Here is a 112,964-nt window from a genome sequence, read left to right on the forward strand (position 1 = left end):
CCAGGAGCAACTGGGCCGCGGCGCGGGACGCGCCTTCTACGAGCGCGGCCTGGAGCAGCACGACGACCCGGTCTTCTCGCACCTGCACCGCTGGAGCGCGGCGTTCCGCATCACGCAGTACCTCGCCGAGCCGCTGCGCGAGCAGGTCTCGCTGGAGGGCACGCTCGAGGGCGTCCGCGAGCGCCTGCCCGAGTCGTTCCACGGCTGGTCCACGGTGGAGCGGGCCCAGTACCTCGAGGCCACCTACTTCCTGGGCACCTCGCTGCTGGCCACGCAGTGCGACCGCCCGTTCATGGCGCAGAGCGTGGAGTGCCGCTACCCGTTCCTCGACGAGGACGTCATCGACTTCGCGCTGACGCTGCCCGAGTCGTCGAAGCTGCACGAGCTCAACGAGAAGCTCGTGCTGAAGGAGGCCGTCCGCGACCAGCTGCCGCCGGCCGTCACCGAGCGGGTCAAGCAGCCGTACACCGCGCCCGAGGGCGGCGTCTTCCGCTCCCCCACCGGACGCGCCCTGCTGGAGCGGTACCTGTCCCCCGACGCGGTGGCCGACACCGGGGTGTTCGACCCGCGCCGTGTCGCCTGGCTCATCGACAAGACGCAGCGCAGCCGCACGAGCTTCCACGACGACCTCGCGCTCGTGTGGATCCTCAGCACCCAGATGCTCGTCCAGACCTACGGGTTCGCGGACGCAAACGCCGACCTTCGAAGGGGAACCGCATGACCGACATCCAGGAACTGAGCCGCCGGATCGATCTCGAGGACGTGGCCGCCACCACCGACCTGCTGGTCTCGTCGATCCGCGACACGGCCCGGCACTTCCGCCGCACCGGCGCGATCGTCGCGCTCAGCGGCGGCATCGACTCCTCGGCCTGCCTCGGTCTCGCGGTCCGCGCGCTCGGCCCGAAGCGCGTCGTGGCGCTGACGCTGCCCGACAAGGAGAGCTCGGGCGAGACCGTCGGCTACGCGCAGGAGGTCGCCGACGCCTTCGGCGTGGAGCTGCTGCACCGCGACATCACCGCGCCGCTTGACGCGCTCGGCTGCTACGCCGACCGTCTCGCCGTGGTGCGCCGGATCGTGCCGGAGTTCGACGCCGACGCGGGCGACCGCTACTCGGTCGAGTTCGACCCGGCCCTCGGCAACGACGAGCAGCTCCAGTCGTTCCGCCTCAACGTGATCCGCGGCGGCGAGCAGACGATGCACCGCCTCGGCGGTCGCGACTTCCTGACGATCATGGCCGCGACGAACCAGAAGCAGCGCATCCGGATGCTCTCGACCTACCGGATCGCCGACGAGCGCAACCAGATCGTCGTGGGCACCTCCAACCGGCTCGAGCTCGACCAGGGCTTCTACGTCAAGCACGGCGACGGCTGCGGCGAGGTCTTCCCGCTGCGCCACCTGCTGAAGTCGCACGTGTACGAGGTCGCCGCGCACATCGGCGTGCCCGAGTCCGTCCAGAAGCGCCCGCCCACGACCGACACGTTCAGCGCGCCGCAGAGCCAGGAGGAGTACTTCTACGGCACGTCGGTGCGCACGAACGACGAGCTGTGGCTGGCGTGGGACCAGAAGGAGGACGCCGGCGCCACGGCCGAGCGGCTGGGGCTGTCGACCTCCGACGTCGAGAAGTTCTTCGAGCTCTACACGCGCCGCTCGCTGTACGCGGAGTACCTGCTGACGTCGCTCTGAGTCAGGCCTCGGGCGCCGGCTCCGGCCGGCGGCGCACGAGCTTGCCCGTGCGGGTGGTCTCGAGTCGCTCCACCACGGTCACCTCGCGCACCAGCCCGCGCGGCTCGACGGCCGCCAGGATCCGGCGGGTGAGGCCGTCGCGCTCGACTCCCGGCGCGAGCTCGACGAACAGGGAGCACTGGGCGTCCTCCACCGTGTCGTCGGCCAGCAGGAGGGCTCCGGCCACCCCGTCGACCCGGGCGACGTCGGCCTCGACCGCCACCGCCGAGACCCGGTTGCCGCGGAAGTTGATCATCTCGGCGAGCCGACCGGTCACCGTGAGGTGGCCACGCTCGTCCAGGCGTCCGAGGTCGGTCGTGACCAACGGCGTGCCCGGCTCGCGCACGGGATCGCCGAGGTAGCCCAGGAACACCGACGGGCCCGTGACGCGGATGCGGCCCTCGCGCCCGGTGACCACGCGGCCGTCCTCGTCGACGACGTCGACCGTGGTGCCCGGCAGCGGCAGCCCCACCGAGTCGGCCGGCGCGGCGCTCGAGGGCGGGCGCACCGCGACCCGCGCGGTGGCCTCGGTCAGCCCGTACATGAGGTGCGTCCCGCCGGCGAAGCCCGAGGTCAGCTCGGCGAGCGCGGCGTCGGAGACCCCTCCCCCGGCCAGCAGCAGCGTGCGCAGGTGCGGCGCGAAGTCCTGCCCGAGCGTGAACCGCCGCGCGACGAGGCGCAAGTAGTAGGGGACGCACGGCAGCACGGTCACGCGGTGCCGGTCGAGCAGCTCGGCCAGCGGCCGCGACGGCAGGGTGCCCGAGGTCATCAGCAGCGGCACTGAGCGCATCAGCGCCAGCAACACCATCGAGAAGCCGTAGGAGTGGGTGGGGTCGAGGATGAAGCCCAGCACGTCGGAGTCCGGGTCCCACGGCTCGACGACCTGGTCGACCGCGGTGACGTTGCAGGCCACGTTGCGCGCGGACAGCCGCACACCCTTCGGCTCGCTGGTGGTGCCCGACGTGAAGAGCAGCAGCGCCTCGGGAGAGCCGATGTCGGCGATGCCGTCGCCGGGACGGTGGCGCGGGTCGGTGGACGGCTCGACGTCGAACGGCTCCAGCACACCGGCGGCGAGGTCGACGCGGCAGCGGGAGCGGGCGGCGAGCTCGCGCGTGCGCTCGGGCGTGGGACGCGGGAGCATCACGAGCGAGCGGCCCGCCAGCAGCGCGGCGACGAGGTCGACCACGGCCTCGTGGCCCGTGCCGGACAGCGCCACGCGCTCGTCCTCCGGAACCGTGCGCTCGATCTGCGCGGCCCGCGCGCGGGCGCGGTCGTGGAGCTCGCCGCGGGTCAGCGTGACGTCACCGTCGATCACCGCGACGCGCTGCGGGTCGTCGGCCAGCCGCAGGAGGTCGGCGAACGCCGCTGCGGTCATCGCAGCCTCAGCGACCGCGCGGGGGGCGAGACGACGCTGCCACCCTCGGGGACGTCGGTGACGACGACGGCGTTGGGCCCGACCTTCGCCCCGTCGCCCACGCTGACGGCGCCGATGACCACGCAGCCGACGCCCAGGTGGACGCCGCGGCCGATGCGCGGGGGCTGGTAGTAGGCCTCGGCGTGATCGGGCTCCCACCGCCGCCCGAGGGTGACGCCGTGGTAGATCATGCAGTCGTCGCCGATGACGGCGCCGGGCTGCAGCACGACGCCGTTCTGGTGGACGAAGACGACGTGGCGCCCGATCGCGGTGTCGTGACTGACCTCGAACCCGAGGACGTTCCGGACGTAGGCCGCGTTGACGAGCTTGTAGGCGATGCGGCCGAGCCGGCCCCCGAGCAGCCCGCGCTGCGGGGCGTGGACCCACTCGCCGAAGCGGTGCACCGCGAGCATGTGCTTGGCGGGGACGAGCCAGCCGCGGGCGTGCGACGCCATGTCCTCGCGGACGATGTCGACCAGGCCCTGCCACGTGGACAGGTCCCATCCGGTGGGCGGCGTGACGACGACGGGTGGGGTCCGCCGGGGCGCCTGCTCTGTCGTCATGGCAGGAGTATGGCACCGGCGCGGGGCCGCCGGTACCGCCTCGAACCGCGGCCGGACGAGCGCCGCGGTTTCACCACGACGAGGTCCCGGACTCCCTAGGCTGGTGCCCATGTCGCACGCGTCCGGGCCTCGGCCTCACGTCCTCGTGATCGTCCAGAACCTGCCCGTCCCGCTGGACCGCCGGGTGTGGCTGGAGTGCCGAGCGCTGATCGCCGCCGGCTTCGACGTCAGCGTGATCTGCCCGAAGGGACCGGGCGACCCGTCCTCGGAGACCCTCGACGGCGTCCGCATCCACAAGTACCGGCCGGCGCCGCAGGCCTCGGGCGCGCTGGGCTACCTCGTGGAGTTCGTCTACTCCTGGCTCCGCACGGCTCGGCTCTCGCTGAAGGTGTGGCGCGAGCGCCCCTTCCAGGCGATCCAGGCCTGCAACCCGCCGGACACCTACTGGGCGCTGGCCCGGCTGTGGCGTCGCCGCGGCGTGACCTTCGTCTTCGACCAGCACGACCTCAACCCCGAGCTGTTCCTCTCGCGCTTCGGCGAGCCGACCTCGCTCATGGGCCGGCTGCAGCTGGGGTTCCTGCGCTGGCTCGAGCGGCGCACGTATGCCACGGCCACCCACGTCATCTCGACGAACGAGTCGTACCAGCGGATCGCGATCGAGCGCGGCGGGTTCGATCCCGCCGACGTCACCGTCGTGCGCAGTGGCCCCGACACCTCCACGATGCGCCCGATCCACCTGCCCGAGGACGCCGACCGCACGCGCCACACGCTGGCGTACCTGGGGATCATGGGCCCGCAGGACGGGGTCGAGACGGTCCTCGACGTCATGGACGAGCTCGTGCACCGCCGCGGCCGCACCGACGTCGACGCCGTCCTCATGGGCTTCGGCGACTGCTACGAGGACCTGCGCCGCCGCAGCACCGAGCTGGGGCTCGACGACGTCGTCACGTTCACCGGCCGGGTCGGCCCTCCCGAGATCGCGCGCCACCTCAGCGCCGCCAGCGTGGGCCTGTGCCCCGACCTCAAGACGCCCCTCAACGACGTCTCCACGATGAACAAGACGATGGAGTACATGGCGTACGCGCTGCCCACCGTCTCGTTCGACCTCGTGGAGACGCGCGTCTCGGCAGGTGAGACCTGTCTGTTCGTGGAATCGGGTGACGTGGGGGCCTTCGCCGATGCCGTCGAACGGCTGCTCGACGACCCGGAACTGCGCGTCAGGCTGGCCCGAGAGGCCCGCGATCGGGTCTCGACCCACTTGGACTGGAAACCGCAGTCGGAGGCTTACGTCGGCGTCTGGGAGTCCCTGCTGGGTAGCACGGATCATGGCGGACCAGTCAGAACGAACTATGTGGACTTGGTCACACGGGAGGAGTTCGAGCGCTTCGTGCTCTCGCGCGGGCCGATCCCTCCCGCATCCTGAAGCACACCCGTCACACGGAACGGCCCGTTCTCCCTGTCATTCCGCTTGCATCGCCGTGTCGCGCCATGCAAGGGTTGGCGCGACCAAGCCCCTATTCACAAGGCTTAACTTCATGCCGTTGACCCACCGTTCCCCCAGAAAGCACCGCAGGATCTCGGCCAAGCGGAAACTCAACTTCTCGCGACGCAGCCTCGTCATGGCACTGCTCGCGGTCTCCCTCACCACCCCAGCCCTCTTCGCAGCGACGGAGCGCGCGCCCGCCGCGCAGCAGACCCAGAGCCTGCTGCCCGACGACCTGCGTCCTCGCGCCCTGGGCGACTCCCGACCGTGGGAGGTCGGACTCAAGTTCCAGGTCACCAGCCCGGCGTACGCCGAGGCGATCCAGGTGTACCGCAACCACACGCTCAGCGCGGGGACGATCGCGACGCTGTGGTCGTCCACCGGCCGCGCCCTTTCGACCGTGACCTTCGAGCCCTCCGGCCAGACCGGCCTCGGCACCGTCCAGCTGGACTCGCCCGTGCAGCTCGAGCCGGGCGACGACTACATCGTGTCCTACTCGGCGCCCCAGGGCCGCCAGCCGCAGGATCAGCGCCAGTTCACGCGCTCGATCAGCAACGGCGTCCTGAAGGCCGAGCCCAACGCCGGCGTCTACAGCGGCCGCCTCGGCAACTTCCCGACCCGCACCTACCGGGCCTCGAACTACCACGTCGACGTGGTGGTCTCGACCGGTGGCGACGGGCCGACCACGCCCCCGCCGACCACGAGCCCCACCACCGGCCCGACCACGGCACCCACGAGCGAGCCGACGACGGCGCCGACCACCGAGCCCACGGGCGGCCCCACCACGGAGCCGACCAGCCAGCCGACGACGACGTCGCCCACGACGAGCCCCACCACCGCTCCGACGACGGCGCCCACCACGGCACCCGGTGGCACCAACTTCCCGACCCGCGCCTCCACCGGCACGCCGTCGGGCTGGTCGCCGCGGACCACCGTGAACGGTGACTACAACGTCACCACCGCGGGCGCCGTGGTGCAGGACCTGCGCATCGTGAACGGCAGCCTGAACATCCGGGCCAACAACGTCACGGTCCGTCGCGTCGAGATCAGCAGCGGCCAGATCAACAACGTCTTCAGCCGCCAGTGCTCCAACGGCCTGGTGATCGAGGACACGACGATCCTGCGGGGCAGCACCGACATCGGCCAGCCCGCGATCCAGTTCGGCGGCTACACCGCGCGGCGGGTGAAGATCGACGGCCCGTCCGAGGGCCTGCGCGTCGGCGGCAAGGACTACGGCTGCGGCGAGGTCCGCGTCGAGGACACGTTCGTCAACGTCAACGCCTACGCGGGCTGCGAGCGCGCCGGGAGCGGCATCGACTGGCACGGCGACGCGCTGCAGGGCTACAACGGCCCGAAGGTCACCGTGCGCAACTCGGTGCTCAAGCTGAACCCGACGCCGTACTGCATCGGCAACTCGGCGTTCTTCTACCCCACCCAGGGCAACACCAGCGCCGACATCGACAAGGTGCTGGTGTCCGGAGGCGGCTTCGTCTTCCGGCTCGACACCCCGGGCACCGTCCGGAACCTCAAGGTCGTCGACGACTCCTGGTACTACGGGCCCAGCCACAACCAGTCCTGCACCGGCGGGATCACGTGGGGCGCGGGCAACGAGTACGTGAGCTACAACGAGGGCACGGGCGCCTGGTCGTCCAAGCGTCCGCTCTCGTGCCTGGGCTTCCGGGGCTGACCCGGAGTCCGACCGACCGCGCCCGCCGCGCCGAGCCTCAGCTGCTGCTGACGAGCTCGCGCTCGGCGGGCGCGGTCGTCTGCGGGCTCCGCCGGCGCTGGGCGCGGCGCTCGATGGCGGCGACGATCGTCAGCGTGATGCCGCCGCCGATCACGAGCGTCATGATCTTGGCGAACATCGGCTGCCCACCGAGGCGGTAGACGGCCGGGGACTCCGGCGACGGGGCGATCGTCACGCGCTCGTCGGCGGCGACGTCCTGCTCGTCCTGCAGCGCCTCGAGCTCCGCGCCGATCTCGGCCAGGGCCGCGCGGTGGCGCTCGCGCGCGGTGTCGGGATCGGGCGCCGCGACCTCGATGTAGAGAGCGCGCGTGTCGTAGTACGGCGCCCACTGGACCCCGTTGTCCGGCAGCGTGATGAGCACGCCGTCGCGGACGCCGCGGCCCACCATAGTGGCCGCCGACGACGCCGTCTTCGGCAGCGCCTCCATCCCGTTGATCCGCTTGCCCACGATGCCGGCGACCGTGATGAGGTCGGCGGCGTTGACGCGCAGCTTGTTCGGGTAGACCTGGCTGGCCGGCGCGACGAACACGGCCTGGCCGCGCAGGTAGTAGACGTCCTGGCGGGCCTCGACGGCGGCGATCGCGACGTAGGTGACCATCAGCCCGAGGAACACGACGTACCAGCGGCGAGCCGCCGCCACCAGCACGTCCCAGAAGACCACGTCACTCCTCGTCCGCGGCCCGACCGTCCGCGTGTCCGCCTAGTCTGACACGGGCCACGCCGCGAACCGCCCGGAACGACGGGCTTGGTCCCACCAGCCACGGCCCCGATCGAGAAAGCGCCCCACGTGACGCATGCCTCGTTACGATGGGGGCACGATGGCCGGCACGGGGTCTTCGTGCGGCAGTCGGGGAACGAGACCGTTGGGGAATCCATGCTGGTAGAAGTCGTCAGGACGGTGCTGAGGCGCTGGTACGTCGTCGTGGCGGGCCTGCTCCTCACCGGAGTGCTGGGCTACGTCGCGTACACCTCCACGCCGCCCGTCTACGAGGCCAGCGGCACGGTGCTGCTGCTCCCGCCCGAGGACCAGGTCAGCGGCGAGGGCATCCAGAACCCGTTCCTGCAGCTGAACAACCTCGACGTCCCGACGTCCCTCGTGGTCGCGCGCCTCAACGGCGACGAGGTCCGCGAGCAGATCGTCGCCGAGCAGCCCAACGCGCTCTACCAGGTCTCCACCGACCCGACGATGCGCGGACCGGTCGTGCTGGTGCAGGTCTCGGCGCAGACCGCCGCGGCCACGATCGACACCCTCGAGCTGGTCCTGGCCGCGGCGCCGCAGGCGCTGGCCGACCTCCAGCGCCAGCAGGACGTGCCGAAGGGCGACTCCATCACCTCGATGCAGCTGGCCGCCGACCTCGACGCCACCCCCGTCACCCGGGCCACCACGCGTGCCCTCGTCGCGGCCGTCGCCGTGGGCCTGGCGATCACGGCCGGCGCCACCGCCGGCATCGACGCGCTGGCCCGTCGCCTCGGAGCGGCCCGGCGCCGCCGCGAGGCCGAGGCGGAGGCCGAGGAGCAGGGCGCGGAGCCCACCGCGTCCGACGACGCGGACGAGTCCTCGAAGGAGTGGGAGCCCGCCGACGGCGAGCGCCACGCCGAGACCTCGCGGAGCCTCACCCCGCCATGAGCTCGACCGTCCGGACCCCCGCGCGGATGGACTCGGTCACGTGGCTGCTGCTCTACCTGACCGTCCTCTACGCGATCCCGTCCCGGCTGGTCGTCCCCGCGCTCGGCAGCGCCGGCTCGCCCTCGATGCTCGTCGGCCTGGTGAGCCTGGGCGGCTGGGCGCTCTACCAGGTGGGCCGCACCACCAGCCAGAGCCACCCGCGTGAGGTGCTGCCCGTCCGCCGGGCGCTGTTCGGCTTCGTCACGTGCGTCGCGATCACGTACGTCGTCGCGATGTCCCGGCCGATCGACTTCGACGAGATCAGCCCGGTCAACGTCGCGATGGCCGTGACGCTGTCGTGGACGGGCACCCTGCTGGTGGCCCACGACGGCATCTCGACGATGGAGCGGGCCCGGACGCTGGCCACGGCGCTGGCCTGGGCCGGCGGACTGATGGCGTTCCTCGGACTCATGCAGGTGGTCACGAGCGACCCGATCATCAACCGCATCTCGATCCCGGGCCTGTCGGCCGCCGAGTTCCAGATCTTCACCCGCGGCGAGACGATCCGTCCCTCCGGCACCGCCACGCACCCGATCGAGTACGGCGTGATCATGGCGATGCTGCTGCCGTTCACGCTGCACGCGGCGTTCCACACCACCCACGACCGCCGGCTGCTGCAGTGGATCCCCACGCTCATGGTGGGCGTGACGATCGCGCTGACGTTCTCGCGGTCGGCGTACGTGAGCGCCGCGGTGGCCGCCGCCGTGCTGGTGGTCGGCTGGCCGCGCCAGCGCCGGCGGCTGTTCCTGGCCGGCGCGCTCGCGATGGCCGTGGTGCTGTTCGCGGCCGTGCCGCGGTTGTTCGGCACGATCCAGTCGCTGTTCCGCAACGTCGGCACCGATCCGAGCATCACCTCGCGCACCGACAGCTACGAGATCGCGTGGGCGTTCATCACGCAGTCGCCGGCGTTCGGGCGCGGTCTCGGCTCGTTCCTGCCCAAGTACCGCATCTTCGACAACCAGTACCTGCTGCTCATGGTGAGCATCGGCCTCGTGGGCACCGCGGCGTTCCTGCTGCTCGCGCTCGCGGGGCTGTGGGTGTCCCTGCGCGTGCGCCTGCTCGCCCGGGACGAGGACACCCGCGACCTCGGCCTGTCGCTGCTCGCCGCGATCGCCGCCGGTGCCACGGGCATGGCGCTGTTCGACTCGTTCGCGTTCCCGATGACGATGGGCACGTACTTCCTGCTGCTGGGCATGGCCGGGGCGGTCCATCGCATCGTCGTGCTCGAGCCACGGCGTCCCGACCCGTCGCTGGTGCCCACCGGGTCCACCGTCACCCACCCGCTCCGCGTCCTGCGGCGTGCCGTCGCGCGCCGCCTGCGTCGGCGATGGGCACGTCAGGTCAGAGCATCGCGTCCAGGACCGCCACCGGGTCCGTGAACACGAGGTCCGCGGCGCGCTCGACCTGCGCGGGGTCGAAGGCGTCGCCGCGGTACGAGACCGAGATCCGGAAGCGCCCGGCGTCGGTCGAGCTGATCCAGCCGATCGTGTTCGGGGCGATGCCCTCGGTGCCGTGCACGGCACGTCGCTCGGCACCCGGCACGGTCCACGGCATCGACTCGTAGATCTTCAGCACGCCGGGGTTGCTGACCGAGACGCGCGCCCGCACGGGACGCGGCACGGTGTCGGCAGCCGTGGGCGGCACGGGCGGGCGGCGCTTCGCGCGCAGCAGCCGCGCGGCGACGGCGGCCAGGGGCCGCCCCGAGCTCAGCATCGCGTCGAGTCGCTCGCCCAGCATCTCCGGCTCGAAGCCCTCGGACCACACCGGGACGGACACGCCGGTGATGAAGTTGCCCCCGGTCGTGACGCCGTTCGGCAGGTAGCGGCGCAGGTCGACCACGAGGTCGCCCTGGGGCTCGATCGGGAGACCGGCCTGCTCGGTGGCGGCCGCGGCCAGCAGCAGCATCGTGGGGCTGATCCCCAGTCCGTGCTTCGCGCCCCACGCGCGCACCCCGGCCATCTCGGCGACGTCGCAGTCGCGGTGCAGGCGGCGGGTCAGGCCACCCGGGTCGATCAGCGGCAGCCGGTCGTCCTCGCGTGGGGCCTCGCCCGCCGGCGGCGGACCGGGGACCCCGCCGCGGTCGCGCACGAGGGCGATGGCGTTCCGGGGGTGGCGCCCGAAGGTGTTCCAGAGTGCCTTCGAGAGGGGCCGGTCGGTGACGCCGTCGAACATCGCCGGCACGGGCGCGCCCGCGGCCATCATCAGCACGATCGCGGGCAGGCTCGAGGCCAGCGGCGCGTCGAGCAGCACGTGGTCCATGGCGGTGGCGAGCTCGTCGTCCTTCAGCGCGAACTGCACCGGCAGGTCCGGGACGAGGTGGGCGACGAGCCAGTCCTGTGCGGACTCGGTGACGTCGTCGGGCACGACGCGGACGACCTCGTCGGCGCGGTCGGCGATCGCGGCGCCGCGGTAGCGCCAGTGGTCGGCGTCCGCGCGCTCGAAGCCGACGCGGGTCTGCGGGCCGTGGGCGGCCAGGCGCACGAACGCCTCGCGCAGCACCTCGGGCGGCGGCAGGTCGAGGGGGCTGAAGGACTGGCGGATGATCGACCCGCCCAGGAGCCGGTCGATCCCGGCGATCGGCACGAGCCGCGAACCGTCTGCCATGTCACGAGCGTAGTGCCGGAATCGCCCGCCCGAGGGCGTCTCGCGGATACGATGTGGCGACCGTCCCCGAGGCCGAGGTGAGCGCTGCGATGACCGACCGCCCCGTTCCCGTCGCGCCTGTCCCCGAGCCGCGCCGGCTGCGCCTCCTGCTGGTCGTCTCGACGGCGCACCCCGAGTCCGTCGGCGAGGCCTGGATCGCGTACCAGTGGATCCACCGGCTCGCGGAGCGTCACGACGTCACCGTTCTGTGCTACCGCCAGCGCGCCGGGCTGCCGTTGACCGGAACCGTCCCGAACGCTCGCGTGGTCGAGTGGACCGAGCCCCCGCTGATCGGCCGGCACGAGCGCTTCAAGGCCATGCTGAACCCGGGCTACTACCCGTTCGCGTGGCAGGCACGCCGCTGGATCCGGCGGGCCCTGGCGCACGGCGAGCGGTTCGACCTGGCGCACCAGCTGACCCCGGTCTCGCTCCGGTTCGCCTCCCCCCTGGCCCGCTCGGGCATCCCGTACGTGATCGGCCCCGTCGGCGGCAGCCTCGACTCGCCGCCGGCCTTCGCCGACGAGGAGGACGGTGCGCCGTGGTTCACGGGCCTGCGCCGGCTCGACGCGTTCCGGCTCCGCCACAGCCGCGGCCTGCGCGCCACGTTCGCGAACGCCGCGCTCGTCGTCGGCATCGCCGACTACGTCCGCGAGCAGCTCGGCGACATCCGCCTGCGTGCGTTCACCACGATGAGCGACACCGGCATCGAGTCGCTGCCCGCACCGGCGCCGGGCAGCGACCGCACCCGGGGTGTGCGCCTGCTGTTCGTCGGACGGGTCATCCGCACCAAGGGCGTGCGCGACGCGGTGCGGGCCCTGGCGCTGCTGCCGCGCGGCACGGCGACGTTCGACGTCGTGGGCGACGGCTACGACCGCGCGGCCTGCGAGGCGCTCGCCGCCGAGCTGGGGGTGGCCGACCTCGTGCGGTTCCACGGCCGGGTCCCGCACGAGCAGGTGGACTCCTTCTACGAGCAGGCCGACGTGTTCGTGTTCCCCAGCTACCGCGAGGCGGGCGGCATCGTCGTCATCGAGGCGCTCTCGCACGGCCTGCCGGTGGTCGCGTGCGACCGCGGCGGACCGTCGAGCACGGTCACCGACGCGTGCGGGATCCGCGTGCCCGTGACCGATCCCGAGCAGCTGGCCCGGGACCTCGCCGACGCCCTCGCCCGACTGTGCGCCGACCCCGTGCTGCGCGCCCGGCTCGCCGAGGGAGCCCGGCGGCAGAGCGCGGAGGTCTCGCTGTGGGACCGCCGCGTCGAGCACGTGGAGGAGCTCTACGCGCGGGTCCTCGAGGCCTGACTCACGCGCCGCGGACCCGGCGGCCGAGCACGGCGCGGGCGGGCCCCGCGATCCGGCCGGGAAGGACCGAGAGCACGGTGGCGGTGGTCTTCGGGCGCAGCACCGCGAGGGCCAGCAGGTACGTGATGCCCACGGCGGCCCCGCCCAAGAAGATCTCGAGGACGAGCGGCAGCGGGTCGGCGAGGTGCAGCACGCCCCAGCCGACGGCGCCCGCGACGATCGCGGTGGGCACGACCCCGAGGAACGGCAGGATGACCTGCCAGCGGGTCGCCCCGATGACGGGCGCGACCGGGATCGAGCGCAGCAGCGCCTCGACCGTGGCGATCGTGGCCCAGCCGACGACGACCGCCATCAGCCCGAACTGGACGAGGTACAGGGACACCAGCAGCGCCAGGCTGTAGATCGTCGCGATGAAGGCGAACCAGCGACCGGGATGTCCGGTGCCGACCAGGAGCGCCTGGTCGACGGCCCAGCCGACGCCCGCGATCGCCATCACGGCCAGGGCGGGGACGACGTGGGCGCTCTCGGCCTTGTCCGCGCCGAACAGCAGCTGGACCACCTCGGGCGCCGCGACCGCGAGGAACACCATGAGCGGCGTGATGACCGCGTAGGCCACGGACGAGGCCCGCAGGTACGCGCCGCGCAGCCGGTCGACCGAGTCGCGGATCTTCGCGAACGCGGCCATCGAGACCGGCAGCAGCGCCGAGATCGACAGGTCCTGCGCCGTCTGGACCAGCCGCTGCGCGATCGAGAGGTAGCCCATCTCGCGCACGCCCAGCCCGGCCACGACGATCGCGGTCTCGGCCCAGACGCGCAGCGCGTAGACCAGGCCGCTGCCCACGACGTGCAGGCCGAAGTCGACCATGACCTTGAAGCGCGCGAAGGAGAAGCCGGGGTGCGGCCGCCAGCGCGCGACGATCCACACCGAGACGAGCACGATCAGCTGGCCGCACAGGACCTGCAGGACGAGCGCCCAGGCGCCGCCGCCGGTGAGCGCGACCGCGATCGCGACGACCTGGGCGATGATGGCGGCGTTGGCCTCGAGGAGCGCGAGCTTGCGGAACTCCATCGCCCGGCGCAGCAGGGCCACCGGGACCGAGCCGAGGGCGACGGCCAGCACGGACAGGCCCATGACCTGCAGCAGCGGCGCGGCCTCGGGCACGCCGAGGGCCGAGCCGATGAACGGGGCCGCCACGGCGATCGCACCGGCCAGCAGCAGGCCCGAGCCGAGCGAGAACCAGAACGCCGTGGCGAGGGTGCGCTCGTCGACGTCGTCGGCCTGGACCAGGTACGCCGAGAAGCCCGCGTCGGCGAGCACGTAGATCAGCGGCAGCAGCGTGGTGGCCGTGGCCGCGACGCCGAAGTCCTCCGGGGACAGGATCCGCGTCAGGATGATGATCGTCAGGAAGCCGCCGAGGCGCGTCACCCAGCGCTGAGCGGTCATCCACAGCACGCTGATCGAGGTGTGGCGTGCGAGGCCCGTGTCGTCGCTCATGCTCACCCCATCACCCTCGTGGGTCGCACGCCGGGGAGGCCGCAGCACGAGTCCCGGGCGTCTGCCGCAAACCGCCGAAAGGCACCGGCCGACCGCTTTACACTGTACTGCGCAGCACTGCTCCCAGTGGGCGAATCCGCCAGACCGGCCACCGTGCGTGGACGACGTCGAGAGGACCGATTCATGAGCGACGGTCGACAGGCTTCGAGCGCGGCCCGCCGCGTCCTGCGGCCCCGCACGTGGCGACGCTGGGCGCGCCTGGCGAACTTCGCCGGCTACGACGGCGCCGAGCTGGACGACGCCACGATCGGCGCGGGCGTGCGCCTCTCCCCCACGGTCTCGGTGCGCAATGGCAGCCGGGTCACGATCGGCGCCGGCTCCCACATCGGCCAGGGCAGCTGCCTGTGGGCGGGCGACGCGAGCGGCAGCATCACGCTCGGCGACCACGCGCTGCTCGGGCCCGACGTGTTCATCACCGCCTCGAACTACGACTTCGACGCCGGCGCCGGTCCCGTGATGGACCTGCCCAAGCGCGAGGCCGACGTCGTGATCGGCGCGAACACCTGGCTGGGCACCCGCGTCGTGGTGCTGCCCGGCGTCACGATCGGCGACGGCACGATCGTCGCCGCCGGTGCCGTCGTCACCCGCGATCTCCCGCCCGACTCGGTGGCCGCCGGCGTCCCCGCCACCGTCGTCCGGCGCCGCGGTGCGTCCTCATGACCGACGTCACGATCGTCATCGTCACGTACAACAGCGCCGACTGGGTGGGTCGCTGCCTCGACTCGCTGCCCGCCGCGCTCGGCGACCTCGAGGCCGAGCTCGTCGTGGTCGACAACGCCTCGGCCGACGACAGCGCGGAGGTCGTGGCGCGCCACGCGCCCCACGCGCGGCTGCTGCACAACGACGTCAACGCGGGCTTCGCCCGCGCGGTCAACCAAGGTGCCGCGGCCGGCTCCGCGCCGTGGGTGCTGCTGCTCAACCCGGACATGGAGGCGCGGCCCGGCTCGCTCGCCGAGCTGGTCGGGTTCGCGCACCGCCACCCCGGTCACGGCATGTACGGCGGCCGCACCCTGACCACCGAGGGCGAGCTCGAGCCTTCCTCGTGCTGGGGCCTGCCGAGCCTGTGGAGCACGTTCTGCTTCGCCTCGGGCCTGTCCACCGTCTTCCGTCACTCACGCGTGTTCGACCCCGAGGCCATCGGCGGCTGGCAGCGCGACTCGGTACGCGAGGTCGGCATGATCACCGGCTGCCTGCTGCTGGTGGAGCGCCGGCTGTGGAACCGGCTCGGCGGCTTCGACGAGCGCTACTTCGTCTACGGTGAGGACGCCGACCTCAGCGCCCGGGCGCGAGCCCTCGGCGCGCGTCCCGTCATCGACCCCGCGGTCGAGGTCGTCCACGCGATCGGCACGTCCTCCCCCGGCACTGCCGGCAGCAAGCCGCTGCTGCTGGCCGGCAAGATCACCTACGCCCGTACGCATCACGGGCGCCTGGGGCCGCTGGGTGTCTGGCTGCTGCGCGCCGGCGTCGGCCTGCGCGCACTCGGCGCCCGCCTCACCGGCAGGGGCGCGAAGTGGCTGGCCACGTGGCAGCGCCGCGCCGAGTGGTGGGACGGCTTCCCCGAGGGCAGCGGACGATGAGCGGCGCGGCCCGGGCCAGCATCGTCATCCCCGCCCACGACGAGGAGCGCGTCATCGGGCGCACGCTGACCGCCGCGCTCGCCGGCACCGCGCCGCACGAGTACGAGACCGTCGTGGTCTGCAACGGCACCACCGACGCCACGCCCCGGATCGCCGCGGCGTTCGACGGCGTCCGCGTGGTCGAGATCGCCACGCCCTCCAAGACCGCCGCGCTCAACGCCGGCGACGCCGCCGTGTCGGCGTTCCCGCGCGTCTACCTCGACGCCGACGTCGTCCTCGGCCCCGGCGCGCTGGAGGCCGTGGTCACGGCGCTCGAGGCGGGTCACCCGGCGGCGGCCCCGCGCCCCGTCTTCGACACCACGGGCCTGTCGCTGCCGTGCCGCGCGTACTACGCGATCCGCTCGCGGCTCGGCTACGTCAGGCACCACGTCATCGGCGCCGGCGTCTACGCGGTGTCGGCCGAGGGGCGTGCGCGGTTCGGCGCCTTCCCCGACGTCATCGCCGACGACGGCTGGGTCTACGCCCACTTCGACCACGCCGAGCGCGTCAACCCGCCCGGCGCCACGTTCACCGTGCACCCGCCGCGCACGCTGCGGTCGCTCTACCGGCGCCAGGTCCGGATCGTCGCGGGCAACCAGCAGCTGGCCGCCCTCGGCCACCGGGTCGAGGCGCCGCGCCCCACGTGGCGCGACGTCGTGCGGTCCGAGCCGCGGCTGATGCCCGCCGCCGTGGTCTACGTGGCCGTCACCGTGGCGGCCCGCGCCCACGCCCGCCTGCGGGCGCGACGCGGCGACCACGGCTGGAACCGCGACGAGACCTCGCGCGGCGTCGTCGGCACCGAGGCGGGACGCTGATGCGCCGCCTCGTCCTCATCGGCCTGGCGCTCGGCGTCGGCCTCGTCGCGCTCGCCGCCGCCGCGTTCTTCGTGCTCGACCCGTTCGACGACGGAGCGCCCTCGGGCGACGTCGTGTCGCTGTGGCCCGAGGTCCCACCGGCGCACGTCGACGTGGTGAGCGACGCGGACCCGGTCGAGCTCGGCACCGCCTTCACGAGCAAGGTCGAGGGCGATGTCGCCGGCGTGCGGTTCTGGTGGACGCCGCGCAACGAGGGCCCGCACACTGCCAGCCTCTGGTCGCCCGACGGCGAGCGGCTCGCCACCGTCGACTTCGAGCAGGCCGGCGGCCAGGAGGGCTGGCGCACCGCGTGGTTCGACCAGCCCGTCGAGATCTCCGAGGGCGAGCGGTACGTCGTGTCGTACCACGCGCCGCGCGGCCACTTCGCCCAGACGGTGGGCTTCTCGGGACAGTCGTACACCGGCGCGCTCGCGGTGGAGCCCGGCGAGAGCGGCGTCTATGCCGACGGCGAGAGCGCGTTCCCGACGAAGTCGTGGGAGTCCAGCCAGTACTGGGTCGACCCGCTGTTCGTGCCGCGGGAAGAGGTGCCGGAGGCGGACGCCCCCGCCCTGCCGAAGATCGTCGACACCGACGACTTCCGCGCCGAGGGCTTCCCGACCTCGACGAACACGGGTGTGCCGAAGGACTGGGAGCCGCAGCAGACCTTCACCGGCGACGTCGACATCGACGAGCCCGGCGCGGTGCTGGAGGACGTGCGCATCGTGAACGGGGTGCTGCACGTGCGCGCACCCGACGTGACGATCCGGCGGGTCGAGTTCGTGGGCTCGCGCATCGACAACCTGCAGGCGAGCTCCTGCAACAACGACCTCGTGATCGAGGACTCCAGCTTCGTCCGTGGCGACACCGAGCTGTTCCAGCCCGCCGTCCAGTTCGGCGGCTACCGCGCCACGCGCGTCAAGGTCATCGGACTGTCCGAGGGTCTGCGTGCCGGCGGTCGCCCGAACGGCTGCGGCCCGGTCGTGATCGAGGACTCCTACGTCAGCATCGCGCCGGCGGACGGGTGCCCCGACGTCGACTGGCACGGCGACGGGTTCCAGGCCTACGACGCCGCGGCGGTGACGATCCGCGACACGACGATCCTGCTCAACCACGACGAGGGGTGCCTGGGCAACGGCGCGATCTTCCACCCGAACGACGCGGGCAACGAGCGCCTCACCGTGGAGAACGTGCTGGTCGCCGGCGGCGGGTTCCCGTTCCGGCTCGGCACCCCGGGCGAGGTCTCGGGCCTCAAGGTCGTCGCCGACTCGTGGGAGTACGGACCCACCACGATCACCTCGTGCGGGGCCACGCGCTGGGGCTCCGGGAACGAGGCCGTCACGGTGTCGAAGGACGGCACGGTCGCCAGCGTCGGCGCGCTCAGCTGTCGGTGAGGGAGGAGTACGCGGCGCGCTCGGCGTCGGCGACCCTGCCGTAGAGCTCGGGCAGATCGGCGGGATCGGCCGCCAACACCTCGTCGAGCCGCGCGTGCGCCGCCTTCGCCCCGGCGTACACCTGGCGGCCGTACTCGTCGCGGCGCTTGAGCGCGTAGAGGAAGAGCTTGTAGCGCAGGTACCGGCGAAGCCTGCGTCGCGCGAGTGAGCGGTCGGGCATCACCTTGGCGCAGATGTACACGTAGTTGAGGACGTGGAAGAAGCCGTAGTCGAAGCCGGCGGCCCGCGCTCCCGGCGCCACGCAGTGGAACACGAGCGAGCGCGGCGCCGCGGCGACGAGCGACCCGGCCGCCAGCACGCGCAGGCCGATGTCGATGTCCTCGTGCGTGGCGTAGCCGACCCGCGAGCCGAGCGTGGCGTCGAACCGCACCGCCCGGAGCACGTCGGTGCGGAACGTCATCCGGTAGCCGCCGATCGTGGGCACGAGCGGGTGGTCGAGCCCGTCGGCGACCGCCCCGGAGCGCAGCGCGCGCGTGCGCTCGGCGCCGTAGAGGACGAAGGGGGCGGGCACCAGCAGCCGCTCCACACGGTTGCGGACGGCCATCACGGCGGGCACGTTGGTCAGTCGCCGGGTGGGCGCGACGGGCACGTCGACACCGGGGGGCGCGGAGGCCACAGGGGTCGCGGAGACGGCGCCGTAGCGCGCGTTGCGGTCCTGCTCGTAGACGCCCATGAGGTGCTCGGCCGTGTCGGGGAACCACAGCGAGTCGTCGTCGGGGTACATCGTGACCGGCTCCTCGACGAGGTCGAGGCCCTGGTTGCGCTGCGCCGGCAGGTTGGCGTGGTCGCCGTAGCGGACGACCACCGGGACGTCGGTGTCGCGGGCGACCGCCTCGCAGTACGCGCGCACGGCCTCGTGGTCGTCGCTGCGGTCGACCACGACGATCCGGGCGGCGGGCCGGGTCTGCGCCACGAAGAGCGGCAGCGAGATGCGCAGCATGTCGAGGCGGTTCCGCGTGGCCACCACGATGGCGTAGTCGAGCATCGCGCCGAGCCTATCCGCGCCCCGCGGTGGCGCGGGCGCAAACGGTGGGACCGGGCTCGCCCGCCAGGCGGGCGTCGGTCCAGGCGAACAGGTCGGGGTACAGCGGCGAGTCCTCCAGCACGAGTCCCAGGTGGTCACGCCCCTCGACGGTCAGGTAGTCCAGGACCTGGTCGCGCGCGCACGCCCGGGTGGCGAACTCGGCCTGTCGCTCGGCCGGGACCACGGTGTCGGCCGAGCCCTGCGCCAGGAGCAGGGGCGCCGGGACCGGGAGCTCGGGCTCGTTCTCCCCCAGTCTCCTGCCCATCGCGCCGTCGGCGAAGTACTGGTCGAAGATCGCACCGTCCTGGAACGACATCACCTCCTCAGCGAGCTCGGAGTAGGCCTGCGGGTCGGGCAGGCACTCCGCGGCCAGCTTCCGTCCGAACGACTCGGCCTCGTCGCTCGCGTAGTCGCCCCAGCTGACGTCGTCGTACGCCGCGTCGTAGGACGCCATCGTGTACGCGGCGAAGATGCGGTCCTGCGCCGGCAGCCGGTCGAATGTCTCGCGCAGGAAGGTGGCCGGCGCGAGGGCGGCGACGCCGTCCAGCTCGAGCTCGGGCGCGTAGGTCGGCTGGAGCCCTCCGGCCCAGAGGGCGGCGTGCCCACCCTGGGAGAAGCCCCAGACGGCGGTCCGCGGCGACGTGCTCAGCCCGTCGACCTCGCGCGCGGCCCGGGCGGCGTCGAGCATCGTCCGGCCGGCACCCTCGCCGATCAGGTAGGGCTGCTCGCCGTCGGCGCCCACGCCGGGGAAGTCGGGCGCGACGAGGACCCAGCCGCGCCGCAGCACCTCGTCGCCGACGTACATCGACCCCGCGGCCATCGGGTCCTGCTGCAGGCTCGGCGAGCAGTCGCGGGCGAAGCCCGACGTCCCGTGGCCCCACACCAGGACGGGGAGGTCGGTCAGCGTGGAGTCCTCCGGGGCGTAGACGGCCGCACTCGCCTCGACGGGCTCACCGTCGCGGTCGGTCGTCGTGTAGAGGATGCGCCAGGCCCGGCTGCCCGCGAGCGGCGACTCCGCGACCGGCTCGACCTCGAGCACCGTCCCCGGCTCCTGCGGCAGGGGGCCGTCGGTGCGCCGGGCGTCAGACGGCTCGTCCCGCAGCGCCCACAGGAGCACGACCGCCACGACCGCCAGCGCGAGCAGGGCGGCCAGCACGACGAGCACCGTGCTGCGGGACGGGGTGGGGTTCACGGCGTCTCGCCTACCCGAAGTAGCGGTAGCGGTGCCAGCGCGGCCACCGCGATCGGACGGCCGCGGTGCGCACGGCCGCGCGGGCGTGGGCGGACAGGCCGTCGGGCGAGTGACCCTCGCGCAGCGCCTGGAGGTCGGCCCACTGGGCCCGCTCGACGACGTGGCGATCGATCCGGCGCGCGGTGTCGAAGGCCTCGTCGTACGCCTCGTCGGACAGCGGCGACTCCTGCGCGAGCAGCAGCGCGGTCAGCAGCACCTCGTCGGCCAGCCGGCGCCGCACGTGCGGGTGGAGCCGCTCGGCCGCGTCGCGGTCGCCCCACGACGACAGGAAGCGGTCGTAGGCACGCCAGCGCTCCCACGCGTCGCGGGCGAGGCCGACCTGCATCGACATGCTGCTCGGGTGACGGCGGTAGTAGGCCTGGTCGACGCCGTTCACGTGCCCGACGTCGGCGACGGCGGCGATCTTGAGCCACATGAGCGCGTCGTGGGTGAACGGCAGGTCCTCGTCGTAGGGCCCCACCTCGTGCTGCACCGAGGTGCGCACGACCGCCTCGGGCGAGGCGATGTTGCTCCACGACCGGCGCAGCTGCATCCGGATCCAGTCGTCGCCGTCCCACGTGGTCCACGTGACGGCCGGCCGGGTGGGCCGGCGCACCGGGTCGGTGAGGAACTTCTGCGTCTTGCCGTAGACCAGGCCGATGCTCGGATGGGCCTCCATGAGCGCCGTGGCCCGCCCGAGCGCGCCGGGCGCCAGCTGGTCGTCGGACGAGATCAGGACGACGTAGTCCGAGTCGGCCTGCGAGACGCCCTTGTTGAACGTGGGGACGGCGCCGAGGTTGACCTCGTTGCGGATCAGCCGGACGTTGTCGTGCTCGGCCGCGAGCCGCTCGGCCACCTCGGCGGAGTCGTCGGTGGACTTGTCGTCGAGGATCGTGACCTGGGTGGTGACGTGCGGCTGGCGCACGATCGCCTCGACCGCGGCCGGCAGGTAGTGGCCGTAGTTGTAGCAGGGCACGACGACCTCGACGTGGGGCAGCCGCCCGGTGGTGGGACGGGTGGGCCAGCGCAGCTTCACGAAGCGTCCTCCTGCACGACCTTCGCGAGGGTCGTGACGACCTCGTCCTGGTCGGAAGCGGTCAGGTGCGGGTGCATGGGCAGCGAGAGTATCCGCCGGGCGGCCTCCTCGGCGACCGGGAACGAGCCGGGTCCGTGCCCGAGGTGGGCGTAGGCGTCGGTGAGGTGCACGGGCGTCGGGTAGTGGATCGCGGCGCCGATGCCCTCCTCGTGCAGGCGCGCCAGCACGCGGTCGCGGTCGTCGACCTGCACGACGTAGAGGTGCCAGACGTCCTCGTTGCCCGGCCGCACCCGTGGCGTGCGGACGCCTGGCACGTCGGCCAGCAGCTCGGTGTAGCGGGCGGCTGCGGCGCGGCGGGCCTCGTTCCACCGCTCGAGCCGACGCAGCTTCGCGCTCAGCACGACCGCGTGCACGGCGTCGAGGCGCGAGTTGATGCCGACCCGGTCGTGCACGTACTTGACCGTGCTGCCGTGGTTCGCGGTGCTGCGGACGACCTCGGCGACGGCCGCGTCGTGGGTGAGCACGGCCCCCGCGTCGCCGGCGGCACCGAGGTTCTTGCCGGGGTAGAAGCTGGTGGACGAGGCGTCGCCCAGGGCCCCGGCGACGCCGGCGGACGAGCGCGCGCCCTGCGCCTGGGCGGTGTCCTCGACGATCGCGAGGCCGTGGCGCTCGGCGATCGGCCGCAGCAGCTCGACGGGCGCGGTCTGGCCGAACAGGTGCACCGGCACGAGGGCACGGGTGCGGTCGGTGATCGCGGCCTCGACGAGGTCGGGGTCGATCAGCAGGTACTCGGGGTCCGCGTCGACCAGCACCGGCACCGCGCCGATCCGCGCGACGGCACCCGCCGTGGCGACGAACGTGTTGGCCGGCAGCACCACCTCGTCGCCCGCCGTGACGCCCACGGCGCGCAGGGCGAGCTCGATCGCGTCGGTGCCGTTGGCCACGGCGACGCAGTGGTCGACGCCGACGTAGGCCGCGTACTCGCGCTCGAACGCCTCGATGTCGGGCCCGCCGATGAACTCCGACGAGGCGAACAGCTCCTGCCACCGGGGCAGGACCTCGTCGGCGATCTCGGCCTGCTGGGCGGCGAGGTCGAGGAAGGGCACTCTCATGGCTGCTCCGGCTTCTGCAGGACTCGGTTGGCGCCGACCACGACGGCGCCCGGCGCGACGTCGCGCGAGACGACGGCGCCGGAGCCGATCACGGCGTCGTCGCCGATGACCACCCCCGGGAGGATCGAGGCGTTCGAGCCGATCGCGACGCGGTCGCCGATCACCGGCGGCTCGCACGTCCACTCCGCGGCCCCGGCCTGCGGGTAGCGCGAGTTCGCGGTCATCACGCCGTGCCCGATGAACACGTCGTCGCCGACCCGCATGCCCTCGCACACCAGCGTGTGGGACTGGATGCGCACGTTCGAGCCGCAGACGACGTCGTTCTGGACCTCCACGAACGGACCGACGAAGCAGCGATCGCCGAACGTGGCCTCGTAGATGTTGACCTGCTCGGCCACGACGCAGTCGTCGCCGAACGTCGAGTCGCGGATGCCGAGGGACAGCCGCCGCGGCTCACTCACCTCATCTCTCGCAGGATCGCGTCGGAGGCCTCGAAGACGGCATCGATCTTGCCGCACAGCACGGAGAACAGACGGTCGTGCTGACGCACCTCGGTGACCCGGGAGTCGCCCATGTCGGTGGCCAGCTTCGTCTTGGCGGTGACCCACAGCTCCTTCTGGTCGTGCTCGATGTGCAGGTACTCCCCCACGTCCTGGGCGATGCGCGCGGCGACGTGCTCGCGCTCGGCGATCTCGTAGCGGTGGGGGTAGTCGGCCCGGAGCTCGTCGTGCGAGTCGTACCGGCGCATCGGGGTGTACGCGACCGAGGACAGCGTGTGGAGCCCCTCGTACGCCGGGTAGACCGACACGTAGTCGCCGTCCATGATCGTCACGGCCCTGGCGGGTGGCAGCGAGGTCTTCGCCAGCACGAGCGCCGCCAGCTCCCACTTGATGCGGAAGTGCTTGTCGGCGGGCAGGCCCATGTTGGGGTCGGTGTAGCTGGCGTTGATGACGTAGTCGAACGGCCCGAACTCGCGCGAGCCGCTGCGCAGGACTCCGGCGGCGGCGTCGACCTCGTCGATCGGCGTGTCCACGTGCAGCACGCCGTCGAACCGGTGCACCAGCCGCTCGCGCAACGCCTTCACGTCGATCGACTTCTCCAGCACCTTGACCAGCAGCCCGTAGTCGTCGGGCCGGCGCAGCAGGTCGCCGGTGATCGGCAGGACCTCGTACTTCAGGTGGAACGAGTTCATCACGGCGAGGTACTCCTCCACCGACACCAGTCCGTCGTGGTGCACCGCGTAGAGGTTCTCGTCGACGTCGCTGAGGAACTCGGAGTACTCGCCGGTGAAGCGGTCGAAGCCCATGATCGACTGGTAGATCGTGTAGCCCGAGCGCGGGTAGTGGAAGCCCATGTGCAGGCGGCACTGGTTCGTGGTGCCGGCGCCGACGAGCGGCGTGGGCTCCCTCTCGAAGATCTCGACCCGGACGTCGCCGAACCGTCGCTCGATCTGCTGCGCGATGTGGAATCCGAAGAATCCACCCCCGATGATCCCGACGCGCATCGCTCAGCCCGCCGTGGTCCGGCCGACGACGACGCGCTCGAACCGCGCCACGGGCGAGCCCGAGACGGCTCCTCCCGCGTTGAGTCCGATCCTCACGTTCGTCAGCGTACGACTGACGGTGCCCACCTCGCGCCAGTTTTGACCAGCATCCGTGGAGAAGGCACCGGTGATCACGCCGGTGGCGGCATGGCGGGTGAAGCGCAGCTGCAGCGAGGTGGCCGTGGTGGCCACGCGCTGCACGACCGGGGGGCCCGACCGCTCGTCGATCAGGGCCACCGTGTGGGCGCCCGCCGCGGAGTTGTAGGCACGGGTCAGCTCGACGTAGTTGTCGTCGTCGACGTAGAGCACGATCCCGCCGTGCTGGTAGTTCGCCGTCGGTGCGTAGCTCATCGTGGTGGTCACGCTCGTCCACGTCGCCGGCAGGTCACGGAACACGGTGTTGGTCGTGTTGTTCATCGCCTGCCACAGGTCGCCCTGGCCCGTGGCCAGGCCCAGCCCGTTCGTCGCGTAGCTCGGCGCCGCCGTGGCGCTCTCGGTGTTGCGGACCGCGCCGGCCGCCGTGCGGGCCGCGAAGTCCCAGCCCGCGGCCAGCAGGCCGGCGCGCGACGTCTGGTCGAGCACGTGCGTGTCCGTCGTCTCGGTCGGGGCCGTGGGCGTCGGCGTCGGCGTCGTGGGGGACGGCGACGGCGACGGCGTCGTCGGTGTCGGTGTCGTCGGCGTCGACGGCGTCGTCGGCGTCGGTGTCGCTGTCGGTGTCGGCGTGGTCGGCGACGGGGCCGGCTCGGTCGGTGCGACCGTGGCCGGCACCTGGATCGTGGCCTCGCGGAAGGTCGCGGTGACCTGCGCACCCGTCGCGCCGCCGGAGTTCAGCGCCAGCCGCGGAGCCGTGAAGCCGCGCGTGACGGTGCTGACCGTGCGCCACGTGGCTCCGGCGTCGCTCGAGAACGAGGACACGATCTGGTTCGTCGCCGCGTTGCGCTCGAACCGCAGCACGAGGTCCGTCGCGGTCACGCCCGAGACGGCCTGCGCCGCCGGGGTGCCCGAGGTCTCGTTGACCGCCATGACGATCTGTCCGCCGGCGGTGGAGTGGTACGACCGCGCGAGCTCGAGGTAGTTGTCGTCGTTGTCGTACAGCACGATCCCGGCGTGCTGGTAGTTCGCGGACGGCGCGTGGGTCAGCCGCACCCGGACCGAGGTCCAGTTGCTGGGCAGGTCGCGCAGGACCGTGTTGTCGGAGTTGTTCGACGTCGACCACAGGTCGCCCGACGTGGTCGGCAGGCCGAGGCCCTGCGCCGAGTACGTCGCCGTGGCGCCGCTGGTGCGCTCGGTGTCGCGCACGATCCCGGCGCCCGTGCGGGCGCGGAAGTCCCAGCCGTCCGCGATCATCGCGGCGCGGTTCGCGTAGCCGAGCGAGAACGTCCCGCCCGCGGGCGGCGTCGTGGTGGGCGGCGTCGTCGTCGGGCTGGTCGTGGGCTGGGTGGTCGGCGTCGTGGTGGGCTGCGTCGTCGGCTGGGTGGTCGGCTGCGTCGTCGGCGTCGTGGTGGGCGCGGTGGTCGGCTGGGTCGACTCGTCCGCCGCGACGACGACCTCGTCGTACAGCGCGGTGGGCTGCGAGGTGGTCTGCGCGTCGGCGCCCGTCAGCAGCGCGAGTCGCGAGAACGCCCGCGTCGAGCTCACCGAGCCGGCCGGGATCCACGAGGCCCCGCCCGTCGTGGAGTACGCCGCGGTGATCGTGTTGCCCGACCGGGTCAGCCGCAGGCGCAGGCTCGTCGCCGTGGCCGTCTGCGCCTGGACGATCTGCGCCGTGCCCCCGACCTCGTTGACCAGCGAGACCCGCTGGCCCACGTTGAAGCTGCGCGTCAGCAGCACGTAGTTGTCGTCGTCGTCGTACACGCCGATGCCCGCGGACTGGTAGTTCCGGGTGGGCGCGAACGACGGGACCGACAGCTCGACACGGCTCCACCCGGAGGGCAGGTCGCGCAGCAGCGAGTTCCGCGAGTTGTTCATCGACGACCAGATGTCGCCGGTGTCGACCGGCACTCGCAGGCCGGAGGCCGAGTACGAGACCACGGCGCCGGACGTGCGCTCGGTGTCGCGCACCGCGCCGGCCGCCGTCCTCGCCTTGAAGTCCCAGCCGTCGGCCAGCAGCGCCGCGCGGTCGGGGTAGTTCAGGAGGTAGCTCTTCTCGCCCTTGGGCGTGATGGTGAGCGACACCGGGACGATGACCGGGCTGCCCGCCGCGCCGGACGCGTGCAGCTTGACCGAGCCGGAGTACGTGCCCGCCGCCAGGGAGCCCGGGTTCGCGCGCACCGTGACGCTGCCGTCGCCGGTGCCCGACTCGGGCGTGACCGAGAGCCACGAGGCGCCCGAGACGACCTCGGCACCCCAGGTCAGCGTGCCCGCGCCGGAGTTCGTGACGGCGAGCGTCTTCTCCTTCACCGCCCCGTCCTGGGCCGACGTGAAGGACAGCGGGGTGTCGTCGACCTCGAGGATCGGCGGCACCGTCTCGGACTTGAGGATCTTGACGGCCTGCTTCGACGTGGTGACCGCCGAGGAGAAGTAGAGGGTGGAGGTGTCGCCCTCGGTGCGGATGCGGAACGGCACCGTCGCGCCGGCCACCCGGACGCCCGAGACGTGCGGCACGCCCGTGACGTCGACGGTGAACGTGAGGGCGTCGCGCGACTTCACGAACGCCTCGGCATCACGCTGCGGGACGGCAGGCAGGGGCAGCCGGCGGATCGTGAAGTCGAGGGCGTCCTGGCCGTCGACGACGTCGTCGATCACCGTGCGGTTGCGCTGGTGGATGTACTTCACGACCGTGCCGATGGGCGCCGACCAGACGTCCTTCGTGGCGGCGTAGGCGATCGCGCCGTCGTCGTTGGTCATGTCGTGCAGGACGAGGTTGGCCCACTTGCCCTGGCTCTGGGCGTCGTCGACGATCGTCTTCAGGTCGGCCGGGGGCACGGGCGTGTGCTCGTGGGAGTTGAAGCTCTTGAGGTCCATGAAGTCGACGGGCGTCGTGTCCTCGAGCGCGTTCCAGTTGTAGCCGCGCGCGGACAGGAAGTAGTCGGCGGCGGTGACCCCGTACTCGATGTTGCGGAAGCCACACGGCCACACGAGGCTCTGGACCTCGTCGGCCGAGCCCGTGGCCTGCGCGACGGCCGAGATGCTGCCGGTCATGTGCGAGATCAGGCTCGTGCGGCTCACCAGCGTGCACAGGTGGTAGAGCAGGTGCGAGCCCAGCTCCATGCCGTCGGCGTACATCTGCGGGTAGCTCGCGGGAGGCGTGCTGCCGTTCATGACGAAGGTGCCCTTGGTCCCGGCGGCCTTCAGCTCGGCGTAGCCCGAGTCGTACGAGTCGTCGGTGGAGGAGCTGAACGCACCGCGGTGACCGTCCTTCCAGGTGGAGATGCCCACCGGGCCGGACGGGTTCACCACGACGCGCACGTCGACGGTCTGGCTCTGGTCGACGCCGGGCGCGTCGTCGCGGACGGTGACCTGGGCGGAGTGGACGCCTGCGGACAGCTCGTCGCAGTCGGCCGTGACGGTCAGCTGCGCGGGGCTCGGGCCCGACGTGGCGGACAGCGAGATCCATGACGCGTCGGCGGAGGCGGTCCACGGCAGGTCGTCACCGTTCCAGGTGACGACCGAGACGGCCTGTCCCCCGGTGCACGGGCGGCCGGCGCGGGTGCCGAAGGCGATCTGCGAGGGCGAGGTGTCCAGCACCGAGCGGCTGTAGTCGGGCTGCGTGGCGGCCTGGACGGTGGGGGCGCTCGTGGTGGGCGCGGTGGTCGGGGCGCTCGTGGGAGCGGAGGTGGGCGCGCTGGTCGCGGCGCTCGTGGGAGCCGGGGACGGCTCGCTCGTCGGCGCGGGCTCGGAGGCGCTCGGCGTCGGCGTGGGGTCGGTGGTCTCGGCGGACGCCGGAGCGCCCAGGGCCGAGGCCAGCACGGCCAGCGTCGCGAGGATCGTCGCGGTCCGCCGGCCCGGGGGGTTGAGATGAAGCATCACGCCGTCCTTCACAGATGGCCTCTGCACTCCCGCCTGTTGCGACGCATGAGACCCGAATCTCCACACTGATGTCGCGGTGCGTTCGTGAACCTTCGAGACCGCGAGCACCCCCCGTGTCTCGGAGCCTAACGACCGGAACGCCGGGGTTTTGTCGGCTTTCCCAATGTTGTGACCAGTGCGACTGATGTGGTGTGTGACGTCATCGTCATCACCCGCGGAGAGGCACCATCGGGCCTCCTTGATACGTCCAGCGAGTCCCTGCCGTATCACGAGTGCCCACCCATATCTGGCATATCAGTGGTCACGCGAGTCACACGTGCCCCATACTTCGAGGGTGAACACGAAGACGCTGGGCCTCGGCTCGCTGGTGGCGCTCGTGGCGACGGCCGTCGTCACGGCCGGTGCGATCACGTCCGCTCGCGCCAGCGCGCCCGCTCCCCGCGCGGCCACGGCCGCCACCACCGCCAAGGTGAAGATCGTCAACCCGACCCAGCGCGTGGTGGGGTGGGCCGGCTCGGTCCGCGTCGTCCCGCAGGTCAAGCGCGCCCGGGGCGTCAAGGTGCTCTCGAAGCGCATCACCGTGTCCCGCAGCGGCAAGCGCCTCCACACGAACCGCAGCGCCGTGCGCCTGCGCCCCGGCACGTACCGTGCCGTCATCACCGTGAAGTCCCGCTCGAAGGGGCGCACCGCCACGACGCGCCGCGCGATGCGCCTCGTCGTGCGCCAGAACGCCTGCGCGACCGCCCCCGACATTCGCGCCCTGAGGATCGACGCGGCGTTCTCGCCCTCGGTCCGCGGCACGTCGCTCGCGCAGACCCAGCGACTGATGCGCTCCCCCGGGACGCTCGAGCGCGTCAACGTCTCGCAGGTGCTGCAGCACTCCGCGCGGCTGTCGCGCCTCTACTCCGACCCGAACGTCATGGCCCAGGCGAACGCCGAGCTCGGCCCGCTGCGGCGGCTGGCGGCGAAGGGCGTGACCTCGGTGCAGGAGCGCGAGTTCGCGGCCTGCGGCATCGCGACCCGCTTCGTCGGCGTCTTCGCCGACGGCGAGCTGGTCCAGCTCAAGACCATCTGACGCGGCGGCGTCAGGAGTTGAAGGCGCTCTGCGTCTTCTCCAGGCCGACGGCGATCAGGCTCTCGACCGCGTCGGCGGCCTCCTGCGTGACGATGTCGGCCTCGGTGCGCTCGACCTTCGCGAACGGCTTGAGCACGAAGTCGTGCACGGGCTGCTGGCCGGGCGGGCGCCCGATGCCGAACCGCACGCGCAGGAAGTCGCCCGTGCCGATCGACTGACGGATCGACTTCAGCCCGTTGTGCCCGTTGTCGCCGCCGCCGGACTTGCAGCGCAGCGAGCCCAGCGGCAGGTCGAGCTCGTCGTGGATGACGATCAGCCGGTCGGGCGTGACGTCGTAGTACTTCATCAGCGCGGAGACCGCCCCGCCGCTCTCGTTCATGTAGGTGCGAGAGCGGCCCAGGACCGTGCGCTCGCTCGCGAGCAGGCCCGAGACGATGTCGGCGCGCGCCGTCTTCAGAGACGAGAACCGGCCGCCCATGCGGGCGGCCAGCTCATCGGTCACGTGGTACCCGACGTTGTGCCGGGTGGCGGCATAGGTCGGGCCGGGGTTCCCCAGCCCGACGACCAGCCAGGTCATCAGCTCTCGGTGGACTCCGGCTCGGCGGCCTGCTCCTCGGCGGGCGCCTCGGGCTGGTCGTGCTCGATGCCGGCCTCGGCCTCGGCGTCCTCGAGCTCGGCCTCGACCTCGGCCGCGGTGGGCGCGTGGGTCAGGTTGAGGATGAGCAGGTCCTCCTCGACCGCCAGGGCCGCACCCCGGGGCAGGTCGAGGTCGGAGGCGAGCACCTGCGCGCCGACCTGCAGGCCCTCGACCGAGACCTCGATCTCGGACGGGATGTGCGTGGCCTCGACCTCGAGGGCGACCGTGGCGTTCTCGGTGACCAGCAGGACGCCGGCCTCGGGCTCGCCCACGACGGTGATCGCGACGTCGACGGTGACCTTCTCGCCACGCTTGACGATGAGCAGGTCGACGTGCTCGATGAAGCCCTTGAGCGGGTCGCGCTGGACCTGCTTCGGGATGGCGAGGTGGTTGTCCGAGCCCAGGTCGATCGCGAGCAGCGCGTTCGGGGTCTTGAGCGCGAGCATCGTGTCGTGGCCGGGCAGGGTCACGTGGATCGGGTCGGTGCCGTGTCCGTAGAGGACGGCGGGGATCTTGTCGTCACGTCGGATGCGGCGCGCGGCACCCTTGCCGAACTCGGTGCGCTGCTCGGCGGAAAGCTTGATCTCGGCCACGGGGATTCTCTCCTTGGAGGGTTCAGTCTGAAGTCTGGGCTCGGCGCTCGACACAGCACTCCTGTGGAGCGCCCTGTCGATCACGGTCCGGTGGACCCTCGCCGAGGCAACCCCACGAGTCTAACCCACCCGTGCGGGCGAGCCGAAATCGGCCGCGAGGAGCGACTCAGGCCCAGCAGCGGGTCAGCACGAGGTGGGTGGCGAGAGCCATCAGCGCCGAGACGGCGACCGAGAGGATGCCCAGCGTGCTCACGGTGAGGACGCCGCTGAGCAGCACGACGCCGGAGGCGACCATGATCGCGACGACCACCGGCTCGCTCACGCGGCCCTCGAGCCAGCCGACCGCGAGCCGGGCCAGCACGACGATCACCGCGGCGGCCAGGGCGAGCGCCACGACCAGCACCGCGAGCGGCAGCAGCAGGTTCGTGGTGAGGTCGCCGGCCGAAAGAGCCAGCAGCAGCGTGCCCGCGACGCCGATCGCGGCGTACAGCAGCGCCAGCTGCGCCGCGGCGCGCACGACCGACCCGGTGGTCACGCCGTCCTCACTCCGGGACTCGCCTCACTCGGAGAAGAGGCTCGTGACCGAGCCGTCCTCGAACACCGCCGAGACGGCCTGCGCCAGCAGCGGGGCGATCGACAGGACGGTGAGCTTGTCGAACTGACGGTCCTCCGACAGCGGCAGCGTGTTGGTGACGATGACCTCGGTGGCGACCGAGTTCTTCAGCTTGTCGACGGCCTCGCCCGAGAACACGGCGTGCGTGGCGGCGATGACGACCTCGGCCGCGCCGTCGTTCATGAGGGCCTCGGCGGCCTGGCAGATCGTGCCGCCGGTGTCGATGAGGTCGTCGACCAGGATGCACGTGCGGCCGGCGACCTCGCCGACGACCCGGTTGGCCTTGGTGACGTTGGCCTGCGAGATGTCGCGGGTCTTGTGGATGAACGCCAGCGGGGCGTTGTCGAACTGGCGGGCCCACTGCTCGGCGACCTTGATCCGGCCGGCGTCGGGCGAGACCACCGCGAGCGGCTTGTTGCCGTAGCGCTTGCGCACCTGACGCGTCAGGATCGGCATGGCCAGGAGATGGTCGACGGGGCCGTCGAAGAAGCCCTGGATCTGCGCGGTGTGCAGGTCGACCGTCATGAGGCGGTCGGCGCCGGCGGCCAGGAAGAGGTCGGCCATGAGGCGGGCGCTGATGGGCTCGCGACCGAGGTGCTTCTTGTCCTGGCGGGCGTAGCCGTAGAACGGCAGGACCACGGTGATGCGCTTGGCCGAGGCGCGCTTGAGCGCGTCGATCATGATGAGCTGCTCCATGATCGCCTCGTTGATGGGCGCGGCGTGGCTCTGGATCACGAAGGCGTCGCAGCCGCGCACCGACTCCTCGAAGCGCACGTAGATCTCGCCGTTGGCGAAGTCGTACGCCGTGGTGGGCACGCAGTCCACCTCGAGCAGCTCGGCGACCTCCTGGGCGAGGATCGGGTGCGCGCGGCCCGAGAACAACATGAGGTTGCTCGTGGGCGTGCGCTTACTGAGGCTCTTGTTGGTGGCCACCGCTGGTCTCCTGCGTGGTCTGGTCCGCGGCGTGCGCGGAAGGCGTACCCGGTCGCCGGCTCGCGACCCACCCCTCGATTGTCCTCTGTCCCGACGCGGGGACGGCCAGCGCCCCCGGCGCCACGTCCTCGCGGACGACCGTTCCCGCGCCCGTGTGAGCGCCGTCACCGAGGCTCACGGGCGCGACGAACACGTTGTGGCACCCGGTCTTGACGTGCGTGCCGATCGTGGTGCGGTGCTTGGTCACCCCGTCGTAGTTGGCGGTGATCGCGCCGGCTCCCAAGTTGGTGCCCTCCCCCACCTCGGCGTCGCCGATGTAGGACAGGTGCGGCACCTTCGCGCCGGGGCCGATGTGGCTGTTCTTGACCTCGACGAACGTGCCGACCTTCGAGCCGGTGTCGAGGACCGCGCCGGGGCGCAGGTAGGCGAACGGGCCGACGGTGGCGCCCGGGCCGACCACGGCATCCGACCCGTGCGTGCGGACGACCGAGGCGTCGTCGCCGACCTCGACGTCGCGCAGCGTGGTGTCGGGCCCGATCGTGACGCCCTCGCCGATCGTGGTGGCGCCCAGCAGCTGGGTGCCCGGAAGGATCGTGGTGTCGCGGCCGATCGTGACGGCGCTGTCGATCCACGTGGTCTCGGGGTCGACGATCGTGACTCCCTCGGCGAGCCAGCGATTGACCGTGCGGCGATTGAGCTCCCGACCGAGGCGCACCAGCTGGCGGCGGTCGTTGACGCCCTCGGTCTGCCAGACGTCCTCGAGGACGTGGGCGCCGACGGGCAGTCCCTCGGTGACGGCCTGGCCGACGATGTCGGTGAGGTACAGCTCGGCCTGCGCGTTGTCGGTGCTCAGCGCCCGCACGGCGCGGTCGAGGAACGGGCCGTCGACGACGAGGATGCCGCTGTTGACCTCGCGGGTCGCGCGCTCCTCGTCCGTGCAGTCCTTGTGCTCGCGGATCGCGGTGACCGCGCCCGAGGCGTCGCGCAGGATCCGTCCGTAGCCGGTGGGGTCCTCGGGCTCCGAGGTGAGGATCGTGACGGCGTGGCCGTGCGCGCGGTGCTCGTCGACGAGGCCGCGCAGCGTCTCGGCGGACAGCAGCGGCACGTCGGCGTAGGTGACCAGGTAGGTCGCGGAGGTCGAGCCGGCGGCGTCCAGCGCGACGCGGACGGCGTCGCCGGTGCCGCGCTGCTCGGTCTGGACGGCGATCGTGGCGGAGGGGTCGAGCCGCGTGACGGCCGCCTCGACCTGCTCGCGGTCGTGGCCGACGACGGTGACCACGTGATCGATCCCGGCGGTCCGCACGGCGTCGAGCGCGTGGCCCAGCATGGGGCGCCCGGCGATCTCGTGCAGCACCTTCGCTCGGCGCGACTTCATCCGGGTCCCGGCACCAGCTGCCAGGACGATCGCGGTGACCTGCTCGCTCACATCACTCCTCGGTTCGACGACCTTCCGAGTGTAGGTGTCCCCCGGCCGGGCGTCCCAGCCGAGACCGGCGTTGCGGCGTCGAGCAGCCGAGGGTCCGGCCGTCATGGGTCGCGCAGTCGTTAGGGTGACGCCATGACCGCCGTGGGAGACCCTGGACCCTTCGCGTCGCATCTGGGCTTCCGGGTGGTACGCGCCGATGCCGAGGGCGCCGTCGTCGAGGCGACACCCGGGCCCGATCACGTGAACGGCGGCGGCATCCTGCACGGCGGGTACCTCAACGCCCTCCTCGACAGCGCCACCGGGTGGGCAGTGCACGCGACCGGGGCCGGCGTCGTCGCCCCGCACGTCCAGCTCAGCACCCAGTTCGTCCGTGCCGGCGCACCGGGCAGGCCGCTCGTCTGTGTGGCGACCTGCATCAGCGCCGGCGGGCGGATCGCGATGACGGAGGGGGAGATCACCCAGGATGGACGGGTGATCGCCCGCGCGACCGGCACGCATGCCGTCATCGCACGGGGCTGAGGGGCGCTGGCTCCCCGGGTAGGAGTCGAACCTACGTCGCTTGTCCTGATTCAAAGTCAGGCGGGCCCTGCCGGCAGACCAACCGGGGATCGGTGGCCTCAGGCTACCGGAGCCGGCTCGTGCGCCCGGCCGCTGCGGCGCACGGCAACTATCTCTACGTCAAGATTCTTGATGGACTACCGTGACGGTATGGACGAGGTCGACGAGATCGTCGCGGCGTGGCGCCGTGAGCGCCCCGACGTCGAGGTGTCCCCGCTCGAGGTCTTCAGCCGCCTGATGCGACTGGCCAAGCACCTCGAGCGGCTCCGCAAGCAGGCGTTCACCGCGCACGAGCTCGACGTGTGGGAGTGGGACGTGCTGTCCGCGCTGCGCCGCTCGGGCGAGCCCTACGAGCTCTCCCCCGGCCACCTCGTCGCCGCCACGATGGTCACGAGCGGCACGATGACCAACCGCGTCGACCGGCTCGTCCAGCGCGGGCTCGTGCAGCGCCGGCCCGCCCCGTCGGATCGACGCGGCGTGCTCGTGCGGCTCACCCCCGAGGGCCGCCAGCGCGTCGACGGCGCCCTCGACACCCTCATCGGGCTGGAGTCGGCGATCCTCGAGGATCTCCCCTCGACCGAGCGCGACCACGTCGCCCAGGCCCTGCGCACCCTCACGAGCCACTTCAACGGCTGACCCGCCCGCGCCCCTTCTCCACGTTTGGAACGGGTTGCACCGTTCCCGGGCGCGAGAGGGTTCAACGCGCTCCAGAAGCGGAGGGTGCGTCAGGACTCGAGGGCGGCGGACGCCTCGAGCCAGGCCTCCTCGGTGGCCTCGAGCTCCTCGGCCAGCGGGCGGCGCTCGGTGTCGAGCTCCATGAGGCGCGCGGGCTGCGTGGCGGCGTCGACCATCGCGCGGTCGAGGTCGGCGATCCGCTCGGTGAGCCGCTCGATCTGGCGCTCCATCCGCGCCACGTCCTTCTTCAGCTGGCGCTCGTCCTGCCCGCCACGCGAGCCCTGCGCGCGTGGCGCGGGCGCGGCGACGGCCGCCGGCTCCGCGTCCGCGGCGGCACGCAGCCGGAGGTACTCGTCGACCCCGCCCGGGAGGTGGCGCAGGTGCGAGTCGAGCACCGCGAACTGGTGGTCGGTGACGCGCTCGAGCAGGTACCGGTCGTGCGACACGACCAGCAGCGTGCCCGGCCACGTGTCGAGGAGGTCCTCGATCGCGGCCAGCATGTCGGTGTCCATGTCGTTCGTCGGCTCGTCGAGGATCAGCACGTTCGGCTCGTCGAGCAGGATCAGCATGAGCTGCAGCCGGCGCCGCTGGCCGCCCGAGAGGTCCCGGACCGGCGTGGACAGCTGGGCCGAGGTGAAGCCGAGCCGCTCGAGCAGCTGGCCGGGCGTCATCTCCTTGCCCTCGGCGACGTACGAGGTGCGCTTGCGCGCGACGACCTCGCTGACGCGGTCGTCCGCCACGGCGTCGAGGTCGGCGAGGTGCTGGGTGAGCGCCGCGATCTTCACGGTCTTGCCGCGCTTGACGCGGCCGGTGGTGGGCAGGACCTCGCCGGTCACCAGCCCGAGCAGGGTGCTCTTGCCCGCACCGTTCGGGCCGAGGATGCCCGCCCGCTCGCCCGGACCGATCCGCCACTCGACGTCGCGCAGCACGGGCTGGCCGTCGTAGGCGACCGAGACGTCGAGGATGTCGACGACGTCCTTGCCCAGGCGCGCGGTGGCCAGCTTCGCCAGCGAGACCGCGTCGCGCACGGGAGGCTCCCGCGCGATCAGCTCGTTCGCGGCGTCGATGCGGAACTTGGGCTTCGAGGTGCGCGCGGGGGCGCCGCGCCGCAGCCACGCCAGCTCCTTGCGCATGAGGTTCTGGCGCCGCTCCTCCGAGGCCGCGGCCTGCCGGTCGCGCTCGACGCGCTGCAGCACGTAGGCCGCGTAGCCGCCCTCGTAGGCGTCGACGCGCGCGTCGTGGACCTCCCACGTGAGCGTGCAGACCTCGTCGAGGAACCAGCGATCGTGGGTGACGACGAGGAGCGCCTCGGTGCGGCGCTTCACGTGCTCGGCCAGCCACGTGACGCCCTCGAGGTCGAGGTGGTTGGTGGGCTCGTCGAGCACCAGCAGGTCCCAGCGCTGCACGAGCGTGCGGGCCAGCGCGACGCGGCGCCGCTGACCGCCGCTCAGCGTGCCGACGAGCGCCCGGTGCTCGACGTCGCCCATGAGGCCGGCGAGTACGTCGCGGACGCCCGCGTCGGACGCCCACTCGTGCTCGGGGCGGTCGCCGACGACCGAGGTGATCGCGGTGAGCGACGGGTCGAGGACGTCGTCCTGCTCGACCACCCCGACGCGCAGGTCGCGCCGCCACGTGACGCGACCGGAGTCGGGCTCGAAGCGCATGGCCAGGATCCGCAGCAGCGTGGACTTGCCGTCGCCGTTGCGACCGACGACGCCGATGCGGTCGCCGTCGCCGACGCCCACGGTGACGTCGGACAGGACCGTGCCGGACGGGAACGACTGGCCGATGCGCTCGGCGACGACGAGGGGCGGCATCAGACGAGCCGCGCGCCCGACACGGGGCCGCGGGACTGCAGGACGTCGGCCGCCGCTCCCGTGCTGGCCAGCGCCATCGCGAGGTCGAGCGCGTGCTGGTCAGAGGCGGCCAGGAAGGCGGTGGTGGGGCCCGAGCCGGAGATGATCGCGCCGAGGGCGCCGGCCTCCAGGCCGACCTCGAGCGTGTCGGCGAGCTCGGGACGCAGGGACAGGGACGCGTCGGTCAGGTCGTTCGAGAGGGCCTGGCCGAGGGCGTGCGCGTCGCCGGCGCGCAGCGCGTTGAGCAGCGCGTCGGGGACCTCGGGCTCCTCCGGGGCGTCGGGGGTGATGCGGTCGAACTCGGCGTAGACGGCCGCCGTGGACAGTCCTTCGGGCGCGGTGGCGAAGACCCAGTGGTAGCTGCCGCGGGCCAGCACGGGGCTCACGGTCTCGCCGCGCCCACCGCCGATCGCGTTGCCGCCGTGGAGGAGGAACGGGACGTCGCTGCCCAGCTCGGCCGCGAGGGGCTCGAGGTCGGCGCGGCCGAGCCCGCCGCCCCACAGCTCGTTGCAGCCGACCAGCGCCGCGGCCGCGTCGGCCGAGCCGCCGGCCATGCCGCCCGCGACGGGGATGAGCTTGCGGATCGCGATGTCCGCGCCGAGGGTCTCGTCGCCGAGGCGCGTCCGCAGCAGCTTCGCCGCCCGGACCGCGATGTTGTCGTCGCCGTCGGGCACCTGCGACCCCTCGGGGAGGTCCAGCTCGGTGTGCACCGCGACCGCCAGCTCGCCGTCCTCGCGCGAGGAGATGCGCAGCTCGTCGTGCAGGTCGACGGCCTGGTAGACGGTGGCGAGCGGGTGGAACCCGTCGGCGCGCACACGGCCGACACCCAGGCACAGATTGATCTTGGCCGGCACTCGCACGGTCACCCTCGTCACCACGCCCACCAACCTAACGGGCGCCGCCGGGTGCGGCTTCCCCGGTGACGGTGGTTGGCCGTCCCGGCCACGAGATGTGTAGCGCTGACCACCCTTTTTCGGCGTCAACCCTCCGAAAACGGTGGATACCGCTACAGATCTCGCGGACCGGAGGTCCGAGGGGGCCGTCAGGCGCCCGGCCGCCTCGGCCGACGGGTGGCTTGGCGCTGTCCATGCGTCTTTCGCCTCGACCCACCGCCGACGGTGGTGGCCGCTACAGAAAGCACGGACCAGGAGCACCCGGCTTCCGCTCACCGGCAGCTGGCCGCCCGCGTCCACCAGATGCGTAGCGCTGTCCACCGCTTTTCGTCCTCAATCCTCGAAAAGCGGTGGATACCGCTACAGATCTCGCGGACCGGAGGTCCGATCAGCGGCGCCCGGCGGCTGGCCGTCCGGCCACGAGATTCGTAGCGCTGTCCACCCTTTTCAGGCCGAAACCGCCGGAAAACGGTGGATACCGCTACAGATCTCGGGCGCCGAGGGCGTCGGCGATGGCGGCGAACTGCTCGACCGTGAGCTGCTCGCCGCGGGTGCGGGGGTCGATGCCGGCGGCGACGAGGGAGCGCTCGGCGGCCTCGCCGCTGCCCGCGTAGCCCGAGAGGGCGGCGCGGAGGGTCTTGCGACGCTGGGCGAACGCGGCGTCGACGACGGCGAAGACCGTCCTGCGGTCGCCCACCGGTGGCTCGCGGCGCACCAGCGAGACCAACGCGGAGTCCACGTTGGGCGCGGGCCAGAAGACGTTGCGGCCGATGTTGCCGGCGAGCCGGACGTCGGCGTACCAGGCCGCCTTCACGCTCGGGATGCCGTAGGTGCGCGAGCCGGGACCCGCGGCCAGACGGTGCGCGACCTCGGCCTGCACCATCACCAGCACCGACCGCAGCGACGGGAACTGCTCGAGGAAGTGCAGCAGCACCGGCACCGAGACGTTGTACGGCAGGTTCGCCACGAGCGCGGTGGGCTCGGGGCCGGGGAGCTCGCGCACGTGCATCGCGTCGGCGAGCACGAGGTCGAACCGGTCGGCGGCGCCGGGCGCGAACTCGGCGATCGTGGCGGGCAGCCGGCCCGCGAGGACCTCGTCGATCTCGACCGCCGTGACGTGCCGCGACCGGTCGAGCAGGGCCAGGGTCAACGAGCCCAGGCCCGGCCCGATCTCGACCACGGCGTCGTCAGGACCGACGCCCGACACGTCGACGATGCGCCGCACCGTGTTCGCGTCGATGACGAAGTTCTGCCCCTTCTGCTTCGTGGGGCGCACGCCGGCCTCGGCGGCCAGCCGACGGATGTCGGCGGCGCCGAGGAGGCGGACGGAGCCGGAGGCCCCGGACTCGCTCAGTTGACGCCCACCTTGGCCGCGCAGGACCACTGGCCCCAGCCGGAGCGCTTCTGCAGGATCTCGGCGTACTTGATCTGCGTCGCCTTGCTGTGCTGGTGCGGGAGCCCGGGGCCACCGACGCTGCGCCAGGTGGCGGCCGAGAACTGCAGGCCGCCGTAGTAGCCGTTGCCGGTGTTGATGCTCCAGTTGCCGCCCGACTCGCACTTGGCGATGCGGTCCCAGACGCCACCGTCGATCGTGTTCGGGTCCTTCGTGCCGCGCTTCTGCACCTCGGCGATCGGCGGGCGGACCGTGCTGCGCGAGATGACGCGACGCTCACGGATCTCGCCGTCGGCCAGGATCAGCTCGACCTTGGCGCGGTCGACGCCGTCGCGGCCCTCCTTGAGGACCTCGGTGTCGCCGGTGAACAGCGACGAGTCGTCGGTGTAGGTGACCTTGTGGTCGACCTCGATCTTCTCGGTGCGGGTGACCTTCTCGATCCGCACGACGCGCAGGGCCTGCTTCGGCTTCAGGTAGGAGCCGAGACCGGGCTTGACCTCGTCGAGCTCGCCGACCTTCACGCCGCGCTGCTGCAGGAGTGCCTGCACGGTGGGGGCGGCGGTGACGAAGCGCTGCTTCTTGCCGTCGACCTTGAGCGTGACGGGCTTGGGGTTGCTCACCACGACGCTGTTGCCGTCGAGGCCGAGGCGCTCGTCGGGGGCCATCGAGAACGTGGCACCCTCCTTCGGCTTCACGCCGAGGGTGTCGAGCGCGCTGGCGACGTCGACGTCGTGCACGGTGTTCTGGGTGATCCTGCCGTCGACGACGAGCGTGACGGCCTTCTCGCGACGGACCTTGACGACGTCACCGTCGTCGATGTCGGTGCCGACGGCGGGGCTGACCTGGTCGGCGGCCCCGAGCGTGACGTTCTTCTCGGCGAGCAGGTCGCCGACGGTCTCGCTCTCGGTGCGGACCTCGGTGACGACGCCGTCGACGTCGAAGCGCACGAGGTCGTCGTAGGTCGATGCGTGGACGACGCCTCCGACGGCGACCGCCAGACCGAGGGCGACCAGGCCCATGGTGACGGTGTTCCGGGGCGTGATTTCAGGCAACAAACGGGGCACGAACTACCTCAGGGTTGGAGATACAACCTTTCCACCATGCGTGCTGGTGGCCGGGATTTCAAATCCTGTGACTCATGTGACTGTAGCGACACGCTCGGGCCAGTGTCCCCCGAACGCCCGATCGGTGTTCGCGTCGATGGCCTCGCAGAGCTCGTCCACGGGGGCCTCGAGCACCTCGGCCATGAAGCGCACGGTGTGCGGGATGAGGAACGAGGCGTTCGGCTCCCCCCGGTGCGGCATGGGGGTCAGGAACGGCGCGTCGGTCTCGACGAGGATGCGGTCGCGGGGCGCGATCCGCAGCGCCTCGCGCAGGTACTCGGCGTTCTTGAACGTCACCGTGCCGGCGAACGAGAGGTACGCGCCGCGCTCGACGCACCGCTGGGCGAAGTCGGCGTCGCCGCTGAAGCAGTGCATGACGACGCGGTCGGGGACGCCCTCGTCGTCGAGGATCGCGAGCACGTCGTCGTGGGCGTCGCGGTCGTGGATCACGAGCGTGCGGTCGTGACGCTTCGCGATGCGGATGTGCTCGCGGAAGCTGTGGTGCTGGAGGGGTCGCAGGTCGGCGCCCGTGCGGAAGTAGTCGAGCCCGGTCTCCCCCACGGCCCGCACGACGGGATCGGCGGCGAGCCGGTCGATCTCGGCGAGGTCCGCCTCGAGGGTCTGACTGCGCGCGGCGTCGTTGGGGTGCATCGCCACGGCGGCCACCACGCTGGGCTGCGCACGGGCGACCTCGACCGCCCACCGCGAGCCCTCGAGGTCGCAGCCGACCTGGACCGTGCGGGTGACGCCCACGGCCGCGGCGCGGTCGAGCGCCTCGTCGACCGGGATCAGCGCCCCGCCGCGGATGCGGGTGTCGAGGTGGCAGTGGTTGTCCACCACGGGGCGCGGCAGCGGCGCGGGCGGCTCGGGCCAGCCCTCGGTGAGCGTCACCGGCTCAGGCCTCGGCGAGGTCGATGCGCGGGAACAGCGACGGCACCTTGGTGATCGTCGCGCCCTCGGGCAGCTGGCCCCACCGGGCGACCTCGTCGATCCGCTGGTCGGCCAGCGCGCCCAGCGCGGGCTCGGCGCCGAGGGACTCCCACAGCGACGTGGTGGCCTTCGGCATGACGGGGTGCAGCGTCACCGCCAGGACGCGCAGGCCCTCGGCGGCCGTGTGGAGGATCGTGCCGAGACGCTCGCGCTGCGACTCGTCCTTCGCGACGGCCCACGGCTGGGTCTCGGTGATGTAGAGGTTCAGCGCATCGACGATGCGCCAGATCGCGGCGAGGGCGTCCTGCGGCGCGATGCGCTCCATTGCCTCGTCGGCCTCGGCGACCGCGGTGGCGACGGTGTCGACGATCCGCTGCTCGGCGTCGCCCAGCGGACCGGCCGCGGGCAGTGCACCGTCGAAGTACTTGCCGATCATGGCGGCCACGCGCGAGGCCAGGTTGCCGAAGCCGTTGGCGAGCTCGGCGTGGTAGCGCGCGCCGATGTCCTCCCACGAGATCGAGCCGTCGCTGCCGAACGTGAGCGCGCGGGTGAAGTAGTAGCGGTAGGCGTCCGAGCCGAACGTGCCGACGATCTCGGTGGGGTGGATGCCGTTGGCCTTGCTCTTGCTCATCTTCTGGCCGCCGACGAGCAGCCAGCCGTGCGCGAACACGCGGTGCGGGACGGGCAGCCCGGCGGCCATCAGCAGCGCGGGCCAGATGACGGCGTGGAAGCGGACGATGTCCTTGCCGACGAAGTGCACGTTCGCGGGCCACAGGTCCTCGAACCGCTCGTCGTCGACGCCGTAGCCGGCCGCCGTGACGTAGTTCAGCAGCGCCTCGATCCACACGTACATGACGTGCGAGTCGTCCCACGGCAGCGGGATGCCCCAGTCGAACGTGGAGCGCGAGATCGACAGGTCCTTGAGGCCGCCGCGCACGAACGCGAGCACCTCGTTGCGCGCCGACTCGGGCTGCACGAAGTCGGGGCGCTCCTCGTAGAGCGCGAGCAGCCGCTCGGCGTACTGGCTCAGCGGGAAGAAGTAGTTCTCCTCGGTGACGTGCTCGAGCCGGCTGCCGTCGAGCGTGGAGACCTTGAAGCCCTCGTCCTCGCCCTCGCCGTCGGCGACGTACTCGTCGGCGACGAACTCCTCGGAGCCGACGCTGTACCAGCCGGAGAACTCGCCCTTGTAGACCTCGCCGCGGTCGTGCAGGTCCTGCCAGAACGCCTGGGCGCCCTTCTCGTGGCGCGCCTCGGTGGTGCGGATGAAGTCGTCGTTGGCCGCGTCGATCGTGCGCAGCATCGGCAGCCACTCGTTCTCGACGAGGCGGTCGACCCACTCCTGCGGTGAGACGCCGTTGGCGTCGGCCTTGCGCAGCACCTTCTGGCCGTGCTCGTCGACGCCGGTGAGGTACTGGACGCGCTCGCCCCGCTGGCGGTGCCAGCGCGTGATGACGTCGCCGATCGTGGTCGTGTAGCCGTGCCCGATGTGGGGCGCGTCGTTGACGTAGTAGATCGGCGTCGTGGCGTAGAAGGTCGGCTCGGGCACGAGTCCGAGTCTAGTGAGCGCGCCGACACGACCCGGACCGCCCGGCCGCTGACGTGCCGGAGCGAGCCCGCACGGCCGGGTAACGGGAATCACCCGCCTCGACTCTGGGAGAACCACGCGTGACGCTGGAGACTGGAGAGTTGGGCCACCTTCACGGCCCGGGAGCGAGAAGCATGAGAATCGAAGCCATCGCCACGTCGGTCGACGGCCCGCACTCCGCGGTGCTGGAGCCGACGTCGGCCACCATCGAGACCGGCGCGGTCACCATCGTCGACGGACCACCCGGCACCGGCCACACGGCGTTCAGCCTGCTGCTGGGCGGACGCCTCGTCCCCTCGTCGGGGCGGGTCCTGATCGACGGCGAGGCCGACGGGCAGCGGCTGCGCGACGTGGTCGCGCTGGTCGACGTCCCCGACGTCTCCGAGCCCGACGACGTCGTCTCGCTGGCGACCACGATGGGCGAGGAGCTGGCGATGGCGCGACGTCCGGCGGGCCGGGGCGACGTCAAGGACTGGCTCGACGAGCGCGGGGCGGCGCAGTGGCGTCGCACCCGCGTCGAGGACGTGCCGGCCGACGTGCGACTCGCGCTCCTGGCCGACGTCGCGGCCCGACGGCCGGGCGTGGAGGCGCTGGTCCTGTGCTGCCCCGACCGCTACGGGGCCGACCCGCACGCGGCACTCGGCGTGGCCCACGAGCTGGCCGACCGCGGCCTCGCGGTCTGCCTCCAGCTGACCACGAACTCGCTGCGCAACGTCCGGGCCTCGCACACCACGCTGGGAGCCGTCCGGTGACCGCGCTCCGACTCGCGCTGAGCGAGCTCCGCCGCCTCACCGCCGGACGCATGCCGCGGCTGGCCGTGCTCGCGATCGTGCTGATCCCGACCATGTACGCCTCGCTCTACCTGTGGGCCAACCACGATCCCTACGGCAAGCTCGCGACCGTGCAGGCCGCGCTCGTCGTCGAGGACGTGCCCGCCGAGAGCGACCAGAGCGGCACGGTGCACGCCGGCCGCGACGTCGCCCACGACCTCGTCGAGGACGGCTCGTTCGACTGGCAGGAGGTCGACGCCGACGCGGCCGCCGCGGGCGTCGAGGACGGAACCTACCTGTTCGCACTCACCATCCCGCGCGGCTTCTCCACCGCGCTCGCCTCGACCGCGGACTTCGATCCCGCGCAGGGCACGCTGATCCTCACGACCAACGAGGCCAACAACTACCTCTCCTCGACGATCGCCGAGCAGGTCCTGACGAAGGTCAGCTCGTCGATCGCCGAGAACGTCAGTGAACGCGCGGCCTCGTCCTTCCTGCTCGGCTTCTCGACGCTGCACGACCAGCTGAAGAAGGCCGGTGAGGGCGCCGAGACCTTGGCCGACGGGCTCGTCAGCGCGCACGACGGAGCGCTGCGACTGACCGACGGCGCCAGCGACCTGGCCGACGGCGAGGCGCGTCTCGTCGACGGCCAGCAGCGGCTGAACAGCGGGCTCGAGGATGCGGTGACCGGCGCCGGCCGGCTCGCGGACGGCTCGGGCGATCTCGCCGACGGCGCGTCCGAGCTGGCGTCCGGGGCGCGCCGGGTGGCCGACGGCACCGAGCAGCTGGCCACCGTGGCCGACCGCGTCGCCGACGCCGCCACGCAGGCCAGCGGCGACCTCGACCGCGCCCGCGAGGACATCGCCGAGCGCCTCGCCGACTCCGGTCTCACGCCCGAGGAGCAGGCGGCGGTGCTCGCCACCCTCGACGACCTGCGCCAGCCGCTCGACGAGCTGGGCGAGCGGGTGGAGACGACCACCGGTCAGATCGACCAGCTGGCCGACGGTGCCGATCAGGTGGCCTCGGGCGCGGGCGAGCTCCGCACCGGCGCGAACCGCCTCTCCACGGGCGCCGGCACGCTCCGCGACGGCCTCCGGACCGCGCAGGGCGGCAGCGCCGAGCTGCTCTCCGGCCAGCGCGACGCCCAGGCGGGCGCCGAGCTGCTGGCCGACGGGGCCGGCACCCTCGCGTCCGGACTCGAGAGCGCCCGCGACGGCTCGCGCGAGCTGGCCGACGGACTCGCCGACGGCGTGCGGTCGATCCCGGACCTCTCCGAGGAGCGCCGCGACGAGACGGCCCGGACGATCGCCTCGCCGATCCGCACCGAGGACGTCGCCCAGGCCTCGGCCGACAGCTACGGTGCCGGCCTGGCCCCGTTCTTCCTGGCGATCGGCGCCTGGGTGGGCGGCTACGTCATGTTCCTCCTGGTGCGACCGCTGTCGAACCGCGCGATCGCGGCCCGTCAGTCCCCGTGGCGCACGGCGCTCGGCGGCTGGCTCACGCCGGCCGCGCTGGCCGCGGCCCAGGTGCTCATCATGCTCACCGTGGTGATGTCGGTCGTCGGCATCGACGTGCTCCGCTCGACCCAGGTGGCGCTGTTCCTGCTGCTCGTGGCGGCCGCCTTCGTGGCGATCGTCCACGCGCTCAACGCCTGGCTCGGGCCCGTGGGACAGCTGCTCGGACTGGTCCTGCTGGTGCTCCAGCTGGCCAGCGCGGGTGGCACGTTCCCGTGGCAGACGCTGCCGCCCACGCTGCAGTCGATTCACCACGTGCTGCCGATGACCTACGCGATCGACGGCATCCGGCACCTGATGTACGGCGCGAGCCTGGACTCGCTGCCACGCGACATCGCGGTGCTGACGGCCTACGTCGTGGGAGGCGTCGCGGTCTCCGCGGCCGCGGCCTACCGACGCCGGATCTGGCGCGTCTCGCAGATCAAGCCCGAGATCGCGCTCTGAGCCTCAGCGGTCGCGCAGGCGTGGGGCGAGGTCGCGCTCGAACAGCTCGAGGAAGCGCGTCTGGTCGTGGCCCGGCGCGTGGAAGACGAGGTGGTTGAAGCCCCAGTCCACGTACTGGCCGATCATCTCCGCGACCTCGTCCGGGTCGGAGCCGACGATCCAGCGCTTCGCGATCTGCTCGATCGGCAGCGCGTCGGCGGCGGCCTCCATCTCGACCGGGTCGGTGATGGAGTGCTTCTGCTCGGGCGTCAGCGACAGCGGCGACCAGAAGCGCGTGTTCTCCAGCGCCGTGTCGAGGTCGGTGTCGTAGGACAGCTTGATCTCGATCATGCGGTCGGCGGCCTCGGGGTCGCGACCGGCCTTCTCGGCGCCCTCACGGAACGCCGGCAGCAGCTTCTCGGTGTAGAGCTCGGGGCCCTTGCCCGACGTGCAGATCGAGCCGTCGCCCATGCGGCCGGCGTACCGCGCCACGACCGGGCCACCCGCCGCGACGTAGACCGGGATCGGCTCGTCGGGGCGGTCGTAGATCGAGGCGTCGTGCGTGGAGTAGTACTCGCCCTCGAACGAGACGCGCTCGTCCGACCAGAGCTCGCGCATGAGCCGCACCGACTCGCGCAGCCGCGCGAAGCGCTCCTTGAACTCGGGCCAGTCCTGCTCGCCGGCGCCGCGGAAGCCCGTGGCGATCTCGTTGAGCGCCTCGCCCGTGCCGACGCCCAGCACGATCCGCCCCGGGTAGAGGCAGCCCATCGTGGCGAAGGCCTGCGCGATGACGGCCGGGTTGTAGCGGAACGTCGGCGTCATCACCGAGGTGCCGATGACGACCGAGCTGGTCCGCTCCCCGACCGCGGTCATCCACGCCAGCGAGAACGGCGCGTGGCCGCCGGTGTGCCGCCACGGCTGGAAGTGGTCGCTCGTCCAGACCGACTCCATGCCGTGCGCCTCGGCAGCGACGGCGTACTCGACGAGGTCGCGCGGGCCGAACTGCTCGGCCGACGCCTTGTACCCGAGCTTCAACGGCTGACTCATGTCGACTCCTTCGTGGCGTGGGCGGCGGCATAGACCACCTTGCGGGAGATCCCCGTGCGCCGCGCGACGTCCGCGACGGCGTCCTTCGTGCTCAGGCCCTCGGCGCGGGCCTCGTCCACCAGGGCGGCGAGGTCGGTCTCGTCGAGGTCGGCGGGGGCGGGCGGCTCGCTGCCGCTGACCACGATCGTGATCTCGCCCCGGACCCGCTCACCGTCGCCGGCCCAGGCGGCGAGCTCGGACAGCGGACCGCGCACGACCTCCTCGTGGGTCTTGGTCAGCTCGCGGCACACCGCGGCGGGCCGGTCGGCGCCGAACGCCTCGGTCATCGACTCGAGGGTGGCGGCGGTGCGGTGCGGGGACTCGAAGAAGACCATCGTGCGCTGCTCGTCGGCGAGGGCGCCGAGCACGCGGGACCGCTCGCCGGGCTTGCGCGGCGGGAAGCCCTCGAAGCAGAAGCGGTCGACCGGCAGGCCCGAGACCGCGAGCGCCGTCAGCACCGCCGACGGCCCGGGAATCGCGGTGACGGGCAGGTCCTCGGCGACCGCCGCGGCCACGATCCGGTAGCCGGGGTCCGAGACGCTGGGCATGCCCGCGTCGGTGACCAGCACGACGGTCGCCCCGTCGCGCAGGTGGTCGAGCAGCTCGGTGGTGCGCTGCTGCTCGTTGCCCTCGAAGTAGGAGACGACGCGGCCCGGGACCTCGACGCCGAGGTCCGCCGCGAGGCGACGGAAGCGGCGGGTGTCCTCGGCGGCGACCACGTCGGCCGACGCGAGGGCGTCGGCCAGCCGACCCGATGCGTCGGCCACCGTCCCGATGGGCGTCGCGGCGAGGATCAGCACCCCTCGATCCTGCCACGGACCCGCGCACGCGCCGGTCGGCCGTCGTCCGGGCCCCGCGACCGGAAGGTAACTGCGAGTTCAGAACACTCTCCCGCCGGGCGTCCCGTCTGGCTAGGGTGTGCGGGTGACCCTGCTCGACCGGATCAGCCTGCGCGCGTGGGAGTGGATCGGCCCGATCGCCATCGCGCTCCTCGCGTTCGCCCTGCGGATCTGGAAGGTCGGCAGCCCGAACTCGCTCACCTTCGACGAGACGTACTACGCCAAGGACGCGTGGGGCCTCATCCACGGCGGCTACGCGCGCGACGCCGTCGAGGACGCGAACGGCCGCATCATCAACGGCGAGACCGACGTCTTCACGCAGGACCCCACGTGGATCGTCCACCCCGACGGCGGCAAGTGGCTCATCGCGTTCGGCGAGAAGATCTACGGCCTCACGCCGCTGGGCTGGCGCTTCGCGGCGGTCGTCGTGGGCTCGCTCATGGTGCTCGTGCTCGCGCGGCTCGTGCTGCGCCTCACCGGCTCGCTCGCGCTCGGCTGCGTGGCCGGGCTGCTGCTGACCCTCGACGGCCTGCACTACACGATGTCGCGCATCGCCCTGCTCGACATCTTCCTGGCGTTCTGGATCCTGTGCGCCGTCGCGTGCCTCGCCGTCGACCGCGACTGGCTGGGCGAGCGGCTGGCGCTCGACCGGCGCTACTACGCGTGGCGGCCGTGGCAGCTCGCCGCCGGCGCCTGCTTCGGCATGGCCGTCGCCACGAAGTGGAGCGGCCTGTACGTCCTGGCCGCGTTCGGCCTCACGGTCGTGATCTGGGAGGTCTGGGCCCGTGGCCGCGTCGAGTCGGTGCAGGACGCCTTCGTCCGCGTGCTCCGGGTGGGGCTGCCCGCGTTCGGCTGGCTCGTCGGCGTCGCGCTCGTGGTCTACCTGCTCACCTGGACCGGCTGGCTGCTGCACCACGACGTGTTCGAGGCCCGCTTCGGCAACGGATACGGCGACGAGCCCGTGTGGGGCAGCGTCTCCGATCCCACGCGCGGTCCCCTCGGGGGCCTGATCGACGCGTTCCGCTCCCTGTGGTCGTTCCACGTCATGACCTGGAACTTCCACACGGGCGACTACCTCGCCTCGAAGTCCCACCCCTATGAGTCCAACGCATTCGGCTGGCTCATCCAGTGGCGGCCCACGAACGTCTCGTCGAACTTCGACATCGCCGCCGACGTGTGCGGCGCCTCGGCCGACTCCAAGTGCGTGCGCCAGGTGCTCACGCTGGGCAACCCGGCGATCTGGTGGGTCGGCACCCTCGGCCTGGTCACCGCGCTCGTCGCGTGGATCCGCAACCCCACGTGGCGCTGGAGCCTGCCGCTCGTGGGCGTCCTGGCCACGTGGGCGCCGTGGTGGATCACCTCGGGCCGCCCGATCTTCACGTTCTACGCCATCGCGATCGTGCCGTTCATGATCATCGCGCTGTGCCTGGTGTTCAACGCGATCCGCCGTCGCATCCCCGACCGCTACTGGTGGCCGGGCCTCGCGGCCTACCTCGGCGTCGTCGCCGTCACGTTCTGGTACTTCTTCCCGATCCTGGCCAACCGGATCATCACGTACGACCAGTGGCGCGAGCGCATGTGGTGGGACCGCTGGATCTGAGACGATGCGCTGCACCGCGACATGAGAGGTCGTGGAGGCAAGGATCGAGACGATGGCCGGACCGGCCCACGGCGCGGGGTACGACCCGCCACTGAGCGACACGGCGCTGCTGGCGCGTGCGCAGGCAGGGGACACGTTCGCGTTCGGCACGCTGTTCGACCGGCACGTCAGCGCCGTCTACTGGCAGGCGCACCGGGTCGTCGGTGACGCGAGCGAGGCCGAGGACGTCTGCCAGGACACCTTCGTCACGGCGTGGCGTCGCATCGGCGACATCACGATCGTCGACCGCTCGATCCTGCCGTGGCTCATGGTCACGGCGCGCTACACCGCACTGAACGCCGGACGGAAGCGCGCTCGCCTGCACGCGGTCGACCTGGAGCACGAGCCGGTGGACCCCGGCGCGGACCCTTCCGGCCACGTGGAGGAGGCGGCGGTCGCGGCGGCCATCGACGCTGCCGTCGCCCGCCTCTCCCCCGTCGACCGACGGCTGTTCGAGCTGTGCGTCGACGGCGACCTGACCTATGAGCAGGCGGCCGCGGAGCTGGGCGTGACCCACGGGGCCGTCCGCAACCGCGTGTCGCGACTGCGGGCCCGCCTGCGCGGCGACCTGCGAGAGGAGCGTGCCCGATGAGCGGGACGGAGCTGCCGGTGCTGGAACCGGAGCGGATCGAGCGGATGCGTGCGCACGTCATGGACGTCGTCGCCGAGGACGCGGAGGACGCGCGCCGGCGCCGGCGACGGGTGCGCGCCGCGTTCGCCGGCGCCGCGGCCGCGGCGGTCGTGGTGGTGGGTGGCGTCGGAGTGGGACTGGGCGGACTCGCCGGGACCTCCGGGGGCTCGGACTCGATGACCTCGAGCGACTCCGGCGCGGCGGAGGGTCCGACCTCCCGGTCCGACGCGGGCGGGGCCGAGGCCGACGAGGAGGTCGCCCCCGACGCCGAGCTGCCGACGAGCAGCACGGTCGTCACCACGGGCTCGATGTCGGTGGAGGTCGACGACGTGCGCGAGGCCGTCACCGCCATCCGCGTCTTCGTGGCCCAGCGGGAGGGGCGGATCGACGGCGAGAGCATCGAGAGCGGGACCCAGGGGTCGGCCTCGTTGACCGTGCGTGTCCCCGCCGGGGCCGTCGAGGCGCTGCGGCGCGAGCTGGACGAGCTCGGCGGGCCGGCCTCGGTGTTCCTCGAGCGCACCGACGAGGCGGCCACGATCGCCGACGTGGACGCGCGGATCGCGTCGCTCGAGACGTCGATCCGCCGGCTGCGCGCGATCATCGCCGAGTCCTCGTCGACGCGCGACCTGCTCGACGCGGAGGCCCAGCTGACCCAGCGCCAGAGCGATCTCGAGGCGCTGCAGGCCCAGCGGCGGGTGCTGCGCGACCAGACCTCGCTCGCCACGATCGAGGTGCTGGTGGTGCCACGGGACACCGCACGCTCCGTCGAGCCCGGTGAGGGCTTCGTCGGCGGCCTGACGCGTGGCTGGAACGCCCTCGTCGCCACCGTCGACGGGATCGTGGCGTTCGCCGGTCTGGTCACGCCGTGGCTGGTCCCGGCAGGCCTCGTCGCGGCCGTCGTGCTGTGGCTCCGCCGCCGGAGGGCCCGTGCCTGACGAACGATGAGGCATTCGGCCCCGCTGGGGTGCCCGAATGCCTCATCGTTCGTCAGACCCCCGGGACGACGCCACCCCCGATGTGGCAGCGTGAGCCACGACACGGGCGACGGGCGCCCGGGACGACGGAGGTACGCGATGAAGCTCGGACTCAGCCTCGGCTACTGGGGTCAGGGACAGCCGCCGGGCCAGGCCGAACAGCTGGCGCTGGCCGAGGAGCTCGGCTACGACTCGGTGTGGACCGCCGAGGCCTACGGGTCCGACGCGCTGACCCCGCTCGCGTGGCTCGGCGCCTCGACCTCGCGCATCAAGCTCGGCACCGGCATCGTGCAGATGTCCGCCCGCACGCCCACCGCCACGGCGATGGCCGCGATGACGCTCGACCACCTCTCGAACGGCCGCATGATGCTGGGCCTGGGCGTCTCGGGCCCGCAGGTCGTCGAGGGCTGGTACGGCCAGCCCTACCCCCGTCCGCTGGCTCGCACGCGCGAGTACTTCGACGTGCTGCGCCAGACGATCGCGCGCGAGCGGGTCGCGCACGACGGCCCGCAGATCCAGATCCCCTACCGCGACGTCTACGGCCTGAAGTCCACCGGCCTGGGCAAGTCGCTGCGCTCGACGCTGCACCCCGTGCGCGAGCAGATCCCGCTGCTGCTCGCGGCGGAGGGCCCGAAGAACATCGCGCTGTCCGCCGAGATCGCCGACGGCTGGATCCCGTTCTTCTACTCCCCCTGGGACGCCGAGTTCGCGCACACCGCGCTCGAGGAGGGCTTCGCGAAGCGCGCCCCCGAGCGGCTCCCCCGCGAGCAGTTCGAGATCGCCTGCCCCGTCCAGGTGATCGTGTCGGACGACCTCGAGGCCGCGGCCGACTTCATCCGCCCGTTCATCGCGCTCTACGTGGGCGGCATGGGCGCGAAGGGCGCGAACTTCCACTTCGACGCGGTCGCACGCCTGGGCTACGAGGAGGCCTGCGCGAAGATCCAGGACCTCTACCTCGAGGGTCGCAAGGAGGAGGCCACCGCCGCCGTCCCGCTCGACCTCGTGGAGAAGATCGCCCTGATCGGCCCGAAGGAGAAGATCCGCGACGACCTCGCCGCCTGGCGCGAGTCCGTCGTCACCACCCTCACCATCGGCGGCAACGCCGACACGCTCCGGATGATGGCCGAGCTCGTCCTCTGACGCTCCCCCTCGCAGACTGAACGAGGTTTCCTGTCACTTCGCGAGGTTCGCAAACCTCGCGAAGTGACGGTTTCCCCGGTTAACCGGGGAAACCGTCAGCCCAGCCGGAGCCCGAGGGCGGCGGCGCCGAGGCCGCAGACGAGCATCGCCGCGGCATGGGCGGCGGCGAGCGAGAGAGCACGGGGGCCGCGGGAGCGCGCCAGCAGAAACGCCTCGACGCTGGCGGCCGAGAAGGTCGTGTAGCCGCCGAGCAGGCCGGTGCCGAGGACGAGGCGCACGTCCGAGTCCGCGGCCGTGGCGGCCACCACCAGTCCCAGCACGAACGAACCGGTGACGTTCACCGCGAAGGTCCCCAGCGGCACGGGGGCGCGCACCGAACGCGTGACGAGCCCCTCCGCGACGAATCGCAGCACGGCCCCGACGCCGCCCGCGAGCGCGACGAGCGCGATCACCGGTCCCGCTCCGCGGCGGGAGGCCGGACGCCGCCACCCACCAGGACGCCCGCAGCGGCCGCCAGGACGCCCAGCAGCACGCTCAGCACCCCGTAGGCCAGCCCGAGACCCACGGCACCACCCGTCAGCAGCCGCTCGACCTCGACCGCGAACGTGCTGTAGGTCGTGAATCCGCCCAGCACGCCCGCGCCGAGGGCCGGGCGCACGTACCGGAGCCGTCCGACCTCGCGTCCCGAGACCACGGCGACCAGCGCACCCAGCAGGAACGACCCGACGACGTTCACCGCGAACGTGGCCCACGGCCAGTCGCCGGCGGCCGGCGGGAAGGCCTCGGCCAGCGACGCACGCACGGCCGTGCCGATCGCACCGCCGATCAGGACGAGGACGAGCGCGACCGGTCTCGCGTACAGCGGCCGCGCCTGCGACGAGGCGTCATCAGCGCGCACGGGACTCCTTCCGGCGACGGCGGGTGCGCGCCGAGCCTACGCCCCCGCGAACGACAGCGCGGTGGACCGTGGCCGAGGCCACGATCCACCGCGCCGGTGGGGGGGGTTCGAGCTAGCGCTGGAGCTTGAACACGTAGACCCGGGTGACCGTGCGCGGCTTGCCGCCGGTCGGGGTGTACGTGGCCTTGACGCGCAGCTTCGTCGCGACCGCGGACTTTCCGCTCGCCTTGAGCTTCTTCTTCAGCTTCTTGATCGTCGAGCCCGACGGCTTGACCCAGACGGACGTGTGGCCCGAGGAGCCGACCTTCTTCGTGACGGTCTTCAGCGTGCCCTTCTTGGAAGGGCCGACCTTGATCTTGCCGGCACCGGGGAGGTCGAGCTTCAGCTTGACCGCGGCGGCACGGGAGTGCGCGGCGGGCTTGGGCAGCTTGAACACGTTGCTCGGGGCGACGGCGGGCTTGATGCCGGTGCGCACCGAGGTGTCCAGGATGCTGCGCCAGCCGCCGTCCTGACCGTCGGCCTGCGCGGGAGCCGCCCAGTACCAGTCCCACCCGAGGGAGACGACCAGGCCCTTGCCCTCACGCTTGGTGAAGACGCCGGCGTTGTCGTTGTCGGAGTCGGCGTACTCGACGACCGCGCCGGCCGGGAGGGTGGAGATCACGGCCGAGTTCGAGCCGTTGTTGTCCGGCAGCGAGGCCGGGCCGCCACGGAACGGGCTGCCGGCGGGGGCGCGCTTGGTCCAGCCGTCGTCGCCGGTGGTCTCGATCTTGTAGCCGAACAGCGTGTTGAGCGTGTCCTCGTAGTCCGAGGCGACCACGATGGTGCCGCCGTTGCGGACGAAGGACTTGACGGCGCTGCGGCTCGCGGAGCCGATGTTCTGCGCCCACGCGTCCCGCTCGAGCTCGGGCACGACCAGCGTGTCCTTGCCCTTCAGCGCCGCGGTGATGGCGGCCGGGGTGCTGGTGGTGAGCTCGGTGACCGTGTGGCCGTCGGCGCGCAGGCCGACGATCATGTTCGCGGCCTCGTGGCCCTCGTTGGTGGGGACGTCGGCCAGGGCGATGGTGTCGACGAAGCTGGGGTCGTTGAGGACGACGACCTTGGCGCCGGGCGCGGCGGCCGGGGCGGCCGTGGCGACAGGTGCGGCGAAAGCGAGAGCGCTCGTGACGAGGGCTCCGCCGAGGAGTCCGGACACGACTCGGTACTGGGTCTTCGGGGAGATCATGCGCGTGAGCCTAGGGGCGCGTGGTGCGGGAGTGTCGCGCTTTTTCGCGAAGGTGGTCCGAAGGAACCATCGCGTGTAGGAAGCTCGGATGAGGCGCGCGGGCCCGGGAAGTGAGCGACGCCCCCGGACCGGGTCCGGGGGCGTCGATGACGTGGAGCATAGGAGATTCGAACTCCTGACCTCTTCGATGCGAACGAAGCGCGCTACCAACTGCGCCAATGCCCCAAGGTCGTACATCAGGATAGCAACACGGTCCCCGATGTCGCTCCTGCGGGGGTGGGTGAGCGGCTCAGTGGCCGACGGCGCGCTGGTCGGAGCCCGCGTCGCCCTCGTCCATGCCGGGCAGCTCGGTCTGCTCGCCCTCGACGTGGCCCGAGGTCCACGCGCCGGGCTGGCCGAACTCGATCGTGCGCACCGTCCGGCCCGCGCGCGGCTTGCTCACGTAGGTGGGCACGGTGATCGGCAGCGGGTCCCACAGCGGCTCGCCGCTCGTGGCCGAGACGCTGGGCACCGCGATCTGCAACTGCTCGTCGAGGGCGTCGGCGGCCAGCGGCGCGTCCGTCTCCATGACGTTGCGACGCTCGAGCGCGAGGTCCTCCACCTGGTCGGAGACGACGATGGTCATCTCCTCGTCGGCGGCGGTGCCCCCGACGGTGGTGGACCGGTCGGACCCGACACGGCCCGAGGCCCAGCCGAAGGCCCGGACGACGGACGACGGCACGGCGCGCAGCCCGCGCACGATACGCCCCTGCGAGGAGCCGCGGGCGATGCCGCGCTCCTGGCGCACCATGACGCGGCACAGGACCAGCCAGGCGACGATCAGGCCGACGCCGATCGCGGGCGTCCACACGGGGACGAGGCTGGCGACGGTGACGCCGGTCAGCACCGCCAGCACGGCCACGAGCGTCAGCAGCACGTTGCGGCGACGACGGGCGGCGATCTGGGCGGCCTCGCGCGTGACGCGCGGACGTTGCGCGTCGACCGCCGGAGAAGTCCGGTCGACGCGAGGGGAAGTCGCGGGGGTGGCGGGCTCGGCGCGCTTCGTCACGGGCGGGGCCACCTTCTTCGTGACGGAGGGCGAGCGACGCTCCTCGGCGGCCACCACGGTGCGGCGCGGCTCCACCACGCGACGCGTGGGACCGTCCTGGTCGAGGGAGGAGTTCTTGCCCGCCTCGTCGTAGCGACGCAGGACGAGCGGCACGAAGTACGCCGCCCACAAGGCGACGACGAACGCGACGATCAATCCGCTGGAACCCACGCTTGAAACCGTAGGTCGTGACGCGCTCGATCCGTGGGAGCCTGCCGGGTGTGTCGCACCAGAGTTCACGCAGGCCCCGTCGGACTCAGGTAGCGGGACCGTCCCCGCGCAGGCGCGCCAGGACGCCGTGCGGCACGTCCTCCTGGAGCAGCTGGAACATCCGGTGGTCGCGCCACTCCCCCGCGATGTGCAGGTAGCGCGGGGCGAGACCGAACTCCTCGAAGCCGAGCTTCTCCACGACGCGCAGGCTGGCGGCGTTCTCGGGACGGATCGAGATCTCGATCCGGTGCAGGCCGGCCTTGGTGAACAGGTGGTCGCACACGAGCGCGACCGCGGTGGGCGTGACGCCGCGACCGGCGTGGCTGCGTGCCACCCAGTAGCCGATGCTGGCCCACAGCGCCGAGCCGCGCGTGATGCCGCTGACGGTGACCTGCCCGACCATGTCGCCGGCCCACGTCACGGCGAAGGGCATCGCGGAGCCCTCACGGGCGCGGCGGCGCAGCGTGGCGATCGTCGCGCCGTAGGACTCGGGCGCGTTGCCCTCGCCGCGCGGCAGCGTGGCCTCCCACTGGACGAGCCAGTCGGCGTTCTCCGAGCGCAGCCGCGCCCACGTGGAGGCGTCGCGACGCACCAGCGGACGGACGCCGACGAGACCGTCCGACAGCGTGGCCGGCCACCCGCGTGCCATCAGAAGTTGCGGTCCAGCACGAGGGTGCGGACGGTGTCGCCCAGGTGCAGCGCGCTCTCGTCCTCGCCCACCACGATCAGGGCGTTGGCCTTCGCGAGCGTGCCCACGAGGTGGGGTCCGGCGTGCGGCAAGGGGGTGACCTTCGCTCCGCGGTGCGTGACCTCGAAGAACGCCGGGCGGTACTCGCGCACGCCGGTGTCGGACGTGAGGTCCTCGGCCAGGACGGCGTGCACCTGCGGGCGGCGGTAGGGCGTGCGGCCCAGCATGCGGCGGATCGCCGGCACCACGAAGACCTCGAAGCCGACGTACGCCGACACCGGGTCGCCCGGCAGCGTGATGACGGGGGTCTGCTCGTCGAAGACGCGCCCGAAGCCGTGGGTGCGGCCCGGGTGCAGCGCGACGTCGGAGAAGGTGACCTCGCCGACCTCGGTGAGCGTGCGCTTCACGAGGGCGCGCTCGTCGCCCGTGATGCCGCCGGTGGTGATGACGAGGTCGGCACGCACGAGCTGGTCGGACAGCACGCGCTTGAAGTGCGCGGGATCGTCGTCGACGACGCCGACGCGGTAGGCGATCGCGCCGAGGTCGCGCACGGCCGCGGCCAGCATCGAGGAGTTCGCGTCGTGGACGGAGTCGGCGTCGAGGTGGGCGCCGGGCTCGCGCAGCTCGCGGCCCGTGGACATCACGACGACGCGCGGACGCGGACGGGCGCGCACGCGGTCGCGGCCGATCGCGGCCAGCAGGCCGATCTCGCGCGGACCGAGCACGGCCCCCTCGGGCAGCGCGACGGCACCGCGCGAGAGGTCGCCGGCGGCGTGCCGCACGCCCGACCCGGCCAGCACGGCGCGGCCGATGGCCACCTTCGTCCGGCCGCCGTCGGTGGAGTCGGCGGGGACGACGGCGTCGGCGCCGCGCGGCAGCGGCGCGCCGGCCATGATCCGCACGCACGAGCCGCCACTGATGGCGAAGGGCTTGCCCAGGCCGGGGACGATCTCGGCGACGACCGGGAGCTCGACGGGCTCGCCCGGGCGGGCCCCGACGACGTCGGTGGCGTTGACGGCGTAGCCGTCGACCGCGGCCGCGGAGAATCGCGGCAGGTCGTCGTCGCTGAGGACGTCCTCGTGGAGGGTCAGGCCCAGCGACTCGACGACGGGCTGGTCGTAGGCCGCGAGGGGTCCGACGCCCCGCAGGATGGTCTCGAGGTGGTCCTCGACCGTCAGGCGGCCGGGGGCGACGCTGACGGGACGCGTCCGCGGAGGCAGTTGTCCTGACGACATGCGTGCCAGCCTAACGGCCGTTCCGCGCTAGATCCCGGACAGCACCGTTCCGGAGGCCACGTGGCGCGGTCGGCCCTCGTCCTCGAGGACCACGTCGCCGCGCACCACGACGCCCTCGCCGAAGCTCCAGTCCCCGCGCACCGTGAGCGACGAGGCGTACAGCAGGCCGACCGAGAACGGCAGTCGCTTGTCGAACTCGCCGATGGCCTTGAAGTAGCGCTTGTCGAGGTCGACCGACGGGACGTCGTCCACGCGGGCGCGCATCTGGTAGTCGGGGCCCACGTCATAGACGTCGGAGCGCAGCAGCAGCAGGTCGTCGGTGGTCTTCACCGGCAGGAAGCGCGCGCGGTCGACCTCGATCGCCGTGGCGCCCTCGAACACCGAGATCGCCGCGCCCATCGCGGACTCGATCTGGATCACCTCGGGGCTGTCGGGATCGGTGGGGTCGACGTTCTTCTGGTTGCGGATGAGCGGCAGGTCGAGGACGCCCTGCGCGCGGTCCAGCTCGGCACGCAGCGCGTGGAGGTCGAACCAGAGGTTGTTCGTGTGGAAGTAGCGGTGAACCGACAGGTCGGCCGCGGCCTCGCGGTCCTCAGGGGCGATCTGCGCTGTCTCGCGCAGGATGAGGCGGCCGTCGGAGCGGCGCACCACGAGGTGACCGCCCTTGACGTCGGCCGGCGTGCGGCGGCAGACCTCGGCCGCGTACGGCGCCCCGGTCTCGGCGAACCACGCCATCATCGCCGGGTCGGGCACGGCGCCGAGGTTGTCGGCGTTGGAGATCGAGGCGTACCGGTAGCCGGCCTCGATCAGCTGGTCGAGCACGCCCGAGGCGTCGAGGGCGGTGTAGAGGTCGGCGTGGCCCGGCGGGCACCACTCGAGCGACGGATCGTCGGGCCACTCGACGGGCGCGAGGGTCTCGGCGTCGAGGCGGGGCTCGCGGTTCTGCAGGAAGTCGAGCGGGAGGTCGCCGACCTTCAGCTCGGGGTAGTGCGACAGGGCCTCGAGGGTGTCGTCGCGCGTCCGGAAGCTGTTCATGAACAGCAGCGGCAGGTCGACCCCGAGGGTGGAGCGCACGTGCCACACCTGGTCGACGATGAGGTCGAGGAAGCTCAGCCGGTGCTTGATCGGCAGCAGCGACTTCGCCTGCTGCATGCCCATCGTGGTGCCGAGGCCGCCATTCAGCTTGATGACCACCGTCTCGGCGGCGGCTCGGCGCAGCGTCTCGGTGTCGTAGTCGAGCGAGTGGATGCTCGCGACGTCCTCGAGCGGCTCGACCTCGGACTCGGGGATGAGGCCGGACGCACCCTCCTCGAGCTGGTGGTAGAACGCCGTGAAGACGTCGATCGCCTGCTCGGGCAGCCCGACCGAGCGCATCTTGTCCTGTGCGGCTGCCAGTGCGTTCATCGGCCCTAGGCTAGCGCCATGTCGACGTCCGTGACGGGTGAGAAGACGAACCTCCGTCGGCTGCTGGCCGCACGTCGGCGCGATCGCACGACCGCGGAGCGGACCGGAGCCGCCGAGGCGATCGCCCTGCACGCCACCGCGCTGCCCGCCCTGGTGCGTGCGCGACGGGTGGCGGCGTACCTCTCGCTGCCGAGCGAGCCGGGCACCGAGCCGCTGATCGACCTGCTGGCGGGACGCGGCGTGGAGGTGCTGGTGCCGCTCGGCCGGCCCGACCGCTCGATGGACTGGGTCGTCCACGAGCTCGGCTCGGTGGCCGTGGGGGCGCTCGGCGTGCCCGAGCCCACCGGTCCGCCGCTCGGCGCCGGCGCGCTGGCCACGTGCGACGTCGCGCTCGTGCCCGGACTCGCGGTGGACCACGCCGGCAACCGGCTCGGCCGGGGCGCGGGCTACTACGACCGCGCCCTCGCGGACTTCCCCGGCGTCGTGTGCGCCGTCGTGTTCGGCGACGAGCTCCTCGAGCACGTGCCGCACGAGCCGCACGACCACCCGGTCGACCTCGTGCTCACGCCCGCGGGCGTCTTTCGTCCCTCCCGGGACCGAGATCTGTAGCGGTCTCCACCGTTCTCGGGCGGTTCCGGCCGAAAAAGGGTGGCTACCGCTACAGATCTCGCCCGCCGGAGGCGGGAACGGTCAGGAGACGGCGACGATCGGGAGGCGGTAGGCCGCGGGGGCCTGCTCGGGGACGACGGGGTTCTTCGGCAGGATCGGCTCGATGCGGCGGTAGGCCTGGCCCAGCGCCGGACGCTGGTCGGCCTCGCCCTTGTTGGGCCACATCGCCACGGCCCGCTCGGCCTGCGCCGTGATCGTGAGCGAGGGGTTCACGCCGAGGTTGGCGCTGATCGCCGAGCCGTCGATGACGTGCAGGCCCTCGTGCCCGTAGAGCCGCTGGTAGGGGTCGATGACGCCGGTCTCGGGCGAGTCGCCGATCGCGCAGCCGCCGAGGAAGTGCGCCGTCATGGGAATGCCGATCGGCTCGGTGACGATGCCGCCCGGGACGCCGTCCATGTAGTCGGCCATCTCGGTCACCGCGCGGTGCGCCTCGGGGATGTAGGTGGGGTTCGGCTCGCCCGATCCCTGCTTGGTCGTCATCTTGCGACCGCCGAACAGCCGGCGCTTCGTGTAGGTCGTGATCGAGTTGTCGCGCGCCTGCATCACCAGCGCGATGACGGTGCGCTCGGACCAGTGGAACGCGTCGTAGAGCTTCGGCAGCCGCGGCGCGATCCGCACGATGTTCTTCAGCACCGTGAGCACGCTCGGCTTGCCCTGGCCGCTGCCGTCGGTGGACAGCACCATCTGGACGAACATCATCACGTTGGAGCCCTTCCCGTATCGGACGGGCTCGATGTGGGTGGTGTCGTTGGGGTGGATCGACGACGTGATCGCCACGCCGCGCGTGTAGTCGACGTCGCGGTTCATCGCGACCGAGCCCATGAGGGCCTCGGAGTTGGTGCGGGTCAGCAGGCCGAGGCGCTTCGAGACGTGCGGCAGGCTGCCGCCGTCGCGCAGCTGGTGCAGCAGTCGCTGGGTGCCCAACGAGGCGGCCGAGAAGATGACCTGCTCGGCTCGGATCACGGGGTTCTTGCCGCGCCACTTCCGGGTGGAGCGCGAGTGCACCTCGTAGCCGCCGGCGGCCGGGCGCACGTCGACCACGGTGGTGAGGTCCCGGACCTCGGCCCCGGCCTGCTCGGCCAGGTAGAGGTAGTTCTTGACGAGCGTGTTCTTGGCGTTGTGGCGGCAGCCCGACATGCACTCGCCGCAGTTGATGCAGGTGCGGCGGGCGGGTCCGACGCCGCCGAAGTACGGGTCGCCGACGTCGCGGCCCTCCTCCTCGCCGAACAGCACGCCGACGGGCGCGAAGTGGAAGCTGTCGCCGTAGCCGAGCCGCTCGGCGGTGGTCTTCACGACCGTGTCGGCGGGGCTCATCTCGGTGACCGGGTTGACGCCGAGCATGCGCTTGGCCTGGTCGTAGTACGGCGCGAGCTCGCTCTTCCAGTCGGTGATGTGGCTCCAGGCCGGGTCCTCGTAGAACGGGTCGAGCGGCTCGTAGAGCGTGTTGGCGTAGACCAGCGAGCCACCGCCGACGCCCGCGCCAGCGAGCACGAGCGAGTTGCGCAGCAGGTTGATCCGCTGGATGCCGTAGCAGCCGAGCCGCGGGGCCCACAGGTACTCGCGCAGGTGCCAGGAGTTCTTCGCGAACTCGTGGTCGGCGAAGCGGCGGCCGGCCTCGAGCACGAGGACCTTGTAGCCCTTCTCGGTCAGCCGCAGCGCCGAGACGCTGCCGCCGAACCCCGATCCGATGATGACGACGTCGTAGTCCTGCTCGGTCATGGTCGTTCCTCTCTCAGGCTCGGGTGGTGAGTCGGCGCAGCAGGCCTAGGCCGACGGTCAGCAGGGAGCCGAACGTCCGCCTCGACAGGAAGGCGGGTCCGCTGACGGGCATCAGCCGCTGCACGCCGATCGACTGGGTCTCGGTGAACCGCAGCAGGCCCTCGGCGCCCTGGCGGCGTCCGGTGCCGGACTCCTTCATGCCGCCCATGGGCGCGCCGATGCTGCCGAACGTGGCGGCGAAGCCCTCGTTGACGTTGACCGTGCCGGCGCGGAGCCGCTCGGCCACCTTGCGGGCGCGGCGCGTGGGTCCCCACACGCTGGCGTTGAGGCCGTAGACCGTGCTGTTCGCGGCCTGCACCGCCTCGCCCACGCTGCGGTACGGGTAGAGCGAGACGAGCGGACCGAACGTCTCCTCGGCGAAGCACAGCGCCGCCGGGGGCACGTTCTCCAGCACGGTGGGCTCGTGGAACCACGGGGCGATGTCGGGACGGGCCCGGCCGCCGGACACGAGGGTGGCACCGTGGTCGAGCGCGTCGGCGACGTGCTTCTCGATCGTGGCCAGCTGGGCGGGCGAGACGAGCGTGCCCATCTCGACCTCCCAGTCGGCGTTCGCGCCGTAGGCCAGGTGCGACAGGCGCTCGGCCAGTGCGTCGCGATAGCGCGGGTAGATCGACTCGTGCACGTAGATGCGCTCGATCGAGACGCACAGCTGGCCGGCCGAGCTGAAGGCCGCCGTGACCGTGCCCTCGACCGCCTTCTCGACGTCGGCGCCGGGCAGCACGATCATCGGGTTCTTGCCGCCGAGCTCGAGCGAGCAGCCGATGAGCCGCTCGGAGCACTGGGCGGCGATGCGCTTGCCGGTGGCGGTGGAGCCCGTGAAGCAGATGTAGTCGGCGTTCGCGATGATCGCCGAGCCGATGACCGAACCGGCGCCGCTGACGACCTGCCACAGGTCCTTCGGGAAGCCCGCGCGGTGCATCAGCTCGATGATCACCAGGGCAGTGAGCGGGGCCTGGCTGTCGGGCTTGTGCACTACGGCGTTCCCGGCGGCGACGGCCGCGAGGCCGTCGACGAGCGCCATCGACAGCGGGTAGTTCCACGGCGTGATGAGGCCGACGACGCCCTTCGGCCGCTGGTGCTGGCGGACGCTCGTGAGCACGGGGTAGACGCCGCCCCGGCGGTGCGGGCCGAGGATGCGCGCCAGGCGGCGGCCGTAGTAGCGGCCGGTCAGCGCGGTGTGCAACACCTCGTCGAAGGCGTGCGCGCGCGCCTTGCCCGACTCCAGCTGCACGAGGTCGAGCAGCTCGTCCTGGTGCTTCAGGACGAGGTCGTGCAGCCGCAGCAGCGCCTTCTTCCGGCGGCGCAGCGAGGTGCGCGCCCAGGTCAGCTGGGCGACGCGAGCGGCAGCGAAGGCGTCGAGGACGTCCTGGTCGGTGGAGACCGGGATGGTGGCCACGTCGGCTCCGCTCAGGGGCGACACGGTGGTACGGGTCTCGGTGCCCGTCGCCCGGATCAGGCGGGTGAGCTGGGCGGCGCGCTCGGGCGCGACTGTGATCTGGGCGACATCAGGCATGGACAGGACGATACCGAAGAAATCCGACATGTGACACCACGACTGTCACATCCCGTCACCGCGGGTTACAGCAAGGCGGGGTCGTCCAGCCGCTTGGCGAAGCAGAGCGACTCGGGCACCTGGTCGTACGGCTCGTAGATCTCGATCGGCTCGTAGCCCGAGCGCGTGTAGAGGGCGATCGCGGCTCGCTGCCGCTCCCCCGTGTGCAGCACGACGCGGTCGGTGACCGCACGGGCGCGGTCCTCGATCGCCGCGAGCATCCGCGCCGCGAGGCCCGTGCCGCGCGTCTCGGGCAGCAGGAACATGCGCTTGATCTCCACGAGGTCGCGCAGGCGGCGCAGGCTGACCGTGCCGACCGGCCGGTCGCCGTCGAGCGCGAGCAGGCACGCGAGCACGGACTCCGAGGTGACGTCCTCGGCCCCGACGGAGTGCCGGGGCGTGCCGTAGAGCTCGCCCATCTCGGCGCCCATCCGGGCGCGCAGGTCGAGCACGCGGGGGTCGAGGAAGTCGACCTCGACGATCTCGGCGGTCACCGCCGCACCACCGGGCCGGGCTCGCGCACGTCGGCCAGCATCGTGTGGGCCGCACGCGTGGCCTTGAGCAGCGGCCGGTCGAGCGTGGCGATCGCGAGGCCCTCGGTCTCCTCGACCGAGGCGAGGACGCGGCCCTCGGGGTCGTAGACCGCGCTGCCGCCGTCGAACTCCGCGCCCGCGACCGAGCCGCTCAGCCCGCTGACGACCGCGTACATGCCGTTCTCGACCGCACGGGCGCGGTAGTAGACCTCGCGCCGGTGGGCGCTGCCGGCGAAGTACGCCACCGACGCGGCGTAGACCTCGGCGCCGGCCAGGGCTACCGCGCGGGCGTGCTCGGGGAAGCAGCCGTCGTAGCAGATGGACAGGCCGACGGCCCAGCCCCGGACGTCGATGATGACGCTCTCGGAGCCGGGGACGACGTGCTGACCCTCGTCGCCGCAGGGGTTCTGCTTGTCGTAGACGCGGCGAGCGGCCGGGTCGTCGCCGAGCCCGAACGCGAGCGTGGAGATCGTGAACCCGTCGGGCCCGTCGAGGCACGCGCCCACCAGTACGACCGTGCCCGCGGCAGCCGCCGCGTCGGCGATCGGCTGCAGGCGCGGATCCGACTCGCCCACCACGATCGGCGGCAGGCGGTAGCCGCCGAGGAACAGCTCGGGCATCACCAGCAGGTTGGCTCCGCCGGCCTGCTGCACCGCGCGGACGACGGTGGCGATGTCGGTCTCGACGTCGCCGGCCGAGGCGAACTGGCCGGCCGCGACGGTGAGCGTCACCCGAGGACGACCTCGATGCGCTGGAACTCCTTGAGGTCCGTGTAGCCGGTGGTGGCCATCGCGCGGCGCAGGGCGCCGACGAGGTTCATCGTGCCGTCGGGCACGTGCGAGGGACCGAAGAGCACCTGCTCGAGCGAGCCGACGGTGCCGATCTCGACGCGCTCGCCGCGCGGCAGGTCGCCGTGCCAGGCCTCGGCACCCCAGTGGAAGCCGCTGCCGGGGGCATCGGTGGCGCGCGCGAACGGCGAGCCGATCATCACGGCGTCGGCGCCGCAGGCGAAGGCCTTGGCGAGGTCGCCGCTGCGGCCGATCGAGCCGTCGGCGATGACGTGCACGTAGCGGCCACCCGACTCGTCGAGGTAGTCGCGGCGCGCCGCGGCGACGTCGGACACGGCCGAGGCCATCGGCACCGCGACGCCCAGCACGCTGCGCGTGGTGTGGGTGGCGCCGCCGCCGAAGCCGACCAGCACGCCGGCCGCGCCGGTGCGCATGAGGTGCAGGGCCGCCTGGTGGGTGGCGCAGCCGCCCACGATCACCGGCACGTCGAGCTCGTAGATGAACTCCTTGAGGTTCAGCGGCTCGGCGTTGCCCGAGACGTGCTCGGCCGAGACGGTGGTGCCGCGGATGACGAACAGGTCGACGCCGGCCTTCACGACCGCGTCGGCGAACTGCTTCGTGTGGCCCGGCGAGAGCGAGCCCGCGACGGTCACGCCCGCGTCGCGGATCTCCTGGAGGCGCGCGGTGATCAGCTCGGCCTTGATGGGCTCGCTGTAGATCTGCTGCAGGCGCGGAGTGACCTGCGCGGGCTCGATGCGCGCGATCTCCTCCAGCAGCGGGCGCGGGTCCTCGTAGCGGGTCCACAGGCCCTCGAGGTTCAGCACGCCGAGGCCGCCGAACTTGCCCAGCGCGATCGCGGTCTCGGGACTCATCACCGAGTCCATCGGAGCGGCGACGATCGGCAGGTCGAAGCGGTACGCGTCGATCTGCCAGTGCGTCGACACCTCCTGCGGGTCGCGCGTGCGGCGACTCGGCACGATGGCGATGTCGTCGAAGTGGTACCCCTGCCGGCCGCGCTTGGCCAGTCCGATGTCGATGCTCACGCGCCCAGCCTATCGGGCCGCGATGACGTCAGAGGATCGTGTAGTTCGGCGCCTCGACCGTCATCTGGATGTCGTGCGGGTGGCTCTCCTTGAGGCCGGCCGCGGTGATCCGGACGAAGCGGCCGCGGTCGCGCAGCTCGGGGATGGTGCGCGAGCCGACGTAGAACATCGACTGGTGCAGGCCACCGACGAGCTGGTGCGCCACGGTGGACAGCGGGCCGCGGTAGGCGACGCGTCCCTCGATGCCCTCGGGGACGATCTTGTCGTCGCTGGTGACGTCGGCCTGGAAGTAGCGGTCCTTGGAGTAGGACTTCTTGCCGCGCGAGGCCATCGCGCCGACCGAGCCCATGCCGCGGTAGGTCTTGTACTGCTTGCCCGCGACGAAGATCAGCTCGCCCGGGCTCTCCTCGCAGCCGGCCAGCAGGGAGCCGACCATCACGCTCTCGGCGCCCGCGACGAGCGCCTTGGCGATGTCGCCGGAGTACTGCAGGCCGCCGTCGGCGATGACCGGGACGCCGGCCGGGGCCGCAGCCAGCGTGGCCTCGTAGACGGCCGAGATCTGGGGCACGCCGACGCCCGCGACGACGCGCGTGGTGCAGATCGAGCCGGGTCCGACGCCCACCTTCACCGCGTCGACGCCGGCGTCGACGAGCGCCTGGGCGCCCTCGCGGGTGGCGACGTTGCCGCCGATGATCTGGACGCCGTCGAAGGCCGAGTCGGCCTTGAGCTTGCGCACCATGTCGAGCAGGGCGCGGGCGTGGCCGTGGGCGGTGTCGACGACGAGCACGTCGACGCCGGCCTCCATGAGGCGGCTCGCGCGGTCGTAGGAGTCGCCGAAGAAGCCGACCGCGGCACCGACGAGCAGGCGGCCCTCGGCGTCCTTGCTGGCCATCGGGAACTGCTCGGACTTCACGAAGTCCTTGACGGTGATGAGGCCGGCGAGCTTGCCCTGCTCGTCGACGATCGGCAGGCGCTCGCGCTTGTGCTGGCGCAGCAGCGCGGAGGCGTCCTCGCGGCTGATGCCGACGGGCCCGGTGATCAGCGGCATGTGGGTCATGACGTCGTGGACGAGCGTGGTGGCCCACTCGGCGACGGGCGTGAAGCGCAGGTCGCGGTTGGTGACGATGCCCAGCAGCGTGTTGTCCTCGTCGACGACCGGCAGGCCCGAGACGCGGTACTCGCCGCAGCGCTCGTCGAGCTCCTCGAGGGTGGCCTTCGGGCCGATCGTGACGGGGTTGGGGATGATGCCCGTCTGGGTGCGCTTGACGAGGTCGACCTGATAGGCCTGGTCCTCGATCGAGAGGTTGCGGTGCAGGATGCCGATGCCGCCCTCGCGCGCCATGGCGATCGCCATGCGCGACTCGGTGACGGTGTCCATCGCGCTCGACAGCAGCGGGATCCGCAGCGAGATGTCACGCGTCAGCCGGGTCGTGGTGTCGACCTCGCTGGGGATGACGTCGGTCTCGCCCGGGAGCAGCAGGACGTCGTCGTACGTGAGGCCGAGAGGAGCGAACTTGTCGGGGATGCCCACCATGGCGCGAGTCTACCCGCGCCCCGACGCCGTCCCGAGGCCGCGGGATGTGATCCGCGTCGTCAGTGCAGGCTCGTCGCGGGGCTGACCTGGAGCATCTCGTCGACCGACGAGAACTTCACGCGCGGACGGCCCTCGCGGCGGCCCGCCTTCTCCTCGGCCTTCTCGATCGCGAGCATGCGGCGACGGCCCACGACGCCGTCGACGCGGGTGCGCACGAACGGTCCGAAGGTGAGCCTGCGGCGCGGCGCCGGCGGGATGAGCCCGGCGTTCGCGTCGGCGATGATCGACTGGATCGTCTCGTGGGCGCACGTGCGGTTGGTGCCGATGCCGCCCGTGGCGCCGCGCTTGATCCAGCCGACGACGTAGGTGCCCGGCACGGGCCGACCCGTGTCGGGGTCGATCACGCGACCGTGCTCGTTCGGGACCGTGGCGGTCTCCTCGTCGAACGGCAGATCGGGCACGGGAGTGCCGCGGTGGCCGGTGGCGCGGATCAGCGTGCCGCACGGCACCTTCACGGCCTGCTCGGCGACGCCCGACGGCGCCACCTGCACGGCCTCGACGCGGTCGTCGCCCTCGATCGAGACGACCTGGCGGCCGAACGCGAAGACGAGGCGACGGCGCTCGCCGGGCGGCGTGGTGAGGTCGACGTCGACCAGCGGCAGCGCGGCCAGGACCGCGGCGTTGGTCTCGGGCTCGGCGTCCTCCAGCTCAGTCACGGTGAACTCGTCGCGGGCGACCACGACGTCGATGCCCGGCGGCATCATCAGCAGCTCGGGCCGGGTGAACGCCGCGACCGACGGCCCGCGCCGGCCGAGCAGGACCACCTCGCGGACGTCGAGCCCGCGGAAGGCCTGCACGGCGTGGTCGGGCATGTCGGTGCGCGCCAGCACGTCGGGGTCGTGCAGCAGCAGCCGGGCCAGGTCGAGCGCCACGTTGCCGTTGCCCACGATCACGACGCGGTCACCCTGGAGCACCACGCCGGTGGGCTCGACGTCGAGCGCGCCGTTGTACCAGCCGACGACCTCGGGCGCGGGGTAGACGCCGGGCAGGTCCTCCCCCGGCACCCCCAGCTCGCGGTCGCGGCGCGCGCCGACGCCGTAGATCACGACGTCGTGGTGGCGCAGCACGTCGCGGTGGGAGATGTCGCGGCCGACCTCGACGTTCATCACCATCGAGGTGCGCGGGTGCTTGTAGGCCCACTGGAACAGGTCGGCGAACTTCTTGGTGTCGACGTGGTCGGGAGCCACCCCGCCGCGCACGAGACCGCCCGGCACGGGGAGCCGGTCGATCATCGTGATGCGCGCGTCGGTGGACAGCAGCAGCTGACGCGCAGTGTAGGCCGCGGCCGGACCCGTGCCGACGATCGCGATCGACAGCGAGCGCTCGAGGTCGCCGCCCATCTCCTCCCACGTGTGGACCTTCGGCTCCTCGCGCTCGGGGCGCCGCTCGAAGTACGCGGCGTTGAGCTCGGCGAAGATCGTCTCGGGTCCGCGCAGCAGGTCGATCGGCTTCGGCGCCGCCACCGGGCAGGCGTCGGCGCAGGCGCCGCAGTCGATGCAGACGCTCGGGTCGACGTAGACGATGTCGGTCGTCGCGAAGTCGCGCTCGTCGGGGGTGGGATGGATGCAGTCCACGGGGCAGACCGAGACGCACGAGGCGTCCTTGCAGCAGGACTGGGTGATCGCGTAGGCCACGGCGGGTGCTTTCGGTTCGGGTCGGCGTGGCCGTCAGAGCATGTGGACGGTGCGGTACATCCGCATGGCGGACGGGGTCAGCAGGCCCACCTCGGACAGGAAGTCCATGAGGTGCACGCAGCTCATCCGCATGAGGTTCTGGTGGTGGGTGTTGGACTTCGCCGCCGCCTTCGCCTCCTCGGGATCGAGGCCGGCGTTGGCGTAGACGTCGTCGTTGACCAGCGAGTCGACGATGATCGCGGCCACGATCGAGATGACGAACGCGGCCAGGTGCCGGCGCGGCTTGGAGATCCCCTCGAGGTACTCCTTGATCTCCATGCGCGCGAACTTCATGTGGCGCGCCTCCTCGACCACGTGGATCTTGCTCGTGGTGCGCACCTCCTCGAGGACGTTCTCGCCGCGCATCCAGTCGCGCTGCATGATGTCGAGGACCTCCTCGGCCACGAGGATCGAGGAGTACGCCATCTCGCCGGTGGCGGTGGTGCGGAAGACGCGGGCCAGCTCGTGGAAGAGACGGCGCGGGCGGTAGTGCGGGACGCCCATCTTGCTGCAGGTCTTGCTGAACATCAGCGAGTGGCGGCACTCGTCGGCGATCTCGGTGAGGGCGAAGCGGAACTCGGGGTCGCCGTAGTCGGCCGAGTACTGCGAGCGCAGCACCATCGACTGGAGCATCGTCTCGAACCAGATGCCGGTGCTCATGATCGAGCCCACCTCGTGGCGGGTGAGGTCGATCCGCTGCTGCTCGGTCATCCGGTCCCACAGCGGCGTGCCGTAGAGCGTGGACCATTCGGGGTTGAGGCCGTACTTGTGCGGGTCGAGCGGTTTGTCCCAGTCGATCTCCTGGTCGGGGTCGTACGACAGGACGGCGGCGGACTCGAGCAGTCGCTCCAGCTCGGAGTCCATGTCGATGGACTGGCGGAACTCGACGGCGGCGCGATCGTCGGTGACGGTCATGCGATCTCCTCGGTCATCAGTATGTGACATTGTGAATGTAACATAGACTGTGAGACGCGTCACCACCTTTTCGGAGCCGTCCCGGATCCCCGGTCCGCACGCCGGGGATGCGACGCCGCGCCACACCGTATTGGGCTGCGCGCGGACGACGATTGGGCCCATGCTGTTGTGCATGCCCAAACGGACGCCGACCGCTCACACCGCCGAGGTCGCCAGCTCGTTCGCCCAGTGGCTGCGCCGCCGCCGCGAGCAGGCCGGCATGACCCAGGAGGAGCTCGCGCACCGCGCGGGACTGAGCCGCAACCAGGTGCAGAACCTGGAGAACAACCGCAACAACAACGCCACCGGCCGCTCCTCGGCCAACCCGAGCCTGGACACGATCCTGGCCCTCGAGGCGGCCTTCGGACTGGAGCTGGGCGACCTGCTGGTGGACGTGCGGCGGTTCATGGAGTCGTCCGACCGCTGACCCTCACGCGCTCGACCTCGGACACGATCCGGTCGAACACGTCGGCCGCGTGCTGCAGCGCCGCGGCGAACGCACGCCCCTCCCCCGCCGACGCCGCATAGGCCTCGACCCCGTAGGCCAGCTCGATCCGGTCGCCGGGCAGCGCGCCGTGCAGGATGGCCACCCAGGCCCCACCGGGCACCGGGAACACGCGGGCGTGCTGCTCGTCCTCTGCCGTCTCGCCGGAGCGGTGGTCGGTGCACCACCACGGGCAGGTGGTCGATGGCGTCGTCATGGGGCAGTCCTATCAACGGGTGCGGACACCGGGTCGAACCCTAGGTTATTGGGCCCGACGGACACTGTCGTCCCTCGTCTCACGAGCGGCTCCGGCCCGTCCCGCCGTCACCGCACGACGCAGGCCCCGGGCGGGTGCCCGGGGCCTGCGTCGTGACGGTGTCGGTCAGTGGTGGTGACCGGCGTGCGCGTCGTCCTCGTCCGCCGGCTTGTCCACCACGAGGGTCTCGGTGGTGAGCAGCATGGCCGCGATCGAGGCCGCGTTGGCGAGCGCCGAGCGCGTGACCTTGACCGGGTCGAGGATGCCCTGCGCGAGCAGGTCGCCGTACTCGCCCGTGGCCGCGTTGTAGCCCTCGCCCGACTCGCGGACCTTGGCCACGACGACCTCGCCGGAGACGCCGCCGTTGCGGGCGATCCACTCCAGTGGGGCGTCCGCGCCCTTGCGGACGATGCGAGCACCGATGGCCTCGTCGCCCGAGAGCTCGAGGTCCTGGTCGAGCACGCCGACCGCGTGGACCAGCGCCGAGCCACCGCCGGGGACGATGCCCTCCTCGATGGCCGCGCGGGTCGCCGACACGGCGTCCTCGATGCGGTGCTTCTTCTCCTTGAGCTCGACCTCGGTGGCCGCGCCGACGCGGATGACGCAGACGCCACCGGCCAGCTTGGCGAGACGCTCCTGGAGCTTCTCGCGGTCCCACTCGGAGTCGGTCTGCTCGAACTCGGCCTTGATCTGGGCCACGCGGCCCTCGACCTCGGCCTGCTCGCCGCCGCCGTCGATGATCGTCGTGTCGTCCTTGGTGACGACGACGCGACGGGCGGTGCCGAGGACCTCGAGGCCGACCTGGTCGAGCTTGAGGCCGACGTCCGGCGTCACGACGGTCGCGCCGGTGAGGGTCGCGATGTCCTGCAGCATGGCCTTGCGGCGATCGCCGAACGCGGGCGCCTTGACGGCCACGGACGTGAACGTGCCGCGGATCTTGTTCACCACGATCGTGGACAGGGCCTCGCCCTCGATGTCCTCGGCGATGATGAACAGGGCCTTGCCGGACTGGACGACCTTCTCCAGCAGCGGCAGGAGGTCGGACACGGCCGAGATCTTGCCCTGGTTGACGAGGATGTAGGGATCGTCGAGGACGGCCTCCATGCGCTCGGTGTCGGTGACCATGTACGGCGACAGGTAGCCCTTGTCGAACTGCATGCCCTCGGTGAACTCGAGGTCGGTGCCCATGGTGTTGGACTCCTCGACGGTGATGACACCGTCCTTGCCGACCTTGTCGAACGCCTCGGCGATGAGCTCGCCGATGACCGCGTCACGGCTGGAGACCGTGGCGACGGCGGACATGTCCGAGACCGAGTCGACGGCGCGAGCGCGCGAGTGCAGCTCGTTCGTGACGGCCTCGACGGCCGCCTCGATGCCCTTCTTGAGGCCGACCGGGTTGGCGCCGGCCGCGACGGCGCGCAGGCCCTCGTGGACCATCGCCTGGGCCAGGACCGTGGCGGTCGTGGTGCCGTCACCGGCGACGTCGTTGGTCTTGGTGGCGACTTCCTTGGCGAGCTGGGCGCCGAGGTTCTCGAAGGGGTCGTCGAGCTCGACCTCACGCGCGACGGACACGCCGTCGTTCGTGATCGTGGGGGCGCCCCACTTCTTGTCGAGGACGACGTAGCGGCCCTTGGGGCCGAGGGTCACCTTGACGGTGTCGGCGAGCTTGTCGACACCGCGTTCGAGGGCGCGGCGTGCGTCCTCGTCGAATTCCAGAATCTTGGGCACGAGTGCTCCCTAACGGTTGGCTTGGGTGGACTCAGGCGATGACGGCGAGGACGTCGCGGGCGTTGAGGATGAGGAACTCCTCGCCGCCGTGCTTGACCTCGGTGCCGCCGTACTTGCTGAAGAGCACCTTGTCGCCGACGGCCACGTCGACGGGGATGCGCTCGCCGCTGTCGCTGACGCGACCGGGGCCCACGGCCACGACCTCGCCCTCCTGCGGCTTCTCCTTGGCGGTGTCGGGGATGACGAGACCCGACGCGGTGGTCTGCTCGGCCTCTCCGGCCTTGATGACGATGCGATCTTCGAGCGGCTTGATGGTGACCGACACTGGTCGACCTCCCCTTTCGATGAGAGACGTTCGGTTGGCACTCACTCGTTGGGAGTGCCAGTCGTCAGCGTAGCACCGGCTGGCACTCGTCCCAACAGAGTGCTAGGTCCGAAGCCGGGGCACGCGGTGGCAGACTCGGGCGCGTGGACGTCCAGACCTTCGCCACCCTGACCACGCCGGCCGGGCAGGCGCTGTTGGCCGAGGTGGCCGCCTGCGCCGGGCGCGAGTCCGACCTCGCCCTGGGCACCCGCCTGCGTCGCGACCACCCGGTGGAGCTGGTGGCCGCGGCCGTCACCCAGAACCACCTGCGCGGCCGGGCCGTCGCGAAGTTCGGCGCGGACGCCGCCCACCTCTACTACACGCACGACGCGCTCGAGCAGTCCACGAGGCGGACCGTCGCCGACCACCGCGCCACGCGGCTGGTCGCCCTCGGCGCCACCCGGGTCGTGGATCTCGGCTGCGGCATCGGCGGCGACCTCATCGCCTGCGCCCGCGCCGGACTGGCCGTGCGCGGCGTCGAGCAGGACGAGGTGCGCGCCGCGATCGCCCGCGCGAACCTCGCCGCCCTCGGACTGGAGGGCACGGTCGAGGTCGGCGACGCGACGACCACCACCGTCGCAGCCGACGAGGTGGCCTTCGTCGACCCGGCCCGTCGCGACGGCGCGGGACGCACGTTCCGGCTGGACGCCCTCGTGCCGCCCTGGGACTTCGTCACGGGGCTGCTCGCCGGGCGGGCCGTCGCGAAGGTGATGCCGGGCATCGCGCACGACGCGGTGCCGCCGGGCGTGCAGGCCGAGTGGGTGTCCCACGGTGGCGACCTCGTCGAGGCGTGCCTGTGGGGCGCCGGTCTCGGGGCGCCCGAGGGCCGGGTCGCCACGGTCCTCCCGGCCGGGGTGAGCCTCGTGGCGCGCGGCACGCCGGCCACGGTCGGGCCGCTGCTGTCGCATCTCGTCGAGCCCGACGACGCCGTGATCCGGGCCGGGCTCGTGGCCGAGCTCGCCGAGGACCTCGGCGGTCACCTGCTCGACCCCCACATCGCCTGGATCACCACCGAGTCCCCCGACGCCGCACCGCTCGGCCGCGCGTTCCGGGTCCTCGAGGAGCTGCCCTACCGCGAGAAGCAGCTGCGTGCGGCGCTGCGCGAGCGCGACATCGGCACCCTCACGGTGAAGAAGCGCGGCGTCGACGTCGTGCCCGAGCGCCTCGTCGCCCGCCTCAAGCTGTCGGGTTCGCGCACCGCGACCGTCGTGCTGACCCGCGTCGCCGGGGAGGCCCGCGCCTTCCTCGTCGAGCGGCAGCCCTGAGCGTGACGTTCCGGGGGCCAGCACCCGGATCCGACTCCCGGGAACGTCACTGCCAGCGATGCCCCGGGCACGGTAGCGTCGGGCCATGACCCGCCGAGTCGACCTCAACGTGGACCTCGGCGAGGACCGCGCTCGCTGGGAGTCCGGTGAGGACGTGCGGCTGCTGGGGCTCGTCACCAGCGCCAACGTCTGCTGCGGCGCCTACGCCGGTGACGACGACCTGATCCGCGCCACGTGCGAGGCGGCCGTCGCGCACGACGTCGCGATCGGCGCGCAGGTCGGCTACCGCGACCGCGAGGGCTTCGGCCGGCGCGAGGTCGACCTGGCTCCCCGCGACCTCGTGGACGAGGTGCGTCACCAGCTGGACCACCTCGCCGAGCTGGCCGACGCCGCCGGAGGGGTCGTCACCTACCTCAAGCCGCACGGCGCGCTCTACCACCGGATCGCGCGCGACCCGCACCAGGCGGAGGCGGTCGTCGAGGCCCTCCTCGCCGACGGGAATCCGCTGCCGCTCGTCGGGATGCCGGGGTCGATCGCGCTCGAGATGGCCGAGGACGCCGGGATCCGCGTCGTGCACGAGGGGTTCGCCGACCGCGCTTACACGGCCAAGGGTGGCCTCGTGCCGCGCGACCAGCCGGGCGCCGTGCTCACGGACCCGGACGAGGCGGCCCGTCAGGCGCTGTCGCTCGCCGAGTCGGTCGACTCGCTGTGCGTGCACAGTGACAGCCCCGAGGCCGAGGCCCTGCTGCGCCGGGTGCGCGAGGTGCTGGCCGCGCACGACGTGGCGATCGAGGCCTTCGGCTGAAGATGAGGATCCTGCCCTGCGGCGATCGCGCCGTGCTGCTCGACTGCGCCGACGCGGCCGAGGCGCGGCGCTGGCACGCCGCCCTGCGCGAGCACGGTGCGACCCTCGGCGCCACCACCGTGCTGCTGCGGGGACGCCCGGCCGACCTGCGGTCGCTCGTCGGCGCCACCGAGCCCGCCGACCTGACCGACGTCGTGGGCCGCGAGGTCGAGGTGCCCGTCGTCTACGACGGCCCGGACCTCGACGCGGTCGCGCGGCACTGCGGACTCGAGCCGGACGAGGTCGTGCGCCGCCACGTCGCCTCGCGGTGGACCGTGGCGTTCGCCGGCTTCGCGCCCGGCTTCGCCTACCTGTCCGGCGGCGACCCGCGACTCGAGGTGCCGCGGCTGGAGCGGCCTCGGCCCCGCGTGGAGGCCGGATCGGTGGGGCTCGCCGGGCGGTTCAGCGGCGTCTACCCGCGCCCCTCCCCCGCCGGCTGGCGACTGATCGGTCGCACCGACGCGCCGCTGTGGGACCTCGCCCGCGACGACCCGGCGCTGCTGCACCCCGGCGACCTCGTGCGGTTCGTGGAGGTGGCGCGATGAGCGAGCGCCAGCGAGCGAGCCATTCCACACCACGAATCGCGACACCGACCTACCTTCGCTCTTCCGAGGCGGTGGCGCGATGAGCGAGCGCCAGCGAGCGAGCCATTCCACACCACGAATCGCGACACCGACCTACCTTCGCTCTTCCGAGGCGGTGGCGCGATGAGTCTGCGGGTGCTGGAGCCGGGTGCGCTGAGCCTGGTGCAGGATCTCGGGCGGCCCGGGCTCGGCGACCTGGGCGTGGGCCCGTCCGGCGCCTTCGACCGGCGCGCGCTGCGCGAGGCCAACCACCTGGTGGGCAACCCGGAGGGTGCGGCGATCGTCGAGGCGCTCGGCGGCGGGCTCGCCCTCGTCGCGACCGCGGCGCACGTCGTCGCGGTGACGGGAGCCGCCGGGCCACTGACGGTGGACGGCACTCCGGTGAACTCAGGACGGGTGCTCGCGCTGCGCCGCGGCCAGGTGCTGCGACTGGGTGTTCCTGAGCTGGGGCTGCGGTGGACCGTGGCGGTCGGCGGCGGGATCACCGTGCCTCCGGTGCTCGGCAGCCGCAGCACCGACACCCTCGCCGCCCTGGGACCTGCGCCGCTGTCCTCGGGGGTCGAGCTGAGGGTCGGGGTGCCCGCGGACGGCGTCTCGCTCGAGGCCTACCCGGCGGCGCTCGCCTCGGGCGAGGTCACCGTGCGCGTCGTGCTCGGGCCGCGGGACGACTGGTTCACGCCGGCCGCCGTCGCGGACCTGCTGTCGAGTCCGTGGCGGGTCGACCCCGTCTCGGACCGGATCGGGGTACGGCTCGGCGGACCGGCGCTGGAGCGCGCCCGCGACGGGGAGCTCGAGAGCGAGCCGGTCCTGCGCGGCAGCATCCAGGTGACGACCTCGGGGCGACCGGTGGTGCTGGGCCCGGACCATCCCGTGACCGGCGGCTACCCGGTCATCGGCGTCGTGGTGGACCCCGACACCGACCTGCTGGCGCAGGTGCGCCCGGGCGACGTGGTCCGTTTCCGGCGCCACCGCGCCTGACGCCCTCCCCGTCCCGCCGAGTGGCGCAAACCGGGGTCGCGAGCGGCGGGCCGCCGGGTCAGGCGGCGACGATGCGGGTGACGGGGAGGCTCGAGTCGACGGCGAGGTCGAGCGAGCTGGGGGCGATGCCCCGGCGGACGACCTCGGCGCCGAGGGCGGCGACCATCGCGCCGTTGTCGGTGCACAGGGACGGCTTCGGGATGCGGACCTCGACGCCTGCCTTCTCCGCCCGCTCCAGGACGTAGTGGCGCAGTCGGCCGTTGGCCGCGACACCGCCGCCGAGGATCAGCCGCGGCACGTCGTGCTCGAGGCACGCCTTGATCGCCTTGCGGCTCAGCACGTCGCACACCGAGTCCTGGAACGAGGCGGCCACGTCGGCCACGGCGACCTCGCGGCCCATCCGCTCCTCGTGCTGCACGTGGCGGGCGACGGCACTCTTCAGGCCGGAGAACGAGAAGTCCCAGCGGTACCGCTCGAGGTCGCGGCCGGTGGTGAGGCCGCGCGGGAAGTCGATCGCCTTCGGATCGCCGTCGCGGGCGACCTTGTCGATCTCGGGACCGCCCGGGTAGGGCAGGCCGAGCAGGCGGGCGACCTTGTCGAAGGCCTCGCCGGCGGCGTCGTCGATCGTGCCGCCCAGCAACGTGATGTCGGTGGCGATGTCGTTGACCAGCAGCAGCTCGGTGTGGCCGCCGCTGACCAGCAGCGCGATCGAGGGCTCGGTGTACCGGCCGTGCTCGAGCTGGTCGACCGCCACGTGGGCGGCGAGGTGGTTGACGCCGTAGAGCGGCTTGTCGTGCGCGAGGGCCAGCGCCTTGGCCGCGGCCACGCCGACGAGCAGCGCGCCGGTCAGGCCGGGGCCGCTGGTGACCGCGATCGCGTCGACGTCGCGGACGTCGACGCCCGCCTGCTCGTAGGCCTGCTCGAGCGTGGGCACCATCGCCTCGAGGTGCGCGCGGCTGGCGACCTCGGGGACGACGCCACCGAAGCGGACGTGCTCCTCCACGCTCGACGCCACGGCATGGGCCAGCAGGGTGGTGCCCCGCACGATGCCCACGCCGGTCTCGTCGCAGGAGGACTCGATGCCCAGGACCAGCGGTTCGCTCACCGGTCCATTGTGCCGTGGGCGGGCCACCGGGCTCGTCACCGGACCTCGGCGGTCAGTCGCGCTCGGCGCGCTTGGCCTCGCGGGCCGCCTTCTCGTCGAGGTCCATCTGGCGGGCCTCGTCGGGCGTGGGCGCGGTGCCGCCGTAGCGCGCGGGCGCCCACCACTGGCCCTCGGGCGAGACGGGGTACTCGCGGATGGCCTTGTCGAGCAGCGCCGTGAGCGACTCGTGCAGGAGCGCGGTCTCGGCCACCGGGTCCTCGCCCGTGACGGGGATCGGCTCGCCGACGTGCAGCGCGATCGTCCTGCCGCGGCCCCACAGGTCGGCGTCGTGGTCCTTCGTCTTGAGCAGCTGGGTGCCCCACACGACCATCGGAACGAGCGGCACGCCGGCCTCGGCGGCGGCGCGGACGGCGCCGGTCTTGATCTCCTTGACCTCCATCGAGCGGCTGATGGTGGCCTCGGGGAAGATGCCGACGATCTCGCCGCGCCGCGCGTACTCGGCGGCCTCGTGCAGCGAGGCCTCGCCCTGCGCGCGATCGACCGGGATGTGGTGCATCGAGCGCATGATCGGGCCCGAGACCTTGTGATCGAACGCCTCCTTCTTCGCCATGAACCGCACGAGCCGGCCGGCCGGCTGGGCCGCGAGTCCGTTGAAGACGAAGTCGACGTAGCTGACGTGGTTGGAGGCCAGGATCGCCCCGCCCTCACGCGGGATGTGCTCGGTGCCGGACGTCTGGAAGCTCATGCCCAGCACCTTGAACAGCGTCTTGGCCGTGCCGATGATCGGCGGGTACGTCAGGTCGCGCATGCGAGCACACTAGTGCACGCGCGTTCACCCGAAGGGCGTCTCACTCGTCCTCGACGACGTGGACGGCGGCCTCCTCGGCACTGGCTCCGGCGCCGTCGATGCCGACGTCGTCGCCGACCAGCTCGGAGACGTGGTCGACGCCGTTCCCGCCCTCGGGATCGACCAGTCGACCGGAGCGGCTGGCGCCGACCTCACCGTCGTCGAGGTCGTCCTCGCTCCACTCGGCCTCGGGGTCGACGTCGGGCTGCTCCTGGCGCAGACGCTGCTCGAACGACTCGCCGTCACGCTGCTCCTCGGCGGTGGTGCCGTAGCCCTCGCCCGCGGACCACCGCTCCGGGGCCGTCAGGCCCTCGTCCAGCGGATCATGGGTCTCGCGACCGAGCAGCGTGTCCTGGTCCTGGTCCTGGCTCAGGTACTGGGAAGGGGCCGGGGGCTGGTTGCGGGGATCGCTCATGTCTCCACCTTGCCACGCACCGGGCGCACTCGCCGGGCGGCGGATCTCAGTCCGCGCGGGTGTCCCGGGCGGGCGCCGACTGCCGGAACGAGCGGGTCAGCAACACCGCCACGACGACCACGACGAGCAGCACGAAGAGCCACCCGAGACGCTCGGATCCGCCCGAGAAGACGGCCAGGAAGGCACTCATCCCGATGGTCGACCAGATCGACGCCCAGATGACCGCGCCGGGCACCAGGCCGGTGAGGTAGCGCGGGAATGACATCCGCGCGAGGCCCGCGCCGAGGTTCACGGCGGTCTGCGCGCCGACCGTGAAGAAGCTCACGGTGACCGCTGGCGGGCCCCAGCGCTCGACCTGCGCCATCGCGGCCCGCACCCGGGGGCCGGGCTCGCGCTCGCGCAGCACGCCGGCCGCGATCGCGCGGCCGATGCCATAGGTGCCGCCGGCGCGCAGCAGCACGATCACGAAGAACGTCAGCCACGCCCAGAACCACGGCCACGCCCTGATCGCGTCGAGCACCTCGCTCACGACGACCTCGTCGCGTCCGGCGCGGAGAGGTCACGCTCCATGAGCACGGCGTCGGCACCCGAGCGGTAGTAGCCGCGGCGGCGGCCGGTCTCGCGGTAGCCGGCACGGCGGTAGAGCGCGAGGGCCGGCTCGTTGTCGTCGGCGACCTCGAGCAGCAGCCGCTCGGCACCGCGGGCACGGGCGGCGTCCTGGGCGGCCCCGAGCAGCTGGGAGCCGACGCCCTGGCGGCGCGAGCCCAGCCCCACGGCGATCCGCATGAGCTCGGCCTCGGGCGCGAACATCCGGATCGAGGCGTAGCCACGGACCCCGAACTCGTCGACGAGCGCCAGGACAATGCGGTCGCCGACGAGCTCGTCGCGGACCTGGGCGGACGACCACGCGTCGGGCCCGAAGCTGGCGTTCTCGATGGACTCCAGCGTGTCCAGATCGCGCAGGCCCGCCGTGCGGATCATGCGCGCTTGGTCGCGACCTGCGGTGTCGCGTCGGGTCGGCGCAGGTAGAGCGGCTCGAGCGGGACCTCGGCGGCCGTGCCGCCGGCGACCAGGCGGGCCAGCGCGGCGGCCGACGGGTCGAGCGGACCGTCGTGCACCGTCGCGAAGCGGTCGGCGTAGAGCGTGCCGCCGCGACCGACCACGGGCATGCCCAGGGCGGCCACGGTCTCGGGGTAGTCGACGTCGGGACCGGTGACGCGCACGCCCTCGGGCGTGAAGCGGCCCCAGTAGACCTCCTTGCGCCGGGCGTCCGTGGCCACGACGAACTCCTCGTCGAAGTCGGCGGCGGCCTCGGCCGCGAGGATGTCGAGCGAGCACACGCCGTGCGTGGTCAGGCCCAGCGTCTGGCCCAGCGACAGCGCGGTGACGACACCGACCCGCAGGCCCGTGAACGGGCCGGGACCCACGCCGACGGCGACGTCGGTGAGGTCGGACGGAGCGGCGCCGGCGCGCTGGAGCGCGGTGCGGATCGCGGGGGCCAGCAGCTCGCCGTGCGCCATCGCGCCCTCCCCCGTCGCCTCGGCGACGACGGACGAGCCGTCGTGGACGGCGACGGAGATCGCCGGGGTGGCGGTGTCGAACGCGAGCAGCAGCACGGGCCCAGCCTAGTTCCGCCCCGGACCGACGTTCGAGCGGCCGCCGCTCAGCCGAGCAGGACCGAGCGCAGCGGCTCCTCGAGCCACCGCGGGCCGTGCGGGCGGATCGTGACGACGCGCATCTCGTCGGACGGGACGCCGCACGCGGTGCCGAGCGGGTCGCCGGGGCTCGCGCCGCGCGTCTCGATCGTGATCGCGAGCCAGCTGTCGGAGAGCTGCTCGGCCATCCCCTCGCCCCATTCGACGACCGTCACCGACTCCTCGGTGGTGGCATCGAGGTCGATGTCGTCGATCTCGGCCGCGTCGCCGAGCCGGTAGGCGTCGACGTGCACGAGCGGCGGCCCGCCGACCTCGCTGGGGTGCGTGCGCGCGATGACGAACGTGGGCGAGGTGACGGGGCCGCGGACGCCGAGCGCATCGCCCAGGCCCTGCGTGAAGGTGGTCTTGCCGGCGCCGAGGCCGCCGGTGAGCACGAGCAGGTCGCCCGCGCGCAGCAGCGTGGCCACGCGCGCGGCGAGGTCGCGCATCGCGTCGGCGTCGGGCACCTCGCGCGCGAGCCACAGCGTCTTGGCCATCTCGATCGTGGGGCCCTGCTGGCGCACCGGCAGGTAGAGGCGGTGGTTCCAGAAGCGGAAGTTCGCGGGCAGCTCCTCGCGCACGTGCAGCCAGATGCCGTCCATGCCCTGCTCCTCCGCGACGTCCTCGGCGACGCCGACCATGGCGGAGGCGACCCCGCGGTCGCGGCCGAGCGGGTCGACGCTGACGCGGAGCAGGCCGAGGCGCCCGGGACGGGACCGGTCGAACAGGATCGCGCCCATCGGATGGCCGCGGCGCGTGGCCAGCAGACCGCCGTCGCGCTCGAGCGAGGCGGCGACGGTCAATAGCGTCTCGTCGCCGGCGGTGGCCGGCGGGTCGAGCACGGGCCGCGCGGCGAACGCGCGGTGGATGACCCCGAGGACCTCGGCCGCGCGGTCGGGTCCGACCAGCGCGACGTCGAGCTCCGACGTCATGCTCGACGCTCGCTCATGCGATGTCCTTCAGGACGCGCTCGATCGCCTCGGTCACCTGCTCGTGCTCCTCCAGCATCACCATGTGGCCGGCGTCGTTGACGGGGACGAGCTCGGCCCCGGCGATGTGCCGGGCGAGCCAGCGGCTGTGACCGAACGGCGTCATGACGTCCTTCGTGCCGCACACGACCGAGGTCCGGCAGCGCGAGATCGTCTCCAGCCCGGCGCCGAGGTCGAGCTCGACGAAGTTGTCGTAGAAGTTCAGCACCACGGTGGTGGGCGCGCGCAGGATCATCTCGTCGGCCATGTCGACCACGGCGGGCTGCGCGTGCGGCCCGAACGCCCAGCGGCGGATGATCGAGAAGCTGTTGAACTCCCGACCCCAGTCGAGCACCGGGGTGGCGGCCTTGGCCAGCGGCATCACGAAGCGCAGGGCGGGGCTGCGGCGCATGAGCTTGCCGGCACTGGTGCTGATGAGGACGACGCCGCGGACGCGGTCGTCGAACAGGTCGGGCTGCAGCTGCGCGAGCTGCATGAGGGCCATGCCGCCCATCGAGTGGCCGACGAGCACCACGGGCCCCTCGGCCGCGTGGGCGTCCAGCACGCGGCGGACGTCGTCGGCCATGTCGTGCAGCGAGGAGTTGCGGGGGCCGCTGCGGCCCGAGCGACCGTGCGAGCGGTGCTCCATGAAGACGAGGCGGGCGTGGCCACGCAGCGCGAGGCGCTGGAAGTGCCACGTGTCGAGGTCGCACATCCAGCCGTGGAGGAAGACGATCGTGGGCCCGGGACCCTCGTCGACCTCCACGTGGATCGGGACGTCGTCGGCCGCCGAGACGTAGTACGAGTCGCCGCGGACCGAGCCGAACTCGACCTCCTCGCCGCGCTGGAGGCGGCGCTGCTCGGTCTTGCGGTTCTTCAGGACCGTGGCGGCGGCGCCGGCGACTCCCGCTGCGGCGAAGGCGCCCGCGGTGGCGGCGACGCGTCCTGCGACCGATGTCATCGCTCTCCTCGGTAGGTCCGGGACCAGCGTCCGGCGAGTCGGGTGACGATCTCGTAGGCGATCGTGCCCGCCGCGTCCGCCCAGTCCTGCGCCGTCGGCTCGCCGTCGTCGCCGGACCCGAACAGCGTGACCGGATCGCCGATCCGGGCGGGTCGGTCGCCCAGGTCGACGACCAACTGGTCCATGCAGATCGTGCCACGGACGGGCGCCCGGCTCCCGGCGAACCCCACCTCGGCGCGGTTGGAGGCGGTGCGGTGGATGCCCTCGCCGTACCCCACCGGGACGAGGCCGAGCGTGGTCTCGTGGTCGGCGGTCCAGCGCCAGCCGTAGGACACCGAGGCGCCAGCGGGCACCCGCTTCACGTTCGCCAGGACGGTGCGCGCGGTGAGCACCGGGGTGACGCCGGGCGCGGGGACGGCCGGGTCGGGGTCGATGCCGTACGACGCGATGCCCCAGCGGACGAGGTCGAAGTGCGAGGAGGGTCGGGTCAGGCCCGCGGCGGAGTTCGCCAGGTGCCGCAGCCCCGGCTCGACGCCCGCCGCGGCGAGCTGGTCGACCGCGGCGCGGAACACCGCCTCCTGCTGGTCGTTGGCCGGGTGGCCGGGCTCGTCGGCGCTCGCGAAGTGCGACCAGATGCCCGTGACCTCGATGCTCCCGGCGGCTTGGAGGCGCGCGGCGGCCGCGACGAGCTCGTCCCACTGCGGACCGAAGGCGCCGTTGCGCGAGAGGCCCGTGTCGACCTTCAGCTGCACGCGCGGACGGTCGCCGGCGGCGGCGATCGCCTCGAGCTGGTCGACGCCGGAGGCCGTGACCTCCACGCCGGCCGCGACGAGCTCGGCGAAGGGCGCACCCGGTACGGCGAGCCAGCACAGCAGCGGGCCGCGGTCGCCGGCGGCGCGGAGCTCGAGCGCCTCGGCGGGCGTCGCGACGCCGAGCCAGTCGACCGACTCGCGCGCCGCGCGCGCCATCGGCACCATCCCGTGGCCGTATGCGTTCGCCTTCACGACGGCCATCTGGAGCGCGTCGGGCGCCCAAGAGCGCAGCACCGCGAGGTTGGCGCGGTACCGGTCGAGGTCGACCACGAGCTCGGCGTTGGCGGTCACGGGCGCTCCCCCTCCCCGTCGCCGGGGCGACGCGGCTCGCAGAAGTCGTGCAGGGCGGACCCCAGCTCACGGGCGACGTCGGAGGCGACGAGGGGGCCGCGGAGTCGCTCGGCCGCCAGTCCGTGCAGCAGCGCACCGACCGAGCCGGCGTCGAACGCGTCGAGGCCCGTCGCGAGCAAGGAGCCGATGAACCCCGCCAGCACGTCGCCCGCACCGGCCGTGCCGAGCCAGGGCGTTCCCGAGAGGTTCACGCGGGTGCGGCCGTCGGGCGCGACGACGAGCGTGCGCGGCCCCTTGAGCAGCACCGTGGCCGTGTACCGCTCAGCGGCCTCGCGGGCGTGCCGGAGAGGATCGGCCTCCACGGCCTCGCGGTCGACACCGAGCACCGCGGCGAGCTCGCCCGCGTGCGGGGTCAGCAGCGCGTCGACCTCGAAGGACTGCGGCAGGTGGTGCAGGGCGGTGGCGTCGACCACGATCGGCACCTCGTCGCGCAGGGCCGAGGCGAGCGGGACCGGCGAGTCCTCGCCGCCCGAGCCCACGACCCACGCCTGCACGCGACCGCGGCGCGCCACGATCTCGGGCGCGCGGTCGACGACCCGGCGGGCGAGGTCCTGGGCGCCGACGAAGCGGATCATCCCGGCGGGTCCGGCCTGGGCGCCCGCGACGCAGAGGTGGGCAGCGCCGGCGTACTGCGGGGAGCCGGCCCTGACGCCGAGCACGCCGCGCGTGTACTTGTGGGCGTCGTGACCGGGGACGATCGCGTCGCGGAACCGCGCGCCGTCGCCGGCGTCGAGCGCCTCGAGCGCGGGCTCGCCCGCGAGGTCGAGCCCGATGTCCACGACCTCCACCCGGCCGGCGAGCGCCGACGCGGGACCGAGCAGCAGGCCGTGCTTGGCGGTGGCGAACGTGACGGTGAGGTCGGCGCGGATCGCGGGCCCGTCGAGCCGGCCGTCGTCGACGCCGATCCCGGACGGCACGTCGACCGCGACGACGAAGGGACGCTCGCGCTCGACCCACTCCGCCCACGCGGCGGCCGTGCCCTCGAGCCCGGGACGCGCGCCGATGCCGAAGATCGCGTCCACGACGTGGCGGTGGCCCTCGGGCCCGTCGACCACCCGTGCGCCGGCCTCGCGGGCGGCGGCGAGCCCGGCGGGGTGCGCCTTGGCCTCGTCGAGCAGGCACAGGTTCACGCGCCGGCCCTCCCGGCACAGGTGGGCGGCCGCGAACAGGGCGTCGCCGCCGTTGTTGCCCGGCCCGACGAGGACGACGAGCGTCTCGGTGGCGGGCAGGGCCCGCGCGACGTGCTGCGCGAGCCCGGCGGCGGCGCGCCGCATGAGCTCGTCCCACCCGGCGTCGGCCGCGGCGACCTCCTCCGCCGCGCGCACCTGCGCGACGGTGTGGGCGGTCAGCATCAGCTCACTCGACCGTGACGGACTTGGCCAGGTTGCGCGGCTGGTCGACGTCGTGGCCGAGCAGCTCGGCCAGCTCGCACGCGAAGATCTGCAGCGGGACGGTGGCCACGAGCGGCTGGAGCAGCGTGGGCACCTTCGGCAGCCGGATGACCACGTCGGAGAACGGCACCACGGTGTCGTCGCCGTCCTCGACCAGGACGATCGTGTAGGCGCCGCGCGCCCGGACCTCCTGGATGTTGCTGACGATCTTCTCCTGCAGCTGGTCGCGGGCCCGGGGCGGCACGACGACGAACATCGGCAGCCCCTGCTCGACCAGCGCGATGGGGCCGTGCTTGAGCTCGCCAGCCGCGAAGCCCTCGGCGTGGACGTAGGCCAGCTCCTTGAGCTTGAGCGCGCCCTCGAGCGCGACCGGGAATCCGACGTGGCGACCCAGGAACAGGAACGAGCGACGGTCGACGAGCTCGGCCGCGAGCTTCTTGACCTGCTCGGCCTCGTCGAGCATCCGCTGCACCTTCGCCGGGATCTCGTGGAGCTCGTCGATGATGTGCGTGATCTCGTCGCCGTACTTCGCACCCTTGACCTGAGCGAGGTAGAGGCCCAGGAGGTAGCAGGCCACGACCTGCGACAGGAAGCCCTTCGTGGACGCGACGGCGACCTCGGGGCCGGCGTGCGTGTAGATCACGGCGTCGGACTCGCGCGGGATCGTGGACCCGTTGGTGTTGCAGATCGACAACACGCGGGCGCGCTGCTGACGCGCGTACCGGATGGCCATGAGGGTGTCCATCGTCTCGCCGGACTGGCTGATCGCGACGACGAGCGTGGAGCGGTCGATGATCGGGTCGCGGTAGCGGAACTCCGACGCCAGCTCGACCTCGCAGGGGATGCGGGTCCAGTGCTCGATCGCGTACTTCGCCACGAGGCCCGCGTAGGAGGCCGTGCCGCACGCGATGATGATGATCTTGTCGATCTCGCGCAGCTCGTCGTCCGACAGGCGCATCTCGTCGAGCTGGAGACGACCGTCGGTGGTCATGCGGCCGAGGAGCGTGTCGGCCACGGCCTTCGGCTGCTCCTCGATCTCCTTGGTCATGAACCAGTCGTAGCCACCCTTCTCGGCGGCCGTGACGTCCCAGTCCACGGTGTACTCGGTGGTGGGGGCGGCGTTGCCGTCGAAGTCGGTGACCTCGATCGCGTCCTTCGTGATCGTGACGACCTGGTCCTGGCCCAGCTCGATGGCCTGCGCCGTGTAGTCGATGAAGGCGGCCACGTCGGAGCCGAGGAAGTTCTCGCCCTCGCCCCGGCCGACGACCAGCGGGGAGTTGCGGCGTGCGCCGACCACCACGTCGGGGTTCAGGGCGTCGGAGAAGACCAGCGTGAAGGCGCCCTCGAGGCGGCGGCAGACCGCGCGCACGGCCTCGGAGAGGTCGTCCTGCTGCTGGAGCTCGCGGTGCACGAGGTGGACGACGACCTCGGTGTCCGTCTCGGAGGCGAACTCGTAGCCCTCGTCCTCGAGCTCGGAGCGCAGCTCCATGAAGTTCTCGATGATGCCGTTGTGCACGACCGCGACACGCTCGTCGGGCGCGAGGTGCGGGTGCGCGTTGGCGTCGGTGGGTCCACCGTGGGTGGCCCAGCGGGTGTGGCCGATGCCCGTGGTGGAGGCGGGGAGCTCGTGCTCTTCGAGCTCGGCGTCGAGGTTGGCGAGCTTGCCGGCCTTCTTGGCCCAGGCGATCCGCTCACCGTCGACGACCCCCACTCCGGTGGAGTCGTAGCCGCGGTATTCCAGGCGTCGCAGTCCACCCATGACGACGTCCAGCGCCTGGCGATGGCCCACGTATCCGACGATTCCACACATGGGTTCAGGGTACCGACTGCGCGGTTGGCGGCACCGCTGGCAACAATGGTCGGTATGTCACGCGACTCCTCCCCGTACGTGGAGCTGGAACGCAAGGCGTGGGCCGAGCTGGCGCGCGACGCCGTGCAGCCGATGTCCGGCGAGGAGATCGAGCGCGTACGCGGCCTCGGCGAGGAGCTCGACCTCGACGAGGTGCAGCAGGTCTACGTGCCCCTCACGCAGCTGATCAGCCTGCGCGTGCGGCTGGCCGAGGCGCTCTACCGGGCCACCGAGCGGTTCCTCGGCGACCCCCAGCCCGACCGGGTGCCGTTCATCATCGGCCTGGCCGGCTCGGTGGCCGTGGGCAAGTCCACCACCGCCCGCCTGCTGCGCGACCTGCTGGCCCAGCACGACGACCACGCCCACGTCGCCCTCGTGACCACCGACGGCTTCCTGCTGCCGAACGCCGAGCTCGAGCGCCGCGGCATCATGCACCGCAAGGGCTTCCCCGAGTCGTACGACCGCAAGGCCCTGCTGCGCTTCGTCATGCAGGCCAAGAGCGGCGCCGAGCACATCGAGGCGCCGGTCTACGACCACCTGACCTACGACCGCACCGACGCGACCGTCTCGCTCAAGCGCCCCGACATCCTCATCGTCGAGGGCCTCAACGTGCTCGCTCCCCCGCGGCTGCGCGGCGACGGCTCCCCCGGCCTGGCGATCAGCGACTTCTTCGACTTCTCGATCTACGTCGACGCGAACAGCCGCGACATCCGGCGCTGGTACATCAGTCGCTTCCTGCGCCTGCGCGAGACCGCGTTCGCCGATCCCGCGTCGTACTTCCACCGCTACAGCACGCTGACCGACGCCGAGGCCGTCACGCGCGCCGAGGAGCTGTGGGACACGATCAACTGGCCCAACCTGCGCGAGAACGTGGCCACCACGCGCGGCCGCGCAGACCTCGTGCTGCGCAAGTCCGCCGACCACAGCGTGCAGTGGGTCCGGCTCCGCAAGCTCTGACCCCGTGGGAAGCGGTGAGGGGTCAACCCATCCCACCAGGTGGCGGTGAGTGATCAACCGCAACCCGACCTCGTGAGGTTGATGACGCACCGGCCTGAGGCAGGACGGGTTGACAGCTCACCGCCCACTCGGCGTCAGGCGAGGTGCTTGACCCACTGGTCGGCCCACGCGGTGGCGCGGTAGCCGAGCTCCTCGTTGACCGCGATCATGTTGACGTTCTGGGCGTCGTTCCACGTGACGATGCGGCCACGGCCGGCGAGCAGGTCGCTCGCGTCGCGCATGGCCTGGCGCTTGAGGGAGAGGCCCAGGCCGTGGCCGCGGTGCTCGGGCAGGACGAGCGTGTCCCACTGGTAGACCTCGGGCGTCTCGTGCGGGAACAGCAGCTGCGTGTGGCCCGCGAGCGAGCCGTCGGGCGCCACCGCGACGACCGTGTGCGCGACGCGGCGCTGCCGCTTCCACTGCTCGACCTCGTGCAGCAGCCGATCGGCGTCCCAGAACTCGTTCTCCAGCGTGACCTCGCCCGACGGCGCCTCCTGGTTGAGCAGCGACCGGAGCCGCGCGTACTGGTCGAGCCACTCCCGCGGCGGGCTGCCTCGCCAGCCGGCGAGCGTGTAGCCGTCGCGCGGATCCGCCGGCGGCACGTCGGCCGGCAGTCGCAGCTCGCGCTGCACGTTCGTCGTGTCCGGCGCGTAGCCCCGGGCCAGCATGAACTCGCGGCCCGATCCGGTCTCGGCGTCGATGGGCCGCAGTGTCTCGGTGAGGATCTGGTCGCGCCCGTCCTCGGCCACGCGCAGCTCGATCCGCTCCAGCAGCGCCGAGCCGTGGCCGCGACGACGCAGCTCGGGCGGCACCCAGACCTCGACGAACGCGGTGGAGGCGTTGTCGCGCTCGGGGAACACCGCGAGCGCCACGGCGACGGGCGTCTCGCCCTCGCGCAGCAGCAGCGAGTCACAGCGCTCGTAGGCGTCGCCGACGAGCATCACCCGCAGCTCGTCGGCCGACCACGGCTGGTCGATGTCGCGCTCGTTCGAGCGCTGGTAGACGTCGTGGAACTCCACGAAGCTGCCGTGGTCGGTGGGGTCGAGGACTTCGATGGTCGCGCCCATGCGCGCATTCTCGCACCGCACGGGCGCCGAGCGACAGGTCAGACGACCCGGGTCAGGAAGACGCTGTTCGGGTCGGGGACGTAGTCGGCGAACGGCTCGCACTCCTCGAAGCCGTGGCGCACGTACAGCCGGCGAGCGGCGGCGAAGTAGGGCTCCGAGCCGGTCTCGAGGCTCAGCCTTTCGAGGCCACGGGCGCGCGCGGTGTCCAGCAGGTGCTGGAGCATCGCGGTGGCCACGCCCCGGCCACGAGCCGCGGCGGTGGTGCGCATCGACTTGATCTCGCCGTGTCCGTCACCGAGGTCCTTCAGCGCGCCGCAGCCCAGCAGGCGGCCGTCCTCACGCACCGTGAAGAAGCTGATCGCCTCGTGCCGCAGCGCGCCGAGGTCGAGCGCGTGCACGCTCTCGGCCGGGCTGGTGGCGAACATGTCGGCCAGGTGCTCGGCCAGCAGCGCGTGCACGTCGTCGCGCTCGAGCCCACCGGCCTCGACGGTGACCACGGTCAGATCGCGAGGTGCGTGCGGACGACCTCGGCGAGGTGGTCGGCGATGTCCTGCGCCTCCTGCGAGGTGGGCGCCTCGACCATCACGCGCACGAGCGGCTCGGTGCCCGAGGGGCGCAGCAGCACGCGGCCGGAGTCGCCGAGCCTCGCCTCGGCGGCCTTCACCTCGGCCAGCACGACCTCGTGGCGCGCGGCGCCGGCGCGGTCGACGCCGCCGACGTTGACCAGCACCTGCGGCAGCCGCTGCATGACCGAGGCGAGCTCGGACATCGTGCGGCCGGACTCGGCCATCTCGGCGGCCAGCTGAAGCGCGGTGAGGGTGCCGTCGCCGGTGGTGGCATGGCGGCTCATGATGACGTGGCCGGACTGCTCGCCGCCGAGCGTGTAGCCGCCCTCGCGCATCGCCTCGAGCACGTAGCGGTCGCCGACGGCGGTGCGCAGCACCGTGATGCCGGCGGCCTCCATGGCCCGGGTGAAGCCGACGTTGCTCATGACGGTGGCCACGACGGTGTCCTGCGCGAGCGAGCCCTCGCGCTGGCCGCGCAGGGCCAGGATCGCGAGGATCTGGTCGCCGTCGACGACCTCGCCGTTCTGGTCGACCGCCAGGCAGCGGTCGGCGTCGCCGTCGAAGGCGAAGCCCACGTGGGCGCCCTGCTCGACGACGATGCGCTGGAGGTCGCCGAGATGGGTGGAGCCGCAGTCGCGATTGATGTTGAGTCCGTCGGGCTCGGCGTGGATCGCGACGACCTCGGCGCCGGCGCGCGCGAACGCGTCGGGCGCGGCCTCGTGGGTGGCGCCGTTGGCGCAGTCGAGGACGACCTTCAGGCCGTCGAGCCGCGTGGGCAGCGTGTCGAGCAGGTGGCGCACGTAGGCGCCCAGGCCCGCGTGGCTGTCACCGACGCGACCGACGTCGGCGCCGGTGGGGCGGTCCCAGGGCTCCTCGAGCCGCTGCTCGATCGCGGCCTCGATGTCGTCGTCGAGCTTGACCCCGCCGCGCGCCAGGAACTTGATGCCGTTGTCGGGCATCGGGTTGTGGCTGGCGGAGATCATGACGCCCATGTCGGCCTCGAGGAACGAGGTCAGGTACGCCGCGCCCGGGGTGGGGACCACGCCGAGGCGGTGGACGTCGACCCCCGCAGACGCCAAACCCGCGACCACCGCGGCCTCCAGGAATTCTCCGGAGGCGCGGGTGTCGCGGGCGACGACTGCCGTGGGGCGCTGGTCGGCGAAGGCACCGGCCTCGCCCAGGACGTGGGCGGCGGCCACCGAGAGGTCGACCGCGAGCTCGGCGGTCAGGTCCCGATTGGCCAGACCCCGAACGCCGTCGGTACCGAAGATCCGGCCCATGCGCGCCGGCAGATCAGCGCTTGCTGTACTGCGGCGCCTTGCGGGCCTTCTTCAGACCAGCCTTCTTGCGCTCCTTGATGCGCGAGTCGCGCGTCAGCAGGCCGGCCTTCTTGAGGGTCGGACGGTTGACGTCGACGTCGACGTTGTTGAGCGCACGGGCCACGCCGAGGCGCAGCGCGCCGGCCTGGCCGGTCATGCCGCCACCGCTGACGCGAGCGATCACGTCGAAGGAGTCGACGAGGCCGGTGACGGCCAGCGCCTCCTTGGCGATCTGCTGGTGCAGCTTGTTGGGCAGGTGCTCCTCGAGCGGCTTGCCGTTGACGGTCCAGACGCCGGTGCCGGGCACGATGCGCACGCGGGCGACGGCCTCCTTGCGGCGGCCGGTCGCGGAGCCGGGGGCGATGATCGAGTTGATCTCGGTCGTCCCGACGGCGCCAGCGGACTCGGAGGTGTACGCGACACCCTCGGAGTTGGTGGTGAACTCGGTCGTCTCTTCGGTGGTCTCAGCCACGATGAACCTGCGCTTTTCGCTTACTGGGAGATCTGCGTGATCTCGAACGGCTGGGGCTTCTGGGCGGCGTGCGGGTGATCCGGGCCGGCGTAGACCTTCAGCTTCGTGATGAGCTGACGGCCAAGGCGGTTCTTCGGCAGCATGCCGCGCACGGACTTCTCGATCGCCTTGCGCGCGTCCTTGTCGAGCAGGTCGCCGTAGGCGATCTGCTTCAGGCCGCCCGGGTAACCGCTGTGGCGGTACACGTTCTTGTCCGTGCGCTTGTTGCCCGACAGCGCGACCTTGTCGGCGTTGACGATGATGACGAAGTCGCCACCGTCCACGTGGGGCGCGTACGTGGGCTTGTGCTTGCCACGCAGGAGGGTCGCCGCGGCAACCGAGAGACGGCCGAGGACGACGTCCTCGGCATCGATGACGTGCCACTGACGGGTGATGTCAGCAGGCTTCGGGCTGTACGTACGCACGGATGACCTTCTCGCTGCAAATCGAAATCTGTGAAGTCGGGACTCGCGTTGGTGAGCACGCAGGACGTGCCGCAACACAACGACTCCCCAGATTACCCGGCGACCCCTCCGCTGGTCAAAACGGGTCGGCCGAACGTGACCCTGCTCTCGCGCAGCGTCTCGGGGGACACTAGGTTGGAGTGGGTCGCTCACCCCCGCGACCGTTACTTCTCTGACGTCACAGGAGACCCGCATCGTGACCGACAAGCAGACGCTGACCATTCGTGACAACCGCTCCGGCGAGGAGTACGAGGTCGAGATCACCGACGGCAGCATCCGCGCCGCGGACCTGGGCAAGATCGGCAAGTCCGACGACGACCCCGGCCTGTCCGTCTACGACCCGGGCTTCACGAACACCGCCTCCACCCGTTCCGCCGTCACCTACATCGACGGCGAGAAGGGCATCCTGGAGTACCGCGGCTACCCCATCGAGCAGCTGGCCGAGTCCTCGACCTACCTCGAGGTGGCCTACCTCCTCATCCACGGCGAGCTGCCCACCAAGGAGCAGCACGACCAGTGGGTGCACGAGATCACGTTCCACACGTTCGTGCACGAGAACCTCAAGAGCCAGCTGCAGGGCTTCCGCTACGACGCGCACCCCATGGGCATGCTGCTGTCGAGCGTGGGCGCCCTGTCGACGTTCTACCCCGAGGCCCGCAACATCAAGGACCCGCAGATCCGCCACGAGCAGATCGTGCGCATGATCGCGAAGATGCCGACCCTCGGCGCCTGGTCCTTCCGCCACGCGCAGGGCAAGCCGTACGTCTACCCCGACAACGAGCTGTCGTACACCGAGAACTTCCTCTCGATGCTGTTCCGGATGAGCGAGCCGAAGTACGACCCGGACCCGCGTCTGGCCAAGGCCCTCGAGGTGCTGTTCATCCTGCACGCCGACCACGAGCAGAACGCGTCGACGAACGCCGTGCGCTCGGTCGGCTCCAGCCAGGTCGACCCGTACTCGGCCGTCAGCGCCGGCATCGCGGCCCTCTACGGCCCGCTGCACGGTGGCGCCAACGAGGCCGTCCTGAAGATGCTCAAGCGCATCAAGACCAAGGAGAACGTCCCGGCGTTCATCGAGGGCGTCAAGAACGGCGACGAGCGCCTCATGGGCTTCGGTCACCGCGTCTACAAGAACTACGACCCGCGCGCCACGATCATCAAGAAGGCCTGCGACGACGTCTTCGAGGTCACGGGCGTCAACCCGCTGCTCGAGGTCGCCCAGGAGCTGGAGAAGATCGCGCTCGAGGACGAGTACTTCGTCAAGCGCAAGCTCTACCCCAACGTCGACTTCTACTCGGGCCTGATCTACGAGGCGCTGCAGTTCCCGCCGGAGATGTTCACGGTCCTGTTCGCCATCCCCCGCACGTCGGGCTGGCTGGCGCAGTGGCTCGAGCTCGTCGACGACCCGGAGCAGAAGATCGCCCGCCCGAAGCAGATCTACACCGGTGCCCGTCAGCTGGACTTCACCCCGGCGAGCGAGCGCTGGAAGTGAGCTGAGTCCTCACGCCGCGAAGGCCGCGAGTCCCGAGAGGGGCTCGCGGCCTTCGCCGTTCCGGGGGGCGTCGCGCGCCGCCCGACCTCCCGGGCCCACTTCTGGAAGTGGGCGGGCAGTCAGCGGCGCTCGAGCAGGAGGGTCTGGGCCACGCGACCGACGGGACGGGTGAGGTCGTGCAGGACCGCCTGGCTGAGACCGACGCCGTCCTGGCCGATCCAGCTCTCCGCCACGAGTCCCGTCCAGGCGCCCGTGGGGGCGTCGGCGAGGTGGATCGTGAGCTCGGTGTTCATGAACACCCAGTCCGCGGGGTCGAGCCGCGAGCCGACGCCGCTGGCGGCGTCCGCGATCGCGATCGTGCGCTCGAGCTCGTCGCCCGTGTCGCCCTCGACGAGCGGGTAGGGCATCGACGCCCAGGCCATCGCCGGGCCGTCGATCCGTCCGATGCCGGTGCGCACGGCCCACTCGAGCGAGCCGACGAAGCCGCGCCGCCAGCTGGCGGGGACGCCGAGCTCGCCGCGGTCGAGCTCGGCCGGCGTCGGGCCGGGTGGCTGGGCGTCCGGTGTGTGGACGACGTCGGAGGAGTCCTGCGTGCGCAGCCACCACGCCGACGCCTGCGCCACGGGCCGCAGCCCCGACGGCCCGCGCTGGGACGCCACGGCCGACAGCAGTGCGATCTTGCGCCCGGGCCGCGCGACCGAGGCCGTGACCTCGATCGGAGCCATGGCCACCGGTCCGAGGATCTCGACGGTCGTGCGCGCGATGCGCCCGGGGGCGGCCTGTGGGAGCAGGCGCATCGCCCGGGTCAGCACCGCGCCGACGGGCCCGCCGTGCTGGAGGTCGTCGCTCCACGGGCTGCCCGCGGCGGACGTGGGCTCGAAGGCCTCGCGCACGCCGTCCTGACCGTCCGGTCCGCGGTCGACGAGGCGGTAGCAGCCCGTGGGCGGGCTCGGCTCAGTTCTCACGCACCAAAGCCTCCTGCACGACGTGGCACGCCTGGGCGTCGGACTCGCCGAACACGGCGGCCTCGATCAGGGAGCGACCCGCGTGGGCCGTCGGCGTGGCGTGCTCGAACAGCAGCCAGTCGTCGGCCCGCGCCGGGTGGTGGAACCAGAGCCCGTGGTCGAGGGAGACGGCGCTCCAGCGCTCGGCCAGCGACCGCTCCCGCCCGGCACGGTGGCCGTGCGGCGCGACCGCCATCGACATCAGCATGAGGTCGCTGACGTAGCCGATGGCGGCCTGGTGGACGAGCGGGTCGTCCCCGAGGTCCTCGGCGACCCGCATCCAGATGTTCTGCACGGGTGCGGCCGAGTGGGGCGGGGTCTCCTCGGTCTCGGGCGAGATCCGCACCTCGACGGCGCTGAACCCCTCCCAGTACTCCCCCAGGCCGCCGTCGGCGGCAGCCAGCTCGCGCAGCTCGGTGCTGGCCTCGGCGGTGAGGCTCTCGGGACGGCGGCGCGAGTGGGACAGACCTTCGCGGGGCTCGACGAGCGAGATCGTGGAGCGGCAGATCAGCCGGTCGTCCTGGACCGCGTCGACGACACGGGTGGAGAACTGCCGGCCGTCGCGCAGGTGCTCGACCTCGAAGCGGATCGGCAGGTCGGACCGGCCGGGCCGCAGGAACGTCGTGTGCAGCGAGTCGACGAGGCGCCCCGTCACGGTGTGGCCGGCCGCCATGATCGACTGCGCCACGAGCTGGCCGCCGTAGAGCTGCGGCAGCGCGACGCCGTCGCCGTGACCGATCCAGGCGCCGTCGCCGGCCTCGCTCAGGTCGAGGATCGACCCGAGCGAGGCCACCGACGTGGTCACGCCTTCGGCTCCGAGGCCACCTTGCGCGGCGGCCGCGGGAAGAAGAAGCTCGTGCGCGCGACGTACGCCTCGAACTCGGGGCCGCGCTTGCGGCGCATCCCCTTCTCGGTGAGCTTGCCGCCGCTGAAGGTGGTCAGCAGCCAGGTCATGAGGATCGGCGAGAAGACCGTGAGGACGCCCCACGGCGAGCCGAGCGTCAGCAGGAACAGGCCGACCCACACGCACGCGTCGCCGAAGTAGTTCGGGTGGCGCGTCCAGGCCCACAGGCCGCGGTCCATGATCCTGCCGGCGTTGGCCGGGTCGGCCTTGAAGCGCGAGAGCTGCCAGTCGCCGACGGCCTCGAAGAGGAAGCCGATCGTCCAGATCGCGATCGCGACGATCACGAGGGCGTCGACGCCGCGCGAGACGTAGACCGCGAACTGCACGGGGATCGACACGACCCACGCGAGCACGGCCTGCATGCCGTAGATCTTCTTCACGAGGAACGGGATCAGCGGACGGCCCTTGCGCGAGCGGAGCAGTGCCGTGTAGCGCGGGTCCTCGCCCTTGCCGATGTTGCGCTTGCCGATGTAGAGGCCCAGTCGCAGGCCCCAGATCGCGGTGAGCGCGAAGACGATGAGGCGACGGGTGTCGTCGCCGTCGGATCCGGCGGACATCAGCCACGACACGGCCGCGATGACCACGAAGGACGGGCCCCACGTGATGTCGATGATGGAGTGGTCGTTCACCAGCTGGGCGATCGCCATGACGATCGCGAAGAACACCACCACGGCACCGGCGGTGACGAGCAGGTTGAGGGCGAAGTCGCCCCACGGGTAGTCGAACATGCGTCCTCTTCTTACGGGGTCGGGCTCGCGGCGAGGTCCGCGGCGAGGCTCTGGAAGGCGTCCTGGGCGTGGGTGAACGTGTGCGGCTCGCCCTCGCGGGACCGTGCCAGCAGCTGCTCGAGGGCGGGCGGGTCGAGGGGCTCGTCGGCGTCGTAGCCGACCGTGCCCCACTCGACGGCGTCGGCGGCGCGCAGCGCGGAGCCGGCGGCGACGACGACCTGGCCGTTGATCGTGCTCTCGGGCGAGGACAGCGCGGTGACGAGCGGCGCGACGAGGTCGGAGCGCATGCGGTCGGCGTGGCGCGGGTCCATGCCCGCCTCGGTCATCTGCGTCGTGGCGTACGGCAGCACGACGTTCGTGAGCACGTTCTTGCCCGCGCCCTCGACGGCGGCGGTGCGACCGAAGGCGATGACGGCGCCCTTGCTCGCGGCGTAGGCCGAGACGGTGGTCTCGCCGTGCAGTCCGGCGGTGGACGCGATCAGCACGACGCGGCCGAAGCCGGCCTGGCGCATGTGGGCCATCGCGGCGGACGCGGGCAGGACGGTGCCGGTGACGTTGATCGCCATGACCTGCCCGAAGTTCTCGGCGCTGGTCTTGTGCGCCATCTGCGGCGCGCTGACCGCGGCGCTCGTGACGAGGACGTCGAGCCGCCCGAAGTGCTCGAGCGCGTCGGCCACCAGCCTCTCGCCGATCGCGGGGTCGGCCACGTCGTCGTGGTTGGCCACGGCGCGCCCTCCGCTCGCGAGGATCTCCGCGACCACGTGGTCGGCCGGGCCGAGGCCGTTCTCGTCGACCTGACGGTTGCGGTTGTTGACGACGACGGCGGCTCCCGCCTCGGCCAGGTGCAGCGCGAACGCGCGTCCCAGGCCCTTGCCGCCTCCGGTGACGACAGCGACGCGGCCGTCCAGGGCTCGACTCATGGATCCTCACTTCGATTGATAGAGATACTCCGTTAGTTGTAGTACGGTGTGACGCAGATGACAAGTCCCCACGCGGGGAGCCGCACGACTTCGAGGGATGGCCGATGACCGACGGGGGACCCACGCTGCTCGAGCCGGGCGGCACGAACTCCGTGGGGAGGATGCTGGGCCTGCTCGGCGACGAGTGGTCGCTGCTGATCCTCGGCCAGTCCTCCCGAGGGCTGACCCGCTACGGCGAGTTCCGCCGGGCGATGCCCATCTCGAACTCCGTGCTGACCCACCGCCTGACGCAGCTGAGCGAGCACGGCCTGCTCGAGCGGCGCATCTACCGGACCAATCCCCTGCGCGCCGAGTACCTGCCGACCGCCCGCAGCCGCACCCTGTGGCCGATGATGCTGGCCATCTGGGAGTGGGAGCGCCGCTGGACCGGACCCGCCGGGGAGGCCCTCCCCCGCCGGCGCCACGACACGTGCGGCGCCGAGTTCGCGCCCCTGCTGACATGTCGGGCGTGCGGGGACCCGGTCGAGGCCCGGGACATCCGCGCCGCCTGGGGACCCAGCGGCAGCTGGGAGCGCTCGGTCCCGGCGTCGGCCACGCGCCGGCGACCCGACTCGGTCCAGGACTCGCTGCAGTACCCCCAGACCCTGGAGCTGTTCGGGAACCGGTGGTCCTCCGCCCTGATCGGCGCGGCGTTCCGCGGCATGGTCCGGTTCAGCCAGTTCGAGACCGCGCTCGGCGCTCCCCCGACCCTCATCGCCGAGCGCCTGCGCGCGTTCGTCGGACTCGGGGTGCTGGAGTCCCGCCAGCACGCCCGGCACCCCGGCCGGCCCGAGTACCACCTGACCGACAAGGGTCGCGCCTTCTTCCCCGTCACCGCGCTCTCGCTGCACTGGGCCGAGAAGTGGTTCGTCTCGCCCGAGGGTCCCGCGCTCGTCCAGACCCACACGGCGTGCGGCGAGGACTTCGTCGCGCACCTCGCCTGCGACCAGTGCCGTCAGCCGCTGGTCACGGGCACCATCACAATCGTCCCGGTCACCGAGGACCGGACCACACCCGAAGAAGGAACAGCATGAACGGAGCACGCACCGTCGCGGACCTCCTCCGCGCGAGCAGCCGGTCGCACCGCGACTCGCCCGCGATCGTGGGCGAGGGACGGACCGTCACGTACGGCGACCTCGACACCCGCACCAACCAGGTCGCCGCGGGGCTCCTGGCCCACGGACTGGAGCGCGGCGACCGCGTCGCCTACCTCGCCCGCAACGGCACCGAGTTCTGGGAGCTGTTCTTCGGGACGGCGAAGGCCGGGCCCGCGGTGGTCCCGCTGAACTTCCGCCTCGCGGCGGACGAGATCGCGTGGATCCTCTCGGACGCCGAGCCCACGGTCCTCGTGGTCGAGGACCACCTGACCTCACTCGTCCCGGCCGACTTCGACGGGCTGCGGCTGGTGTTCTCCCAGGAGGGCGAGCCGACCGTGCCCGAGGGCTGGCAGGCCTACGAGGCGTGGCTCTCCGCGCAGCCCACCGAGGACCCGCACCAGGACGTGGCGGGCGACGACCTGCTCTCCCTCATGTACTCGTCCGGCACCACGGGCAAGCCCAAGGGCGTCACCACGACGTCCGACGCGATGCTGGCCGCCGTCGAGGCGTTCTCCGCGCAGTTCGAGGTGGGCCCCGACACCGTCAGCCTCGTGCCGACGCCGTACTACCACATCGCGGCGGGCGGCTGGTCGCTCATCTCGCTGGCCCACGGCGGCCAGATCATCCAGTTCGTGGAGGTGACCCCGCAGAGCATGCTCGGGCTGCTCGTCGGGCACCGCGCCACCCACGTGATCATGGTCCCGACCGTGATGCAGATGGTCATCTCCAACCCCGCGGCCGCCGCGGCCGACTACTCCAGCGTCGAGCACCTCGTCTACGGCGGCTCGCCGATCTCCGAGACCGTCATGCTGCGCTCGCAGGAGATCTTCGGCGCGAAGCTCTCGCAGAGCTACGGCCTGACCGAGACGATCGGCGTCACCACGATCCTGCGTCCCGAGGACCACGTCACGGGCGCCGACAGCAAGCTGCAGTCGGCCGGCCGCGCCGTGCCCGGCACCGAGGTCCGCGTCGTCGACGAGGAGGGCAAGGACGTCGCGTCCGGCGAGGTCGGCGAGGTCGTCGTCCGCGGCGCGAACGTCACGCGCTCCTACTGGCGCCGCCCCGATGCCACCGAGGGCGCGTTCTTCGACGGTGACTGGTTCCGCACGGGCGACGCCGGCTACCTCGACGCGGACGGCTACCTGTTCCTCAAGGACCGGCTCAAGGACATGATCGTGTCCGGCGGCGAGAACGTGTACCCGGCCGAGGTCGAGAACGTCCTCATGGCGCACCCGGCCGTGCAGGAGGTCGCCGTCATCGGCGTGCCCTCCGAGCGCTGGGGCGAGACGCCGCACGCCGTCGTCGTGACGAAGCAGGGCCAGACCGTGACAAGCGACGAGATCGTGGCGTTCTGTCGCGAGCACCTCGCCCACTACAAGTGCCCGACCTCCGTGGAGGTCATCGACATGCTCCCCCGCAACCCGTCGGGGAAGATCCTCAAGCGAGAGCTGCGCGCCCCGCACTGGGCCGCGGCCGAAAGGACCATCGGATGACCCACCCCTTCCCGATCCTGCGCCAGGTCGTCATCGGCGCCCGCGACCTCGAGGCGACCAGCCGCGAGCTGCGCGAGACGTTCCACCTCGAGCCCGGGTTCCCCGACCCGCTGCTGGAGGAGATGCACCTGGCCGACGAGACCATCCCGGTCGGGCCGCAGGCCCACCTCGAGCTGGTCGGCCCGCTGAACGAGCAGGCGTCCATCAACGCGTGGCTCGACCGCGTGGGCGGCACCGCGGGCTACTGCGTCTCGGTCCAGGTCCCCGACCTCGACCCGCACCTCGAGGCCATCGAGGCCGCCGGCGTCCGCCTGGCCATCCAGGCCGAGGCGTACGGGCGTCGCATCGTCCAGCTGCACCCGGGCGACATGGGCCTGCTCGTCGAGCTGGACGAGATCCCCGACGCCGACGAGTGGTTCTGGGACCACCTCGAGCACCCGCCGTCGCCCGACCCGTACATCGACGACGTCGTCGCGGTCGACCTCGCCACGCCCGACCCGCAGGCGCGGGCCGAGCGGTGGGCCTCGGTGTTCCGCGTGCCCGTGCTGGAGAAGGACGGCGTGCCGATCGTCGAGCTCGGCTCGCGGACCGTGCGCTTCGTCCAGGACGAGCGGCCGCGGATGAGCGCCATCGACGTGCACGCCACGCCCGCCGGCGCCGGCCTGCCCGAGGAGATCGACCTCGGCCAGGTCACGCTGCGCGTCCTCAAGGACTGAGCCGGGACGAACGACAGGGGCGGGACCGACGCGGTCCCGCCCCTGTCGCGTCGCCGGGGAGGAGGGATCCGGCGACCGTCGCCCTCACCGCCGGGCGAACTCCTCACGCAGCCGGACCTTCAGCAGCTTGCCGCTGGCGTTCAGCGGCAGCTCGCTCACGAAGGCCACGTCCACGGGGCACTTGTAGTGGGCCAGGTGCTCGCGCGCCCAGCCGATCAGGACCTCGGCGGTCAGCTGCTCGCCGGCGTCGCCCGCGGCGCGGACCACGACGGCCATGGGCGACTCGCCCCACCGGTCGGACGGGACGCCGATGACGGCGACCTGCGCGACGCCCGGGTGGCCCGTCAGCACGCTCTCGACCTCGGCGGGATACACGTTCTCCCCACCCGACACGATCATGTCCTTGAGCCGGTCGCCGAGGTAGAGGTAGCCCTCCGCGTCGAGGCGGCCGCCGTCGCCGGTGTGCAGCCAGCCGTCGGCGTCGACGGTGGCCGCCGTCTCCTCGGGGCGACGCCAGTAGCCCTTCATGACGTTGCCGCCGCGGATGAGGACCTCACCACGCTCGCCGGCGGGCACGTCCTGGCCCGTCGCCGGATCGATGATCCGGACCTCGTTGTTGCCGCGTACCTGGCCGACGGACCGCAGTCGGTGCACCGTCTCGGGCGTGACGCGGTGGTCCTCGGGGCCGAGGAACGAGACGCCGCCGGTGGACTCCGTGAGGCCGTAGCCCTGGTAGAAGTCGCAGCCGAAGACCTCGGTGGCCTCGCGCAGGACGGGCTCGGGCATCGGGGCGCCGCCGTACATCATCCAGCGCAGCGCCGACCAGTCGCCGGCGCGCGTCTCGGGCAGGCCGAGCAGGAACTGGATGACCGTGGGCACCATGACCGAGTGGCTGACGCGGTACCGCTGGAGCACGTCCAGCAGGTCGGCCGGGCCCTGCGGGTTGATCATGAGCACGGCCGCGCCCTTGAGGTTCGCCATCAGCGCCAGGCCGAAGCCCGTCACGTGGAAGAACGGCACGGGCGCCAGCGCCACCGAGTCCGCGGCGAAGCGGACCACCTTGAGGGGGCCGGCGAGCGCCGAGCTGAGGTTCCGTCCGGCGAGCTCGATGCCCTTCGGTCGGCCCGTCGTGCCGGACGTGTAGAACATGACCGCCGTGTCCTCGGGATCGCGGGCGATGCCCGGGTCCTCGCCCGACTGCGCACCCGCCCACGCGGCGAGGTCGGTCAGGCCCTCGACGGGCTCCACGGTGACGACGCGGGTGACGCCGGGCACCGCGGCGAGCGCCTCGGCGTGGTGCTCCATCCCGGCGCCCAGGACGACCACGCGCGGCTCGACGTCCTCGACGATCTGCAGGACCTCGGCCGGCGCCAGCCGGAAGTTGATCGGCACGGGGATCGCGCCGGCCTTGCCGCTGCCGTACAGCGCGTCGAAGAACGCGACGCTGTTCTCCCCGACGTGGCACACGCGGTCGCCCGGCTGCACGCCCTCGGCGAGGAGGGCCTGCGCGAACCGGCTCGTCGACGCGTCCAGCTCGGCGAACGTCACCTGCCGTCCGGGCTGGACGAGCGCGACGCCCTGGGGGTCGTGGGCCGCGCTGCGGCGGATCACGTCCTCGAGGCGACGGAACGTGGTGCCGTCGCCGTGGGTCTCCAGGTCGATGGTGCGCGTGCTCACGGCTTCGTCACGAGCTGGTCGACGAACAGCAGCCGGCCCAGGCCGCGCTCGTAGCGGATCGGGTCGAGGGTCATGCGGGCGCGCGACTCGATCGCCATGCGGTCCGTGTCGCACGTCCAGTCGCCACGCGCCATCGCCTTGAGGCCGACGCGCGCGACGTCGCGCGGGTCCTCCTTCTGGCCGTCGACGTGCGCGGCCATCCGGGTGTCGACCGAGCCGACGATCAGCGAGGTGACGCCGACGTCGAGCGGCTCGAGCTCGGCGCGCGCGATGCCGCCGAGGTAGAGCGCGGCGGCCTTCGACGGCGAGTAGCCGCCCATGAAGGCGGTGGGCGCGATGGCCGCGACCGAGAGGACGTTGACGATCGCGCCGCCGCCGTTGCCGGCGATCACGGGCGCGAACGCACGGGTGGTCTCGAGCGGGCCGAAGTAGTTGACCTCCATCTCGCGGCGCGCGGCGTCGGGATCGGTCGCCTGCACGAGGCGGTCGCCGGCGTGGAGGCCCGCGTTGTTGATCAGCACGGTGGCGTCGGCGCAGTGGCGCGCGGCGGCGGCGACCTGCTCGCGGTCGGTGACCTCGAGCGCGACGGGCTCGGCGCCCGTGTCCGCGAGCTCGGGCGTCACGTCGTCCACGTCGCGCACGCCGGCGTAGACCTTGGCGGCCCCGGCGGCGAGCGCCTCCTGGACGAACGCCAGACCGATGCCTCGGTTGGCTCCGGTCACCACGAGCGTGGCGCCCGCGATCGGCGTCCTGCGACCGCGGCTCATCGCCGGCTCCCCTGCGTCGCTCCCGGACGTCCCGACATCGGTGTCATGGCAACCCCTTCCCTCGCGCTACTCACTACGTTTAATGTAGTAATCTGTATCACACCGTCAACTGAAGTGTCACGAGGAGAGCCATGGCGATCGCACGGGGCTTGCATCCGCAGGCCAAGGTCAGCGCGTACCAGTCGAAGGGATGGTGGACCGAGGAGACCCTCGACGGGTTCTACCTCCAACAGGTGGCCGAGCGCGGCGCACACCTGGCCATCGTCGACCCCGCGAACCGCGCTGACCTGCTGGGATCGGCGCCGCGCCGGCTGACGTGGGGCGAGCTCGACGACGAGGTCCTCGCGGTCGCCGCCCGCCTCGACGACCTCGGCCTGGAGCGCGGGGACGTGCTCGGCGTGCAGCTGCCGAACACCATCGAGCTGGCCGAGGTCTACCTCGCCGCGTGGCTCCTCGGCATCGTCGTCTCGCCACTTCCCATGCAGTACCGAGAGCACGAGATCGTCGGCATGGCGAACCAGGCCGGCTTCCGCGCCTTCGTCACCGCAGCCGCGTTCGCGGGCCGCCGTCCGGCCGAGGAGGCCGCCGCGCTGCGCGACCGCGTGCCGACCCTCGAGCGCGTCGTCGCGTTCGGCGACGCCACGGAGCTGGAGGGCCTGCCCGAGGGCATCGACGCCTGGACGCCCACCGTCGCCACGAGCGACCAGCGTGCCCGCATCGAGGCCCGCCGGGCCGCCGACCCGAACGACGCGAACGACTGCGCGACGATCTGCTGGACCTCGGGCACCGAGAGCGAGCCGAAGGGCGTCCCCCGGGCGCACCTCGAGTGGGCCGCCATCAGCACCGCCACCGTGGACGCCCCGCGCGTGACGGCCGACGACGTCCTGCTCAACCCGTTCCCCATGGTCAACATGGCCGGCATCAACGGCATGTTCCTGCCGTGGCTGCGCACCGGCGGTGTGCTCGTGCAGCACCACCCGTTCGACCTCAAGACGTTCCTCGGCCAGATCGCCGTCGAGCGCGCCACCTACACGGTCGCTCCCCCGGCGCTGCTGTGGATGCTGCTGCACAACGACGACCTGCTGGGCCAGATCGACCTGTCGAGCCTCACCCGCATCGGCTCGGGCTCGGCGCCGCTGCAACCCGTCATGGTGCGCGGCTGGCAGGAGAAGCTGGGCATCGGCGTCATCAACTTCTTCGGCTCGAACGAGGGCATCGCCCTGCTGTCGAGCCTCGAGGACTTCCCCGATCCCGACGACCGCGCGCAGTACTTCCCGCGCTACGGCGCGCCGGGCGTCACGTGGTCCTCCGAGGTCGCCGACTGGGTCCAGATCAAGCTCGTCGACCCCGTCACGGGCGAGGAGGTCACCGAGCCCGGCGTCCCCGGCGAGCTGCGCATCGGGGGCCCGACGATCTTCGCCGGCTACCTCAACCCCGAGACACGGGCGAACCCGTTCGACGAGGACGGCCTGCTGATGACCGGCGACATCTTCGAGATCGCCGGCGACCGGAACCAGTTCCTGCACTACCTCGACCGGGCGAAGGACCTCGTCATCCGCGGCGGCATGAACATCGCGCCGGCCGAGATGGAGGCCCTCGTCGGCGAGCACCCCGCGGTGGCCGACGTGGCCGTGGTGGGCGACCCCGACGAGCAGATGGGCGAGCGCGTCGCCGCGGTCGTCACCCTCAACCCCGGCGCCACGCTGACGCTGGAGGAGCTCGTCGCCTTCCTGCGCGAGGCCAAGATCGCGTCCTACAAGCTGCCGGAGCGTCTCGAGATCCGTGACGAGCTGCCGCGCAACCCCGTCGGCAAGGTGCTCAAGCGCGAGCTCCGCCGTCCCGTCACCCTCTGAGGAGAGCCATGAACGACCGTCATCCCCACGTCCAGCTGCTCGACCGCATCATCGCGGCCGCCGAGGCCGGCGACCCGACCGACCTGGCCGAGATCTACGCCCCGGACGGCGTGATCTGGCACAACCACGACGGCGTCGAGCAGACCGTCGAGGAGAACGCCCGGGTGCTCACGGGCATCGCCAAGCGCGTCACCGACCGGCGCTACACCGATCGCCGGATCCAGCTGTTCGACGGCGGCGTCGTGCAGCAGCACGTCCTGCGCGGCACGAACGTGCGCTCGGGCGAGCCCGTCGAGCTGCACGCCTGCGTCGTCGTCACCGTCAACGAGGACGGCCGGATCGCGCGCCTCGACGAGTACATCGACTCCGCCGAGGCCGCCCGCTTCAGCGGCTGAGTCCCCGCACGGACGACCGCCCCGGACCCTGAGGGGTCCGGGGCGGTCGCGTGCTCGGCGGCGGTCAGGCCAGTCCGGTGAGGCGGCGCAGCAGCTCGACGAGCTCGCGACGGTCCTGCTCGGTCTCGCGGGTGGCGTCGACGCGGTGCGTCTCGCGCGGGCGCCGGTCGTGCCAGAACAGGCCCGAGGTCGCGCCGGGCTCCCGCGCCGAGGACAGCCAGACGGCCGTGTCGGCGCCCTGCTCCGGCGTGCGGAAGTCCGACTCGAAGCGCCGGATGAAGCCCTGCATGGCGCCGGACTCACGCAGGCCCGGCGAGTCGGTCCAGCCCGGGTGCGTCACGTGGACGACGATCCCGCGGTCGGCCAGCTCGGCGGCCCGCAGCTCGGTCAGCACGATCTGCGCGCGCTTGGTGCGCGAGTAGGTCGCCTTCGGGTCGAACGCGTCGGCCTCGCCGCGCAGCTCGCCCAGGGTGAGGCGCTGGCTGTAGGCGCCGCCCGACGTCATCTCGACGATGCGCGCGGGAGCGGACTCAGCCAGGCGGTCGAGCAACAGCTCGGTGAGCAGGTACGGACCGACGACGTTCGTCGCCCAGCTCATCTCGATGCCGTCGACCGACGTCTCCCACTCGTCCCACATGCCCCCGGCGTTGTTGATCAGCACGTGGATGCGCGGCAGCCGCTCGAGCAGCTCGGCCGCGGTGGCGCGCACCGACTCCAGGGAGGACAGGTCGAGGCGCACCCACTCCACGCGCTGGTTGCCGGTCGCGGCCACGACCTCCTTCACGGCGGCCTCGCCGCGGTCGGCGCTGCGGCCCAGCATGACGACGTGCGCGCCCAGGACCGCCAGGCTCGTCGAGGCGCCGAGGCCCACGCCGGCGGTGCCGCCGGAGACGACCACGGTGCGCCCCGCGACGTCCTGCATGTCGGCGTCGTCCCACGTGGGCCGCCGCCGCTCGTAGCCGATCCGGCTGAAACTGATGGTGTCGTCGGCCGCCACCTCGGCGTCGATCACGTCTGCATCGCTCATGCTTTCACTGTAACAGTGACTCGACGGACGATGACAGGCTTTGTCTCGCGCCTTGAATGCGCTGATTTACGGCGTCGATCGTCGGCATCTTGCGTCGCAAGCTGTTCCACGTGCTTCCGTTTCGATACGTTGTGACAAGTCACTATCCAGGAGGTCCCCATGCCCGAGGCGGTCATCGTCTCCACTGCCCGCACCCCCATCGGACGCGCCCGGAAGGGGTCGCTGTCCTCGGTCCGCGCCGACGACCTAGGCGCCGTCGCCGTGCGGGCCGCGCTGGAGGCCGTCCCGGGCCTCGCGCCGGAGTCCGTCGAGGACCTCGTGCTGGGCTGCGCGGTCCCGGAGGGCCAGCAGGGCTTCGGCATCGCGCGCACCGTGGGACTGCTCGCCGGGCTGCCGAACACCGTGCCCGGCCTCACCGTGAGCCGGGCGTGCGCGTCGTCGCTGCAGGCGATCCGCTCGGCCGCGCACGCCGTGGCCGCCGGCGAGGGCGACGTCTTCGTGGCGGGCGGCGTCGAGAGCGTCTCGCAGGTCCCCGCGCCGAGCGGCTACGACGACCTCAACCCCCGGTTCACCGACCCGTCCCGCGAGGACTACGTCGCCGACCTCTTCCAGTCGATGCTGCAGACGGCAGAGAACGTGGCCCGTCGGCACGACGTCTCGCGCGATCGGATGGACGAGTTCGCCGCGCTGTCGCAGGCCCGCGCCGTGGCCGCGCAGGAGTCCGGCTTCTTCGACGCCGAGATCGTGCCCGTGACCCTGGCCGACGGCACGGTCGTCACGCAGGACGACGGGCCGCGCCCCGGCACCACGGTCGAGTCGCTCGCCTCGCTGCCCGCCGTCCTCGGCCCCGAGGGCCGGGTCACCGCCGGCAACGCGTGCCCGCTCAACGACGGCGCCGCCGCGGTGGTCGTCATGTCCGAGCAGCGCGCCCGCGAGCTGGGCCACCGGCCGCTCGCGCGCATCGTCGCCTCCGCCGTCTCGGGCCTGGAGCCCGAGTACATGGGCGTCGGCCCGATCGAGGCCGTCCGGAAGGTCCTCGACCGCGCCGGGATGACGATCGGCGACATCGACGTCGTCGAGCTGAACGAGGCCTTCGCGGCCCAGGTGCTGGCCGTCACGGACGCGCTGAGGATCGACATCACGGAGCAGCTCAACCCCTACGGCGGGGCGATCGCGCTGGGCCACCCGTTCGGGATGACCGGCGCCCGGATGATGACGACGCTCCTGCACGGCCTGCGCGAACGCGACCAGCAGCACGGCATCGCGACGATGTGCATCGGCGGCGGCATGGGCATGGCCATGCTGGTCGAGCGGATCGGCTGACCGTGCGGCTGACCCTCACCCCCGAGCTCACCGAGTTCCGCCTGCGCCTGCGTGACTTCTTCACGACCGAGGTCCCGTGGCACCTGCGCGAGCCCGTGATCGAGGCGGCCCCGCTGGATCGCGACGTCATCGTCGACACCCACCGGATCCTGCACCGCGCCGGCCTCGCCGTGCCGGGCTGGCCCGTGGAGTGGGGCGGCCGGGACTGGTCGCCGCTGCAGCGCCACCTGTGGAGCGAGGAGCTGCATCTCGCGGGCGTCTTCCCGCCGCTGAGCCCGAACGTGGGACTCGTCGGCCCGGTGCTGGCCGCGTTCGGCAGCGCCGACCTCAAGCGCCGCTTCCTGCCGCCGACCGCCGCGCTGGACCTCTTCTGGTGCCAGGGCTTCTCCGAGCCCGAGGCCGGGTCCGACCTGGCGTCGCTGCGCACCACCGCGGTGCGCGACGGCGACGCGTGGGTCGTCAACGGCCAGAAGACGTGGACGAGCCTGGCGCACTGGGCCGACTGGATGTTCTGCCTCGTGCGCACCGACCCGGACGCGCCGCGCCGCCAGGCCGGGATCTCGATGCTGCTGATCGACCTCGACTCCCCCGGCGTGACGATCCGTCCGATCGAGATGATCGACGGCGAGACGGAGGTCAACGAGGTCTTCCTCGAGGACGTGCGCGTGCCCGCCAACCAGCTCGTCGGCGAGGTGAACCGCGGTTGGGAGTACGCGCGGTTCCTGCTCGGCAACGAGCGCGTCGGCGTGGCCCAGGTCGGCCAGACGAAGCTGCGCCTCGCGCAGGCGAAACGGTACGCCCGCGAGCACGGCCGCTGGGACGACCCCGCAGTCCGCGCCCGGTTCGTCACGCTCGAGAGCGAGCTGCTGGCCGTCGAGCTGACGTCCCTGCGGGTGGCCGCGGAGTCCGCCGACGGGCGCCCCGAGCCGGCCTCGTCCGTCCTGAAGCTGCGCGGCACCGAGCTGCAGCAGCGCGTGGCCGAGCTCGTGCTCGACCTGGCCGGCGCGGACGCGCTCCTGGCCGCAGGCACCGCGCCCGGCGTCACCCGCTGGGCCCGCCGCGCCGCGGCCGCCCACCTCAACCTGCGCAAGGTGACGATCTACGGCGGGTCGAGTGAGATCCAGCGTGGCATCGTCGCGTCGGGCGTCCTCGGCCTCTGACCCCACGCACGACAGCGGGCCCGGTCGAGGGAACCGGGCCCGCTGCGTGGTGATGTGCGAGATCAGTCGACGCTGATCACGTCACCCGCCGAGACGAACCGCTTGTCCTTGGCGGACCAGGCGAACGGGCCGAAGCCGCTGACGCCGCCGGAGCGATCCGCCGTGCTCTTCCACGTCACGCCGTCGAGCAGCACCGGGGACGCGTAGTCCTGGTCGCGCGAGGCCTTCATGATGCTCTCGCGGGTCAGGCCGTCCTCGGACTCGGCGGCCTGCTGGAGGGTGTTGACCAGCAGGTGGGCGGCCATCCAGCCGCTCACGGTGATCGTGTTGTTCGGGTCGGTGACGTCGGGAACCTGCGCCAGGTAGTCCTTGATGCCCTGGTCGTCGGCGACCTCCGGGTCGGCCGGCTCCTTGAGGTACTTCGGCACGACCGCGCCGTCGGCGGCCTGGCCGGCCGCGAGGTACTCCGCCGCGTTGGCGCAGTTGCTGGCCTTGACGACGAGCTCGGGCTTGAAGTCGACGCGGGCCATCGCGGTGTCCAGGACGCCGCAGGTGCCCGTGACGCCACCGTGGTAGAGCACGTTGACGCCGGCGGCCTTCAGCTTGGTCGCGGCGGCCGCGGGGTCGGTGTCCTCGGTCTCGGCCGCGATCTCCAGCCCGCCGGCGTCGGCCGACTTCTTGAACGCCTCGGCCATCGCCACGCCACTGCCGGTGGCGTTCTCGGCGATGCCCAGCGTGATGTCATCGACCTTCGACTTCATGAAGTCGACGATGAACTTCGTCTCGATGTCGGCCGAGGGCAGGAACTGCAGCGTCCACGGGTACGCCTCGATGTCGGTGAACCGGACGTCGCTCGAGCTGGGGTACAGCATCGGGACGCAGGCGGCGTTCTGGTCGTCGGCGATCGCCGCGACCTGACCGGCGCCGAACGTCGTGATGAGGTCGACCTTGTCCTTCTGGAGGAACTCGGTGGCGTTCGCCTTGGCCTTGTCCGGCGCGAAGGCGTCGTCCTTGTAGCTGACCTCGATCTTCATGCCGTCGATGCCGCCGGCGTCGTTGGCCGCCTTGAGGCGCGCGTCGTAGCCCTGGATGGCGAGCTCGGCCGCGCCGGCGATCGGGCCGGACAGGGGGGCGCTGTAGCCCACCTTGATCGTGTCCGTGATCTCCTTGGCCGCCGCGTCGGGATCCTCGCAGTCGTCGAGGCTCAGCTCGAAGCCGCCCGAGGAGCTCGAGTCGCCGTCGTCGCTGGAGGAGCCGCAGGCGACGAGGGTGAAGCTCGCCAGCAGCGCGGCCGGGAGCACCGCCGTCCGGCGGAGCCGGCGCATGGTGGTGGATGCGGTCATGTTCGGGACCTTTCGATGGGGGTGGAGGTGCGGTCGAGCTGGTGCTCGGGCTGCGGGGTCGTTTCCGGCACCGCGGACGCCGCGTCGGTGGCGACGACCGGGCGCGGGTCCCGGACGACGACACGGCGTCGAATCAGTTGGGCCAGCGAGCCGACGATGCCGGCGGGGGCCACGAAGATGACGAACAGCAGGACGAGGGCGAACAGCACCGCCGACGACTGCCCGCTGCCGATGTCGGCCGTGTAGTACGGCACGTAGACCACGGCGAGACCGCCGGCGATCGGCCCGAGGACGGTCCGCTCACCGCCGATGACCAGGCCGATCAGCAGCGTGATGCCCGCCATCAGGGTGAAGGAGCCCTCGGCGTAAAGGCTGCCCATGTAGAGGGCGAACAGCGAGCCGGCGGCACCGGTGATCGCGCCCGAGAGGCCGAAGCTCGCGACCTTGACGACGGCGATGTCGACGCCGGACGCCGAGGCGGCGATCTCGTTCTGGCGCACCGCCGACATCGCCATGCCGTAGCGGCTGCGCGTCAGGCACCAGCACACGTAGAAGGTGATGGCCATGACCGCGACGGAGAGCCAGAAGAGCCAGACGTACTTCTCGCCCAGGCCGAGCCCGGTCCACTCCGGCGGCCGCATCGCGGTGCGCGGGATCGTCATGCCGCTCGCGCCGCCGGTCAGCCCGGAGAAGCGGGCCACGAGCTCGGGGAACGCGACGGCGAAGGCCAGCGTGACCATCGCCAGGTACAGGCCGCGGATCCGCAGGGCCGGCAGGCCGACCAGCAGGCCGACGACGAGGCTGATCGCGAAGGCCACGGGGATGGTCGCCCAGCCCTCCCAGCCCTCCTTCACCATGAGGATGCCGGTCGTGTAGGCGCCGATGCCGAAGAAGGCCGAGTGACCCACCGACAGCAGGCCGACGTAGCCGGTCGCGAGGTTCAGGCCGGCGATCGCGATCGCGAAGATCATGACGCGGGTGACCTGGCCGATCTCGAACGGCGCGAGGCCGCCGAGCCACAGGGTCGAGGCGACCAGCAGGACCAGCCCGGCGCCGACGAGCGCGCGGTGGACGGGCGTCCCGCGCTCGATGACGCGGGGCTTCTTGGCTTGGGTGCTCACACACGCTCCAGACGTCGGGCCCCGAACAGTCCGGTGGGGCGAACCAGCAGGATGACCACGATCACGACGAGGGCGACGGTGAGCGACATCGAGCCGCCCAGGAACGTCGCGTACCCGTTCACCAGTGCCAGGCCGATGCCCAGCCCCAGACCGCCCACGACGGCACCCTTCACGCTGTCCAGTCCGCCCAGCAGGGCGGCGGCCGTCGCGAAGATCAGGACGTGGAACATGCCGGTGAGGCCCAGCTGGCCCGGTGGGACCATCGGGATGAGCAGGGCGCCGGCGAAGGCGGAGATCGCGCTCGACAGGCCCCACGAGAGGGTCAGCACCCGGCCGACGCGGACGCCCGAGAGCGCCGCCGACTGCCGGTTGGTGGCCACGGCCCGCATCTGCAGGCCCATGCTCGTGTAGGTGAAGAACAGGTAGAGGCCGAACACGATGGCGGCCGTGATGGCCCAGATCGCCATCGAGTCGTAGTAGAGGCGGGCGCCGGCGATCTCGACGAAGTCGTTCTCGCCGCTGGGCAGCATCCGCGGGAAGACCTTGTCGTCCGATCCCCAGATCCAGCCGTCAAGACCGTTCAGGCCGGTGAACAGCGCCAGGGCCACGATCAGGACGGCTGTCTCGTCGCGTCTGGCCACCGGCCTGATGAGCCAGCGCTCGGCGAGGGCGCCCATCGCGAAGCCGATGAGGATGGCCGGGATGATGGCGACCCACGGGTTGAGGCCGCGCTCGGTCAGCCACCACGTGATGTAGGCGGTGAACAGCGCGAACTCGCCCTGGGCGAAGTTGATCGTCGACGAGCTGCGGAAGACGATGACGAGGCACAGCGCGATCAGGATGTAGACCGAGCCGCTCGTGGCGCCCGCGAAGACGCGGGAAAGCAGGATGTCCATGGAGTGCTCCTCAGTAGCCCAGGTAGGCGGCTCGGATGCTGTCGTCGGCGCGGAACTCCTCCGCGGACCCGCTGGCGGAGACCTCGCCGACCTCGAGCAGGTACACCCGCGAGGCGATGTCCATCGCCAGCTCGGCGTTCTGCTCGACCATCAGCAGGGCGGTGCCCGAGTCGCGGTTGATGTCGCGCAGCGTGTCGAACAGGCCCTGCACGATCACCGGCGCGAGACCGAGGCTGACCTCGTCGCACATCAGCAGGCGGGGGCGGCTCATGAGCGCCCGGGCGATCGCGAGCATCTGCTGCTCGCCGCCCGACAGGGTGCCGGCCACCTGATCGCTGCGCTCGGCCAGGCGCGGGAACACCGAGAACCAGCGCTCGATGTCGTCCTCGACGGCCATGCGGTCCTTGCGGGTGACCGCGCCGACGCGCAGGTTGTCCAGCACGGACATCGCGGTCAGCGTGCCGCGTCCCTGCGGCACGAGGCTGACGCCCTGCGCCAGGATCGTGTCGGGGCGGGCCTTGGCGACCTCGCGGCCGTCGATCTTGAGCGAGCCCTGGTAGGGCAGCTGGCCCGACAGCACGCTCAGCAGCGTGGACTTGCCGGCGCCGTTCGCGCCCAGGACGACGACGGCCTCGTGCTCGTCGACGTGCACCGAGACGTCGCGCAGGACGGTGGCACCGCCGTAGCCGGCGGTGAGGCCCGTGGCCTCGAGCAGCGCGGTCATGCGGACCTCCCCAGGTAGGCGGCGACGACCTCGGGGTGCCGCTGCACCTCGGCGGGACGGCCGTCGGCGATCGTGCGGCCGAAGTCCATCGCGACGACGTGGTCGCACACGCCCATGACCAGGCCCATGTGGTGCTCGACGAGCAGCACGCTGAAGCCGAACTCGTCCCGCAGCGAACGGATCAGGTCACCGAGCTCGGAGACCTCCGAATGGGTGAGTCCGCCGGCGGGCTCGTCGAGCAGCAGCAGCGACGGGCGGCTGATGAGGGCGCGGGCCAGCTCGACGCGCTTGAGGGTGCCGAAGGGCAGGCCCGCGGCGGGCAGGTGGGCGACCTCGGTGAGGTCGAGGCGCTCGAGCAGGGCCCAGGCGTCGCGCTCGACCTGCTTGGTCGCCTTGCGCGACCCGGGCCAGCCGACGAGCGACGGCAGCAGGTGGGGCGTCTGCACGCCGTGGGCGCCGACGACCGTGTTCTGCAGGACCGTCATCTCGGGCCACAGCGCGAGGTTCTGGAAGGTGCGCGCGACACCGGCGCGGATGACCTGGTGGCGGCGCAGACCGAGCACGTCGACGTCGCCGTAGCGGATCGTGCCCTCGGCGGGCTGGTAGACGCGGGTGACGCAGTTGAACAGCGAGGTCTTGCCCGCGCCGTTCGGGCCGATGAGTCCGCAGATCTCACCGTCCGCGACCTCGAATCCCACCCGGTCGAGCGCGGTCACTCCGCCGAAGCGGAGAACGACGTCCGAAACCTGAAGCATCAGGAGCCTTTCGCTAGCGAAGTTCAATGACTGACCGGAGGAGCATATCCTGTGACCCGAGTCACGATACCGGGGCCCTCGTCACTTTATAACGGCCTTAAACGAGGCAGGTCAAGAGAAACTCTGTGTTTTGAAGTGTCTTTTCTCATTGATGCGTCGAGACTGCTCTCGACAAAGCAGAACGGCGCGCCGGAAGCCGGCGCGCCGTGGTCTGCGAAGGGGTGGGTCAGGAGGCCTCGACGTGCCTCAGCGAGCGCTTGAGGACCTTCCCGACCGGGTTGCGCGGCAGCTCGTCCACCACGAGCAGGCTCTCGGGGAGCTTGTAGCTGGCGATGTGCCGCTCCCTCAGGAAGTCGACCAGCGACGACAGCGTCACCTCGGCGCCGGCGCGCGGGACCACCACGGCCCGGGTGCGCTCCCCGAGCGCCGGATCGGGGACGCCGACGACCGCGATCTCCTCGACGTCCTCGTGCCCCGCGAGCAGCGTCTCCAGCTCGGCGGGCGAGATGTTCATCCCGCCGCGCACGATCATGTCCTTCGCCCGGTCGACGTACTGGAGGTAGCGCAGGTCGCCGTCCGCGTCCGCGACGTACATGAACAGGTCGCCGCTGCGGTAGAAGCCGTCCTCGGTGAACGGGTCCGAGCTGGTGGTCCCGGGCAGGTAGCCGGCGATCACGCCGGGACCCTTCACGAGCAGCTCGCCGGGCAGGCCCTCCTCGGTGATCTCGGCGCCGCTGCCCGGGTCGACCAGTCGCGTCTCGTACCCGCGAGGACCGCGGTTCGACCAGCTGTGATCGGGCGAGCCGAACCGCGGGAACAGGTGCGAGCGGTGCTCGGGGTCCGGCACGGTCTCGGGGTCGCCGACCAGGTTGAGGCCCTCGTTCGAGCCGAAGCAGTTCACGATGTCGATGCCGAACCGCTCGCGGTAGGCGCGGATCATCGGGGGCGGCAGGGGTGCCGACCCGGAGCCGATGTGGCGCAGGCTGCGCATCCCCTCGGGCGTCATGAACGGCAGGTCGAGGGCGCGCACGAGCAGCGCCGGCGGCACGACGGTGTAGGAGACCTGCTCCTCGCGGATCTGGCCGAAGAACACCGGCGCGTCGAACGGGTGGTGCAGCACGAGGGTGGCACCAGTCAGCAGCCACGGCACGAGCATCCCGCCGATGCCG

At 72.1% G+C, this 112,964-nt stretch carries 107 protein-coding genes and 2 tRNA genes (2 of these 109 cut by a window edge); 35 read left to right on the plus strand and 74 right to left on the minus strand.

All coding sequences use genetic code 11. The features are described from left to right. Nucleotides 1–721, plus strand: the end of a protein-coding gene (gene asnB / locus O3S82_RS13350) for an asparagine synthase (glutamine-hydrolyzing) (RefSeq protein WP_269303454.1). It extends 1,220 nt beyond the left edge of the window; 721 of the gene's 1,941 nt are visible here — the last part of the coding sequence; its start codon lies off the left edge, out of view; its stop codon occupies nt 719–721. Beyond that, complete coding sequence (gene nadE, locus O3S82_RS13355) at nt 718–1,683, plus strand: NAD(+) synthase (RefSeq protein WP_269303455.1); 966 nt, start codon at nt 718–720, stop codon at nt 1,681–1,683. Before asnB ends, nadE begins: the two co-directional genes overlap by 4 nt. 1 nt (nt 1,684) lies before the next feature. Here the strand turns inward: nadE and O3S82_RS13360 are convergent, their stop codons facing one another. Together O3S82_RS13360 and O3S82_RS13365 are read right to left on the minus strand one after the other, a co-directional pair. Next, nucleotides 1,685–3,097, minus strand: coding sequence for a class I adenylate-forming enzyme family protein (locus O3S82_RS13360; protein ID WP_269303458.1), 1,413 nt, complete (start codon nt 3,095–3,097; stop codon nt 1,685–1,687). After that, nucleotides 3,094–3,699: a serine O-acetyltransferase gene (locus tag O3S82_RS13365; protein ID WP_179423120.1), complete on the minus strand. Its 606-nt coding sequence runs from the start codon at nt 3,697–3,699 to the stop codon at nt 3,094–3,096. Before O3S82_RS13365 ends, O3S82_RS13360 begins: the two co-directional genes overlap by 4 nt. 109 nt (nt 3,700–3,808) lie before the next feature. On the opposite strand from O3S82_RS13365, the gene O3S82_RS13370 reads away from it, so the two are divergent. Together O3S82_RS13370 and O3S82_RS13375 are read left to right on the plus strand one after the other, a co-directional pair. Further along, nucleotides 3,809–5,122 carry a glycosyltransferase family 4 protein gene (locus O3S82_RS13370; RefSeq protein ID WP_269303461.1) on the plus strand — a complete coding sequence of 438 codons (1,314 nt, stop codon included), beginning with the start codon at nt 3,809–3,811 and terminating at the stop codon, nt 5,120–5,122. A gap of 196 nt (nt 5,123–5,318) precedes the next feature. After that, nucleotides 5,319–6,869 (plus strand): DUF4082 domain-containing protein, encoded by a 1,551-nt coding sequence (locus O3S82_RS13375; RefSeq protein WP_269303462.1) that lies wholly within the window; start codon nt 5,319–5,321, stop codon nt 6,867–6,869. Between the two features lie 37 nt (nt 6,870–6,906). On the opposite strand, the gene O3S82_RS13380 is transcribed toward O3S82_RS13375, so the two are convergent. Then, nucleotides 6,907–7,590 carry a hypothetical protein gene (locus O3S82_RS13380; protein ID WP_179423114.1) on the minus strand — a complete coding sequence of 228 codons (684 nt, stop codon included), beginning with the start codon at nt 7,588–7,590 and terminating at the stop codon, nt 6,907–6,909. A gap of 213 nt (nt 7,591–7,803) precedes the next feature. Here O3S82_RS13380 and O3S82_RS13385 point away from each other — a divergent pair, with 213 nt between their 5' ends. After that, complete coding sequence (locus tag O3S82_RS13385) at nt 7,804–8,556, plus strand: hypothetical protein (protein ID WP_179423112.1); 753 nt, start codon at nt 7,804–7,806, stop codon at nt 8,554–8,556. Further along, the gene (locus tag O3S82_RS13390) at nt 8,553–9,974 is read left to right on the plus strand and encodes an O-antigen ligase family protein (RefSeq protein ID WP_179423110.1); all 1,422 of its coding nucleotides are present in this window, start codon (nt 8,553–8,555) and stop codon (nt 9,972–9,974) included. The genes O3S82_RS13385 and O3S82_RS13390 overlap by 4 nt, the downstream gene beginning before the upstream one ends. Here O3S82_RS13390 and O3S82_RS13395 read toward each other — a convergent pair. After that, the gene (locus O3S82_RS13395) at nt 9,937–11,199 is read right to left on the minus strand and encodes a hypothetical protein (protein ID WP_269303464.1); all 1,263 of its coding nucleotides are present in this window, start codon (nt 11,197–11,199) and stop codon (nt 9,937–9,939) included. The genes O3S82_RS13390 and O3S82_RS13395 overlap by 38 nt on opposite strands. 53 nt (nt 11,200–11,252) lie before the next feature. On the opposite strand from O3S82_RS13395, the gene O3S82_RS13400 reads away from it, so the two are divergent. Then, complete coding sequence (locus O3S82_RS13400; RefSeq protein WP_269303466.1) at nt 11,253–12,536, plus strand: glycosyltransferase family 4 protein; 1,284 nt, start codon at nt 11,253–11,255, stop codon at nt 12,534–12,536. A gap of 1 nt (nt 12,537) precedes the next feature. Here O3S82_RS13400 and O3S82_RS13405 read toward each other — a convergent pair whose 3' ends face one another. Beyond that, nucleotides 12,538–14,031 (minus strand): lipopolysaccharide biosynthesis protein, encoded by a 1,494-nt coding sequence (locus O3S82_RS13405; RefSeq protein ID WP_179423104.1) that lies wholly within the window; start codon nt 14,029–14,031, stop codon nt 12,538–12,540. Nucleotides 14,032–14,214: 183 nt separating this feature from the next. Here O3S82_RS13405 and O3S82_RS13410 point away from each other — a divergent pair, with 183 nt between their 5' ends. The 4 genes from O3S82_RS13410 to O3S82_RS13425 are packed head-to-tail and all read left to right on the plus strand — an operon-like array spanning nt 14,215 to nt 17,952. Next, a complete protein-coding gene (locus O3S82_RS13410) occupies nt 14,215–14,751 on the plus strand; it encodes an acyltransferase (protein ID WP_269303469.1) in 537 nt (178 codons plus the stop codon). Then, nucleotides 14,748–15,668: a glycosyltransferase family 2 protein gene (locus O3S82_RS13415; protein ID WP_269303471.1), complete on the plus strand. Its 921-nt coding sequence runs from the start codon at nt 14,748–14,750 to the stop codon at nt 15,666–15,668. The genes O3S82_RS13410 and O3S82_RS13415 overlap by 4 nt, the downstream gene beginning before the upstream one ends. Then, the gene (locus O3S82_RS13420) at nt 15,665–16,522 is read left to right on the plus strand and encodes a glycosyltransferase family 2 protein (RefSeq protein ID WP_179423098.1); all 858 of its coding nucleotides are present in this window, start codon (nt 15,665–15,667) and stop codon (nt 16,520–16,522) included. Before O3S82_RS13415 ends, O3S82_RS13420 begins: the two co-directional genes overlap by 4 nt. After that, complete coding sequence (locus O3S82_RS13425) at nt 16,522–17,952, plus strand: DUF4082 domain-containing protein (protein WP_269303472.1); 1,431 nt, start codon at nt 16,522–16,524, stop codon at nt 17,950–17,952. Before O3S82_RS13420 ends, O3S82_RS13425 begins: the two co-directional genes overlap by 1 nt. Here O3S82_RS13425 and O3S82_RS13430 read toward each other — a convergent pair. The 7 genes from O3S82_RS13430 to O3S82_RS13460 are packed head-to-tail and all read right to left on the minus strand — an operon-like array spanning nt 17,939 to nt 27,924. Next, entirely contained in the window at nt 17,939–18,997 is a 1,059-nt protein-coding gene (locus O3S82_RS13430) for a glycosyltransferase family 2 protein (protein ID WP_269303474.1), read from the minus strand. The genes O3S82_RS13425 and O3S82_RS13430 overlap by 14 nt on opposite strands. A 10-nt stretch (nt 18,998–19,007) precedes the next feature. Continuing rightward, nucleotides 19,008–20,228: a lipase family protein gene (locus O3S82_RS13435; RefSeq protein ID WP_179423092.1), complete on the minus strand. Its 1,221-nt coding sequence runs from the start codon at nt 20,226–20,228 to the stop codon at nt 19,008–19,010. A 10-nt stretch (nt 20,229–20,238) separates the two neighbouring features. Then, a complete protein-coding gene (locus O3S82_RS13440) occupies nt 20,239–21,303 on the minus strand; it encodes a glycosyltransferase family 2 protein (protein ID WP_179423090.1) in 1,065 nt (354 codons plus the stop codon). Further along, nucleotides 21,300–22,415, minus strand: coding sequence for a DegT/DnrJ/EryC1/StrS family aminotransferase (locus O3S82_RS13445; RefSeq protein ID WP_269303476.1), 1,116 nt, complete (start codon nt 22,413–22,415; stop codon nt 21,300–21,302). The genes O3S82_RS13440 and O3S82_RS13445 overlap by 4 nt, the downstream gene beginning before the upstream one ends. Beyond that, on the minus strand, nt 22,412–22,876 hold the full coding sequence (locus tag O3S82_RS13450; protein WP_179423086.1) for an acyltransferase: 465 nt from the start codon (nt 22,874–22,876) through the stop codon (nt 22,412–22,414). The genes O3S82_RS13445 and O3S82_RS13450 overlap by 4 nt, the downstream gene beginning before the upstream one ends. Continuing rightward, the gene (locus O3S82_RS13455; RefSeq protein ID WP_269303478.1) at nt 22,873–23,919 is read right to left on the minus strand and encodes a hypothetical protein; all 1,047 of its coding nucleotides are present in this window, start codon (nt 23,917–23,919) and stop codon (nt 22,873–22,875) included. Before O3S82_RS13455 ends, O3S82_RS13450 begins: the two co-directional genes overlap by 4 nt. 3 nt (nt 23,920–23,922) lie before the next feature. Then, nucleotides 23,923–27,924 carry a BACON domain-containing protein gene (locus O3S82_RS13460; protein WP_269303480.1) on the minus strand — a complete coding sequence of 1,334 codons (4,002 nt, stop codon included), beginning with the start codon at nt 27,922–27,924 and terminating at the stop codon, nt 23,923–23,925. A 337-nt stretch (nt 27,925–28,261) separates the two neighbouring features. Here O3S82_RS13460 and O3S82_RS13465 point away from each other — a divergent pair, with 337 nt between their 5' ends. Beyond that, on the plus strand, nt 28,262–29,002 hold the full coding sequence (locus tag O3S82_RS13465; protein WP_269303482.1) for a hypothetical protein: 741 nt from the start codon (nt 28,262–28,264) through the stop codon (nt 29,000–29,002). Nucleotides 29,003–29,012: 10 nt separating this feature from the next. On the opposite strand, the gene pth is transcribed toward O3S82_RS13465, so the two are convergent. The 5 genes from pth to glmU all read right to left on the minus strand — a co-directional run bounded on the left by pth (nt 29,013) and on the right by glmU (nt 33,204). Next, nucleotides 29,013–29,579, minus strand: a complete 567-nt coding sequence (gene pth, locus O3S82_RS13470) for an aminoacyl-tRNA hydrolase (protein ID WP_269303484.1) — start codon at nt 29,577–29,579, stop codon at nt 29,013–29,015. Further along, nucleotides 29,579–30,232, minus strand: coding sequence for a 50S ribosomal protein L25/general stress protein Ctc (locus O3S82_RS13475; RefSeq protein WP_179423076.1), 654 nt, complete (start codon nt 30,230–30,232; stop codon nt 29,579–29,581). Before O3S82_RS13475 ends, pth begins: the two co-directional genes overlap by 1 nt. A 166-nt stretch (nt 30,233–30,398) precedes the next feature. Further along, the gene (locus O3S82_RS13480; protein WP_179423074.1) at nt 30,399–30,767 is read right to left on the minus strand and encodes a hypothetical protein; all 369 of its coding nucleotides are present in this window, start codon (nt 30,765–30,767) and stop codon (nt 30,399–30,401) included. A 24-nt stretch (nt 30,768–30,791) separates the two neighbouring features. Continuing rightward, nucleotides 30,792–31,730: a ribose-phosphate diphosphokinase gene (locus O3S82_RS13485; protein ID WP_179427941.1), complete on the minus strand. Its 939-nt coding sequence runs from the start codon at nt 31,728–31,730 to the stop codon at nt 30,792–30,794. A gap of 22 nt (nt 31,731–31,752) precedes the next feature. Further along, the gene (glmU, locus tag O3S82_RS13490) at nt 31,753–33,204 is read right to left on the minus strand and encodes a bifunctional UDP-N-acetylglucosamine diphosphorylase/glucosamine-1-phosphate N-acetyltransferase GlmU (RefSeq protein WP_269303486.1); all 1,452 of its coding nucleotides are present in this window, start codon (nt 33,202–33,204) and stop codon (nt 31,753–31,755) included. Nucleotides 33,205–33,336: 132 nt separating this feature from the next. Between glmU and O3S82_RS13495 the strand changes: the two genes are divergently transcribed. Further along, nucleotides 33,337–33,723 (plus strand): PaaI family thioesterase, encoded by a 387-nt coding sequence (locus O3S82_RS13495; protein ID WP_179423070.1) that lies wholly within the window; start codon nt 33,337–33,339, stop codon nt 33,721–33,723. 7 nt (nt 33,724–33,730) lie between these two features. On the opposite strand, the gene O3S82_RS13500 is transcribed toward O3S82_RS13495, so the two are convergent. After that, nucleotides 33,731–33,812 (minus strand) — tRNA-Gln (locus O3S82_RS13500). 100 nt (nt 33,813–33,912) lie between these two features. On the opposite strand from O3S82_RS13500, the gene O3S82_RS13505 reads away from it, so the two are divergent. After that, nucleotides 33,913–34,398 carry a MarR family winged helix-turn-helix transcriptional regulator gene (locus O3S82_RS13505; RefSeq protein ID WP_223302974.1) on the plus strand — a complete coding sequence of 162 codons (486 nt, stop codon included), beginning with the start codon at nt 33,913–33,915 and terminating at the stop codon, nt 34,396–34,398. An 89-nt stretch (nt 34,399–34,487) separates the two neighbouring features. On the opposite strand, the gene O3S82_RS13510 is transcribed toward O3S82_RS13505, so the two are convergent. The 6 genes from O3S82_RS13510 to metG form a co-directional block, all read right to left on the minus strand. Beyond that, nucleotides 34,488–36,254: an ABC-F family ATP-binding cassette domain-containing protein gene (locus O3S82_RS13510; RefSeq protein WP_269303489.1), complete on the minus strand. Its 1,767-nt coding sequence runs from the start codon at nt 36,252–36,254 to the stop codon at nt 34,488–34,490. Next, nucleotides 36,254–37,159 (minus strand): 4-(cytidine 5'-diphospho)-2-C-methyl-D-erythritol kinase, encoded by a 906-nt coding sequence (locus O3S82_RS13515; protein WP_331283438.1) that lies wholly within the window; start codon nt 37,157–37,159, stop codon nt 36,254–36,256. Before O3S82_RS13515 ends, O3S82_RS13510 begins: the two co-directional genes overlap by 1 nt. Before the next feature lie 508 nt (nt 37,160–37,667). Then, nucleotides 37,668–38,564, minus strand: coding sequence for a 16S rRNA (adenine(1518)-N(6)/adenine(1519)-N(6))-dimethyltransferase RsmA (rsmA, locus tag O3S82_RS13520; protein WP_269307066.1), 897 nt, complete (start codon nt 38,562–38,564; stop codon nt 37,668–37,670). Next, on the minus strand, nt 38,537–39,598 hold the full coding sequence (locus tag O3S82_RS13525) for a resuscitation-promoting factor (protein WP_269303491.1): 1,062 nt from the start codon (nt 39,596–39,598) through the stop codon (nt 38,537–38,539). The genes rsmA and O3S82_RS13525 overlap by 28 nt, the downstream gene beginning before the upstream one ends. 117 nt (nt 39,599–39,715) lie before the next feature. Further along, complete coding sequence (locus O3S82_RS13530) at nt 39,716–40,573, minus strand: TatD family hydrolase (protein WP_269303493.1); 858 nt, start codon at nt 40,571–40,573, stop codon at nt 39,716–39,718. A 4-nt stretch (nt 40,574–40,577) separates the two neighbouring features. Further along, complete coding sequence (gene metG / locus O3S82_RS13535; RefSeq protein WP_179423058.1) at nt 40,578–42,158, minus strand: methionine--tRNA ligase; 1,581 nt, start codon at nt 42,156–42,158, stop codon at nt 40,578–40,580. 173 nt (nt 42,159–42,331) lie between these two features. Here metG and O3S82_RS13540 point away from each other — a divergent pair, with 173 nt between their 5' ends. After that, complete coding sequence (locus tag O3S82_RS13540) at nt 42,332–42,949, plus strand: hypothetical protein (protein WP_179423055.1); 618 nt, start codon at nt 42,332–42,334, stop codon at nt 42,947–42,949. Next, nucleotides 42,946–44,925, plus strand: coding sequence for a YhgE/Pip domain-containing protein (locus O3S82_RS13545; protein WP_269303496.1), 1,980 nt, complete (start codon nt 42,946–42,948; stop codon nt 44,923–44,925). The genes O3S82_RS13540 and O3S82_RS13545 overlap by 4 nt, the downstream gene beginning before the upstream one ends. 3 nt (nt 44,926–44,928) lie before the next feature. Here O3S82_RS13545 and fgd read toward each other — a convergent pair whose 3' ends face one another. Continuing rightward, on the minus strand, nt 44,929–45,951 hold the full coding sequence (gene fgd / locus O3S82_RS13550) for a glucose-6-phosphate dehydrogenase (coenzyme-F420) (RefSeq protein ID WP_179423052.1): 1,023 nt from the start codon (nt 45,949–45,951) through the stop codon (nt 44,929–44,931). After that, nucleotides 45,948–46,790 carry a 16S rRNA (cytidine(1402)-2'-O)-methyltransferase gene (rsmI, locus tag O3S82_RS13555; RefSeq protein WP_269303498.1) on the minus strand — a complete coding sequence of 281 codons (843 nt, stop codon included), beginning with the start codon at nt 46,788–46,790 and terminating at the stop codon, nt 45,948–45,950. The genes fgd and rsmI overlap by 4 nt, the downstream gene beginning before the upstream one ends. 124 nt (nt 46,791–46,914) lie before the next feature. Between rsmI and O3S82_RS13560 the strand changes: the two genes are divergently transcribed. From O3S82_RS13560 to O3S82_RS13575, 4 genes are all read left to right on the plus strand, one after another. Further along, nucleotides 46,915–48,429: a dolichyl-phosphate-mannose--protein mannosyltransferase gene (locus O3S82_RS13560; RefSeq protein WP_179423048.1), complete on the plus strand. Its 1,515-nt coding sequence runs from the start codon at nt 46,915–46,917 to the stop codon at nt 48,427–48,429. Nucleotides 48,430–48,481: 52 nt separating this feature from the next. Continuing rightward, the gene (locus O3S82_RS13565) at nt 48,482–49,060 is read left to right on the plus strand and encodes an RNA polymerase sigma factor (RefSeq protein ID WP_179423046.1); all 579 of its coding nucleotides are present in this window, start codon (nt 48,482–48,484) and stop codon (nt 49,058–49,060) included. After that, nucleotides 49,057–50,034, plus strand: a complete 978-nt coding sequence (locus tag O3S82_RS13570) for a DUF4349 domain-containing protein (protein WP_269303502.1) — start codon at nt 49,057–49,059, stop codon at nt 50,032–50,034. The genes O3S82_RS13565 and O3S82_RS13570 overlap by 4 nt, the downstream gene beginning before the upstream one ends. A 138-nt stretch (nt 50,035–50,172) precedes the next feature. Then, nucleotides 50,173–51,213, plus strand: coding sequence for an LLM class F420-dependent oxidoreductase (locus tag O3S82_RS13575; RefSeq protein ID WP_179423042.1), 1,041 nt, complete (start codon nt 50,173–50,175; stop codon nt 51,211–51,213). Nucleotides 51,214–51,308: 95 nt separating this feature from the next. On the opposite strand, the gene O3S82_RS13580 is transcribed toward O3S82_RS13575, so the two are convergent. The 8 genes from O3S82_RS13580 to O3S82_RS13615 form a co-directional block, all read right to left on the minus strand. Further along, on the minus strand, nt 51,309–51,665 hold the full coding sequence (locus O3S82_RS13580) for a fluoride efflux transporter FluC (RefSeq protein WP_269303504.1): 357 nt from the start codon (nt 51,663–51,665) through the stop codon (nt 51,309–51,311). Further along, on the minus strand, nt 51,662–52,111 hold the full coding sequence (locus O3S82_RS13585; RefSeq protein ID WP_269303506.1) for a fluoride efflux transporter FluC: 450 nt from the start codon (nt 52,109–52,111) through the stop codon (nt 51,662–51,664). Before O3S82_RS13585 ends, O3S82_RS13580 begins: the two co-directional genes overlap by 4 nt. A gap of 112 nt (nt 52,112–52,223) precedes the next feature. Continuing rightward, nucleotides 52,224–53,333 (minus strand): hypothetical protein, encoded by a 1,110-nt coding sequence (locus tag O3S82_RS13590; protein ID WP_269303507.1) that lies wholly within the window; start codon nt 53,331–53,333, stop codon nt 52,224–52,226. A gap of 152 nt (nt 53,334–53,485) precedes the next feature. Next, nucleotides 53,486–53,558, minus strand: a tRNA-Ala gene (locus O3S82_RS13595). Nucleotides 53,559–53,622: 64 nt separating this feature from the next. Continuing rightward, nucleotides 53,623–54,591: a divisome protein SepX/GlpR gene (gene sepX, locus O3S82_RS13600; RefSeq protein ID WP_269303509.1), complete on the minus strand. Its 969-nt coding sequence runs from the start codon at nt 54,589–54,591 to the stop codon at nt 53,623–53,625. 85 nt (nt 54,592–54,676) lie between these two features. Continuing rightward, the gene (locus O3S82_RS13605; protein WP_269303511.1) at nt 54,677–55,279 is read right to left on the minus strand and encodes a GNAT family N-acetyltransferase; all 603 of its coding nucleotides are present in this window, start codon (nt 55,277–55,279) and stop codon (nt 54,677–54,679) included. Next, nucleotides 55,279–56,553 (minus strand): molybdotransferase-like divisome protein Glp, encoded by a 1,275-nt coding sequence (gene glp / locus O3S82_RS13610; protein ID WP_179423032.1) that lies wholly within the window; start codon nt 56,551–56,553, stop codon nt 55,279–55,281. The genes O3S82_RS13605 and glp overlap by 1 nt, the downstream gene beginning before the upstream one ends. A gap of 27 nt (nt 56,554–56,580) precedes the next feature. Beyond that, nucleotides 56,581–57,957: a UTP--glucose-1-phosphate uridylyltransferase gene (locus O3S82_RS13615; RefSeq protein WP_179423030.1), complete on the minus strand. Its 1,377-nt coding sequence runs from the start codon at nt 57,955–57,957 to the stop codon at nt 56,581–56,583. Nucleotides 57,958–57,975: 18 nt separating this feature from the next. On the opposite strand from O3S82_RS13615, the gene O3S82_RS13620 reads away from it, so the two are divergent. Next, nucleotides 57,976–58,566 carry a 5-formyltetrahydrofolate cyclo-ligase gene (locus tag O3S82_RS13620; RefSeq protein WP_269303514.1) on the plus strand — a complete coding sequence of 197 codons (591 nt, stop codon included), beginning with the start codon at nt 57,976–57,978 and terminating at the stop codon, nt 58,564–58,566. 81 nt (nt 58,567–58,647) lie between these two features. Here O3S82_RS13620 and O3S82_RS13625 read toward each other — a convergent pair whose 3' ends face one another. The 8 genes from O3S82_RS13625 to O3S82_RS13660 form a co-directional block, all read right to left on the minus strand. Further along, entirely contained in the window at nt 58,648–60,345 is a 1,698-nt protein-coding gene (locus tag O3S82_RS13625; protein WP_269303516.1) for an FAD-dependent oxidoreductase, read from the minus strand. Nucleotides 60,346–60,358: 13 nt separating this feature from the next. Further along, on the minus strand, nt 60,359–61,918 hold the full coding sequence (locus O3S82_RS13630; protein WP_269303518.1) for a succinic semialdehyde dehydrogenase: 1,560 nt from the start codon (nt 61,916–61,918) through the stop codon (nt 60,359–60,361). Nucleotides 61,919–61,983: 65 nt separating this feature from the next. Then, a complete protein-coding gene (locus tag O3S82_RS13635) occupies nt 61,984–62,451 on the minus strand; it encodes a GNAT family N-acetyltransferase (protein ID WP_269303520.1) in 468 nt (155 codons plus the stop codon). Beyond that, nucleotides 62,448–63,221, minus strand: a complete 774-nt coding sequence (locus O3S82_RS13640; protein WP_269303522.1) for a carbon-nitrogen hydrolase family protein — start codon at nt 63,219–63,221, stop codon at nt 62,448–62,450. Before O3S82_RS13640 ends, O3S82_RS13635 begins: the two co-directional genes overlap by 4 nt. Next, nucleotides 63,218–64,315: a GuaB3 family IMP dehydrogenase-related protein gene (locus O3S82_RS13645; protein ID WP_269307067.1), complete on the minus strand. Its 1,098-nt coding sequence runs from the start codon at nt 64,313–64,315 to the stop codon at nt 63,218–63,220. The genes O3S82_RS13640 and O3S82_RS13645 overlap by 4 nt, the downstream gene beginning before the upstream one ends. 34 nt (nt 64,316–64,349) lie before the next feature. After that, entirely contained in the window at nt 64,350–65,855 is a 1,506-nt protein-coding gene (guaB, locus tag O3S82_RS13650) for an IMP dehydrogenase (RefSeq protein ID WP_179423016.1), read from the minus strand. Between the two features lie 59 nt (nt 65,856–65,914). Beyond that, a complete protein-coding gene (locus tag O3S82_RS13655; RefSeq protein WP_269303525.1) occupies nt 65,915–67,549 on the minus strand; it encodes a 4Fe-4S binding protein in 1,635 nt (544 codons plus the stop codon). Nucleotides 67,550–67,582: 33 nt separating this feature from the next. Then, a complete protein-coding gene (locus O3S82_RS13660; protein ID WP_179423012.1) occupies nt 67,583–68,503 on the minus strand; it encodes an AurF N-oxygenase family protein in 921 nt (306 codons plus the stop codon). A gap of 172 nt (nt 68,504–68,675) precedes the next feature. Between O3S82_RS13660 and O3S82_RS13665 the strand changes: the two genes are divergently transcribed. Next, the gene (locus tag O3S82_RS13665) at nt 68,676–68,969 is read left to right on the plus strand and encodes a helix-turn-helix transcriptional regulator (RefSeq protein WP_218845703.1); all 294 of its coding nucleotides are present in this window, start codon (nt 68,676–68,678) and stop codon (nt 68,967–68,969) included. On the opposite strand, the gene O3S82_RS13670 is transcribed toward O3S82_RS13665, so the two are convergent. The 3 genes from O3S82_RS13670 to groES all read right to left on the minus strand — a co-directional run bounded on the left by O3S82_RS13670 (nt 68,947) and on the right by groES (nt 71,335). After that, the gene (locus O3S82_RS13670; protein ID WP_269303528.1) at nt 68,947–69,243 is read right to left on the minus strand and encodes a hypothetical protein; all 297 of its coding nucleotides are present in this window, start codon (nt 69,241–69,243) and stop codon (nt 68,947–68,949) included. The two genes, O3S82_RS13665 and O3S82_RS13670, sit on opposite strands and share 23 nt — an antisense overlap. Nucleotides 69,244–69,408: 165 nt before the next feature. Further along, on the minus strand, nt 69,409–71,010 hold the full coding sequence (gene groL, locus O3S82_RS13675; RefSeq protein ID WP_179423006.1) for a chaperonin GroEL: 1,602 nt from the start codon (nt 71,008–71,010) through the stop codon (nt 69,409–69,411). A 31-nt stretch (nt 71,011–71,041) separates the two neighbouring features. After that, a complete protein-coding gene (gene groES, locus O3S82_RS13680) occupies nt 71,042–71,335 on the minus strand; it encodes a co-chaperone GroES (RefSeq protein WP_078698994.1) in 294 nt (97 codons plus the stop codon). A 143-nt stretch (nt 71,336–71,478) separates the two neighbouring features. Between groES and O3S82_RS13685 the strand changes: the two genes are divergently transcribed. From O3S82_RS13685 to O3S82_RS13700, 4 genes are all read left to right on the plus strand, one after another. Further along, nucleotides 71,479–72,639, plus strand: coding sequence for a class I SAM-dependent methyltransferase (locus O3S82_RS13685; protein WP_269303533.1), 1,161 nt, complete (start codon nt 71,479–71,481; stop codon nt 72,637–72,639). 85 nt (nt 72,640–72,724) lie between these two features. Beyond that, on the plus strand, nt 72,725–73,444 hold the full coding sequence (locus O3S82_RS13690; protein WP_269303535.1) for a LamB/YcsF family protein: 720 nt from the start codon (nt 72,725–72,727) through the stop codon (nt 73,442–73,444). A 2-nt stretch (nt 73,445–73,446) separates the two neighbouring features. Further along, on the plus strand, nt 73,447–74,028 hold the full coding sequence (locus O3S82_RS13695) for a 5-oxoprolinase subunit B family protein (RefSeq protein WP_269303537.1): 582 nt from the start codon (nt 73,447–73,449) through the stop codon (nt 74,026–74,028). Nucleotides 74,029–74,190: 162 nt separating this feature from the next. After that, nucleotides 74,191–75,045, plus strand: coding sequence for a biotin-dependent carboxyltransferase family protein (locus O3S82_RS13700; protein WP_269303538.1), 855 nt, complete (start codon nt 74,191–74,193; stop codon nt 75,043–75,045). A 58-nt stretch (nt 75,046–75,103) separates the two neighbouring features. On the opposite strand, the gene tsaD is transcribed toward O3S82_RS13700, so the two are convergent. Genes tsaD through glmS form a run of 11 tightly spaced genes read right to left on the minus strand, consistent with a single transcriptional unit; the run spans nt 75,104 to nt 85,399 of the window. Continuing rightward, entirely contained in the window at nt 75,104–76,150 is a 1,047-nt protein-coding gene (tsaD, locus tag O3S82_RS13705) for a tRNA (adenosine(37)-N6)-threonylcarbamoyltransferase complex transferase subunit TsaD (protein WP_269303540.1), read from the minus strand. 52 nt (nt 76,151–76,202) lie between these two features. Then, on the minus strand, nt 76,203–76,958 hold the full coding sequence (locus O3S82_RS13710) for a lysophospholipid acyltransferase family protein (protein WP_269303543.1): 756 nt from the start codon (nt 76,956–76,958) through the stop codon (nt 76,203–76,205). Nucleotides 76,959–76,998: 40 nt separating this feature from the next. Next, complete coding sequence (locus tag O3S82_RS13715; protein ID WP_179422992.1) at nt 76,999–77,412, minus strand: DUF5709 domain-containing protein; 414 nt, start codon at nt 77,410–77,412, stop codon at nt 76,999–77,001. A 46-nt stretch (nt 77,413–77,458) separates the two neighbouring features. Beyond that, a complete protein-coding gene (locus O3S82_RS13720; protein WP_218845702.1) occupies nt 77,459–77,941 on the minus strand; it encodes a DedA family protein in 483 nt (160 codons plus the stop codon). Beyond that, nucleotides 77,938–78,393 (minus strand): ribosomal protein S18-alanine N-acetyltransferase, encoded by a 456-nt coding sequence (gene rimI / locus O3S82_RS13725; protein WP_179422990.1) that lies wholly within the window; start codon nt 78,391–78,393, stop codon nt 77,938–77,940. The genes O3S82_RS13720 and rimI overlap by 4 nt, the downstream gene beginning before the upstream one ends. Further along, a complete protein-coding gene (tsaB, locus tag O3S82_RS13730) occupies nt 78,390–79,028 on the minus strand; it encodes a tRNA (adenosine(37)-N6)-threonylcarbamoyltransferase complex dimerization subunit type 1 TsaB (RefSeq protein WP_179422988.1) in 639 nt (212 codons plus the stop codon). Before tsaB ends, rimI begins: the two co-directional genes overlap by 4 nt. A gap of 47 nt (nt 79,029–79,075) precedes the next feature. Continuing rightward, nucleotides 79,076–80,038: a tRNA (adenosine(37)-N6)-threonylcarbamoyltransferase complex ATPase subunit type 1 TsaE gene (gene tsaE / locus O3S82_RS13735; protein ID WP_269303548.1), complete on the minus strand. Its 963-nt coding sequence runs from the start codon at nt 80,036–80,038 to the stop codon at nt 79,076–79,078. Between the two features lie 13 nt (nt 80,039–80,051). Next, entirely contained in the window at nt 80,052–81,035 is a 984-nt protein-coding gene (locus tag O3S82_RS13740; protein WP_179422985.1) for an alpha/beta fold hydrolase, read from the minus strand. Continuing rightward, the gene (alr, locus tag O3S82_RS13745; protein ID WP_269303550.1) at nt 81,032–82,138 is read right to left on the minus strand and encodes an alanine racemase; all 1,107 of its coding nucleotides are present in this window, start codon (nt 82,136–82,138) and stop codon (nt 81,032–81,034) included. The genes O3S82_RS13740 and alr overlap by 4 nt, the downstream gene beginning before the upstream one ends. Then, complete coding sequence (locus O3S82_RS13750; RefSeq protein ID WP_269303552.1) at nt 82,135–83,550, minus strand: NAD(P)H-hydrate epimerase; 1,416 nt, start codon at nt 83,548–83,550, stop codon at nt 82,135–82,137. The genes alr and O3S82_RS13750 overlap by 4 nt, the downstream gene beginning before the upstream one ends. Before the next feature lie 4 nt (nt 83,551–83,554). Beyond that, nucleotides 83,555–85,399: a glutamine--fructose-6-phosphate transaminase (isomerizing) gene (gene glmS, locus O3S82_RS13755; protein ID WP_269303554.1), complete on the minus strand. Its 1,845-nt coding sequence runs from the start codon at nt 85,397–85,399 to the stop codon at nt 83,555–83,557. 45 nt (nt 85,400–85,444) lie between these two features. On the opposite strand from glmS, the gene coaA reads away from it, so the two are divergent. Continuing rightward, a complete protein-coding gene (coaA, locus tag O3S82_RS13760; RefSeq protein WP_179422977.1) occupies nt 85,445–86,395 on the plus strand; it encodes a type I pantothenate kinase in 951 nt (316 codons plus the stop codon). Between the two features lie 134 nt (nt 86,396–86,529). Here coaA and O3S82_RS13765 read toward each other — a convergent pair whose 3' ends face one another. From O3S82_RS13765 to rplM, 5 genes are read right to left on the minus strand one after another with little or no spacing between them, the layout of a single operon-like run. After that, nucleotides 86,530–87,501: a GNAT family N-acetyltransferase gene (locus O3S82_RS13765; RefSeq protein ID WP_179422975.1), complete on the minus strand. Its 972-nt coding sequence runs from the start codon at nt 87,499–87,501 to the stop codon at nt 86,530–86,532. A gap of 38 nt (nt 87,502–87,539) precedes the next feature. Then, nucleotides 87,540–87,998 (minus strand): GNAT family N-acetyltransferase, encoded by a 459-nt coding sequence (locus tag O3S82_RS13770; protein WP_269303557.1) that lies wholly within the window; start codon nt 87,996–87,998, stop codon nt 87,540–87,542. Between the two features lie 2 nt (nt 87,999–88,000). Next, on the minus strand, nt 88,001–89,347 hold the full coding sequence (gene glmM, locus O3S82_RS13775; RefSeq protein ID WP_269303560.1) for a phosphoglucosamine mutase: 1,347 nt from the start codon (nt 89,345–89,347) through the stop codon (nt 88,001–88,003). A 13-nt stretch (nt 89,348–89,360) separates the two neighbouring features. Next, nucleotides 89,361–89,858, minus strand: coding sequence for a 30S ribosomal protein S9 (gene rpsI, locus O3S82_RS13780; RefSeq protein WP_179422971.1), 498 nt, complete (start codon nt 89,856–89,858; stop codon nt 89,361–89,363). A gap of 20 nt (nt 89,859–89,878) precedes the next feature. Further along, nucleotides 89,879–90,322: a 50S ribosomal protein L13 gene (rplM, locus tag O3S82_RS13785; protein ID WP_269303563.1), complete on the minus strand. Its 444-nt coding sequence runs from the start codon at nt 90,320–90,322 to the stop codon at nt 89,879–89,881. 235 nt (nt 90,323–90,557) lie between these two features. Here rplM and O3S82_RS13790 point away from each other — a divergent pair, with 235 nt between their 5' ends. After that, nucleotides 90,558–91,853 carry a citrate synthase gene (locus O3S82_RS13790; protein WP_179422967.1) on the plus strand — a complete coding sequence of 432 codons (1,296 nt, stop codon included), beginning with the start codon at nt 90,558–90,560 and terminating at the stop codon, nt 91,851–91,853. 119 nt (nt 91,854–91,972) lie between these two features. Here O3S82_RS13790 and O3S82_RS13795 read toward each other — a convergent pair whose 3' ends face one another. Genes O3S82_RS13795 through O3S82_RS13810 form a run of 4 tightly spaced genes read right to left on the minus strand, consistent with a single transcriptional unit; the run spans nt 91,973 to nt 95,409 of the window. Continuing rightward, on the minus strand, nt 91,973–92,818 hold the full coding sequence (locus tag O3S82_RS13795) for a thioesterase family protein (protein WP_179422966.1): 846 nt from the start codon (nt 92,816–92,818) through the stop codon (nt 91,973–91,975). Then, on the minus strand, nt 92,808–93,662 hold the full coding sequence (locus O3S82_RS13800) for an acyl-CoA thioesterase (protein ID WP_179422963.1): 855 nt from the start codon (nt 93,660–93,662) through the stop codon (nt 92,808–92,810). Before O3S82_RS13800 ends, O3S82_RS13795 begins: the two co-directional genes overlap by 11 nt. Further along, nucleotides 93,659–94,489, minus strand: coding sequence for a DUF1295 domain-containing protein (locus tag O3S82_RS13805; RefSeq protein WP_179422961.1), 831 nt, complete (start codon nt 94,487–94,489; stop codon nt 93,659–93,661). Before O3S82_RS13805 ends, O3S82_RS13800 begins: the two co-directional genes overlap by 4 nt. Nucleotides 94,490–94,500: 11 nt before the next feature. Then, the gene (locus O3S82_RS13810; protein WP_179422959.1) at nt 94,501–95,409 is read right to left on the minus strand and encodes an SDR family NAD(P)-dependent oxidoreductase; all 909 of its coding nucleotides are present in this window, start codon (nt 95,407–95,409) and stop codon (nt 94,501–94,503) included. A gap of 104 nt (nt 95,410–95,513) precedes the next feature. On the opposite strand from O3S82_RS13810, the gene O3S82_RS13815 reads away from it, so the two are divergent. The 3 genes from O3S82_RS13815 to O3S82_RS13825 are packed head-to-tail and all read left to right on the plus strand — an operon-like array spanning nt 95,514 to nt 98,754. After that, nucleotides 95,514–96,482 carry a winged helix-turn-helix transcriptional regulator gene (locus O3S82_RS13815; RefSeq protein ID WP_269303567.1) on the plus strand — a complete coding sequence of 323 codons (969 nt, stop codon included), beginning with the start codon at nt 95,514–95,516 and terminating at the stop codon, nt 96,480–96,482. Continuing rightward, nucleotides 96,479–98,038: a long-chain-fatty-acid--CoA ligase gene (locus O3S82_RS13820; protein WP_269303569.1), complete on the plus strand. Its 1,560-nt coding sequence runs from the start codon at nt 96,479–96,481 to the stop codon at nt 98,036–98,038. The genes O3S82_RS13815 and O3S82_RS13820 overlap by 4 nt, the downstream gene beginning before the upstream one ends. Beyond that, nucleotides 98,035–98,754: a hypothetical protein gene (locus O3S82_RS13825; protein ID WP_269303571.1), complete on the plus strand. Its 720-nt coding sequence runs from the start codon at nt 98,035–98,037 to the stop codon at nt 98,752–98,754. The genes O3S82_RS13820 and O3S82_RS13825 overlap by 4 nt, the downstream gene beginning before the upstream one ends. 84 nt (nt 98,755–98,838) lie before the next feature. On the opposite strand, the gene O3S82_RS13830 is transcribed toward O3S82_RS13825, so the two are convergent. Further along, nucleotides 98,839–100,431: a long-chain-fatty-acid--CoA ligase gene (locus tag O3S82_RS13830; protein WP_269303573.1), complete on the minus strand. Its 1,593-nt coding sequence runs from the start codon at nt 100,429–100,431 to the stop codon at nt 98,839–98,841. Beyond that, nucleotides 100,428–101,198 (minus strand): SDR family oxidoreductase, encoded by a 771-nt coding sequence (locus O3S82_RS13835; protein WP_269303575.1) that lies wholly within the window; start codon nt 101,196–101,198, stop codon nt 100,428–100,430. The genes O3S82_RS13830 and O3S82_RS13835 overlap by 4 nt, the downstream gene beginning before the upstream one ends. 131 nt (nt 101,199–101,329) lie before the next feature. On the opposite strand from O3S82_RS13835, the gene O3S82_RS13840 reads away from it, so the two are divergent. Further along, nucleotides 101,330–103,051 (plus strand): class I adenylate-forming enzyme family protein, encoded by a 1,722-nt coding sequence (locus O3S82_RS13840; RefSeq protein WP_269303577.1) that lies wholly within the window; start codon nt 101,330–101,332, stop codon nt 103,049–103,051. A gap of 8 nt (nt 103,052–103,059) precedes the next feature. Then, a complete protein-coding gene (locus O3S82_RS13845; protein WP_179422945.1) occupies nt 103,060–103,446 on the plus strand; it encodes a nuclear transport factor 2 family protein in 387 nt (128 codons plus the stop codon). A gap of 64 nt (nt 103,447–103,510) precedes the next feature. Here O3S82_RS13845 and O3S82_RS13850 read toward each other — a convergent pair whose 3' ends face one another. Then, a complete protein-coding gene (locus tag O3S82_RS13850; RefSeq protein WP_269303579.1) occupies nt 103,511–104,473 on the minus strand; it encodes an SDR family NAD(P)-dependent oxidoreductase in 963 nt (320 codons plus the stop codon). A 159-nt stretch (nt 104,474–104,632) separates the two neighbouring features. Between O3S82_RS13850 and O3S82_RS13855 the strand changes: the two genes are divergently transcribed. After that, nucleotides 104,633–105,796, plus strand: a complete 1,164-nt coding sequence (locus O3S82_RS13855; RefSeq protein WP_269303580.1) for an acetyl-CoA C-acyltransferase — start codon at nt 104,633–104,635, stop codon at nt 105,794–105,796. Nucleotides 105,797–105,798: 2 nt separating this feature from the next. Then, nucleotides 105,799–106,956 (plus strand): acyl-CoA dehydrogenase family protein, encoded by a 1,158-nt coding sequence (locus tag O3S82_RS13860; RefSeq protein ID WP_269303582.1) that lies wholly within the window; start codon nt 105,799–105,801, stop codon nt 106,954–106,956. A 62-nt stretch (nt 106,957–107,018) separates the two neighbouring features. On the opposite strand, the gene O3S82_RS13865 is transcribed toward O3S82_RS13860, so the two are convergent. The 6 genes from O3S82_RS13865 to O3S82_RS13890 all read right to left on the minus strand — a co-directional run. After that, nucleotides 107,019–108,299 carry an ABC transporter substrate-binding protein gene (locus tag O3S82_RS13865; protein ID WP_269303584.1) on the minus strand — a complete coding sequence of 427 codons (1,281 nt, stop codon included), beginning with the start codon at nt 108,297–108,299 and terminating at the stop codon, nt 107,019–107,021. Further along, entirely contained in the window at nt 108,296–109,420 is a 1,125-nt protein-coding gene (locus O3S82_RS13870; protein WP_179422935.1) for a branched-chain amino acid ABC transporter permease, read from the minus strand. Before O3S82_RS13870 ends, O3S82_RS13865 begins: the two co-directional genes overlap by 4 nt. Next, nucleotides 109,417–110,316, minus strand: coding sequence for a branched-chain amino acid ABC transporter permease (locus O3S82_RS13875; protein WP_179422933.1), 900 nt, complete (start codon nt 110,314–110,316; stop codon nt 109,417–109,419). Before O3S82_RS13875 ends, O3S82_RS13870 begins: the two co-directional genes overlap by 4 nt. Before the next feature lie 10 nt (nt 110,317–110,326). Further along, complete coding sequence (locus tag O3S82_RS13880) at nt 110,327–111,040, minus strand: ABC transporter ATP-binding protein (RefSeq protein ID WP_179422931.1); 714 nt, start codon at nt 111,038–111,040, stop codon at nt 110,327–110,329. Then, nucleotides 111,037–111,795: an ABC transporter ATP-binding protein gene (locus O3S82_RS13885; protein WP_179422929.1), complete on the minus strand. Its 759-nt coding sequence runs from the start codon at nt 111,793–111,795 to the stop codon at nt 111,037–111,039. The genes O3S82_RS13880 and O3S82_RS13885 overlap by 4 nt, the downstream gene beginning before the upstream one ends. Nucleotides 111,796–112,021: 226 nt before the next feature. Further along, a protein-coding gene (locus O3S82_RS13890; RefSeq protein WP_269303588.1) for a class I adenylate-forming enzyme family protein crosses the window boundary here: on the minus strand, nt 112,022–112,964 show its 3' portion. 749 nt of this gene lie beyond the right edge of the window; only the last 943 of its 1,692 coding nucleotides appear in the window; its start codon lies off the right edge, out of view — the gene reads right to left on this strand; the stop codon is at nt 112,022–112,024.

Origin of the sequence: Aeromicrobium sp. HA, from assembly GCF_027171405.1 — a bacterium.
Classification (GTDB): Bacteria; Actinomycetota; Actinomycetes; order Propionibacteriales; family Nocardioidaceae; genus Aeromicrobium; species Aeromicrobium tamlense.

Excerpts from the sequence above, each read along its gene's own strand:
- coaA (WP_179422977.1), top strand. The coding sequence starts at position 85,445 with ATGGTCGGTATGTCACGCGACTCCTCCCCGTACGTGGAGCTGGAACGC.
- O3S82_RS13700 (WP_269303538.1), top strand. The coding sequence starts at position 74,191 with ATGAGTCTGCGGGTGCTGGAGCCGGGTGCGCTGAGCCTGGTGCAGGAT.
- O3S82_RS13710 (WP_269303543.1), bottom strand. The coding sequence starts at position 76,958 with ATGCGCGACCTGACGTACCCGCCGATCATCGGCACGGCCAAGACGCTG.
- O3S82_RS13805 (WP_179422961.1), bottom strand. The coding sequence starts at position 94,489 with ATGTTCGACTACCCGTGGGGCGACTTCGCCCTCAACCTGCTCGTCACC.
- nadE (WP_269303455.1), top strand. The coding sequence starts at position 718 with ATGACCGACATCCAGGAACTGAGCCGCCGGATCGATCTCGAGGACGTG.
- O3S82_RS13740 (WP_179422985.1), bottom strand. The coding sequence starts at position 81,035 with ATGACATCGGTCGCAGGACGCGTCGCCGCCACCGCGGGCGCCTTCGCC.
- tsaE (WP_269303548.1), bottom strand. The coding sequence starts at position 80,038 with ATGACGTCGGAGCTCGACGTCGCGCTGGTCGGACCCGACCGCGCGGCC.
- O3S82_RS13815 (WP_269303567.1), top strand. The coding sequence starts at position 95,514 with ATGACCGACGGGGGACCCACGCTGCTCGAGCCGGGCGGCACGAACTCC.
- O3S82_RS13485 (WP_179427941.1), bottom strand. The coding sequence starts at position 31,730 with ATGTTGTTCTCGGGCCGCGCGCACCCGATCCTCGCCCAGGAGGTCGCC.
- O3S82_RS13865 (WP_269303584.1), bottom strand. The coding sequence starts at position 108,299 with ATGACCGCATCCACCACCATGCGCCGGCTCCGCCGGACGGCGGTGCTC.
- O3S82_RS13365 (WP_179423120.1), bottom strand. The coding sequence starts at position 3,699 with ATGACGACAGAGCAGGCGCCCCGGCGGACCCCACCCGTCGTCGTCACG.
- O3S82_RS13880 (WP_179422931.1), bottom strand. The coding sequence starts at position 111,040 with ATGACCGCGCTGCTCGAGGCCACGGGCCTCACCGCCGGCTACGGCGGT.
- O3S82_RS13715 (WP_179422992.1), bottom strand. The coding sequence starts at position 77,412 with ATGAGCGATCCCCGCAACCAGCCCCCGGCCCCTTCCCAGTACCTGAGC.
- O3S82_RS13360 (WP_269303458.1), bottom strand. The coding sequence starts at position 3,097 with ATGACCGCAGCGGCGTTCGCCGACCTCCTGCGGCTGGCCGACGACCCG.
- O3S82_RS13505 (WP_223302974.1), top strand. The coding sequence starts at position 33,913 with ATGGACGAGGTCGACGAGATCGTCGCGGCGTGGCGCCGTGAGCGCCCC.
- O3S82_RS13405 (WP_179423104.1), bottom strand. The coding sequence starts at position 14,031 with ATGAGCGACGACACGGGCCTCGCACGCCACACCTCGATCAGCGTGCTG.
- O3S82_RS13390 (WP_179423110.1), top strand. The coding sequence starts at position 8,553 with ATGAGCTCGACCGTCCGGACCCCCGCGCGGATGGACTCGGTCACGTGG.
- O3S82_RS13630 (WP_269303518.1), bottom strand. The coding sequence starts at position 61,918 with ATGCCTGATGTCGCCCAGATCACAGTCGCGCCCGAGCGCGCCGCCCAG.
- O3S82_RS13540 (WP_179423055.1), top strand. The coding sequence starts at position 42,332 with ATGAGAATCGAAGCCATCGCCACGTCGGTCGACGGCCCGCACTCCGCG.
- O3S82_RS13695 (WP_269303537.1), top strand. The coding sequence starts at position 73,447 with ATGAGGATCCTGCCCTGCGGCGATCGCGCCGTGCTGCTCGACTGCGCC.
- O3S82_RS13445 (WP_269303476.1), bottom strand. The coding sequence starts at position 22,415 with ATGAGAGTGCCCTTCCTCGACCTCGCCGCCCAGCAGGCCGAGATCGCC.
- O3S82_RS13375 (WP_269303462.1), top strand. The coding sequence starts at position 5,319 with ATGGCACTGCTCGCGGTCTCCCTCACCACCCCAGCCCTCTTCGCAGCG.
- O3S82_RS13570 (WP_269303502.1), top strand. The coding sequence starts at position 49,057 with ATGAGCGGGACGGAGCTGCCGGTGCTGGAACCGGAGCGGATCGAGCGG.
- O3S82_RS13460 (WP_269303480.1), bottom strand. The coding sequence starts at position 27,924 with ATGCTTCATCTCAACCCCCCGGGCCGGCGGACCGCGACGATCCTCGCG.
- O3S82_RS13430 (WP_269303474.1), bottom strand. The coding sequence starts at position 18,997 with ATGCTCGACTACGCCATCGTGGTGGCCACGCGGAACCGCCTCGACATG.
- O3S82_RS13370 (WP_269303461.1), top strand. The coding sequence starts at position 3,809 with ATGTCGCACGCGTCCGGGCCTCGGCCTCACGTCCTCGTGATCGTCCAG.
- O3S82_RS13810 (WP_179422959.1), bottom strand. The coding sequence starts at position 95,409 with ATGAGTCGAGCCCTGGACGGCCGCGTCGCTGTCGTCACCGGAGGCGGC.
- pth (WP_269303484.1), bottom strand. The coding sequence starts at position 29,579 with ATGACCTGGCTGGTCGTCGGGCTGGGGAACCCCGGCCCGACCTATGCC.
- O3S82_RS13660 (WP_179423012.1), bottom strand. The coding sequence starts at position 68,503 with ATGACCGTCACCGACGATCGCGCCGCCGTCGAGTTCCGCCAGTCCATC.
- O3S82_RS13510 (WP_269303489.1), bottom strand. The coding sequence starts at position 36,254 with ATGCCGCCCCTCGTCGTCGCCGAGCGCATCGGCCAGTCGTTCCCGTCC.
- O3S82_RS13420 (WP_179423098.1), top strand. The coding sequence starts at position 15,665 with ATGAGCGGCGCGGCCCGGGCCAGCATCGTCATCCCCGCCCACGACGAG.
- O3S82_RS13525 (WP_269303491.1), bottom strand. The coding sequence starts at position 39,598 with ATGGGCCTGGTCGCCCTCGGTCTGGCGGTCGCCGTCGGAGGCGTCGTC.
- O3S82_RS13750 (WP_269303552.1), bottom strand. The coding sequence starts at position 83,550 with ATGCTGACCGCCCACACCGTCGCGCAGGTGCGCGCGGCGGAGGAGGTC.
- O3S82_RS13765 (WP_179422975.1), bottom strand. The coding sequence starts at position 87,501 with ATGGGCGCGACCATCGAAGTCCTCGACCCCACCGACCACGGCAGCTTC.
- guaB (WP_179423016.1), bottom strand. The coding sequence starts at position 65,855 with ATGGTGGGCATCCCCGACAAGTTCGCTCCTCTCGGCCTCACGTACGAC.
- glmM (WP_269303560.1), bottom strand. The coding sequence starts at position 89,347 with ATGGGCCGGATCTTCGGTACCGACGGCGTTCGGGGTCTGGCCAATCGG.
- O3S82_RS13875 (WP_179422933.1), bottom strand. The coding sequence starts at position 110,316 with ATGGACATCCTGCTTTCCCGCGTCTTCGCGGGCGCCACGAGCGGCTCG.
- O3S82_RS13425 (WP_269303472.1), top strand. The coding sequence starts at position 16,522 with ATGCGCCGCCTCGTCCTCATCGGCCTGGCGCTCGGCGTCGGCCTCGTC.
- O3S82_RS13820 (WP_269303569.1), top strand. The coding sequence starts at position 96,479 with ATGAACGGAGCACGCACCGTCGCGGACCTCCTCCGCGCGAGCAGCCGG.
- O3S82_RS13620 (WP_269303514.1), top strand. The coding sequence starts at position 57,976 with ATGTCGACGTCCGTGACGGGTGAGAAGACGAACCTCCGTCGGCTGCTG.
- glmS (WP_269303554.1), bottom strand. The coding sequence starts at position 85,399 with ATGTGTGGAATCGTCGGATACGTGGGCCATCGCCAGGCGCTGGACGTC.
- O3S82_RS13565 (WP_179423046.1), top strand. The coding sequence starts at position 48,482 with ATGGCCGGACCGGCCCACGGCGCGGGGTACGACCCGCCACTGAGCGAC.
- O3S82_RS13625 (WP_269303516.1), bottom strand. The coding sequence starts at position 60,345 with ATGACCGAGCAGGACTACGACGTCGTCATCATCGGATCGGGGTTCGGC.
- O3S82_RS13410 (WP_269303469.1), top strand. The coding sequence starts at position 14,215 with ATGAGCGACGGTCGACAGGCTTCGAGCGCGGCCCGCCGCGTCCTGCGG.
- O3S82_RS13885 (WP_179422929.1), bottom strand. The coding sequence starts at position 111,795 with ATGCTTCAGGTTTCGGACGTCGTTCTCCGCTTCGGCGGAGTGACCGCG.
- O3S82_RS13415 (WP_269303471.1), top strand. The coding sequence starts at position 14,748 with ATGACCGACGTCACGATCGTCATCGTCACGTACAACAGCGCCGACTGG.
- O3S82_RS13665 (WP_218845703.1), top strand. The coding sequence starts at position 68,676 with ATGCCCAAACGGACGCCGACCGCTCACACCGCCGAGGTCGCCAGCTCG.
- O3S82_RS13690 (WP_269303535.1), top strand. The coding sequence starts at position 72,725 with ATGACCCGCCGAGTCGACCTCAACGTGGACCTCGGCGAGGACCGCGCT.
- O3S82_RS13590 (WP_269303507.1), bottom strand. The coding sequence starts at position 53,333 with ATGATCTCCCCGAAGACCCAGTACCGAGTCGTGTCCGGACTCCTCGGC.
- O3S82_RS13855 (WP_269303580.1), top strand. The coding sequence starts at position 104,633 with ATGCCCGAGGCGGTCATCGTCTCCACTGCCCGCACCCCCATCGGACGC.
- O3S82_RS13575 (WP_179423042.1), top strand. The coding sequence starts at position 50,173 with ATGAAGCTCGGACTCAGCCTCGGCTACTGGGGTCAGGGACAGCCGCCG.
- O3S82_RS13825 (WP_269303571.1), top strand. The coding sequence starts at position 98,035 with ATGACCCACCCCTTCCCGATCCTGCGCCAGGTCGTCATCGGCGCCCGC.
- O3S82_RS13455 (WP_269303478.1), bottom strand. The coding sequence starts at position 23,919 with ATGCGCGTCGGGATCATCGGGGGTGGATTCTTCGGATTCCACATCGCG.
- O3S82_RS13840 (WP_269303577.1), top strand. The coding sequence starts at position 101,330 with ATGGCGATCGCACGGGGCTTGCATCCGCAGGCCAAGGTCAGCGCGTAC.
- O3S82_RS13850 (WP_269303579.1), bottom strand. The coding sequence starts at position 104,473 with ATGAGCGATGCAGACGTGATCGACGCCGAGGTGGCGGCCGACGACACC.
- O3S82_RS13835 (WP_269303575.1), bottom strand. The coding sequence starts at position 101,198 with ATGAGCCGCGGTCGCAGGACGCCGATCGCGGGCGCCACGCTCGTGGTG.
- O3S82_RS13395 (WP_269303464.1), bottom strand. The coding sequence starts at position 11,199 with ATGGCAGACGGTTCGCGGCTCGTGCCGATCGCCGGGATCGACCGGCTC.
- rimI (WP_179422990.1), bottom strand. The coding sequence starts at position 78,393 with ATGATCCGCACGGCGGGCCTGCGCGATCTGGACACGCTGGAGTCCATC.
- fgd (WP_179423052.1), bottom strand. The coding sequence starts at position 45,951 with ATGAGTCAGCCGTTGAAGCTCGGGTACAAGGCGTCGGCCGAGCAGTTC.
- O3S82_RS13670 (WP_269303528.1), bottom strand. The coding sequence starts at position 69,243 with ATGACGACGCCATCGACCACCTGCCCGTGGTGGTGCACCGACCACCGC.
- O3S82_RS13495 (WP_179423070.1), top strand. The coding sequence starts at position 33,337 with ATGACCGCCGTGGGAGACCCTGGACCCTTCGCGTCGCATCTGGGCTTC.
- glp (WP_179423032.1), bottom strand. The coding sequence starts at position 56,553 with ATGTCGTCAGGACAACTGCCTCCGCGGACGCGTCCCGTCAGCGTCGCC.
- O3S82_RS13615 (WP_179423030.1), bottom strand. The coding sequence starts at position 57,957 with ATGAACGCACTGGCAGCCGCACAGGACAAGATGCGCTCGGTCGGGCTG.
- O3S82_RS13845 (WP_179422945.1), top strand. The coding sequence starts at position 103,060 with ATGAACGACCGTCATCCCCACGTCCAGCTGCTCGACCGCATCATCGCG.
- O3S82_RS13605 (WP_269303511.1), bottom strand. The coding sequence starts at position 55,279 with ATGGCACGCGGGTGGCCGGCCACGCTGTCGGACGGTCTCGTCGGCGTC.
- O3S82_RS13385 (WP_179423112.1), top strand. The coding sequence starts at position 7,804 with ATGCTGGTAGAAGTCGTCAGGACGGTGCTGAGGCGCTGGTACGTCGTC.